Raw genomic sequence first — 115,343 nt, 5'->3', positions numbered from 1 at the left:
GCGAGTGGCCCGGCGGTGAGCTGGCCGATCGGCTCGGCGTCTCGCGGCGGACCGTGCGGCGGGACGTCGACCGGCTGCGGGAGCTGGGGTACCCGGTGCAGGCGACCAAGGGTGCCGACGGCGGGTACCGCCTCGTCGCCGGGAAGGCGATGCCCCCGCTGGTGCTGGACGACGAGGAGGCCGTGGCGATCGCCGTGGGACTGCGGGCCGGCGCCGGACACGCCGTGGCGGGTGTGGACGAGGCCTCCGTACGTGCCCTCGCCAAGCTGGAGCAGGTGCTGCCGTCCCGGCTGCGACACCGGGTCTCCACGCTGCAGTCCGCGACCACTCCGCTCACCAGCGGTGACGGAGCGAGCATCGCCCCTGAGACGCTGACCGTGATGGCGTCGACGGTGGCGGGACACGAGCGGCTGCGGTTCGCCTACCGCTCCGGCGACGGGACCGAGTCGCGGCGGCTGACCGAACCGTACCGGCTGGTGTCGACCGGTCGCCGCTGGTACCTCGTCGCCTACGATCTCGACCGCGCCGACTGGCGGACCTTCCGTGTGGACCGGGTCAGTGAGCCATTCGCGACCGGGGCCCGCTTCAGCCCGCGCGAACTGCCCACGGGCAGCGCGGCCGAGTTTCTGAAGCAGTCGCTCCGGCGGCGGCAGGAGACGTACGACTTCGAGGTGACCTACTCGGCTCCGGCCGAGTACGTGGCCGCCCGGCTCCCCCACTGGGTGGCAAGGCCCGAACCGATCGACGAGCACACCTGCCGACTGCGGGGGTCCACCGGCGATCAGGTGGAGTGGCTGGCCGTACGGCTGGCACTGGTCGACTGCGACTTCACAGTGCGGAAGCCCGTGGAACTCGTCGAGTGCGTAAGGAAGTTGGGCGCACGGATGACTCGGGCAGCCGTCTCCTGAGGTGAAGGGGCGACCGCCTCACTGACGGGACAGGCAGTGACAGGTGCGGCCGCCTCCCGGCGGTTGCACTTGTCCATACCTCTGGAACGTGTCGAGCCGAGCCCCGGCGCGAGGGGGGAGTGCGCCGGAGCTCGGCTCTGGGGAGAGTCCCGGCGCCGGGGGGGGAGTGCGTCGGGACTCAGCTTCGGGGGCCCGGGGGGGGCGTGTGTCAGACACGCCCGGTGCCCATGGATTCCAGGGCCCAGGGGGCTTGTGCCCCGGGTCCGGGATGTTATGCCGGTCGATTCTGGATTCGTCGGACGGCGATGACGCCGCCGCGCGGACAGGTCACTCCGCCTGCGCGGCCGGGCCGTCACGCCGCCGCGTCGAATCCGGTGTCTCGGGCCAGCTTCTTCAGCTCGAGCAGTGCGTGCTTCTCTATCTGGCGGATGCGCTCGCGGGTGAGGCCGTGCTCCTTGCCGACCTCGGTGAGCGTGCGCTCCCGGCCGTCCTCGATGCCGTACCGCATCTTGATGATCGACGCGGTACGCTGGTCCAGGCGGCCGATGAGACCGTCGAGTTCCTCGCTGCGCAGCAGGGTGAGGACCGACTGCTCGGGCGAGACCGCGGAGGTGTCCTCCAGCAGGTCGCCGAACTGGGTCTCGCCCTCGTCGTCCACCGACATGTTCAGTGACACCGGGTCGCGGGCCCAGTCCAGCACGTCGCTGACGCGCTCCGCCGTCGAACCCAGCTCGGCGGCGATCTCGGCGGGCTCCGGGTCCCGGCCGTGCTCCCGGTTGAACTCGCGCTGGATACGGCGGACGCGGCCCAGTTCCTCGACCAGGTGGACGGGGAGACGGATGGTGCGCGACTGGTCGGCGATCGACCGGGTGATGGCCTGGCGGATCCACCACGTCGCGTACGTCGAGAACTTGAAGCCCTTGCGGTAGTCGAACTTCTCGACCGCGCGCACCAGGCCGGCGTTGCCCTCCTGGATCAGGTCGAGCAGCGGGAGACCGCTGCGCGGGTAGCGTCGGGCCACGGCCACGACGAGGCGCAGATTGGACCGGATGAAGATGTCCTTCGCCCGCTCGGCATCGGCGACGAGCGCCTCCAGTTCCTCGCGGGTCGCTTCCGCCCTGGACTCCTCCTCACCGTCGAGGATCTGCCTGGCGAACACTCCCGCCTCGATGATCTGGGACAGCTCGACCTCTTTGGCGGCGTCGAGCAGCGGTGTACGCGCGATCTCGTCGAGGTACATGCCGACCAGGTCGCGGTCGGCGATCTCGCCGGCTGAGGCGCGAACACTGCTTGCCACGTCGGTGTCGCCGGCGGCGGACTTGCGACGGGCGACGGCACGGGTTGCCATGCGTGCTCCCTTGCGATGGTGGGGTCAGCGGGACTTTCTGGGGCTCAGCACCTTCCTCGGGTGCCCTGCTTCCGATGGAAACAACGACTGGAATCAGGACAGAATTCCCAACCCGCCCCCCGAATTTTCTGATCATGCAGTACCCTGTGCGGCCACTACGCGCGACCAGTCGCGGACCGTGTGCATGCCTCCGCAGGTCAGACCGGATTCCGAGGCGGGTCGGCAATGGTCTCGACCGCCGCGGTTCCCACGCCTGTGAGACTCCCATCACACACACCGCCGTCTTCCGGCCGGAAGGCGTCCCTCTTGGCCGCTCCTTCCACCCTGAAGACGAAACGCGCCCCCGGAAAGTTGCCGGGGGCGCGTATAGCGGGCTAACTCACAGACGATTCTCAGACTGGGCGGAACTCACCCACCACCAAGCGCCCGCTACCCGAGCGCCCGCCACGGGGTGGCGGCCATCCGGAGCCCGGGCATCCGAGCCCCGCCACGGGCCGCCGGCGGCCATCCGGACGCTCGCGCCGAACGCCCGCTACCCGAACTGCACCGAGCGCTTGGCGAGGCCCATCCAGAAGCCGTCGATCACCGAGCGCTGGCCGTCCAGTTCACCGGTCGCGTCGGCCGCACCCATCGTGACGAAGAGGGGGGCGAAGTGTTCGGTGCGCGGGTGGGCCAGCAGACCGGCCGGGGACTTGTTGGTGAAGTCCAGCAGCGCGTCCCAGTCACGGGCGGCGAGCGCGCGGTGGCCCCAGTCGTCGAACTCGACCGACCAGGACGGGATGCCGCCCTGCCGCAGCGCCGCCAGGTTGTGGGTGAAGAAGCCGGACCCGACGATCAGTATCCCCTCGTCGCGGAGCGGGGCCAGCTTGCGGCCGATCTCCATCAGCCGGACCGGGTCCAGCGTCGGCATGGAGACCTGCAGGACCGGGATGTCCGCGTCGGGGTACATCTCGACCAGCGGGACATACGCACCGTGGTCCAGGCCGCGGTCGGGGATGTCCTGCACCGGCGTGCCGGGGGCGCGCAGCAGCTTGCGTACGGACTCCGCGAGTTCCGGTGCGCCCGGCGCGTCGTAGCGCACGCGGTAGTAGTGCTCGGGAAAGCCCCAGAAGTCGTAGACGAGCGGGACCTGCTCGGTCGCTCCGAGGGCCAGCGGTGCCTCTTCCCAGTGCGCCGAGACCATGAGGATCGCCTTGGGGCGGGGCAGGCCGGCCGACCATGCGGCCAGCTCGCCGGGCCAGACAGGGTCGTCTGCCAGCGGCGGGGCGCCATGGCTGAGGTAGATGGCCGGCATGCGCTCCGACGACTTCTCGGTGCGCTCCTGCGTGGCGGCGGACATGACTGCGGCTCCCTCCGGGAACGGGTGCTCGGTGTTGCTCAGGCGCTGCGACTGGTTACACGTCCGGGGTCGAGAGTGATGATTGAAGTCTCAACCTTCCCGACACGTGCAACCATACGCCTCATTTGTTTAAGATTCAAGGAGAGGCCTCGTACAGTGGGATACATGAACAGGGCATCCGCTGACGAGCCGCGCTGGCTCAACGACGAAGAACAGCGCACCTGGCAGGCGTATCTGCATGCCACCACCCTCCTCGACGACCATCTGGATCGCCAGCTCCAGCGTGACGCGGGGATGCCGCACATCTATTACGGGCTGCTCGTGAAGCTGGCCGCCGCGCCACAGCGGCGGCTGCGGATGACCGAGCTGGCGATGGAGTCGAAGATCACCCGCTCGCGTCTGTCGCACGCGATCGCGCGGCTGGAGAAGAACGGCTGGGTACGGCGCGAGGAGTGCCCCTCGGACAAGCGGGGCCAGTTCGCGGTGCTCACCGACGCCGGGTACGAGGTACTGCGACGCACCGCCCCCGGCCATGTCACGGCCGTCCGCCAGGCCTTGTTCGACCGTCTCACCCCCGAACAGCAGAAGTCCCTCGGCGAGATCATGGAGATCATCGCCGAGGGACTGCAGCCGAAGGAGGCGGGGGCGGACCTTCCCTGGTTGCGGTAGGACGCGGCAGGACGCAGGCCACGCGTCGGTGGCTCAACCCCCACATCGGTGACGCGGTCCTACGTCGGCGACGCGGGCCCGCGCCGGTGGCAGCCCCACACGGTGACGCGGAGCCCGCGTCGGTGGCTCAGGTGTCGTCTCACCTACGGGGTTCGCCCCGGCTCCCGCTGAGGGGGGCCGGGGCGAACCCGCGAAGACCGGGCGGGTGCACCGCGCGTGCGGCGTGATGCTGGGGGCTCAGGTCAGTGGGCGACCACCGGGACCATCACCTCGTCCTCCGCCCCTTCGCCGGCCGCCGTCGTCGAGCCGGCCTCGGGCCGGCCGGTGTTGACGAAGGTGAGGGCGATCACCGCGGAGAGCACCAGGATGCCGACGGCGAACCAGATCGCGTTCGTGTAGCCGTGCACCATGCCGTCCAGCTGGAGGAGTTGCTGCGCGGGCTTGCTCGTGGCTGCGGCGGCACGGTCGGCGATGTACGACGTCGTGGCCGAGGCGGCGATCGTGTTCAGCAGGGCCGTACCGATCGCACCACCCACCTGCTGCGAGGTGTTGACCATCGCGGACGCGACACCGGAGTCACGCGGCTCGACACCGTGCGTGGACAGGGACATCGCCGGCATGAACGCCGTACCCATCCCCAGACCGAGCAGCAGCTGGGCCGGCAGCAGCAGCCCCGCATAGGACGAGCCGACCTCCATCTGCGTGAGGAGCAGCATGCCCACCGCCGCGACCAGGAAGCCCGGCCCCATCAGCAGACGCGGGGCCACCCGCATCATCAGACGGGCACCGATCTGCGTGGAACCCGCGATCATGCCGGCGATCATCGGCAGGAAGGCGAAACCGGTCTCGACCGGCGAGTACCCCTTCACGATCTGCAGGTAGTAGGTGAGGAAGAGGAAGAGACCGAACATCGCGATGATCGCGAGGCCGAGGGAGAGGTAGACCCCCGCGCGGTTGCGCTCGGTCACCACCCGCAGCGGCAGCAGCGGGAACCGGACCTTGGACTCGGTGAACACGAAGGCCGCGAGCAGCACCGCGGAACCGACGAACAGGCCGATCGTCATGGAGTCGCCCCAGCCGTCGGACTCGGCGCGGGTGAAGCCGTAGACGAGGGCCACCAGGCCCAGGGTGGACAGCACCACACCCGGGATGTCGAGCGGCGAGCGGTTGCGGCCGCCCGCCGGCTCACGGATGACGTAGTAAGCGCCGGCGGCCGCGACGATCGCGAACGGGATGTTCACGAAGAACGTCCAGCGCCAGTCCAGGTACTCGGTGAGGAAGCCGCCGAGGATGAGCCCCACGGCACCGCCGCCACCCGCGATCGCACCGTAGATGCCGAAGGCCTTGGCGCGCTCCTTGGCGTCGGTGAACATCACCGCGAGCAGCGACAGCGCGGCCGGCGCGAGCAGCGCGCCGAAGACGCCCTGCAGGGCGCGAGCGCCGAGCATCATCGCCTCGCCGGTGGCCGCACCACCGAGCGCCGAGGCACCGGCGAAGCCGATCAGGCCGGTGACGAAGGTGCGCTTGCGGCCCCAAAGGTCGGCGACCCGTCCGCCGAAGAGCAGCAGTCCGCCGAAGGCGAGGGCATAGGCGGTGATGACCCACTGCCGGTTGCCGTCGGATATCCCCAGATCCTGCTGGGCGGAAGGCAGCGCAATGTTGACGATGGTGGCGTCCAGAACCACCATCAGCTGGGCGAGCGCGATGAAGGCGAGCGCTTTCCAGCGGTTGTTGTCGGGGGCCGGTGGCGCCTTGTCGGCGGTGGTGGCCTTGGCTGTTTCAGACATGGGGGTACCCACTCCGGTACTTCGCAGGAAATGGCAAAGAAAAAATGAATACGGTGCCGGCACGGCACGTCGACGCTGACGGCGGCCGGTCGATCGGTCTGTCTGTGCGGGCGGGCCGCGGGGGCCTTGGGCTGTGGGGCGATCCTCTGCGGTCATCTCAGGCGACACTCGCGGTCGTCTGCTTGACGACCCTCGACGGTGTCGCAGGGCAGGCCGAGGTCAGCTCGCCTTCGTTCCGGCTCGTTCGAGGCAGGCCTGTCGGAGATCCTCCATGGTCGTGGTCTTGCCGGGCAGTTCGGAGCCGGCCGGGGCGCGCAGCCCGTCCAGGAACAGCTGCAGATGCCGGTGGACGAAGCGGTCGAAGTGCTCGCATCCGGTCCCGGCCGGGGGCCGGCTGAGCTGGGCCGTGGCGATCATCAGATCGCCGACGCCCACGTCGGAGCGGAGCTGCCCGGCGGACCGGGCGCGCTCCATGAGCATCTCGACCAGCTGTTCGACCCGCTCGCGCGCGGCCTCGAGGTCGGGGTGGTGCTCGTCGAAGGTGCTGGAGGCCATCGGGCACAGCGCGCTGATCCGCTCGTCGGCGGCGGCGTGCACGAACCGCGACAGAGCCGCGAACGCGTCGCCAGTCTCGGCGAGCGCCCGTTCCGCCTGCGCGGACGTGCGGTCCATGACCGAGCAGACGACCTCACGGACCAATGCGTCACGGTCCGGGAAGTTGCGGTACAGCGTGGCGTTGCCGACGCCGGCCCGACGGGCGATCTCGTCGAGCGGAACCTCGCCCCCGTGCTCGGTGAACATCTCACGGGCCGCCGTGACGATCCGCTCCCGGTTGCGCAGCGCATCGGCACGCGGCCGGGGCGCTCGGCGCGGTTCGCGGGTGGCGGTGCTCACGGCGTACTCCTCTCGTCTCGGGACTGCTGCCCGAACTCCTGGTCTCGGTCTGCGTGGCCGAAGTTCCGGGCTCGGTCCGCATGCCCGAACTTCTGATCTCGGCTCGCATGCCCGAACTTCCCGTCCCGGGTCTGCCTGCCGTACCGCGATCCGGGGATCGTTTCCCCGTTTCGCTCGGACACCAGACTAAACGGGGAAACGATCCCCGGTTATTTCCCGACCTTCCCGTGATGCGCGTCACACGCTCGGCGAGCAAGAAACCCACGATCGGTCGACTCCAGCGCGCGCCCGTGCACGCTCCGGCACAGGGTGATCGCAGGGCGCAGTCGGTGCGGGCCGACTGCCGGGAGCGAAGGGTGCAGGGATGCAGCCGCCCAGCCGACGGATACGCCAGCGCCGCGCGGCAGCCCTCGCCTCGGTCACCCTGCTCACCCTGACGATCAGCACCGCGGCCGGTTCCGGACGACTGACCGGTGACACGCCGAACACCGGCGGACCCGTCACCCTGGCACACACCACGGGCCACGGCCCCTGCAGGATCAGCGGCCCGCTGGACGTCCAGCTCTCCGAGGGCATCCCGACCGGCCCCGGCTACGCCCGCTCCACGGGCACCGTACGGGCCCTCAACCTCATGGTCGACTTCCCCGACGCACCCGGTCAGGGCAGCGCCCTGACCCGCCTCGCCGAGTTCTTCCCGCAGACCCAGGAGTGGTTCACCACCAGCTCGTACGGCCGCCTCGACTACCGCCCCGAGGCTCCCATAACGCGCTGGCTGCGGATGCCCAGGCCGTTCGCCGGATACGGGATAGCGCGCGGCGCCCCGTTCGAGCCCGCGTACCGAGCGCTCGCCCAGGACATCGTGGCGGCCGCCGACCCGGAGGTGGACTTCCGCTCCTACGACCTGGTGAACGTCCTGGTCACCCCGAACGCCGGCCCCTCCGCCCTGGACACCGTGCTGTCGGTGACCTTCGCGGGGAACGCGGACGCACCGGTCGCCGACGGGGTGGCGGTCGCCAACGCCTCGTTCGTCTACAGCCGCCAGGACGACGGCTCCGGCTCGTACGGCGACACGGGCTACCGCGTACTCCCGCACGAGAACGGACACGTCTTCGGGCTCCCCGACCTCTACACCCAGGACGGCGGGGGCGCGGTCGGGCACTGGGACATCATGAGCGAGGACTGGGGGGCCAACAACGACTTCCTCGGCTGGCACAAGTGGAAGCTGGGCTGGCTGGACGACTCCCAGGTCGGCTGCGTCGCGGCACCGGGCAGGAGCGAACACGTCCTGAGCCCGCTGTCCCGGGCCGGCGGGCTCAAGCTCGTCGTCGTCCCGCTGTCCGCCCGGTCCGGATACGCCGTCGAACTGCGCACCCGGGGCGGCAACGACGAGGAGGTGTGCCGGCCGGGCGTGCTGATATACCGGGTCGACGCGGGCGTGGACACGGGAAGCGGACCGGTGACCGTCTTCGACTCCAAGCGGAACAGCGGCGGCTGCACCCGCAGCCCCAACGTGCACGCCGAACTGTCGGACGCGCCCTTCGGCCCCGGCGAGAACTTCGAGGACCGCAGGCGCGGGATAGGGATCAGCGTGACGGGGACACAGGCGGCCGGTGACTACCGGGTGCTGGTGACCCGGCGCTGAGAACCGCCGGGGACGGCGAGCGGGCGACGCATTACGGTGGCGTTCCGAGATCCGTAGCGCCATCGGAGAGTCCATGTCAGCGAACGCCGGGCCGGTGAGTTCCGTGCCGGTGCCCGTTTCCGGCTCCCCCGGGCCGGGGAGCGAGGACCCCGCGGCACCTGCCGATGCAGCCACGCCGACCGAGGCCGCCGCGGCGACCGAGGCAGTCGCACCTGCCGATGCAGCCGCACCGGCCGAGGCCTCCGAGCCGCCCCAGGCAGCCGCACCGGCCGAGGCAGTGACCCCCCTCATGCGCGGGATCACCGTGCTGCTGCGGCTCACCGAGGCGGACGGGGCGCTGAGCCTGAGTGCGCTGGAGCGAGCGACGGGCCTGGCCCGCTCGACGGTCGACCGGATCACCGCGACCTTGACGCGCATGGACTACGTACGCCTGGACGGCCGGGACGCGGTGCTGGCACCCCGGCTGATGGAACTGGGCAACGCCTATCTGTCGGCGCTGCGCCTGCCCCGCCTGCTGGACCCCTACGCCGACGCCCTCGCGGACGAACTGGACGAGTCCGTCTCGCTGGCGGTGGGCGACGGGGACGGTATCCGCTTCATCCACCAGGCGACCCGGCGTCGGGCGATGTCGCTGAGCTTCCGCATCGGCGACCTGCTCCCGGCCGAACGCACCGCGCCGGGCCCGCTGTTCGCCATGGAGTGGGGAGCGGCGGAGTGGTCGCGCTGGCGGGCGCGGCGGGCCGCAGATCCGCAGGACCGCGGATTCCCGGCGGTACCGCCACGGGAGGACGCCCCGGCCGAGGAGGACTTCGAGGCCCGCACCCGCGAGGCACGCGCCCGGGGCTGGGCCCTGGACGACCAGCTCATCGAACCGGGACTGGTGGCCATCTCCGTACCCGTACGGGCGGCCGAGGCCGGCCGCGTCGCCTGCGTGGCCAACGTGGTGAGCCACACGAGCCGGCACACGGCCGCCTCGCTGCGCGACACGCTGCTGCCCCGGCTGAGGGAGACGGTGGACGCGATGGAACAGCGGTTGCGGGACGCACCCGAGCCGGAGGTACGCCCCGCACCGTCAGGCCTCGCCGCGTGGACGGGGGCGTCCAAGCAGGAGCTGGGCCGGGAGTTCGTCGAATCCCTCGCGCGCGGCCTGACCGTTCTGACGGCCTTCGACGAGGGACGGGCCGAACTGACGCTCACCGAGGTCGCACAGGCCACCGGGCTCGCCCGGGCCACGGCCCGCCGCGCCCTCATCACCCTGGACCACCTCGGCTACGTCACCACGCACGGCCGTAGGTTCCGCCCCACCCCGCGCGTCCTGGCGCTCGGCTTCCCACCCCTGTCCCGTACGACACTCCCCCGGATCGCCGAACCGCACCTCGCCGAACTCGCGGCGAGCGTCCACGACTCGACGTCGCTGGCGGTGCTCGTGGGCGACGACATCCAGTACACGGCCCACGTCACGACGAGCCGCATCATGAGCGTCAACGTCACGGTGGGCACCCGCCTGCCCGCCCGGGCCACCTCACTGGGCCGGGCGATCCTGGCGGACCACCCGCCCAAGGGCCCGTCGGACCTGACGGCCGTCCTGGCCGAGGTCCGCAGGACGGGATACGCCCTGGTCGACGGGGAGTTGGAGGAGGGCCTGCGCTCCATCGCGGTCCCGGTCCGCGATCGTGCGGGCAGGGCGGTGGCAGCGGTGAACGTGGCGATGCACACCACCCGCCGCACTCCTGCCGAGTGCGTGACCGATGTCCTCCCGGCCCTCCGTGCGACGGCAGCCCACATCGAGACGGACCTGCACACGGCGACCCGCTTCACCCGGATCCCCCCGACCTGATCCCCCACCGCCCATCCTGACCACCAGCAGATTCGCGGGGCGACCGAGACCGGGGTCGTCGGCGTACTCGGCCCGCGGGACCACGACTTGGTCAGCGTTGGCGAACGGGCCGCACGACGATCTCGTTGACGTCGACGTCGGCCGGCTGCGCGAGCGCGTAGGACAGGGCCCCGGCGATGGCGTCCGGGTCGATCGCGTGCGCCCGGTAGGTCTGCATGGCCTGCGCTGCACCGGGATCGGTGATGGAGTCGGCGAGTTCGGAGGCCACCACCCCCGGGGAGATGGTCGTGACCCGGATCGAGGGATCGCACTCCTGGCGCAGGCCATCGGTGATCGCCCAGGCGGCGTACTTGGTGCCGCAGTAGACGGCGGCAGTGGGCACGACCTCGTGGGCGCCGATGCTGGCCACCGTGACGAAGTGGCCGCCGCCCTGCGCGGTGAACACCGGCAGGGCCGCGGCTATCCCGTGCAGCAGCCCGCGGACGTTCACGTCGATCATCCGGTCCCACTCCTCGACGAGCAGGGCGTCGAGCCGCGACAGCGGCATGACCCCGGCGTTGCTCACCAGGACGTCGACCCGTCCGAAGCGGTCACGGGCGTCCTCGACGAAGGCGCCGACGTCGTCGCGGTCGGTCACGTCCACCCGCACCGGGTGCAGGCCGCCGCCGGAACGGGCGGCCGTCTGAGCGGTGCGTTCGGCCAGCGCCGCCAGACGATCGGTCCGCCGCGCACCGGCGACCACCTGGTGTCCCTCGCGCACCAGCCGGGCGGCGACGGCCTCACCGATGCCGCTGCTGGCCCCGGTGACCAGGATGACCTTGCGGGAGGCCGGAACGTCGGTGGTTGTTCGGTTCATTGACATGACGTCGACTCTGGCCGAGCCGGCCGGCGCCTGGAAGGGCGCCGTCCTCCCTGGGAGCAGCGCACCCACCCAAGACGCTGATCTGCGACTTCGCATGGTCGCGGGGCGCGTTCCGCGCGCCGCCGGAGCCCGTGCGAGGGGACCGGCGGCGGATGGGAGTGCTGTACCCAGTGTTACCCCGCGGCGGTGAACGAGGCCGTCTACGTGGGCAGGGCGCCGCTCTGTTCCGCCTTGCGGTGCCGCGCGGACAGGCGGGAGCCGGACTCGCGGCGGGCGGCGCGGCGCAGGAGGGGCACCGCGAGGAGGAACCCGAGGACCGCCCAGACGGTCAGGACCAGGGCGACCATGGGAAGCTCCCAGGAGCCGGCCACCTCGGCGGTCCGTGCCGCGTCGGGAAGCAGCGCCGAACGCAGGCCCTGTGCCATCCACTTGAGCGGGAACACCGCGGCCACCTGCTGGACCGGCACGGGCAGCGAGGTGATCGGGAACACCACTCCGGAGGTGAGCAGGAGCCCCATCGCCGGCAGCATGATCAACGCCAGCGCCTCGCGGGGATTGGGCAGCACGGCGCCGATGGCCGCGCCCAGCGGTACGACGGCGAGCAGCCCGAGCGTGGTGACCCACAGCAGCGTCAGCCAGTCGCCCTGCCCGTGCGGCAGTGGCCCGTCCACCAGCAGCGCCGCGGCCGCCAGGAGCAGAGCCAGACAGCCGACCGCCAGGACGACCACCAGCAGGCACTTGGCGACGAGGTAGGCCGGTATCCCGCCGGGCGTGGCGCGCAGCCGCAACAGGGCGCCCTCCTCCCGCTCGGTCACGAGTATCTGCGGGAAGTTGATCAGTCCGATCTGGAACAGCAGGTAGGCGGCGAAGCCCGCCAGCACCAGATGGGACATCGGCGTCCGGGTGCCGGGCACGTCGTCGCTGACGTAGGCGGCGACGAGCAGCGCGACGACCACGTTGATCAGATGGCCGGACATCTCCTTGCCGTTGCGCAGGAGGTGCCTCAGCTCGATGCCGCCGCGCTGGATCCCGGCACGCAAACCGTTCGTCATGGGTGTCTTCCTCATGCGACCTGTGCCTCCCCGTCCGCGCCCGTGTCCCCGTCCTCGTCTGCGTCCCCGCCCGTGCCGTCGGCCTCCCGGTGCACCATGTGCAGATAGGTGTCCTCCAGCGTCGGGCGGCGCACCTCCAGGTCCGGGATGGGGCCGTCCGCGTGCCGGTGGAGTTCCCAGACCAGCCGCGAGGGGTCCTGGGTGCGTTCGCGGCGGGACGTCCCGTCGTCGGCCGTCCAGCGGACCTCGGCCTGGGCGGCGGCCCGCCGGGCCAGTTCCGCGGGCGTTCCGCAGGCCCGTATCCGGCCGCCGACCAGCATGGCGATCCGGTCGGCGAGCCGCTCGGCCTCCACCAGGTCGTGGGTGGTGAGCAGGACGGTGACGCCCTCGTCGCGGGCCAGCCGTTCGACCAGGACGTGGAACTCGTGCCGCGCCTCCGGGTCGAATCCGGTGGTCGGCTCGTCCAGGAAGAGAAGTTCGGGGCGGCCGACGATGCCGAGCGCGACGTCCAGCCGCCGGCGCCGGCCGCCGGACAGCCGGTCCACCTGCCGGCCGGCCTGGTCGGTGAGGCCTACCAGGTCCAGCAGTTCGGCCGGGTCGCGCGGGTCGGGGTAGTACGTGGCGAAGTGCCTCAGCAGCTCGGCGACCCGCCAGCGGCGGTGGTCGCGCCAGGACTGCAGGACCAGTCCGATCCGGCCGCGCCAAGCGTCGTCGCCCCGCTCCGGGTCCGTACCGAGGACGCTCACCTCACCGGCGGAACGCCGCCTGAAGCCCTCCAGGATTTCGACGGTGGTGGTCTTCCCGGCGCCGTTGGGTCCGAGCAGGGCTAAGACCTCCCCGCGGTGGATGTCCAGGTCGACGCCGTGGAGGACATCGATGTCGCCGTACGTCATCGTCACGTCGCGCGCGTGGACGACGGGCTCGGCGGATGTGTGCTTCGGCGTCATCGTCCTGCCCCCGAGTGGTGTCGCTGTCGTAGTGGTGGTGGTGTTTCGGGTCGTAGTGGGGGTGGTGGTGTTTCGGTCGCCGCCAGAGGACCGGCGCCCTCGACGATCGCCCGGAGCGCCGCGACGTGCCCTTCGAAGGCGGTGCGGCCGCGGTCCGTCAGCCGTACCCTGGTGCGCCGTTTGCGGCCGCCGCCGTCCTTGTGGAGCTCCAGGTATCCGGCCTCCTCCAGGGTGTGCAGCTGTTTGGAGAGCGCGGAGTCGCTGAGCGAGAGACTGTCGCGGACGAACGCGAAGTCCGCCCATTCGGTGGCGGCGAGCAGCGCGACCACCGACAGCCGGGTGGCGGGGTGGATCAGTTCGTCGAAGCCGGCGGGGACGCTCATCGGTCCGCTCCCGTGCCTGCTGAACCCGTGCCTCTCGCTCCCGCACCTGCCGCCCCCGTACCTGCTGCTCCCGAGCTAGCCGCCCCCGTACCTGCTGCCCCCGTACCTGCTGCTGCCGTGCCTGCCGCCTGTGTGCCGCGGTCCCGCGCCGACCCGGCCGCCCAGCGGCCGGTAGGCCCGACGAACAGCACGAACACCGTCGCCGAAACCGTGGGCTGGATCAGACTGGCGGGCATCGGCTCCAGCGAATCGACCAGACGGTCGGACAGCAAGGTCGTCCCGCCGGTCAACACCGCCCCGGCGACGAAGGTGCCGAACATCCGCCGGGTGCACCGGGTGTGGTGCAGACGCACCCGGCTCCGGCGGTTGTGGAGCACGGCAAGCAAGCTCAGCGGCGCGATGTACGCGGCGAGGACCAGCACCACGCCCCACCGGGGCAGGTCGAAGCCCAGACCGGCCAGGAAGAGCCACATGAGCGCGGCCGTGGCCCAGGTGGTGCCCCAGCCGCCCGCAGCGGACCGCTCGACCTCGTCGTACACCCGCTTCTGCGGCACTCGGATGCGCTGCAGGTCTCTCCATGCCTGTTCGGCATCCACCGGCGTGCACACGTCCCTTGCCCTCCCGTCCCACTTTACTTTCCTACCAGGAAAGTTATCTTCGACTTTCCTGGTAGGCAAGTCGTCGGAGCGCCGGTGCCGGCACCATCGAGATCGGCACCGGGCTTGGCGAGACCCTGCTGGACCGGCTCGTCGAGCGGCGCCTGCTGCGCGGGGAGAGCAGGCGGACGCTGGGCGTGTTCCGCACGACGGCCACGCGGGCCGCGGACACGCGGTACAAGGTGGCCCTCGCAGAACGGGGGGCGACCAGGCCGGCCGCCGGGCCGGCTTTCCCTGGTGACGGTGCTGCTGCGCCGCCCACCCGGCGGCGACCATGGAGCAGATCGCAGCGGCGGCCATGCACTTCCTGGCCGCCGTGCGGACCAGCCGGGCGGCGCTACCCAGCCTGCTGCGCCGCCGCGGGGCGCTGGTCAACATCTCTTCCAACGGCGCCCCGGATTCCGCATGCCGGGCCCGTCCCCTACACCACACGTGCATGGACCTGCCGATCGACGGTGGATCCGTCAAAACCGTCTGACGCGACGTCAAAAGGCACGTGCGCTGGCAGCCTTCTTACCGGCAAATGCAACTCGGGCCGCGATTCCTGGTGCTCGGCCCACGGGCCGGTCACGTCAAGCACAGCCTTGCCCCGAAGGCGGCGCTCACAGGTCAAGCCCCGCCCCGGCCCAAGACGGTCTGTAGTGCGTAGGCACAAGGACACGTGGGTGGCTGGTCCGGGTGCACCAGAGGAAGACGGCAGCGGGGGACGATGCCCGGCGGGGCGCCGGAAGGAAGTGTTGGAGGTGCGCGAAATCTCGCGCGTTCCCCTTGCCTGACGGTGTCTGGAGTGATCAATAGGTGATGCAAGGGACCTCTACGTCCGAAGGTGTGGTTTCCCCGGTCCGCATCGGGAGGCTGTCGATCGGTGCCCTCGGCGTCTTGGCACTCGCCCTCGGCGCCCTGCAGTCAGTGGTGGAGCCCGCGCTCCCGCTGCTGCAACGTGAGCTGGGAGTCAGTTCTGGCGAAGGGGCGCTGATCGGCAACGCGTTACTCGTCACCGGCGCGGTCGTCACACCCGTCGCAGGCAAACTCGGCGACCGCTACGGCGGAAAGCGGGTGCTGGTCTGGCTGATGGCCGTGGTCTCGGCCGGTGGCCTGTTGGCCGGCCTGGCGCCGAATTTACCGGTGTTGTTGCTCGGTCAGGTATTGCAGGGCGTCATGGTGGGTGCGCTGCCCCTCTCATTCATCCTGGTGCGCAAACACCTCCCGACAGGAGCGTCACAGGCGGCGATCGGGCTGGTCGTCGCGCTGTTCACGGGCGGCAGCATGGTCGGAATGCTGTTTGCCGGGCCGATCGCGGAAGGACTGTCCTGGCATTGGATGTTCGCGCTGCCGACGATCGCGATCATCGCGACGACGTTGGTCGTGACTCGGCTGATGCCGCATGATCCGCCGATCCCATCGGACAACGGGATCGACTGGCCCGGCGTGGTTCTGCTGAGCGGCACGTTACTCGCGTTCATGCTCGGGCTCGTGACGGTGACGAGGGACGGCGGCCTGCCGCCACTCGCGGTCGGTGCCATCGCGGTGGTCGTGGCCGCCCTGGCAACCGGATGGGTCGTCGTCGAAAGTCGGGCAGGCTCGCCGATGGTCGATCTACGCATGCTGGCAAAGCCTCCGATGTGGAGTTCGTGCCTGCTCACCTTCGTCATAACCACCAGTTCCGGGATGGTGCTCTTTCTGCTCCCGCAACTGTTCGCGGTATCGGCCGACGGGTACGGCTTCGGAGCCGGGACCACCGACATAGGACTGTTCCTGCTGCCCGGCGCCATCGCCGGGGCGGTAAGCGATTCGGTCGGCGGGATCGCGGCGCGGCGTTTCGGTCCGCGTGCCGTGGTCGTCGTGGGCACCGTCGTCACGGCGGCCACGATGATCGCCCTGGCGTCGCTGCACACCGCGGCATGGCAACTCGTCCTCGCGAAGGTGCTGACCGCGTTCGCCTCGGGCGTCGGTACCACGGCGTTGCTTGCCGCCACCGCCACCGCCATCGAGACCAAGGACATCGGCATCGCCACCAGCCTGCTCGTGGTGACTCGCGTGATCGGTGTGGCCCTGGGCGCCCAGGTCGCCGGCGCGATCCTCGACGCGGGGGCCGAGCCGATGACGGGCCGGCCGACCGAATCGGCCTTCGTTACAGGTTTCGCCGTCGCGGGCCTCGTCGCCGCACTGTCACTGCTCGTTGTCCGCACCACGAAGAAAGGAGCCAGGGCATGACACCCACCGGCCTCTCGATGGACGTGAGCACTACCGCGAGGCGCAAAGTTCTGATCTCCGGGGCCGGCATCTCCGGACCCGCGCTGGCGTACTGGCTGCATCGGTCCGGATTCGCAGTCACCGTGGTGGAGAAGGCAGGCGCACTGCGCCACGGCGGTTACCCGATCGACGTCCGCGGTACCGCGACAGAGGTGGTCCGGCGGATGGGCATACTGCCACAACTGCAGGACGCGCACATCGACTCGCGTCGCTGCACTTTCCTCAACCCCGATGGCAGCAAAGTGGCCTCGCTCCACCCGCACGCCGTTGCCGGCAGTGTCGAGGGACAGGACCTCGAGGTGCGTCGTGGGGACCTGGCCGCGAATCTCCACGCGATGGTTCGCGACAACGTGGAATTCCTGTTCGACGACTCCATCGACACCCTCGACCAGTCCGAACAAGGAGTCGATGTCACTTTCCACAGTGGTCAACAGCGCACGTTCGACCTGGTAGTCGGCGCCGACGGTATGCACTCACCCACCCGGGAGTCCCTGTTCGGCCCGGAAGAACAGTTCCACCGCTACCTCGGCTACTGCTTCGCCATATTCACCATGCCGAACATCTTCGGGCTCTCCCACGAGCTCATGTTGTGGAACACCCCGGGGAAAGCAGCGGCCCTCTACGCCGTCGGGAACAACGACGAACTGTACGCCTTCCTGACCTTTCACCAACCAGAACCGCCGTTCGACGCCCTCCGGAACCCCGACGCCCAGCGGGACCTTGTCGCCACGACCTTCGCAGGCGCGGGATGGGAGGTCCCTGGCATGGTCGACGCCATGCATGACGCGGATGACCTGTTCTTCGACACGGCCGGTCAGATCCGCATGCCCCACTGGTCCAGCGGTCGCGTCGCGCTCGTCGGCGACGCCGCGTACGCACCCTCGTTCCTTACCGGACAAGGCTCAAGCCTTGCGCTGGTCGGTGCCTACATGCTCGCCGACGCCCTGGCAACGAACCAGGACCACACTGTGGCCTTCGCCGCTTACGAACGCGACCTCCGCGCGTTCGTAGCCATGAATCAGGCACTGGTCGACAACGGTGCGGCCACGCTCTTTCCCAGCACGATGCGGGCCTTGGAGCAACGCAACACCATGCTGCGTGACCTCGTCACCATGCCCTCCGCGCCGGCACGACCGGCCCACTCAGCCCTCGTACTGCCCGAATTCGCCCCGATGCCGTGACCGGATACAGCAACCGCGATCAGTTCGGTGTTCAACCTCGCCTGCTGTATGAGGCGAACATTGGGTGGTCGGGGAGGTCGGTGAGCCGTTCGATGCGGAGCACCGTCTCGTCTGCGGTCCGTTGGTCCACCGGTGGCGAAGTCGATGCCGCGGTCCAGCCAGATGCCGGTGAGCCCGGCGAGGGCGGCTGCGTTTACATCGTGGGGCGGCCGAAGGAGCGGGCGGTCGGGGCGCTGGCCTCCGCAATCAGCAGCAGTGCCCGCTTTTCCTCCACCAGGTCCGCCATGGGCGGCACGCCCCGAGGTGCGCGGCCGGGCCTTCGGCACGGCGCTGCTGCTCGGCACGCGCTCAGCGGGGTCACCGGGCCCCGGCCGGTGGACTGCTCGTCGAGGCTTATGAATGGCCGGCCGTCTTCTACGTCAACGCGCCCGTCGTCGCCGTGGTGCTGGCCGTCGTCACCCGGCAACTCCCGCTCGGACCGCGGCTGCCGTGGCCCGAGCCTTCCTGCTCGCCGGTACGGCATCCCTGGTCCCGGCGAGCACGGCCTGGGGCGCGCCCGACATGGCCTCGCGGTTTCTCCTGATCGGCGTGGGATTCGGACTCTTCAACGGGCAGAACCAGGCTCGGGTGATGTCGAACGCTCCGCAGGACCGCCTGGGCGGGCTCCGGTACGACCAGCCTCGTCCGCCGACTGGGCGCCACGGCGGGCTCCGCCCCGGGAGCCGCACTCCGGGCGACCACACCCGGCGGCGCCACGGCACTGAGCGCCTGCGCGGCCGGCCGCGTGGAGCCGCCGGAGGGCCCCCGATATCGGACTACGGCACGCGATCGGTGCCGCCGTCGGGGGCGGCGTGGGCCAGGCCCGTCCGGTAGGCGATGACCACGAGTTGCGCCCGGTCGCGGGCATCCAGCTTCGTCATGGCGCGCTGCACGTGGGCGCGTACGGTGAAGGGGCTGAGGAACATCCGCTCGGCGATCTCCTGGTTGGAGAGACCGGTCGCGACCAGAGCCACCATCTCGCGTTCGCGCGGGGTGAGCACGTCGAGTTGTTCGGGGTGGTGCGGCGGGGCGTTCTCCGGTGTGGCCAGGAAACGGGCGACCAAGGAGCGGGTCGCGGCGGGCGACAGAAGAGTGTCACCGTCGGCGATCGTGCGCACGGCGTCCAGCAGGTCCTCGGCCCCGATGCCCTTGCCGATGAAGCCGCCGGCCCCCGCGCGCAGCGCCTGAGCGACGTACTCGTCGGTCTCGTACGTGGTGAGGATCAGGATGCGGCTGGCACGCAGTTCCGGGTCCGCGCAGATCTCCGAGGTGGCGGTGAGACCGTCCACCTCGGGCATACGGATGTCCATGATCACCACGTCCGGGCGCAGCTCCCGGGTGAGTCGCACCGCCTCCCTGCCGTCGGCGGCCTCGCCGACCACGGTGATGTCGTCGGCGGTGTCGAGAAGTATGCGGAAGGCCTCGCGCAGCAGGGCCTGATCGTCGGCGAGCAGTACCCGGAGCGTCACGGCGCATCCCCGGTCTCTGCGTCGCCGGTCCGTCCGGCGCCCGTCCGTCCATCGCCTGTCGCTCCCTCGGCCATTCGCCCCTCGACGGTTGTCGCTCCCTCGGCCATTCGCCCCTCGACGGTTGTCGCTCCCTCGGCCATTCGCCCCTCGACGGTTGTCGCTCCCTCGGCCATTCGCCCCTCGACGGTTGTCGCTCCGTCAGCCATTTGCCACCCCTGTGTTGTTGCTCCGTCGGTCCTCCGCGTCGTGTCCTTGGCGGGCGGGAGGGGCAGCTGGGTGGAGACGAGGAAGCCGCCCTCCGGGCGCCTGACCGCCGAGAGGTGTCCCCCGACCGCGGTGGCACGTTCACGCATCCCGATCAGACCGTAACCGGGCGGACGGTCCATCGCCGTGGACGCACTCGCTCCCGTGGATGCGGTCGGCGCCGTACCGGCGCCCACTCCGTCGTCGGTGACGGTGATGGTCACGCGATCGCGGTTCCAGGCGAGGCGCACCCGGGCGCTACCGGTACCGGCGTGCTTGGTCACGTTGGTCAGGGCCTCCTGGATGATGCGGTAGGCGGTGAGATCCACTCCCGGCGGCAGCGGCCTGGCCGTGCCCTCGTGGTGCACCGACACCTCCAATCCTGCGCGGCGGAAGGACTCGAGGAGCGTGGGAAGCCGGGACAGCCCGGGCGCCGGCTCGGCGGGCGCGGCCGCGTCCCCGGACTGGCGCAGCAGACCGACCGTGGCCCGCAGTTCGTCGAGCGCGTGCCCCGTGGTCTCGACGAGCTCCTTCAGGCTCTTGCGGGTCTGCTCCGGGCGGGCGTCGAAGAGGTGGGCGGCGACCGTGGCCTGCGCGTTGGCCAGGGTGATCTGATGGGCCACCAGGTCGTGCAGTTCCCGGGCGATGCGCACCCGCTCCTCGGCCACTCTCCGGCGCGCCTCGCTGTCCCGGCTCTCCTCGGCCCGCCGGGCCCGCTCCTCGACGGCCGCCAGGTAGGCCCGCCGGTTCCGCACCGAGTGACCGAGTACGCCGGCCACCAGCGGGAACGCCGCCACCGCTCCCACCCTGCTCGCGTCCTGCCACGAAAGGGCCCCGAACAAGGGGGTGGAGGCCACCAGCAGCGCCGCGGAGATGAGCAACACCGCGCTCACCGAGCGCCGTTCGGTGCGCGCGGTGAGCGAGTAGGAGTAAGCGGTGATCGCGGCGGGGGCCACGATGAGCGGGCTCAGCAGGAGGCCCAAGGACGGCCCCAGCACGGCGCCGGCGGTCGTGGCCGCCATAGCGGCCCGGGGCGCCCGGTGCCGCACCGGCAGCACGGCACACGACACCACGGCGATGAAGTAGGCGGCGGCAGGCGGCGCTGACAGCCTGCTGCCGTCATCCTGCACCACACCGCCGAGCAGACAGAGCGCGAATGCCGTCGCCGTGATCGCTCCCTCCCGCCACCACGTGCCGCGTGGTCGCGGGCCACCGCCACCCGTGTTCGTCACGGCCGACTCAGCGCCGGTGCCGGCCCACGGGGAGCTGTGGGACCACATCGTCCGGCTCGGTCGCCAAGGCCGGGACGTGCCTGCTCAGTTTCTCACCCTCGATATCCACATTCGGCAGCACACGGTTCAGGGTACGGGGCAGCCACCAGGCCCGGTGGCCGAGCAGTGCCAGGACCGCGGGTGCGATCGCCATCCGGACCACGAAGGCGTCGAAGGCGACTGCGGCGGCCAGGCCGACGCCCATCGTCTGGATGGTCGGGCTGCTCATCCCGATGAATCCCGCGAACACGCTGATCATGATGATCGCCGCCGCGGCCACCACACGTCCGCTGTGCCGGAAACCGTTGACGATCGCCTCGCCGGGGGACGCGCCATGGACGTAGGCCTCCCGCATACGTGTGAGGAGGAAGACCTCGTAATCCATGGCGAGGCCGAACACTATCCCGATGATGAGGATCGGCATCAGCGACATGACCGGTCCGGTCTGCTCGATGCCGACCAGGTCTGCCGCCCAGCCCCACTGGAAGACGGCGACGAGGACACCGAAGGCGGCACCGACCGACAGCAGGAAGCCGAGCGCGGCCTTGACCGGGACCAGGACCGAGCGGAAGACCACCATCAGGAGGAGCACCGCCAGGCCGATGACCACGGTCAGATAGGGGATGAGAGCGTTGGACATGGCCTCGGAAATGTCGATGTTCATCGCGGTGGTGCCGGTCACCAGGATGCCGGCGCCCGTGTCCGCCTCGACGCCGGAGACCGCGCCTCGGATCGCCTGCACCAGGTCCTTGGTCTCGCCGCTGTTCGGCGCGGTCTGCGGGACGGCGGTGAGGACGGCGGTGTCCTTGGTCCGGCTGAGAACCGGATCACCGATCGACGCGACACCGTCCACTCCCCGTACGGTCTTGACGACCAGGTCCGTGGTGGCCCGGGTGTCCCCGGACTCCGACGTGTCCACGACCACGGTCAACGGGCCGTTGAAGCCGGGGCCGAAGCCTTCCGAGAGCAGGTCGTAGGCACGGCGCTGGGTGGTCTTCACCGACTTGGACTCGTCTCCGGGCAGCCCGAGTTCGAGGCTCAGTGCCGGTAGGGCGATGGCACCGAGACCGATTCCGGCGATCATCAGCACGGGCACCGGCCGGCGCAGCACGAACCGCGCCCAGCGGGTGCCGAGCCCAGGCCGGCCGGCCGCGGTGGGCACCGGGTGCGGGTGCTCGCTTCCCGGCCCGGTGGCCTTGCGGACGGCGCGGGACAGTATGCGCCGGGCGAAGAAGCCGAACAGCGCGGGGACCAGGGTCAGCGCGACGAGTACGGCAAGGGCCACGGCGCCCGCACCGCCCATGCCCATCTTGGTGAGTTCGGGGATTCCGACGACCCCCAGCCCGACCAGGGCGATGAAGACGGTCGCGCCGGCGAAGACGACGGCGGATCCGGCCGTGCCCACCGCCCGGCCGGCGGCCTCTTCCGGCTCGCAGCCCTGGGCGCGCTCGTCGCGGAAGCGGGAGGTGATGAAGAGTGCGTAGTCGATGCCGACCGCCAGTCCCAGCATCAGTGCCAGGATGGCGACGGTGGACGTCAGGCCCAGCGGAACGGCCAGCGCGGAGACCAGGCCGAAGGCGACGGCCACGCCCACCAATGCGGTCAGCAGCGACAATCCGGCCGCGACCAGCGACCCGAGGGCGAGGACCAGCACCACCGCCGCCACGGCCACGCCGATGATCTCCGTCGTACCGCCCAGTGCCTCTTCGGCGTCCAGGGCCGAGCCGCCGATCTCCACGGTCAGCCCCGCGTCCCGGGCCTGGCTCGCGGCGTCCTCGAGGGCGCTCTTCGTCGGCTCGGTCAGATCGACGGCGTCCGCGGTGTAGGTGATCGTGGAGTAGGCGATGGTGCCGTCCTCGCTGACAGCGCCGGTCTCAAAGGGGTCGGTGGTCGACGAGACCTGATCGCCCCCGTCCAGCGAGCCGAGCATGTCCTCGACGGCCGCCTTGTTCTCCCTGGCCGTCACCCGCTGCCCGTCCGGGGCCCGGAACACCAAGCGGGCCTCGGCGCCCTGGGAGTTGCTCTGGGGGAAGCGCTCGTCCAGCAGGTCGAACGCCTTCTGCGACTCGGTGCCGGGCATGGAGAGGTCCTCTTCCTCCCCGGCCGGCGCCATGGCGGCGGCGACGACGGCCAGCACCAGGACAGCCAGCCACAGACCACCCACGAGCCGGCGCCGCCGGAAGGCCCACCGTCCGATCCGGTAAAGAAATGTCGCCACCTGTTGATCACTCCAGACACCGTCAGGCAAGGGGAACGCGCGAGATTTCACGCGCCTCCAACACTTCCTTCCGGCGCCCCGCCGGGCATCGTCCCCCGCTGCCGTCTTCCTCTGGTGCACCCGGACCAGCCACTCACTTGTCCTGGTGCCTACGCACTACAGGCCGACTTGGGCCGGGGCGGGGTTTGCCTGACGTGGAGTTCAATGACCTGGGCTGCGGCCGGACTGTCACGCACTCGAGTGGCGCTGCGCCGCCGGTTCTGCGCCCCGGAGTTCCTGGACGACGTACGGCGGTACGGGGCCACGAACGACGCGGCGCGCTTCAAGGCGCGGCGGCGGTGAGTGCAGCGCGTGAGTGCGGCGGCGTGAGTGCGGCGGCGTGCGTCCAGCGCCCTCAACGCTCCCGAACGCAGTCACTGACTGACACGGGCGGCAGGGCGGGCAGGTCGGCGGCCACCGTGCCGAGCAGTGCGAGGGCCTGCTGGGAAGCGCTGCCGGGCTCCGCCTGGTACACGATGAGCTGCTGGTCCGTCGCGCTGTCGACGGTGAAAGAGTCATAGGTCAGGGTCAGCTCGCCGACCTGGTGGTGGTTGAAGGACTTGGCCTCATGAGCCTTGCCCCGTACATCGTGCCGAGCCCACAGCTTGCGGAACTCCGGGCTCTTCAGGGAGAGTTCGCCGACCAGTTCGGTGAGCTTCGGATCGTTCACCAGGTCGCCGCTGCCGGCCCGCAGGGCCGCGAGCCCGGACCTGGCGACCCGTTCCCAGTCGGGGTAGAACTCCCGGGCGGCCGGGTCCAGGAAGGTGAACCGGACCAGGTTGGTCTCGCCCTGTTCCAGCATTCCGGCGAAGAGGGCGCGTCCGAGGCGGTTGCCGGCCAGCACATCCAGCCGGCGGTCGAGGATCAGCCCGGGTGTGTCCAGCCAGCCGTCCATCAAGCGCAGCAGACTCGGTGCGACGAGCACACCGCCACCTCGCCGGACGCGGCCACGAGCCGTGTGTGCCAACTGGTGCAGGTGCGCCGTCTCCTCGGGATTCAGTCCGAGGGCGCGGGCCAGGGCGTGCACCACCTGTGCGGAAGGGTGCTTCTCTCGTCCTTGTTCCAGCCGTGCGTAGTAGTCGGTGCTGACTCCGGAGGACTGGGCGACCTCCTCCCGGCGCAGGCCCGGCGTCCTGCGCCGACCCGACCAGGGCACCCCGGCCTGGGCCGGGCTGGTCATCTCTCGCCGGGCACGGAGGAACTCACCAAGCGGGTTGCCACTGTGCGGGTTGGCACTTTGCATGCCGCAACGATAGGCGCGCACGCGTTCGGTTACCTGGGTGTGGCGCACCCTGGATGAGACGACCCTTGTTGGGCCTCCGCCGCCCTGGTTGGGCTTCCGCCGCCCTGGTTGGGGCTCCATCGCCCTGGTTGGGCTTCCGCCACCCTGGTTGGGCCTCCGCCGCCCTGGTTGGGCCTCCGCCGCCCTGGTTGGGCTTCCGCCACCCTGGTTGGGGCTCCGCCGCCCTGGTTGGGGCTCCGCTGCCCTGGTTGGGCCTGGCCACCGGCCCACCGCACATGCGCAGGCTCATGCTGACGAGCTCTTTCCTGCTCGGCAGCGTCACCGATGTCGCGACACCGCGACCAACCTCCCCACCGCCCTGGGCCTGGGACTGGGCATCGACTACGCCCTTCTGGTGGTCAGCCAGGGCGTCGGGGTGGGAGACCCCGAGGCTGTCGGCAGTCGCTCGTCGAGCCGCGCGGTGAGCAGACGGCCCGACTTGCGGCCCGGCCGATACGGCCTGCCTGCAGATGTTCCCTGACCAGGGCCAGGGACCCGGCGCAGGCACCGGGCTCCGGCTGCCGCACCGGCGGCCGCATCCGCGGGTGGGCCGAGGGCAGGTCGTCAGGTCCTCTGAGCGTTCTGGCGCGCTGTCCGCTCGGTACCTTGACCGGCCTGCCGCCCCCGGGAGCACCCCACGGCGTCCCCGACCGGCGCCCTCAAGATCCTTCAGGACTTGGTGCGACTGGCCTCCGGGCGGTGCCCGGCCGTGGCAAATCCCGTGGGCAGCCCTCGTCACCTGACACCACCCCCGCCCGGACCTGCCTGCTGAGCACACACCCAGGCACCCCAGCCAGCCCGACCAGGAGCCAGTGATCAAACACCGACGCCGATCTCACCCGACCCGCTACACTGTCGGCGGTGGCTCAGCCCGCACAGGGGTGCCCACCACAACCCTGTCGGCAACAGACCTGAAGCCCACCCATTCGCAGCGGGCTCAGACACGTTTTCCGACAGATCCCCGCCTTCGTGGGGCTTGTGCGAAAGTCGTCCGCCGCAGGTCAGAGCGTGGACGCTGGCGGCGGCCAAAACGCTCCTACGGTGATCTGGGAACGCCCAACACGTTTGTGCAGGCCAAGCCCTGTTGCATCGTCAGTGGCTTGACGCAGGTACGGTGGGGGCCCTCCTCTTCCTTCAACCGCATGCCCCGTCGGAAGAGAGCCTGCCCTCTCAAGCCGGCCACTGTCATTCATCGCGAAGGCGATGCATCGTGGATGTACGGCAGCCACCTCAGTTCAGCGAATCGACTCATCTCTATCGGCTTCATTCCCTTGCAACTCAGCGCAGGCATGACCGTCAACACCGAGGCACTCTCAACGCATGAGAGTCCTTCAGCCGAGGAAATCCGCCTCTACCGTGCTGGCCGTGATCGACCACCGAGAGCGCGTGCTGCTATGCCGGATTCACGGCGATTCCACTTGGCGGCCGGTCAGCGCAAGAGTGATTCGTGTCTGGCCGACCAGGCACTCGCTCATTCGAGTTCTGGACACGCTCTTCTCTCATTGGTTCCTTGCCGCCACTCCAGTGATCGGCAGGTTCAATCCCGTGGCGGAGCAAGCCGGCCGGGCCGACTCGATGCGCATCTTCGTCGTCCGTCACCGCAAGATGCGTCCGATCAGTCTTCGCGTCCGCACCCATTCCTTTCCGGATGCCGACTACGCCTGGCACAGGCTCACCGATGTCGAGGACGGAGAATTGGATGTGTGCCCACGCGAACTCGACCCCCTGCTGCGCGGGTACCTCGAGGGCTGGATCCCTGATGGCGTCATCACTCTCGTCGAGTGACCACGCCTAGCCGCCGGTAGACATCAGCCGCCACCTGAGTGGAATCCGCCGCCCTTTTCCACGTTTGACGACCCTTTTCGCCAAGGAGAAGCATCCCGTGACTAGTGGTCAGCACCGACGACGCCCTCCACATCGCGGTCCATTGGGACCGGAAATCAGGACGTTTCTGGCAGCCATCGGAATACCCGAAGCCGACAACAACGACCGCTATCGCGCACACGGTGTCGTAGTGACCGATCTCGGCGAATCGGTCAGCGTGGAATGGTTCGTTTCTCGTAGTCTGCGCCGCACCGCCGCCGATGAGCAGCTGCGGGGCTTGCCCATGGCCGCCGCGGACCGCGCGCACGAAGCTGCTCGACGCCACCTGCACGCGGCCTTGTTCGGCATTCTGTCGGAGGTCGGATACCTGGTGGAGACCGATCCAGCGGGTGCCATGAGCGCGCTGTCCGTCCGCGCCGGCCGGGTTTCCATGCCCACGACTCTGGTCGCGGATGTCAAGCGGATCCTGGCCGATCTGCATGACCCGCAAGCGGGTTCGGAAGGTTCTGGCCTGTCTCCTTGAGGTCATCCGCCCCTGAGGTCGACACGACGTACCTGCAGTCCGATAGCGCGCCACAGGTGGGCACCCCATCACCTAAGGTGGTGCGTACTTGCACCAGCATGGAGGCGTGTACCGACTCGTACGGCACGGAGGGACGGGACCCATGGGGACGTGGGATCATCTCGGCATGCCCCGGAGCAACAACGACCAACTGCCGGCGACGTATGTCGCGTCCGGCAATTGGCCGTATGCCCGGCTCGTCGAGGACGCTCCTGTCAGCGCGCACTACGGCCAGGCCTTCGCACGGAACCTGGCAGAGGCGATGGAGACGTCCGAGATCGGACTGAGGGCGCTGGGCGACAAAGCGGGGGTCTCGCACGCAACCATCAGCCGGCTGCTACGCGGGATGGTCCTGCCCGACTTGGGGACTCTCGCCCGCTTGGAGGTGGCAATGGGAACCAGCCTCTGGCCCGGCCTCACAGCATGGACCGAGCGCGAACACGTCTGAGCTTGCGCTTCTCCGCTGTTTGCCATGTCCAAGGCGGGAGCTGAGCGTCGGGCATTCGACATTTCAGTTGTCGTTGCTGCGACTGATGCGTTCGCGCAGCTTCAGCATGCCTGTGCGCTCGGTGGAGTAACCCACGGCCTTCAAGCCCTCGACACCATGTTGCGCAAGGTTGCTCCACTTCGTGCCACTTGCTTCGACGGCCTCACGTACGGCCACAGCTCGCACTGGGTGATCTGGCCGGGTTCGTAGGTGACCCGGTCGACCGGGGCGATGCCGACGTACTCCGGCCGGATCTCGGCCGGCTTCTTCACCAGCGGCGATATCGAGTACGGCCACTTGATCCGCTCGGCGATCACCGGCGCCGGCATCTTCGGCCACTCGCTCAACAGGACTCGGATCTGCGGCTCGAAGGCGTCCGCCACCCGTCCGCGCGGGGCCCGCTCGTACTTCGGCGGTCGCTCCGAGTTCAACGCGGCCCGCACCAGGTCCGGGCCGCCCCCAGCCGCCGTGAGATGTCCTTGCTGGGCACGCCCTCTGCTCGATGCAGCCGACGTGTCTCCGCCCAGTCCTCCACCTTCAGCACCCTCTTGCATTGAGCAGGCGATCCCCATCCGGAAGCCACGTGATCAGCGAGTTCGAGAGCAACCTCGCGAATTCCACCGAACTCCCGGAGGTTGCGGTGGGCGTACGGCCCGGCCATAGGCCAACTGCACCGGTTGGCCGGGCCTCCGTGCGACCGAGTGCGGTCACCGGTCCCGCCGCAGGATCGCCGACTCGACGGGGCGGCCACGGCTTCAGTTTTGAACTGCCGCAGTCGGCTCCGGGAAGGTGACGCCGGTCAGCTCTTCGGAGGTGGTCCACAGGCGTCGGGCGGTGGCCGGGTCGCCGGCCGCTGCGGAACGGCCTACCAGGCAGGGGGCGCCGCGCATCTCGAACATGCCGTCGGGGCCGACGTAACTCGCGCCGGGAAGGTCCTGGACGGCCGCGTACAGGGTAGGGAGTGCGCCGGCCTCGCCGTCCTGGGCGATCAGCTTGTTGACGAGACGGTAGAAGAGGGTTCGCAGGAGGCTGGCGTCGTGGCTCTGCAGGTTGGTGGCGGCCAGGCCGGGGTGCGCGGCGAGGGCGCGGACGGGTGAGCCTGCGGCGCCGAGTCGGCGCTGGAGTTCCAGGGTGAAGAGCAGGTTGGCGAGCTTGGACTGGCTGTAGGCGGTCAGCGGGTTGTACTGGCCGGTCAGGTCGAGGTTGTCGAAGTGGATGCGGGGACTGCCCGGGGCCTTGTGCGCTCCTGACGACAGGGACACCACGCGGTCGGTGATGTGCGGAAGCAGCAGGTTGGTCAGCGCGAAGTGGCCCAGGTGATTGGTGCCGAACTGGGTCTCGAAGCCGTCCTTGGTGCGGCCCTCGGGGACGTTCATGATGCCGGCGTTGTTGATGAGCAGGTCCAGGTCGCCGTGCCAGGCATCGGCGAACTCGCGCACGGAGGCGAGGTCGGCCAGGTCGAGCCCGCGGACCTCCACGCTGCCTTTCACCGTCGCGGCCGCGGCTTCGCCGCGCTCGGTGTCCCGTACGGCGAGGACGACGTGGGCGCCCGCGGCGGCCAGTGCCGTGGCGGTGGCGAGTCCGAGGCCGCTGTTGGCGCCGGTGACGACGGCGGTGCGGCCGGTCTGGTCGGGGATGTCGGTGGTGTTCCAGGGCTGGGTGTGCGTGTTCTTTGCCATGACCTCAATGTATACACCGATCACAATGTAGGCAACATTAACAATGTGTGCGTCACCTACACCGAGCTAGGCTGAGGGCATGACGAACCGCCCCTACCACCACGGAGACCTCCCCGCCGCGCTGCTCGCGCGAGCCGAGAAGACACTGCGCGAGAGGGGAGTGTCCGCGCTGTCCCTGCGCGAACTGGCCCGCGAGATCGGAGTGAGCCCCGCCGCGCCGAGTCGCCACTTCAAGTCCAAGCAGGCGCTGCTGGACGCCCTGGCGCTGACCGGGTTGGAGCGGCTCGCCGAGGCCATCGCCGCCTCGCAGGAAGGCGTTGGTGAGGCGTTCGCCGACCGGCTGGATGCCGCGGCCCGCGCCTACGTGGGCTTCGCCGTGGCCAACGCCGCACTGCTCGACCTGATGTTCTCGGTCAAGCACAGTCCGCAGGCGTCGGAGGCGCTGGGGGCGACAGCCCACCAGTGGTCCGATCAACTCCTGGAGCTGATCGGCGACGGGCAGCGCCGGGGTGAAGTTCGAGTGGGGCCGCTCGAACGGATTGCCTTGCCGGTCTTCGCGGCGCTGCACGGCTACGCCGCCCTGGCGGTGAGCGGCGTCCTGCCGCCGGAGGCGGCAGAGCACGGCTTGGACGACCTGATCGCGTCCGTCCTGCGCGGCTGCGCGCCACAGTAGAGCCGCGCAGGATGACCAGAGGACCGGAGGGGTCGACATCCATGAACTGGCTGAGTGTCAATTTTCAGGTTCTGGATCACTTTCCGTGCCTGGCCACGGAGGGTCACCACAACCGCGACCGGACGTCGATGGCCCACTCGCTGCGGGCATTGCCGTGGCAACGGAACCAAGAGTGGCGAGGTAACCATCAGGGTGAAACGCCGTTGCCGGAAGCAGCCCCGTCCTTCCGGGTGAAGCGCGGCAGGAGAGACCGGGGTGAGCGGCTGCGCAGCGCTCCCACCCAGAGGCCGGCGCCGTATGCCAGGTTGTCGAGCTGACGGGCGAGCAGCCAGGACGGTGGGATCGGCCGGCGGAGTTCGGAAACCTGCACGGCGACATCGACCAGGAGGCCGGCCAGCACGGCACGCCGCACCGGCTTGCTCACCAGCGCGAGCGCGGCGGCCGCCGGCCAGCTGTGGCGGACCAGCAACGCCGACTCCTGCCGCACCGACCAGCCGAGGCCGCGGACAGCGAGCCGGGTGGCCAGGCCACCACGGCCGGGGATGTCCGGAAGGACGCGCTTCAGGCGCACTTGGCTGGAGATGAGGGAGGCCGCGGCGACGGGCCAGGACCACCGACGGTGCAGGAGTACCGCCGCCGCGCCCACCGCGGCCACCGGTGGGATGACGGCCGGCGCGACGGCGGTGCCGTGGCGGGCCGCCAGGCCGGCACTGCCGGTGCCGTAGACGAACTTGCGCCCGAGCCACGACCCGATCGTCGGCCGGGCGTCGTGGTAGGCGGTCTCCTGAGGTTCGTAACGGACGACGTGCCCGCGGGCGACCAGCCGCCACACCAGGTCGACGTCTTCACCGACCCGCATGGCCGGGTCGAAACCCGCGCCGAGGTGCGCGACCCGGCCGACGAGGCAGGCGCTCGGCAGCCAGCCGACCGCGGCTCCCGGGTGTACCGAGCCTGGTGTGGTGCCGAGCGCGAGCGACGACGCCTGTTCGTCGTACCGCTCGAACCAGCGTGGACGCGACGACCGCGCCCGGCTCTGCACCAGCGGACCGGCCAGGGCGACCGCGGGATCGGCGAAGTGCCGGGCGAGGCGGCCCAGTGTGGCGGCGTCGACGCGGACATCGGAGTCGACGAACGCGACGAACTGCGTGGGCACGTGCCGCAGGCCCGCGTTGCGCGCGCCGGCGGGACCGACGTTCTCCACGAGGGTGACCAGCCGGGCGCCGTGCCGAGCGGCGACGGTCGCGACCGCAGCGGGGTCGTGAGAGGCGTCGTCGACGACGATGCAGGGCAGCGGGTGCACCGCTGCCAGCGCGTGGTCGAGCTGGTCTGGTCGGTCACGGACCGGTATGACCACCGTGATGTCCGCCGGTCCGGGTCCGGCGAGGTCGGGATCGGCGAGATTCGCGTCCAACAGCCGTTCGGCGACGGCGCGACCGGTCGCGTTCTTCACTTCGAGTCGATCGCCCTCGAAGAGTTCCCGGGCGCGGGCGCTGAGCCGGACGACTCGCAGCGGGGAACCACCGACCAGCACTCCCTTGTCCCCGTGGCGTCGGACGTCGGCCCTGATCCGGATCGTGAACCCGTCCGGCAGCCGGCGGCCTCGGGGCGTCACGACGGGTACCCGCCGTCGGCGTGGACGACGCTTCCGTTGAGCACGGCACCAGCCGGTGAGCAGCAGAACGCGATGCACGCGGCCATCTCTTCCGGTGTGATCGCGCGACGGATGCCTTGGTGTGCCACGAGGTCTGCCGTGTCGGCGTCGTCGTAGAGATCCGCGGTGCGGCGCAGCATGGCGGTGTCCGTCGCTCCCGGTGCGACGGCGACGGCGGTGACCCCGGACCCCACCAGGTCCGCCGCCAGCCCGCGCACCGTGCCGACGACCGCGTGCTTGACCGCGTTGTACGCCGCCAGGTGGAACATGCCGTGCCGGCCGGCCGCCGAGGCGATCGCGACGAACCGGCACCCCGAAGGCTCCGGACCGGAGAGCATCGCCGGAACGGCGGCAGCGGCGGTGTTCCAGACGCCCATCGCGTCGATCTCCCACAGCAGTTCGAGTTCGTCAGCCGGCGTTTCCCACAGCGGGAGCCCGCCGGCTACGACAGCGGCCGCGGCCACGGCCACGTCGAGCCGGCCCCAGCGAGCCGTGGCTGCGGCGACGGCGCCTGTCATCGCCTCGCGGTCGCGGACGTCGGCCACGTATGCCTCGACGTCCGGATACGGTGCGGCGACCGCGTCGAGCTCGGCTCGCTCGGGCATCGGGTACGGCGCTGCCGCGGGCCCGGCGCACCAGTCGACGGCGAGTACCGCGTAGCCGTCTTCGGCGAGGTGGCGGACGGTGGCCGCGCCGATTCCGCGGGCAGCACCCGTGACCAGGGCGACCCTCATGTGGACGCCCCGAGCGCCATTGCCACCTTGGCCACCATGTGTTCCAGCATGTGCTTCCCCTCGTCGGCGGAGGCGCCCGAAGGGTCACCGAGGACCCCGTTGGCCGAAACCGCGCCGACGCCACCGGCTCGTAGCTGCGGCATCAGCTCGTGCAAAGAAGCCGTGTTGCCGGCCTCGGCTCGTTCGAGCCGGACTCCTTCCGGCCGCAGGTGCAGCATCAGGGACGTCTCGGTGCGGCCCGCGTGGAGGTCCGATCCTTCGGCGACGCAGGCGACCCACGCGACATCGTGTCCCTCGGCCGTGAGCTGCCCGACCGCGGCCTCGAGTGCGTCCAGGTTGCCTCCGTGACCGTTCACGTAGACCACGCGGGCCGCCCAGGTGCGCACCGAGCGCGTGAGCTCGACCAGGACCGTCCGGAGCGCGTCGGTACCGATCGAGCTGGTGCCGGTGAACGTCTGGTGTTCACCACTCGCGCCGTAGGAGATCGGCGGCGCGACCACGACCTCGGGGCGATCGGCCAGTTCCGCGGCCCGGTGGGCGACCGCGTCGGCGATGACGGTGTCGGTGTCCAGCGGCAGGTGCGGGCCGTGCTGCTCGACGGAGCCCACCGGCACCAGCACCACCGCGGCCGGCGGCACCGTGGCCGTGGTGCCGTCCGCGAGCGCGTGGCTCATCGCGAGCCGAGTGCGCGGTCGAACCCCTCGCGCACCATGAGCAGTTCAGGGTTGAGCTCGTCGATCGAGGAGACACCCATGCCCAGCAACGTGGAGTCGATCCCGTTGCGCAGGAGGTCGAGGACGTTTTCCACGCCGGCCTGGCCGTTCGCGGCGAGACCCCACAGGTAGGCCCGGCCGATCATCACCGCGCGTGCCCCCAGGGCCAGGGCCTTGACGACGTCCGAGCCGCGCCGGATCCCGCCGTCCATGACGACCTCGATCTGGCTGCCGACCGCTTCGGCGATCGGGCGGACCATGCGGATCGCGGCGGGTGTCCCGTCGAGGTTGTTTCCACCGTGGTTGGACACCGAGATCGCGGCGACACCGGCGTCCACCGCGCGACGGGCGTCGTCGATCCGGCTGACGCCCTTGAGCATGAAGGGCTGCCCACTGAGCTGCTGCCAGGTCTCCCGCATCCAGGCGACGTCGGCCCAGCTGGGTGGCGGGGTCGTCATCCACTCGTAGTAGGCGCCGAAGAACGTCGGGGCGTCACCGTCCGGCGGAGCGAGGTTCGGCGCGGTGAGGTCCGGGAGCTGACCGGTGCGGGCGAACTGCCATAGCCAGCGCGGCTTCGTGGCGACCTTCGGGGCCAGCCGGACCATGGTCTTGAGGTCGACCTTCTCGGGGATCTCCGGGCTGCCCCAGTCGCGCCCCATGGAGAACGACCAGTCGAGGGTGGCGATCAGGCCGAGGGCGCCCGCGTCCGCCGCGCGCTGCATCCGCTGAACCATGACGTCGCGGTCGCCCGTCCAGTACATCTGGAAGAAGGTGGGGGCGCCGGTGGCGGTGACCTCTTCGACCGAGCGGCTGGCGAAGTTCGACAGCCCCATCACCGTGCCCCGCGCGGCGGCGGCCCGGGCCACGGCGACCTCACCGTCGGGGTGGACGGCCTGGACGCCGGTCGGGCTGATCAGCACCGGCAGAGAGACGTCCTGGCCCATGACCGACGTTTCCATCGACCGCTTCGCGTGCTGGCCGGCGACGACCGGGGACAGCCCGATCTCGGCGAACGCGGCCTGGTTGTCCGCCACGCTCTGCCCGCGTTCCGAGCCCGCGACCAGAGCGCCGTACACCGGGGCAGGCAGCCGCTTACGGGCCCGCCGCTGGGCGACCGCGACCGACTCGAACCAGGGGTTCTGCTTCCAGGGGTTTTCGATCTTCATCGGCTTTCCTGTTCGCGAGCCGGGTCGTACCCGGCGAGCGGGCTTTCGGCGCAGGCCGACACAGGGCGCCGAGTGAGCAGCTTCAGCATCACCGGCTGGTTCCTGGTCGGGTTCGCCTTGGAGTGGTTCTGGCTGGACGACGGAACCGTGCGATCACCCGCTAGAGCGGATTGCCCGTAGCCCTGGACGCATTCCGGATCCGGGCCGTCGAGTGGCAGTCCGGTGAAGAACTTCGCGGCCATGCAGCCGCCGCGGCAGGAGTCGAAGAACTGGCACTTCGCGCAGGCGCCGCCGGTCTGGGGTGATCGAAGGTCGGTGAAGAGCTCGGATTCCCGCCACACGCGCTGGAAACCGCCCTCGTCGAGGAGGTTGCCCGCCAGGAACTCGTCGTGGATGGCGAAGGGGCACGCGTAGACGTCGCCGACGGGGTCGATCAGGCAGACGACGCGACCGGCCCCGCACAGGTTCAGGCCGGGCAGGGCCTGCCCGAATGCCGCGAGGTGGAAGAACGAATCGCCGGTCAGCACGTCCTCGCCGTGGGCCAGCAGCCAGTCGTACAGCTCGCGTTGCTGCTCCGGCAACAGGTGCAGTTCGTCCCACACGTCCGCTCCCCGGCCCGACGGGCGCAGCCGGGTCAGGCGCAGTGTCGCGCCGAAGCGGTCGGCCAGGGCCTTGAACTCGTCGAGCTGCCCGACGTTCTGCCGCGTGCAGACGACGGAGATCTTGGCGTCGCGGAACCCCGCGTCCTTGAGGTTCTGCAGTGCCGTCAGGGCCGTGTCGTACGAACCCGGGCCACGGATGTAGTCGTTCACCTCGGCGGTTGCGCCGTCGAGGGAGATCTGGACGTCGACGTAGTCCGTCGAGGCGAGGAACCGTGCCCGGTCGGGGTTGATCCGGACCCCGTTGGTGGAGAACTTCACGCCGACCTGGTGGTCCACGGCGTACTCGAGCAGGTGCCAGAAGTCCGGCCGGATCGTCGGCTCGCCGCCGCCGATGTTCACGTAGAAGACCTGCATCCGCTGCAACTCGTCGATCACCGCTTCGCACTGCTCGGTCGTCAGTTCTCGCGGATCACGCCGACCGCTGCTGGACAGGCAGTGCGCGCACTCCAGGTTGCAGGCGTAGGTCAGTTCCCAGGTCAGGCAGATCGGTGCGTCCAGGCCGTACTCGAACTGCTGGACCAGCGAGCCGGCGGGCGCGCGTTCGATGGTGGTCATGCCGATTCCCTCCTGGGCCGGATCATGTCGCTCGCCGCCAGGCCGCGCAGGGCGGCGGCGTAAGCCGCGTGCTGGGAAGCCGGGACGCCCGCGGCGTCGAGCGCCGAACGGATGTCCGGCTGGTCGCCGAGCGCCCGCACGACCGCGACCAGCTCGGGCCGCTTGAGGAACGTCAGTTTGCGGTTGCCGAAGTGGTACGCGAGCGCACCGAAGCGCTCGGGTCGCAGGGCGACCGACGGCGAGAGCGTCCACGGCTCTCCCAGCAGCGGGTCCATCAGTACACGCCGCACATGCCGTCGATCGAGATCTCCTCGATGAGCTCGTCCACGACCGGCTCTTCCTGGTGCTGGTCCTCGGATTCCGTTTCCACGGCTCCTCCTTGTTCTCGGTTTCGAGTTCACATTGGGGGTCGGCAAGAATGGGTCCGCCCCCGTAACGCCGGGGCGCGCCGGCCTGTACTCCGCGGCGCGGCGACGTGCGGCCCACGGTCGTGAGGTCGTCAGAAGTTGACGACGCCCCGGATGATGCGGCCCTCGCGCATGTCGCGGTAGGCCTCGTTGATCTGCTCGATCGTGTAGCGCTTGGTCACGAGCTGGTCGAGTTTCAGGATGCCGTCGGCGTAGAGGTCCAGCAGCGCCGGAATGGTCTTGCGGGGCGAGGTCATGCCGTACAGGACGCCTTGGATGCGCTTTTGGAACATCGACAGCTCGAACAGGTTGATCGGGACGCCCGTCTCGGTCAGCGAGCCCTGGGCCGTGACCGCGACGATGCCGGCCTTGCGGATGGCGCCGAAGGCCTCGTTGATGCGGTCACCGTGGATGAGGCTGGTCGTCACGATGGCGGAGTCCGCACCCTGGCCCTGCGTGATGCTGCGAGCGAAGTCGGCCGCCTCCTCGATGGTGGCGAAGGCCTCGGTGGCGCCGAACTCCAGCGCGGAGGTGCGCTTGAACTCGACCGGGTCCACCGCGATGACGTGAGAAGCGCCTATGTTGGCTGCCCCCTGCACGGCGTTCATGCCCACGCCGCCCACGCCCATGACGATGACCACGTGGCCGGGCCGGACCTCGGCCGCGTTGACGGCCGAACCCCAACCGGTGGGTACGCCGCAGGCCACCAGGCAGGCCACGTCGAGAGGGATGTCCTTGCGTACCTTGACCAGCGACATCTGGTCATAGACCTGCCACTCGGAGAACGTGCCGAGCATGGCCATGGTCCCGATGTCCTTGCCATCGAGATGCATCCGGTACGTGCCGTCCATCTGGCCGCCGTTCATGATGTACATGCCGTTGTCGCACAGCTGCTGCAGGTTGCCGGCGCACCACTTGCACCTGCCGCACGACGGGACGAACGACGTGACCACGTGATCTCCGACTTCGAAGCCGTAGACGCCGGGACCGACCTCCTCGACGACCCCCGCGCCCTCGTGGCCCCCGCACACCGGGAAGGCGCCGAACGTGGAGTCCCCGGTGGCCAGGTGGTCGTCGGAGTGGCAGAGCCCGGTGGCCGTCATCTTGACCAGGATCTCGCCGGCTCCGGGGGCGTCCACGTCCACTGTGGATATCTTCCACTCACCGGGCTGCTCCCAGAGCAGTGCTGCCTTGGACTTCTTCATGATTCTCCTTGGATGGTGGTCCGGATCATCACGAGAGGATGAACCCGGTCGTGAAGTCGGCCTCGGCGATCTCCCGCAGCGTGGTGTTGAACTCCGGCAGCGGGATGCTCGCGGCGAGGAACTGCCGCTTGTGCCCCGCGACGTTCGTCCCGTAGGCGTAGCTGCTCACCTCGGAGCGGGCACCGACCCCCGTCTGGCCGTCCTGTTCGATCCGCCGGCCCCACTCCTGCGCCGCCACCGGATCGGCCTCGAGACGGGCGTAGCCGCCCTTGACGAGCCGCTGTGTGGTGTCGGCGATCCACTCGCCGGCGACCTCGAAGGCGATCGGACAGTTGCCGCTCGCAGCACGCCCGTTCGGGCCGCCCACGAGGAACAGGTTCGGGAAGCCGGGGGCCATCAGGCCGAGGTAGGTGACGACCTTGTCGTTCCACACCTCCTTGAGCTTCACGCCGCCCGCGCCGATGATGTCGATCCGCTTGAAGGCACCGGTGTGGACCTCGAAGCCGGTCGCGTAGACGATGACGTCGACGTCGAGCCGGCCGTCGCGCAACCGGATCCCCGTCGGCGTGATCGCCTCGATGGGGTTGTCCTGGACGAAGACCGCATCCACGTTGTCCTGGTTGAAGACTTCGTAGTAGTTGTCGATGTCGTAGTCGGCGGGCTTGGCCATCACGGCGTGCTTCGGCATGAGTTTCTCCGCCAGCTCCGCGTCGTGGATCCGCGGCCGGGACTTCTCGAGGATGAAGTCCGCGTACGTCTTGTTGGGTCCGTCCTCCAGCAGGATGTCGTGGGGCAGCCCGAAGACCTTGGCCCAGCCGGGCTCCTGCCACCGCTTCTCGTAGTGGGCCCGCAGTTCCTCGGGGGTGTAGTCGGTGGTCGGCTTCGGTTCGGGGGACCAGGTGAACCCCAGCATGGTGGAGGAGATGCGGTCGTGTATCTCGTTCGCGCGGGCGCGCAGGTCCGCCGACTCCGCCGCGTCGAGGGGGCGGTTACGCAGGGGCAGAACGTAGTTGGGGGTACGGACCAGGACCGACAGGTGCGCGGCGTCCTTCGCGATCTGTGGGATGACCTGGACACCGCTGGCTCCCGTCCCGATCACCGCCACCCTCTTGCCGCGGAAGTCGACGCCCTCGTGCGGCCAGCGGGAGGTGTGGTGGGCCTGCCCCTCGAACGAGTCCAGACCCGGCACATCGGGGTAGATCGGGGCCGAGAGCATCCCGACGGTCGCGACGACGGCCCGGGCGCGGACCGTGTTCCCCTGGTCGGTTCGCACCTGCCACTCGTCGGCGGACTCGTCGAAGGTCAGCGCCTCCACCCGCGTGTCGAACAGGATGTCCTTGCGGAGGTCGTACTTGTCGGCGACGAGGTTGTAGTACCGCTCCAGCTCCGGTTGCCCGGCGAACACCTCACTCCACTGCCACTCGTCGAGCAGTTCCTCGGACCAGAAGTACTGGTAAGTGTAGGACTCGGAGTGCAGTCGGCAGCCCGGGTACCGGTTCCAGTACCAGGTACCACCGACTCCGCCCCCCGCCTCGATGGCCAGGACGCGCAACCCCTTCTCGCGGAGAAGGTGCAGCTCGTACAGCCCGGACGGGCCGGCGCCGATGACGACGGCGTCGTAGCGGTCGATCCCCTGGTGCAGCGGGTTCGTCTTCGCGGTCAGTGCTGAGACCATGTTCTCTCCTGTGGCATCGGTTCGCGCGACAGTGCGCGCCGGCTCTAGCGGGTGAGGTGGGCGAAGAAGCGGCGGACGTCCGCGACGAGTGCGCCGGGCTGCTCCAGGGCAGCGAAGTGACCGCCGTGTTCGAAGTGCGTGAGCTGCCTGATGTCGAACCGCGCCTGGTACCAGGAGTCCGGGGCGAGCGCGATGGTCGCCATCTCGGCGGGGAACCGGGCGAAGGCCACCGGCACGGTCACGGGGTTGACCAGGTCGGGGTCGGCCAGGCCGAAATTCTCGTAGTAGAAGGAGGCGGCGCTGGCGGCGCTGTTGGGCGCCCAGTAGAACATCAGGTTCGTGATGAGGTCGTCGAGCGAGTAGGCGTCGAGGACCGATTTCGCCCCCAGGTCGGACCAGGCGTGGAACTTCTCCAGGATCCAGGCGGCCAGGCCGGCCGGGGAGTCGGTCTGGCCGACCGCCAGGCTCATCGGTCGGGAGGACTGGACCGAGCCGTAGGCACCCTCCCACTTCTGGAACTCCTGGGCCGCGGCACCCCACTGTGCTACGTCGGCGGGGTCGGCGTCGGCCGGCGGCATGACGAGGGCCAGGTTCAGGTGCAGTCCGACGACGTGCTCGGGGTGGCGGACTCCCAGGGCCGTGGCGATGAGCCCGCCCCAGTCCCCGCCCTGGGCGCCGTAGGCGGAGTAGCCGAGTTCCTCGGTCATGAGGTGGTCGAACGCGTCGGCCACCCGGTCGGTGTTCCACCCCTCTTCGGCGGGCTTGCCCCCGAACCCGTAGCCGGGGATGGACGGGATGACCACGTCGAAGGACGGCGCCTCGGGAGCACCGTGGGCGGCCGGGTCCGTGAGCGCGTCGACGAGCCCCAGGAACTCGACCGGGGAGCCGGGCCAACCGTGCACGAGCAGCAGCGGGGTGGGGTCCGGGCCCGTGCCGCGGATGTGGAAGAAGTGAATGTCCACCCCGTCGATCTCTGCCAGGAACTGGGGGAACCCGTTCAGGCGTCGCTCCTGGGCCCGCCAGTCGTACCCGTCACGCCAGTGGTCCAACACCGTCCGCAGGGTGCCCAGGTCGACGCCGCGCGACCACGACGCTCCGGGCAGAGGGGCCGGGAGCCGCGTTCGGGCCAGCCGGTCGCGGAGGTCGGTCAGCACGTCGTCGCTGACGGAGATCGTGTAGGGGGTACTCATGGCTGACTCCTTTGTCGGTCATGGTCTGGGGGCGCGGCACCCCGCCCGGGCCCCGGTCGGGGTGCCGAGGACGCGTTCGGCAGGTCAGCCGGCGGCCACGCTCCAGCTGATGGACTTGGTCTCCAGGTAGCCGTCCAGGCCGGCGTCGCCGTTCTCCTTGCCGAGGCCGCTGTTCTTGTAGCCGCCGTAGGGCATCCGCAGCGTGGCGGCACCGCCGCCGCCGTTGATGGACACGTTGCCGGTGCGCAGACGCCGGGCGATGCTCAACGCACGGGCCGGGTCCTTGGCCCGGACCGCGCCGCCCAGACCGAAGTCGGAGTCGTTGGCGATTCGGACGGCGTCGTCGTCGGTGTCGAAGGGGATCACGACGTTGACCGGGCCGAAGAACTCGTTCTGGGCAATGGTCATGGAGTTGTCCACGTCGACGAAGACGGTGGGCTGGACGAAGAATCCGCGGTCGCTGCCTTCGGGCCGGCCGCCACCGACGGCGATGGTGGCGCCCTCGTCCAGGCCGGACTGAATGAGCGACTCCACCCGCTCCCGCTGCTGGGCGGAGATGAGCGGCCCCATGGTGCTGCGGGGGTCGCGGGGGTCCCCCGTGACGACGTCCTCCATCCGCCCCTTGAGCAGCTTGACCAGCTCCTGCAGCCGCGAGCGGTGCACCAGCGTGCGGGTGAGGAAGACACAGCCCTGGCCGGCGTGGGTGGTGGTGTGGAACAGGATGTCCTCGACAGCCGGCGCGAGGTCGGCGTCGTCGCAGATGATGTGTGCGGACTTGCCGCCGAGCTCGAGGACGACCCGCTTCAGGGACCGCGCCGCCTGCTCGTAGACAGCCTTGCCGACTGCGACGGAGCCGGTGAAGCTGACCATGTCGACGCCGGGATGCGTGGTCAGTTCCTCGGAGATCTCCCGGTCGCCGGTGACGACGTTCACCACGCCCGCGGGCAGGCCCGCCTCCTCGGCGATCTCGGCCCAGACCAGACCCTGCAGCGGGGTGGTCGGCGCGGGCTTGAGGACGACGGTGCACCCGGCCGCCAGCGCCGGGGCGAGCTTCTGCGCAGCGATGAACAGCGGGAAGTTGTAGGCGGTGATCAGGCTGGCCACGCCGATCGGCTCACGGACAATGATCCCCTGCCCCACCCCGTGACCCGCCACGGCCGCGGCCGGCCGCTCCCAGGCGAAGGTGGGCATGATCCGCTCGACCATGTCGCCCCACAACTCCAGGGCGAGGCCGACCTGCATGCCCGAGGCGGTGGAGGGGATGGAGCCGGTCTCCTGGATGTTCAGCTCGACGAGCTCGTCGAACCGGCGCTGCATGATCTCGTGCATCCGGACGAGGTAGGCACGACGCGCCTCGACCGACAGACGGGGCCACGGCCCGTCGTCGAAGGCCCGCCGCGCGGCCTGGACGGCCTGGTCGGCGTCCTCCCGGGAGCCGTCCGGGACCAGCGCGAGCTTCTCCTCGGTCGCCGGGTTGATCGACCACATCGTGGCCGTCGACCGCGAGTTCACCCAGGACCCGTCGATGTAGAGCTTCTTGACCCCGCTGGCGGTGGTGGTGTCGGTCTGTGTCACGTAGTGCCTCCTTGCACTGTTCGAGGTCCGATGCTCCGCAAAGGGTGGTGGTGAGCTGCGTCGCCTGTGGCCGGTGCCAGTGCTGCTCGTGCAAGCTTCCGGCGACGGACGTCCATACGTCCAATGCATGTTCACGCCGTCTGATTGCATCGGGCGCATCACGACGTCCGGCGGACAGCCCTGCGCGGCGATCGGATTTACGCAGGTCAGCCAGTTAAATGCGTCGCCTACGGCTAGGCGTGAGCCAGGACCGCTGTCTTCAACGGCGTCCCCGGATCCGCGGCGAGCTCGGTGTCGAGCCGCTCTCGCTCGCCGATGACCCGCCTGGCACCCGCGAAGTCCGCAGGCACGTTGACACAGTCAGCGGCGAGGAGCCGGCCCCGAGCGAGGTAGAGCACCGAGAACCGACCGCTGTCCGGTTCCCCGCGGGTGACGACCTCGTCGTGGCCGGCGAACAGACCGGCGGTCTGCAGCTTGACGTCGTACTGGTTCGACCAGAACCACGGCACGGCAGGGACCGGCGGCGGTGCGCCGACAAGGTGGGCGGCAGTCACCTTCGCCTGGTGGTTGGCGTTCGACACCGACTCCAGGCGGACCGGGGCCGCCGAGGTGCTGAACCGATTGACCTGCAGGGCGCAGTCCCCGATGGCGTGGACGTCGGGCAGGGTGGTACGGCAGAGGTCGTCGACGAGCAGCCCGCCGTCGCCGGCGGCGCCCGCATCCTGAAGCACCTCGACGGCCGGGACCGCGCCCACGCCGACGATCACGACGTCGGCCGGCAGAAGCTCACCACTGCCCAGGTGCACCCCATGGGCGCGGCCGGCGCGGGTCGCGATGCCGGCGACGGTCTCACCGAGCACGATGCGGACGCCGTGGCGCTCGTGCAACTGCTGGTAGAAACGGGAGACGACCGGTCCGGTGACCCGGGCGAGCACCCGGTCCACCGCCTCCACCACGGTCACCTGGTGCCCCAGCCCGGTCAGGACGGCTGCCGTCTCCAGACCGATGTAGCCCCCGCCGATGATGACCGCCCGCCCGCGGGCGGTCAGATGACGGCGGAGCCGGTCGACGTCGGACAGCCTGCGGATGCTGTGCAGGTTGTCGGCGGTCGCGCCCGGCACGCGCAGAGCACGCGCGTCGGCGCCGGTGGCCCACACCAGCTTCCGGTAGCCGAAGGTGCGGCCGTCGGCGACATGAACCAGCTTCGCCGCCGGGTCCACCGTGGTCACCTGGGCACCGAGTTCGAGCTGGACGCTGTCGGTGGACCAGAACGCCTCGGTGCGGAGCAGCGGCGCTGCGCCGCCGTCGGTCAGGTACTCCTTGGACAGCGGCGGGCGCTCGTAAGGCAGGACGGGCTCGTCGCCGAGGACGGCGACGCTCCCGGCGAAGCCTGCCTTGGCCAGGGCGCTCACCACCGCGACCCCCGCATGCCCGGCGCCGACGACCACCACGTCGTACGTTGTGGTCACGATCCCTCACCCGCCACGACGACCACCATGCCGTCCATGGAGTCGACGAGCCGGACCTGGCACCCGAGCCTGCTACCGGCCTGTCGTTCGTCGACGACCTCGAGCATCTCCAGCTCGTCGGCCGAGGGCGGCGGGACCAGGGCAGCCAGGGACTCCGGCAGATAGACATGGCACGTGGCACAGCTGAGCTCGCCGCCGCACTCGCCGTCGATGCCGGCGACGTTGTTGTTGACCGCTGCGGTCATCACCGACTCCCCGGGGGAGAAGTCGGCGGGCCGCTCGGCCTGCCCGCTGTCGATGAACGTGATGCGACCCACGACGGATCCTTCCGCTCGTCCGAGTCGATGATCGGATGCCACCGACATCACGCACGGTACGAAGCAGACGCTGATCCGGCCATTGCATCTTGACTATGAAACTGATGCATACCAGGCATCAGTCGGGGTCACCGCGGGGCCTCGATGCGGTCGGACACCGGCTGCATGAAGAGGCCCGCGCGGGACCGGAGCAGCTCGACGGCCGCCGTGGCCGCCGGGGACAGGCTGCGATTGGGTAGGGTGAAGATTCCCGCCTCCCGCTTGAGCAGCGGTGACGCCAGGAAGTTTCCCCTGACCCGCAGGGGGACGAGGCCGCCGGTGTCGGGCACGCTGGAGGAGACCATGACCAGGTCCGAGCGGTGCGTGACCGCCACCATCACCGACAGCTCGTCCAGCACCACCCGGGCCCGCATCAGATCCCGCTCGCGGCGGTGGGGCAGGGCATCGACCATGGCGTTCCACTCCGTGGTGGCCAGCAACCGGTAGTCGGCCAAGGCCCTCAGCGGCACGGACTCCTCGGCAAGCAGCGGGTGCCCGGGCCGGACGAAGAGCATCGGGCTCCCCCGACCGATGACCTCCACCTCGCTGGCGTCCTGCGGGGACCAGTTGGCGGCACGGCTGAGGAAGAACTCGTCGGCCGCCGCAGCGAGCCGGCTCGCCAGGGTCTCGTAACTGCCCACAGTCACCGACACCTGCAGCTGGGGGAAAGTGGGCAGCAGGTCGGCGAGCACCTCGGGGACCAGCGTTCCCGAGGCTCCCCCACCGATCCCGAAGGACAGGGTCCCCACCACACCACGGGCGATGGCCTCGATCTCCAGTCCCAGGGACTCGGCGTTGGCAAGCAGGTCGAGCGCCTTGGGCAGGAGCAGGCGCCCGGCCGAGGTCAGCGCCACACCACTGCGGTCACGGTCCAGCAGCCGCACGGAGTAGGTCCGCTCCAAGGACTGGATGCTGCGACTCAGCGCCGGTTGTGAGATGTGCAGTCGCTCAGCCGCGCGCGCGAAGCTCGCCAGCTGGGCCACGGCGACGAAGTGCCGGATCTTGACCAGATCCACCGGGTGGTGGCCCAGCATGGCGGTCTGCACATGTCCTCCTGATAACTCAAGCGCATCCATATGCCCTGCAGAATGCATTTCCCATCATCGTCGCTCTCTCCTAACGTCCTGTCCATGCACCGGACGGCGCGCAGGAGACGGAAAGTGGTGGGTCGATCGTGAGCAGCTTCAAGCCGTCGGGGTCCGTGGTGGTCGTCACCGGGGCCGGGGGCGGCATCGGTCGGGGCATCGCCGCCGCTTTTGCCCGGCGTGGTGCGTCCGTCGTGGTCACCGATGTGGAGGGTGAGGCGGCCGAGGAGGTGGCGGGCGAGCTACGCGCGGACGGCGGGTCGGCCCGAGCGGCGCAGGTCGACGTCACCGACGCCCGGGCTGTGCAGTCGTTGGCCGACGCTGTCTACGCCGAGGAAGGACGGGTCGACGTCCTGGTCAACAACGCCGGGGTGACCATGCGACCGATGCGGGCGCTGTGGCACGGGTCCGAGGAGGACTTCCGCTGGATGATGGAGGTCAACTACTTCGGCGTCGTCAACGGTCTGCGCGCCTTCCTGCCCCGCATGCTGGAGCAGACCGGCCGGCGGCACGTCGTCAACATCGCCTCCACCGCCGCCCTGAACGACGTCAAGGGCCACTCCATGTACACCGGGTCCAAGTACGCGCTGGAGGGCATTTCCAACGTCCTGCGCGCCGAACTTGCCGACCAGGGTCACGACATCGGCGTCACGGTCGTCTTCCCGGGTGCCGTCGCCACCCGCATCGCCACCAGCGAGCGACTCCGGGCCGAGGCGGACCGTTCGTCGGCTCGGACGGTCACCCCTTGGGTCTCCGCGGTCGATGCGCACCTGGACCAGACCGTCGCCGACCCCGACGAGGTCGGCGAGCGCGTCTTCCAGGCCGTGCTGGCCGACGACCGCTACTGCCTGACCCAGCCCGTGCCCGCCCGGTGGCAGGAACAGCGGCTGGCCGACCTGACCGGCGGTTTCCGCGACACCCCAAGCACCGAACCAGCGAGCTGAGAGGACACCGATGTCCACGACATGGGACGACATCGACGAGGGTCTCGCCGACCCGAACTGGTACCGCGACGGCGAGCCCCGAGCAGCGTTCAAACGGCTCCGTGATGAGGACCCCGTCCACTGGACGCCGGCGGTGACCTACGGCCACGGCTTCTGGGCGCTGTCCCGGTACGACGAGTGCAAGCAGCTGTTCGCCGACCGGGTGAACTACAGCATCTCCCGCGACATGCGGCTCCCCAGGACCGTCCAGCGGCTGACATCTCAGCAGTACGCCGACCTCGGGCTGCACGCGAGCCTGGCGCTGATGGACCCCCCGCGGCACACCCTCTTCCGGGCCCCGGTCAACAAGTTCTTCTCCGTCCCCCAGATCGGCCGGATGCGGCAGAGCGTCGAGTCGACCGTCGACCACCTCATCGACCGCATCGCGGCCAAGGGCGAGACGGAGTTCGTGCAGGAGCTGGCCGGCGACGTCCCGATGTTCGTGGTGCTCGGCTTCCTCGGCGTGCCACCCGAGCACTGGGAACGCATCAGGCTCCTGGTCTGGCGCAGCTTCGCCCCCGCCGATCCGCACTACGCCATCGAGGGCCAGACACCCGAGGAGACCTCGCTGCAGGCCCGGCACGAACTCATCGACTTCGCCCGGGAGATGACCGCCCAGCGGCGCGCCGAGCCCGCGGACGACTTCATCTCGGTGCTGGCCGGACTCGAGGTGGAAGGGGCGCACCTCGACGACTCCGAGATATCCGCGTGGGTGAACACGATCATCGTGGGCGGCCTGGAGACCACCCGAAACGCCGCCGCTGTCGGCCTGTGGCTGTTCCACCAGAACCGTGACCAGCTCGCCCTGCTACAGGCAGACCCGAGCCTCATGGGGTCGGCGGTCGACGAGGTCCTGCGGTGGGTCACCCCGGCACGCTCGCGGATGCGGGTCGCCCGCGCGGACCACCAGCTCGGCGGGAAGACCATCAAGGCCGGGGACTGGGTCGTGCCGTTCATCTCCTCGGCCAACCGGGACGAGGCGGTGTTCCACGACCCCGATGCCTTCGACATCACCCGCAACCCCAATCCGTACCTGTCCTTCGGCGACGGCATCCACCGCTGCCTCGGCCGGCATCTGGCCCGGCTGGAGCTCATGGTCATGTTCGAGAAGTTCTTCGCGGCCTTTCCCGACTTCCACGTCGTCGACGCCGACAAGCCCGACTGGATCGTCGACCACGTGATCAACGGGGTGTCCTCCCTGCACGTGCAGCTGGGCCCCCGCGCCACCGCCGAGCACGCAGCGTGAGCGCGCCGAGGAGCACCACCCGGCTGCGCGAGCTCTTCGAGCGGCCCACCACCACCGTCCTGCCCATGGGCACGGTGCCCCTGCACGCCCAGATGGCGCAGGCCGCCGGGTACGAGGCATTCTGGCTCTCCGGCGGGTTCAGCGCCTGGTGGGACGGTTTCACCGACGTGGGGCTGCTCACCCAGACCGAGGTACTCGCCCACGCCGCCAAGTTCGTGCGTGCGACCGACCTGCCGATCTTCTGCGACGCGGACACCGGCTACGGCAGCGCGATCAACGTACAGCGCACCATCGAGGAGTTCATCCGGCTGGGCGTGGCCGGGGTGCACCTGGAGGACCAGGCCGAGCCGAAGAAGGCCGGCGGCACCAAGGGCATCCGGCTGGCCGACGACGACGAGGCCATTGGCCGGCTCCGCGCGGCGTGCGAGGTGCGCGACGCGCTGGACCCCGACTTCGTCATCGTGGCCCGCACCGACGGGTACGGCGCCGCGGGCGGCAGCCTCAAGGAGGCCGTCCGGCGCGGCAATCTCTACCTCGCCGAGACCGGCGCCGACGTCGTCTTCTACGAGGGCCTGCAGTCCTGGGACCAGGCTCGGCAGGCGCTGCGGGAGACCAACGGCCGGGCGTTCGTGCTGACCAGCCCGTCCGCGCGGCCCGCACCCACGGTCGAGCAGATGTCCGCGATGGGGCAGGCCATCACGGTCTTCCCCTTCATCCAGCCGGGCGTGCACGAGGTATGGCGCGCTCTGCTCGACGGCAAGGACCGTGGCGAGCCGGCCTGGATGGACGAGTACAACGAGCGCATCGAGGCGTTGAAGGGGACGCGGTACCACCTGGCCTTCGGCGAGCTCGCCCGTCCGTCCTACGCGACGATCCGGCACGTCGAGGAGACCTTCCTGCCTCCTCACCAGCGGCCGGACTACGAAGGCTCGCTGCACTCCGACCAGTGAGAGGCGCCAGGCGCCCCGCGCCGCCGGCCGGGGCGCCTGGCTGCCCTCGAACGTGTGAGGAACGACCCGAGACCGTCGCCGACCTCAACTGCCACGGCATTCACCGGAACGGCCACCCGACCGCGCCCAGATCCGTGACTTCCCGGCCACCCGGCACGCCAGGATCACCCCGGACCGGGTCGGCCTGCTCAGGGGCCCCCGCAGGCGGACCTTCGACTGGTCGACCGACGAGCCCACACGGCACGCCCGATTCCGCCTCGAACGGCGATTCCGGAACCCCCATCAGCGGTAACCCACCAAGGAGTTCAGGTGATCGAGGTGCGGCCCAGCCAGCACAGGCAGAACCTCGGCGTTGTCCAGCAGGCGTGCCCGTCCAGACGATCCACGCGGGCTACAGTCCCCGGTACTTCGCCCTGCGGCAGAAGGGCGCGATCTGGCTGAACGTCGTCAACGACCAGGGATGGGCCTGGGCGGCGTCGTCGTGCCCGGCACCCTGCGCGACTCATGGACGCACTGCTGGGCCGCGACGGCGGCGTTCCGCGCCCACGGGGGCGACATGCTCCGCGTGGCCGGCTCCCTGACGCTCGGCGAGGTCCGCGGCCACGATCTGATCGCATGCTCTGCGGGACGGCCGCCCGACCGGCCTGGGCGACGCATTCGCCCACCACGGCCGGATCTTCAAGACCCTGCACCTGCTGCAGTTCCCTCCGAGACCCGGACGCCGGCGAGGACGACGCGGGCGAGGACGGACGGCCACCGGCCGGGACCGCACGATGACGGTCCCGGCCGGTGGGACCGGTGTCCTGGCCCGCGGGGCGGGTCAGACCCAGGTGGGCATGGCCTGGTCGGGGTAGCGGGCGCCGAAGCCGCCGTGGGGCAGGATCTCCCGGATCTGCGCGAGGTCGGCCTCGGTGAGAGTGACGTCGGCCGCTCCGGCGTTCTCCTCGATGCGGGCAGCACTGCGGGTGCCGGGGATGGGCACGATGTGCTCGCCCTGGGCGAGCAGCCAGGCCAGGGCCAGCTGCGAGACGGCGATGCCCTTCGCCTTGGCGAGCTCACCGAGCCGGCCCACGGCCTCCATGTTCTTCTCGAAGTTGCCGGGCAGCCAGCGCGGGTCGTGGTTGCGGTAGTCGGTGGGGTCGTACTCGCTGGCGGGCTTGGCGCTGCCGGTGATGAAGCCGCGGCCGAGCGGCGAGTAGGCGGCCAAGCCGATGCCGAGGTCGTCCAGGACCGGGAAGAGCTCCTCGACCTCGCGGGAGAAGAGGCTGTACTCGGTCTGCAGGACGGAGACGGGCTGCACGGCGTGTGCGCGGCGGATGGTCTGCGGTCCCGCCTCGCTCAGGCCGAAGTACTTCACCTTGCCCGCGTCGATCAGCTCCTTGACGGCCCCGGCGACGTCCTCGATCGGTACATCCGGGTCGACGCGGTGCTGGTAGAAGACGTCGATGCGGTCGGTACCGAGGTAGCGCAGGCTGTTGTCGGCGACCTTGCGGATGTTGTCGGGGCGGCTGTTGCGGGCGCCGGTGGAGGAGGTCATGTCGATGCCGAACTTGGTAGCCAGCACCACCTCGTCGCGGAAGTCCCTGACCGCCTCGCCGAGCAGGATCTCGTTGGAGCCGGTGCCCATGCCGTAGGCCTCGGCGGTGTCGAAGAAGGTGACGCCCAGGTCGTGGGCGTGCTGGATGGCGGCGACGCCCGCCTGCTCGTCGGTGGGGCCATAGGCCATGGTCAGGCCCATGGCTCCGTAGCCGACCGCTGAGACCTCAAGGCCCTGGTTGCCGAGTGTCCTGTACTCCATGACGCACTCCTCATCGCCAAACCAAACTGTCTGGTTTGACCGTAGGTCAGGCTCGGCATCGAGTCAAACCGAACGGTTTGGTACGATTGAGGCATGATCTCCTCCACCGGCGCCGACTCCACCCGCGACCGAATCGTCGCCGCGGCCACGGCCGAGTTCGCCCGGCACGGAATCGCCGGCGCCCGCATTGAGCGCATCGCCAAGGCCGCGAAGACCAGCAAGGAGCGTGTCTACGCCTACTTCCGCGGCAAGGAGGAGCTCTACCGCTTCGCCTCCGGCCGTGAACTCACCGCGATCGCGGAGGCCACCCGCATGGACCCTGCGGACCTGCCCGGCTACGCGGGCCGCATCCACGACTACTTCACCGCCCATCCCGAGCAGCACCGGCTGGTGGCCTGGGGCCAGTTGGAACTCGGCCCGGACGACACCGCGGACGACGACCCCATCTGCCAGGCCATGGCTCACAAGACCGAGCAACTGCGCGCCGCGCAGGAAGCCGGGCAACTCGCCCCCGACTGGGATCCGGTCGACGTCCTCGTTCTCGTCAACCAGATCGCCACCTCCTGGGCCAACCAGCCCCACCTCACCGCCGGGATCCCCCCGCAGGAACGGGCGGCATACCTGTCGTCCCGGCGCGCCGCCGTCGTAGCGGCCGTCCAACGCCTCTTCCCCACAGCCCAGGCGCCACTCGACGAGGAGCGCTGACCGTCCGGCCCGAAAAGGACGCCACGCGGGGCCGGTCTCCTCGTCGCCCAGGCTTCGGGCTGTCGGGCGTGACGGCCTTCCGCCGGTTCACCGAATGGACCGAGGCCAGGGTGTGGGCCAAGCTTCACCGCCTGGTCCTGGATGAACTCGGTGCCAGAGGTGAGCTGGACTGGTCACGGTGCGCGATCGGCTCGGTGACCGTCCGGACCCTCGAAGGGGGCAGCTGATGGGACCGAATCCGACCGACCGAGGCAAGAAGGGATCGAAAACCCACCCTCATCGTCGACCGCCAGGGCCTGCCTCTGTCGATCGGCATCTCCGCCGCCAACCTCCACGACAGCCAGGCACTCATCCCGCTGGTCCGGCCAGTCGCCCCCGTCCGCGTCCGCGGCGAGGACGACCGCCTGTTCCGGGAGCACGAGCCCTCCGTCGCCCACGGCCTCGCGGGCCCGCCGCGTGTGCTCGGGGGTGACGAGGTAGGGGTACACGCCCCGGGCCCGCTTCGCCACCACCTCCAGCATCTTGGGGCCGAGTGCGGCGAGCGCCCGGCCCTCGGACGGCACCGGCTCGTCTGCCGTGTCCAGCCCGTCGAGGAACGCCGTCATCGCGGCCGGCGGCCGACGGTAGCGGCCGGGTTCCAAGGCGTCGACGCGATGGGCGTGGCTCACGCCGGCGCCCAGCAGAAACCGCTCCTCGTGTGTGGCGGACAACGAGGCGTACGACGCGGCGGCGCCGTCGGCGTGTGTGCCCACAGGTTCAGTACGCCGGTCCGGCCGGCGGCGAGCAGGACACCGAGGCCGCGGCCGTCCACGCCACAGTTGTTGGAGACGACCCGCAGCCCGCCCGCGCCTTGTGTGCAGAGGGCGCGGATGAGGACGTCGGGGACGCCGCTGAGGCCGAAGCCGCCGACGGCCAGTGAGGCACCGTCGGGGATGTCGGCGACCGCCTCGGCGGCGGTGTCACGGACTTTGTTCACGTGGAGCCTTTGCAGGTGGTGGCGGGGCGATTGCGCGCTTCGTGGGGCAGGCCGACGCCGATCAGACCTGGGTGTGCAGGGGGCCGGAGTTGTAGGTGATCGCGTCGGCGAATGCTTGGGGCAGGTCGAAGGGGTGGCCGGTGGTGTCGGCGTAGGCGCGGTGCAGGTTGAGGACGATGCGTTCTGCGTCGGGCAGGTCGGCGAATGGGCCGAGGCGGCAGGTGCGCGCCGCTTGCAGGGGTGTGAGGCCGTCGCGCAGGCCGGTCTGGGCGGTGGTGTGTACGAGCCGGTAGTACGCACGGTGCTGGTCGAGCACCATCGGCAGGGCGTGTGCGTCGATGACGGGGCCGTGGCCCGGCACCACGTGCCCGCGTGCGAAGGAGGCGATCCAGTCCAGCGAGCGCAGGGCGCCGTCCAGGGAGCCCATGAACACCAGTGGGGTGACACGGTGGAAGAGCAGGTCCCCGGCGAACAGCACGCGTTGTTCGGGGAGCCAGGCGATCAGGTCGCCGCTGGTGTGCGCGGGGTGGCCGGGGTGGTGGAGTTCGATGGGATGGCTGTCGCTGTGCAGGGTGAGCGCTGTGCGGATGGTGAGGTCCGGGGCGCGCCGGGTGACCGCGCCCCAGTCGGGCACGGGCTGCCAGATCGGCGGGCAGCCGTCGATGACGGTGTCGGTCAGGATGCCTTCACGGGTGGCTTGGTGCGCGATGACCACCGTGGTGCGGGGCAGCAGGCTGTTGCCGTGGGTGTGGTCGCCGTGCAGGTGGGTGTTGACCAGGTAGCGGATCGGTGTGCCCGGTGCCGCCCGGCCGACGGCGCCCAGCAGGCCCCGTGTGCGGTTCTCGGTGGCGCAGGTGTCAATGAGGACGGTGTGGTCGTCGGTGATCACGAACCCGGCATTGTTGATCCACCAGGAACCGTCCTGCTGGATCCAGGCGTACACGCCGGGGGCCACGGCGTGGGCGGTGCCCGCGGTGTCCGGTGGCGGGCTCAGTGCGGGGGTCATGGGCGGCCTCCGTGGTGCGGGTGCGAGGTGGCCCGCAGGTCGCCGACGGGGCGCTCGGCAGGCTCGGTCACGCGGCAGGTCTGGGTGCCCAGGTGCTCGACGCTGAGGGTGACGGTGTCGCCCGGGGCCAGGGGTGGGTGGGCGTCGAGTCCGTGGCGTCCCCACAGTTCGGCCAGGCAGCCGCCGCCGCAGGTCCCGGAACCGAGGATGTCGCCGGTGCGGACCTCGGTGCCCCGCGAGGCGTAGGCGATCATCTGGGCGTAGCTGAAGGCCATGTTGCTCCACACGTCCTCGCCCACGACGGTGCCGTTGACGGCCGCCGTCATCCGCAGGCCGTAGGCGTTGCCCGCGCGGTAGGGCTCCAGTTCGTCGGGGGTGACGAACACCGGGCCGAGCGTGGTGGCGCTGTCCTTGCCCTTCGCGGGGCCGAGGCGGACCTGCATCTCCGTGAACTGCAGGTCGCGCGCGGACCAGTCGTTCATCAGCACGTATCCGGCGATGTGGGACTCTGCCTCGTCGACGCTCAGGTCCCGGCCGCCTCGACCGATCACGGCGGCGACCTCCAGTTCGAAGTCGAAGCGCGTGCAGCCCGGCGGGATGCGCACATCCTCCTGCGGGCCCTGGATGGCATAGGGGTTGGTGAAGTAGAAGGCCGGAGCCTCGTACCACTGCTCGGGCGGGCCTGCCTCCGGTCCGCCCAGTCTGGCCACGCCCTCGACGTGACTCTCGAAGGTCATGAAATCCCGCACGGTCGGCGGCTGGGGAATCGGCGCCCGCAGCCTGAGCGAGGCGTAGGGGTGCACGGCACGGGGATCGCGCAGCGCGTCGTCCGCGGCGTCGCGCAACCGCTGCGGGTCGTCGAGCAGGTCGATGAGACGAATACCGGCTGGCAGCGCGTGGACGAGGCCGTCGGCGCCGAGTACGCCGACACGGTCGCCGCCGTCGCTGTCGATGTCGCCGTCGTTCTCGGTGTAGGTGACGAAGCGCATGATCACCTCCCGGGCGGCTGGTGTTCCGGAGCCGCCTGGAGTTCCGGCGACATGCTGGCAATGAAGCCCCATGCTTCCGGCGGGGTGCCGGGCAGGGGGCGCCCGGCGCCGGCGAGCCGGCCGAGGACTGTTTCGGCCGAGGCGTCCGCCCGTGCGAGCAGGGCCGGAAGATCAGTGCCGGTGAGTCGGCCGTCGCGCTTGACGAAGCGACCGGCGACCAGGACGTGGCGGACATCGGCGGGGGTGGTCTGGAAGACGAGGGTGCCGGCAGGGTCGAGATGCGGGTGCTGGGACATGCCGGGCCCGCCGGTCACGATGATGTCGGCCTGCTTGCCGGGGGTGAGGCTGCCGATCCGGTGATCGAGTCCGATCGCCTCGGCCGCATTGACGGTGGTCCAGGCCAGTGCCTCCTGCGCAGTGATGGTCACCGTGGTGGGGTCCGCGCCTGCGAGGTTGAGGTTCTCGGTGTCGGCCCAGCGTTGGAAGGCCAGGCCCATGCGGGTCTGGGTGAACAGGTCGCCGGTGTTGAGGGAGACGATGTCGCAGGACAGGGTCGGTTTGATGCCGTGCCGGCGGGCGGCTGCGAAGGCGGGGCGGCCCATGCCCATGTTGAGTTCGGTCTCCACCGAGATCGACAGCTTGGCGCCGTGGTCGGCCAGCAGGCGCCACTCCTCGTCGGTGAGGGTGTTGCAGTGCACGTGGACCTGGTCCGGTCCGAGCAGGCCCGCCGCGGCGAATTCGCGCACGCCGCTCGGCAGTGACCACACGCAGCCGGTGTGCGTGACGATCAGCGCGTCGTGTTCGCGGGCGGCGGCGATCTCGGCGCGGGTGGTGTCGAACGGCCGCGTGCCGTACTCGGTGAGCGCCACGCCGAGGGTCAGCAGCGCGTCCCGGCTCGGGAAATGGGCGTCGGCGACGCGACGGAAGTCCGCCAGGCGCGAGGCGTGGTCGGTGAAGTGCGGCGGCTGGAGCGGGTTCGACTCGAAGAAGCCGTAGCCGAACACCGCGCGGATTCCCGCGTCCCGCAGCCCGGTGATCGCGGCGTCGGCGTGCTCGGGCGTGTTGTTGCAGTGCGAGAAGTCCAGGATCGTGGTGACGCCGGAATTCAGTGCGTCCAGGGCGCCGAGGTGATTGCCCAGGTGGACGTCCTCGGCGAGGTAGGCCGGTGAGACGCCGAGCCGGATGCCGAACAGGTAGTCCGCCAGGGTCCAGTCGGCGCACAGGGCGCGCAGCTGCGTCTGCCAGGTGTGCCGGTGTGTGTCGATCATGCCGGGTGCCACGATGTGCCCCGTGACGTCCACCGTCTCCGCCTCCTCGACGGAGAGGTCCGGTGCCACAGCGGCGATCACACCGTCCTCGATCAGCACGTCACCTCGGGGCAGGCTCCCCAGATGCGGATCCATGGTGAGGACGGTGCCGCCGCGCAGCACAACGCGATACCGAGCCATGATGATGACTCCTTCGTCATCCGAGCCACAGAGGCAGTGCCTCCCGTGGACTCACCTCACCAGAGGAGGAAGCCGGGGATCATCAGCCGAAACGGTTGTGAACCGGCCGTGACCGAGGGATTGACGGCCCGGCCTCCTCTGGCATAGACGGAAGCACCGGCAGTGCGGGCGGTACGGAGCGGGAGGCACGGAGGCACAGGCATGGACATCCGGGCGCTCCGCTACGCGGTGACCCTGGCGGAGGAACTGCACTTCGGCAGGGCCGCGCAGCGGCACTACATCAGCCCCCAGCCCTTCGGCCGCCACATCCAGCGGCTGGAACGGGAACTGGGCACCAAGCTCTTCGAACGCACCAGCCGACGGGTGGCCCTCACCCCTGATGGAGAGCGGCTGATCGCCGAAGCCCGGACTCTGCTCGACACCGTGGACTCCCTCACCGAACACCACCGCCGCCGCACCACCGACGAAAAGCTCCTCACGCTGGGCGTCCTGGGATTCGGACTCGCCGAACGCTGGACGGACCTGACTGCGGCGGTGCACGGCCACGATCCCGGGATCGCCTTCTCCTACGCCGAACTGGACCTGGCCGACCAGTACGAAGCGGTCCGCAGCCACCGGGTCGACGTGGGCATCGTCCAGTACGTCGGCCCCGTCGACGGGCTGGTCTTCGAGCACGCCATGACCATGCCCCGGGTCGTGGTCGTCCCCGCGCGCTCCCCTCTCGCCGACGCCGACCGTCTGACCGAGGCCGACCTCGGTGACAGCCCGTGGCTGCCTACCGCCCTCGCCCATCCCGCGCTCGAAGCATGGTCCGGCCCCGCCTCCGACGGGTCCCACAGCCGCGGCGCCCTGCGCCACCCCGCCGCCATACCGTCAGCCGTGGCGACAACCGGCCGCATAGCCCTGCACGCCGCAGCCGCCGGCCGCTTCTACCCCCACCCGGACGTCCGGTTCGTCCCGCTCGACGGACCGCCCGTGGAGATCGCCGTCGCCACCCGCGCCACCGACGACCGGCACGCCATCGCCGCCGTCCGCCACGCGACCCGCCTTCTCGGCAGAGTCCGGTAGGCCGACCAGAAGATCCGCGGGGCGCAGGGATCCAACGTCCTGACCTCCGCGGTGATCACCCGCCACCAGCCTGGACGTTCGGCGCCGTCGGCGCGGCTGCCCCACTGCTGAATCTCGCGCCGGGGCCGCGCTCCATCGCGGGGCGAGAGCGTGGCTGCCGCCCGGTCGATACCCAATTACGGCCGACTCTGCGGGTCTGTCCACGGATATTGGCAAACCTGCTGCACCGTGTGCGGCCGGGGATCGCCACGAACCCAACGCGGCGCTAGTTCAGAGAAGCTGCCGACCGCCATGTCGGCCCGCTCCGCCGAACTCGGCCTGACGGAGCGCGACATCGACGAGATCACCGCACAGGCACAGGCCCATCCCTACGCCAACCCACAACCGGTCACCGAAAAAGCCCTCCGCTCGCTCCTCACCCAGGTACTGAAGGGAACCCTCGTTCAGTCCCACTGACCCCATCGACGGTGATGGCCGATCGGCTCGACGTCCTCTGCCGTTCGGCGGGGGCAGGTCTGGAAGTTCGGCAGACGCGTCAGGGTGTGCGGACCATACATGCTCCCATCGACAACACAACGTCCTTGGAGGCACCATGCGCACTCGCACAGCCGCCTGCGTCGTACTGCTCGCCCTCACGGCCTTCACCACCGGCTGCGGAAGCTCCGAGAGCACCAGCAAGCCGAGCAAGTCCAGCAGCACCCCGACCACCGCCGGCGCCACACCGGCAGCCGCCGGCGCCGAAGACCTGAAGGCCTGTACGAAGGCCATGAAGGCCGTACTCGATGCGAACCCCGATGCGGACTCCGAGGCCTTGAAGCCCGCCGAGTGCGACGGCCTCAGTAAGAGGGACTACCAGAAGGCCGCGACTGAAGTCCTCGCGGGCATGAAAAAAGACTGAGACGCACTCCAGAACGCCATCGACGAAGCCTCCACGACCGCCCCCGCCCTGGCCGGCCCCGACGAGGCCGTGCACGAGCCGGCCCGACCGTCGCGGGCTGAAGGCCCCTGCGTCGCCCACACCTTCCGTTCTGGTGGTCGTCTCAACACCCCAGCTCAGGGGATGCGAGGGACTTCGAGATCCGGAAGGTACGGAGCCCTCAGGGCCGCAAGAAGCTCTCTGCTGAGCGAGCTGCATACTTCCCGCTCACGCAGCAGGGTGTGAACAACGAGGACGCGGGCCGAATCGTCAGGGTGAACTCGAAGGCCGGCAGGCGCCGGCGCAACGGACGCAGACCGTCCGGCCGGGAACAAGGCGGCATCACCGGTTCGTCCGGTGGTGCCGTCGGCCGTTTCTTCGTCGCGATGCCTGAGCCAGGACGAGCGGATCTGCATCGCCGACCAGATACGGGAGAAAGCGCCGGTCAGGGCCATCGCCGTTGAGCTGGACCGCAGCCCGTCGACCGTCAGCCGCAAGATCCGCCGCAACCGCACCACGGGCACCACCGCCCAGTGGCACTACCGGCCCTACACCGCTCAAGCCCGTGCGGAGAGCCGCCGCCCCCGCCCCAAGCCCCGGAAGATCCACCGGAACCCCGAGCCGCGGGTCTTCGTCCGGGCCGGCCTGGACCGCCGGCGGAGCCCGGAACAGATATGCCACGCTCTAGAAGGCACAGTTTCCCGACCGCCGGAGATGCATGTGGTCCACGAGACGGTCTACCAGGCCCTCTACGTCCAGGGCCGCGGGGAACTGCGCCGTGAGCCGGCCCGCGCACTGCGCTCGGGACGGACCCGCCGCAAGCCCCAGCGGCAGACCCGCAGCCTGCAGCCCCGCCGCCGGGCCCCCTGGGCATGATCAGCGAACGTCCCGCCGAGGCCGAAGACCGGGCCGTCCCCGGCCACGGGGAGGGCGACCTGATCATCGGCAAGGACGGCGCTTCGTCGATCGGCACCCTCGTCGAACGCGCCACCCGCTGCGTGATGCTCCTGCACCTGCCCGACGGCCGCAGCGCCGAACACGTCCGGGACGCCCTGGTGGATACCGTCCGGCCGCTGCCCGAACACCTGGTCCGCGCTCTCCCCTGGGACCAGGGCGCAGAGATGGCCACCCACAGGAGCGCCAGCACGGCCACTGAGAGTGTCGACGACCTTCTTCTTGAAGCCCTGGTCGACCAGGGCCTTCTCCACCGTGTCGCACTGCCCGGCGACACCGTCCAGCAGGGCGATGCCGGCGGCGTTGTCGTGGGCGGAGGCGGGCAGGACGACGCAGTCGATGACGAGGCCCGACACGTCCACGGCCAGGCATCTCGTCCTGCCCGGGCCCTTCTTCGCGGCGTCCCGGCCCGTCATCGCGGCCGGGACGCCGGCGGAGGCGGGGAGGCTCTGCGTGTCCAGGACCACCAGGCTCGGGTCGGCTAACCGTTTCCGTTCATCCCGCATCTGCCGATGCGGCAGGCCGTGGATGTCCTGGTCGATGCCGTCGTCGCGCCAGAGGTGGAAGTAGTACTTCACCGCTCCGGGCAGGGGCATGCCGTGGGGCGGGAACTCCCACTGACAACCCGTGGGGCGGGAACTCCCACCGACAACCCGTGCGGTTCTGGTAGAGGGTCGCGTTCACGATCTCGCGCATCGCGTACTTCCCCTGATGGCCGCTGACAGACGGATGCCGGGCCTTCCCTGCCGTGATCACGGGCTCCACAAGCACCCACTGCACGTCGGTGAGACCGCTCGAGTACGTGCACATGTCCATGCCACAACCCCAGGAACTCCGAACGCCTGACCGGCAGCAATGCCCCGACGTCACACCGTCGAGCGATGACAAGACCGACGGAACGCCACATCCCGCACTCTCAGGAGGACTCCGCCAAGCTGAAGCGGCTGAAGCGGCTGAAGCGGCTGAAGCGGCTGAAGAGGGAGAACACGGAGCTGAAGCGGGCGAACGAGATCCGCAAGGCTGCGGCGTCCTTCTTCGTGTCAATGCCCACGATGAGTACGGCCCGGTGAGGTTCTGGGGGCGACCGCCACGGCAAGGTCCGGCTCAACCGAGTCGGCAACCGCACCGTCAACACCGCACTCCACATGATCGCCATTACCCAGTCCGCGGACTCGGCCCCGGCAAAGCCTACGTCGACAAGGTCCAGGAGCGCCGCAAGACCCCAATCGCCGTCTCCGCCTGCTGCGGCGACGCCTCTCGGATGCCGTCTTCACCGCCTACACCTCGACGAACAGACCGTGCTTCGGCCAGCCGGGCAACCAGCACAACAGCCAGCGCCAGGTTGGCACTTGCCCGGGCTGCTTGACATAGGAGCATCTCTGAGCTCGACCGGTCACACACATGCTCGTGGCGTTCATCGACGAGCACAGGGGCCGCATCGGCGGCGTCGAGCCGATCTGCTGCGTGCTGACCGCACACGAATGCTGGATCGTCCCGTCCACATGAACGCCACAAACGCCAGGCGACGTCGGCCGCCCGCACCGTCCGCGACAGCGACCGCGAGTCAAGACCGCAGCGCCGAAGTCGCTTCTGGTTGGTCGATCGGCTCGGCGTCCTCTGCCGTTCGGCGGGCGTGGTCCGGAAACTCGGCAGACGCGTCAGGGCGTCCGGACCGGCGACGTTGGGCGCATGACTCAGACAGAGATCTCGCACGAGACGCCACCCCCGCGGCACGGGGCACCGGCTGAGCCCGCCTACGTGGTCGAAGAGCAGCCGTCGGTGGGGCGGTTGGTCGGGGTGGACGTGGCCCGCGCGCTGGCGGTGTTCGGCATGTTCGCGGTCCACGTCGCCCCACCTGCCGAGGACGTGGGTGGCTTCGGCGGCCGGCTGCTGGGACTGACCGAGGGCCGGTCGTCGATCCTGTTCGCCACCCTGGCCGGGTTCTCGCTGATGCTGATCGCCGGCCGTCGGGAGCCGAAGACCGGCCTGGCCGGCCGGCAGGCGAGGGTCCGGATCGTGATCCGTGCCCTGGTCCTGCTGGTACTGGGCACCGCGCTGACGATGCTCAAGACCGGAATCGTGGTCATTCTCGCCTTCTACGGGGTGTACTTCCTGCTGGCACTGCCCCTGATACGACTGCGGGCCAGGACCCTCGCGATCATCGCGGCCGTGCTCGCGGTCGTTGGGCCGCAGGCGGCGTTCGGCCTGAAGTGGCTGCTGGGGGAGGCGACGGCGAAGAGCATCGACGCGTACGACCCGATCGCCCGGCTCGGCGGCGACGGACTGCTGGGCCTGCTGCTCGACGGTTATTACCCCGCGATCACCTGGATGCCGTTCGTGATCGCCGGCATGGCACTGGCCCGGCTCGACCTGGCCTCCGGCGCGGTGCAACGGCGACTGGCCGCGCTCGGCCCCGCGCTGATGGCGCTCGGATACGGCACCGCCTGGCTGACGGCAAGGCTGTACCCGCCCATTCAGGCAGGCAAGGCCGAAATGAAGGACATCTTCGCGAACCTGAATCCGCAGTCCGTCGAATCCACCTTCGACGCCATCCACAACAAGCTTGCGGACACCTCGAACAAGGCCCTGTCGCTGCTGGGATCCGAGCCGCACAGCGGTACAACCTTCGAGATCATCGGCGGCCTCGGCGTGGCGATCACCGTGCTCGTCTGCGCGACCGTGGCCATGGCCCGGCTGGCATGGCTGCGCCGGCTGGCGAGCCCGCTCATCGCCGTGGGCACCATGTCCCTGACGCTCTACGTCGCCCACGTCGCCGCCTACACCATGCTGCCCGACGGCGCCACCGGCACCTTTGTGTCGCTGCTCGGGTTCATCGCCGGGGCCATCCTGTTCGCCACCGTCTGGTCGCGCTTCTTCAGCCGCGGACCGCTGGAATACCTGCTCAACAGCACCACCAAACTGGCCAAGTTCGTCCGGTAAAAAGCGATGTGTCAGGGGGCGCCCACCCTTCGCCCGAACGAGGTCGGCCCTGGCCGAGCCCGGATACGGTGACCATGGCCCCTGTCCTCCGGTACGGTCGGCGCCGATCACGGCCTACCGGTCGTCACCGCTGCACTGCTGTGGCTGGTGACCCCGGCCGACTCGGCCCGGACGCGGCTGCGCTCACCGGTCGGGCGACCGCCCGGCTCGCCGGCCACCGCCGTCGTCGTGGAGGTGCCGTGACAGGCCACGCAAAACTCGCCCAGGTATCGTCACCGCCGAGGCGGTGACGACCTAGCAGCACCCGGCACGACAGGGCAGGTTGCTGCCGGCGTGGTGGTTGTTCCTGCCCGCCACGGCGATCGTCACCGGCGTCGTCAACGTGCCCGGGCAGCCCGCGACAGCGATCGGCCTGCTGGCCGCCGCGGTCGCCCTGCTCTGCCGATTCACCTGGCCGATCACCTCACTGCTGGCCGGGACCGGCCTCGCGGCAGTGCCGTTGATATGGCCGAGCACGACCCTGTCGGATCTTCTCTGGCCGGTGAGCGTGATGCTCGCCTATGCGGTAGGCCGCCAGGTGCAGGACACCCGCCTCGCCGTGGCCGCCTTGGCACTCGCCACCGTCGTGCAAACCGCGGCCAACCTTGTCGAACAGGTCGCCTGGTCGAAGGTTGGGCCAGGGGATGTCGGCCTCAGCGTCGTCGTCACTGTGCTGCTGGTGGTGCTGCCGGGCGCCATCGGCATGCTGCAGGGGGAACGAGCTGAATCAAACGCTCACTCAAGTCCTGGCGCATCTTCCGCAGAGCACGGCGCAGCCCGAACCGATTGTCGTCCAGCGCCGCAGCGATCCTCACGCTGGAGTGGCAATTGAAAGAGCGCGGTCAGTAAGTTCCTGCCCTGGCATGGTCGGCATGCTGGTTGGCGCGCACGGCCAGGTAGACGGCGTGCACCGCGAGAGTCCGTTCGACTTCGTCGATGGTCGGGGCGAAGAAATCCTGTCGATGGTTGGCGTCGGTCATCGAGGTGATGGCGAAGTACATGCCGCCGAAGGCGGCCAAGAGCGTGGCGTTGCCCAAGAGAGCAAGCGGAACGCCAGGGAGAACGACCGAGACTGCGGGCGTACTCCCGATCCACTGTTTCGCCGTTTCCGGTGTGACCACTATCAGGCCCAGGACGAGGAAGAACGTGAACAGCGCGAAACCGAACACCATCGCCTGAACCAATTGGCGGACGGCAAACAGCAACAACAAGTTGCGCACCTGACGCCTGTTCAGGGACACAGGTGCAAGTGAACAGCGCTGTGTCAGCTCGCCGATGTTCACAGCCTCCAGGGGTGTGCCTCGGCACGCCGACGACAACAGGGACGGTGTGAGGTCCTGCTCGACCTGCCCGATTCGTCGTGAAGACGCCCGGCTGCCGCGAGCACGGTGACTCCCACGAAAAGTGCGACGAACAGGGCGACCCTCCACCACGAGAGCCTGTTCATCACCTGCCACAACTCGCTGGTGAAGAAGAGGAAGAGGGTGACGAACAACATGGGCGGCAGCGCCCGGCCCAGTACGCGCGGGCTGTTGCGCAAGTCGTGGGCGGCGCGTCCGATCGCGCGGCGCATCAGTTCACCGAAGCCGTATGTCGTGGCTACGAGCGCGATGCCGAAGACAACGGCGAAGAGCACGGCGAAGAGCACGGCGGATGCCAGGAGGCCGATGACGTATCCGCCGACAGGTGTAACGGGATCCTCGACGGCGAGTTTCAGCTCAGGTGTCACGACAAAAATCACGGCAAAGCCGGTGAGGAGCGCGACGGCGGCCGGCGGCGGGAAGCGGCGTAGCCGCCGGACAAACACTCTGATAGTTGTCCAGGCGGCCAGTGCGGCCACGATCACCGCGCCGAGCAGGACCCATTGCAGCAAGCCCGCTTCCAGCGGTATCAGCCAGGCGAGGCTGGCCATGCTCACGAAGGACAGCGCAGGCAGCATCCGGGGCAGGACATTCCTTATGACGCCGTATCCCTCGATCATCGTGGGGGTGCCCTGACGGATGAACCAACGTTCCGTCCGGCGCAGGACGACTGATGAGGCAGTGATTCGCATACTGATGAAGCCTCGCGATCGAGTTTGAGTAGAGCTCATCTCAGCGATTCGGAATCGCCGCAATGTGGACAGGAATCTTCCTGCCACGTCGCCGTGGCCGGGGAGGCGGGCGCCGGGCATGCGCCCGGCGCCCGAGCCGGTCAGTTGCCGGGGACGCGCTGGGCGGTGTGCGGTGCCCGCACGCCGTCCAGGACCCTGGCCTCGGGTGCGGCGGACGTGCCGCCCGAGGTGGCGCGGGCGAACGCGGTGGCGCCGCCGAGGAGCGGGACGTGAACCGATGTACGGGCCAGGTCCAGGGTGAGCGTGGGGGTGGTGGACGGCGGGTCGATGAGGTTCTTGTCCGTGCCCGCGACGATCAGGGCCAGGCGGTGGCCCTTGGGGACGACGTGGTCGGTGGCCGCGAGGTCGAGCGTGATGGTGTAAGCCTTGCCCGGGGTGAGCGGGACCCCCTTGCGGTCGGAGGCGTGGTTGCCGAGGTCGGCCCACCCGCGGCTGAACACGGTGTAGTCGACGGACCTCTTCTTCGCCCGCGTTGCCTTGAAGCAGGCGCTGTCCCCGGTGGTGCTGCTGCCCCAGCAGGTGCGGTTGGTGAGCGTGGTGATGCCCTCGGCCTTGTGGGCGTAGTCCCGGATGGTGTCGGGGCCGAGGTCGACGAGGACGGCGGACAGATGGGCCGTCGAGGTGGTCGGGGTGGCGGTGACGGTGACCTTGGAGGAGCCGGACAGACGCAGGTCACGGGTGAGCGGCTTGGTCAGGAAGCCGGCCTTCTCGGGCGTCGTGCTGCCGATCCGTGCCGCCCAGTCGGTCTCGCTCCGCGCCCGGTTGTCGGTGAACGTCTCGGTGCCGGTGCCCTTGTTCGGGCCGAGGGTCCCCACGCCCGGTCGGCTGCCGGTGGCCGGGTACAGGGTGGTGGTGTGCGTGGCGCGCGGCGGCCAGACCTTCGAGGTGACCCACTGGTCGGGGTGGCGCTCGATGTCGGCCATGGGCTCACGGCCGATGCCGTTGTCGTAGCCGAGGAGTTCGTGGTCGAACCAGCGGTGCAGGGCATGGACCCAGTCGGCGCGCCGGAAGTCGAAGGGGTCGACGTGACCGGTCTGGGAAAGCCAGATCTTGCGCTCGACGCCGTTCTTCGCGAGTGCGTCCCACCACTGCCCGAAGTGCTTGGCGCGGACGTTGAGGTCCTGCGTCCCGTGCACGAGGAACACGCTCGCGCGTACCTTCGCCGCGTCCTTTATGTAGTCGCGCTGGGTCCACAGGGGCGTCCAGTCACCGCTGCGCGGGGCCCCGTTGATGAGCTTGCGTTCCATGGCCGCACAGTGCCTGTTGGCGTTGTTGCTCTGCACTGCGAAGGACAGCCAGTCTGGGCCGAACTCGGAGAACGGGGCACCCTTGGCGAAGTAGTAGTCGTACCAGGAGGAGATCGCGCTGATCGGAACGATCGTCTTCAGGCCCTTGACGCCGGTGGCGGCGACGCCGTTGGCGATGGTGCCGTCCCAGCTCTTGCCGATCATGCCAGTGCGGCCATTGCTCCAGGTCGCCTTGACGACGGTGCCGCCTCGGCGGCTGGTGTAGGCCCTGGCGCGGCCGTTCAGCCAGTCGACGACGGCCTTCGCGGACCGGATGTCGCTGCGGCCGCCGACATCGACGCAACCGTCGGAGCGGTTGGTACCGGCGAGGTCGACACCGACGAAGGCGTAGCCGCGGGGAACGAAGTAGTTGTCGTAGAACAGCGGCATCCGGACGACGCGCCCGCGTTTGTCGTACGTCTTCTTCTGGCTCTCGTTGCCGCGCCCGCAGCAGGAGTAGTACGGGCTGGCGTCCATGATGACGGGGACCTTGCGGCCCAGCCGGGCGGGTTCGCGGGGCCGGACGATGTCGGCGGCGACGCGGTCGTTCCTCCCGTCGCCATCGCCGTCGAGGCCGGTGTCGACCCAGACGGACTCACGGACGGCATGGGCGTAGGAGTAGACCGGCCGGCTCTCCTTCGGGGCGGGGGCGGCCTGGGCCGCCGCCGGGGTGAGGAAGGCGGCCAGCAGGGCGGCCACGGAGGCGGTCGCACACGTTCTGTAGATCGTGAAGCGCGTGCGTTTCCCCGTACGCGGAGGCGGCCCAACGACCGCGGGCACGGTCGCGATGATCGCGTGCCGTGGAGGTGGCGTTTCGTGGGAGAACTCTGTCTGAGTCATGCGCCCAACGTCGCCGGTCCGGACGCCTTGACGCGTCTGCCAAGCTTCCGAACCACGCCCGCCGAATGGCCAAGGACGCCGAGCCGATCGGCCATCACCGGGGGCGACTCCGGTGCCGCTGCGGGAGCCGAGATGCGCCTGCATCGTGCCCTTGCAGCCTCGGTCCCGGTCGGCAGCCCGCGCCGTGCAAGAGGCATGGGCCGTAGTCGGCGCACACCTGCAATGACGAACAATCAGAACAACGACAACCCAGAGCACGAGTACTGCACCGGACACCGGCCTCGACGGCGATGGCGGCGACGATGCCATCGGCAGAGCCTGGGAGCACCGCAGTGATCAGAGTGTGGGAACCCTGGACTGGCCCGCCCGGGCAATGCTCAGTCCCGTTATCCCGTTGGCAGGTGTGCACCCAGGGGGCGGGCGGCAGTCTTCTGCGCGGCGTCGACGGCGTGGGCTGGCGGGGCGAAGTCCGGCTCGTCGACCTCACCCGCCGGAACACGCCGCCCTCGACCTCGTCAGAGGTCACGGCGACGCCGTCGACCGCCTGGAGACCGGCGGGCTGGCCATCACTCCCCAACTGACCGAACGCGGCTGCCGCGAACGCGTCCGCGTCTACCATGGCCACCTCCACACCACCGCCGAACTCACCGACTTCACCGCCCTCGGCGAACTCACCACCCGCCTCGCCGAACTCGACCTCACCAGCGTCGACGGTCCCTGGTGGGCCCTGCGCCTAGACTCACCCGTCCACCGCGCAGCGCGCCGCACCGCCGCACGTCCTCGACGCCGTCCGCCGCGCCCGCGCATACGCCGAGGCCCTCGACGGAGCCGAGCCGCCAAACGCCATACACCTGCAACCCGCACGACAGATCGTCACCGCCCGAGTCGAAGCCCACATCGTCATGACCCCACCACGACTGTGACCGAACCCGCTCCACTCTCCGGCGCACACCAGAGGGCCGCACTGTGCAAGACGACACAGAAGCCACCGACGCCGCCGGTCAGGTGGTCGAGATGGGCAAGCACCGTACGTCCCGAACGACCCGCACGGCCTCACCGTGAACCACCCGGATGCGGTGACGACCGCGGACTTCATCGCATCGGCCCCTCCGCCCTTTGCCGGCTGTCGCGGGCGGGAGATGGCGCCGCTTGTCCGGGCCGAGGTCGAACGTTCACGGGTGCTTGAAGCTCGTGAGTCAGCTTGCCCATGGCAGCCGCGCGTTTCGGGAGTCGTGGATTGTTGCCGTAAGAGCACGAGTGCCAGATTCGTTCTTTGCCTCCTGCAACTGCCGGCCCGGATGGAGGGCTGCAAGGACATGATGCAGGCGCGTCTCGGCTCCCGCTGCGGTACTGGGGTCGCTCTTGGTGGTGGCCGATCGGCTCGGCGTCCTCTGCCATTCGGCGGGGCGTGTTCCGGAAACTCGGCAGACGCGTCAGGGCGTCCGGACCGGCGACCTTGGGCGCATGACTCAGACAGAGATCTCGCACGAAACGCCACCCCCGCGGCACGGGGCACCGGCTGAGCCCGCCTACGTGGTCGAACAGCAGCCGTCGGTGGGGCGGTTGGTCGGGGTGGACGTGGCCCGCGCGCTGGCGGTGTTCGGCATGTTCGCGGTACACGTCGGACCGTTTGCCGTGGATGTGGGTGGCTTCGGCGGCCGGCTGCTGGAGCTGACCGAGGGCCGGTCGTCGATCCTGTTCGCCACCCTCGCCGGCTTCTCACTGATGCTGATCGCGGGCCGCCGGGAGCCGAAGACCGGCCTGGCCGGCCGGCAGGCGAAGGTCCGGATCGTGATCCGTGCGCTGGTCCTGCTGGTGCTGGGCACCGCGCTGACGATGCTCAAGACCGGGATCGTGGTGATTCTGGCCTTCTACGGGGTGTACTTCCTGCTGGCACTACCCCTGATACGACTGCGGGCCAGGACCCTCGCGATCATCGCGGCCGTGCTCGCGGTCGTTGGGCCGCAGGCGGCGTTCGGCCTGAAGTGGCTGCTGGGGGAGGCGGGGGCGAAGAGCATCGACGCGTACGACCCGATCGCCCGGCTCGGCGGCGACGGACTGCTGGGCCTGCTGCTCCACGGTGACTACCCCGCGATCACCTGGATGCCGTTCGTGATCGCCGGCATGGCACTGGCCCGGCTCGACCTGGCCGCCGGCGCGGTGCAACGCCGGCTGGCCGCGCTCGGCCCCGCGTTGATGGCGCTCGGATACGGCACCGCCTGGCTGGCAGCAAAGCTGTACCCGCCCATTCAGGCGGACAAGGCCAAGTTGAAAGAGATGTTCGCGAGCGTGGATCCGGGGTCCTTCGACTCCCTGGAACCGGGGTCGGCGGCTTTCGACGCCATCCAGAACAAGCTTGCGAACAGCTCGCCCACGGTCTGGTCGCTGCTGGGATCCGATCCGCACAGCGGTACGACCTTCGAGATCATCGGCGGCCTCGGCGTGGCGATCACCGTGCTCGTCTGCGCGACGGTGGCCATGGCCCGGTTGGCATGGCTGCGGCGGCTGGCGAGCCCGCTGATCGCCGTGGGCAGCATGTCCCTGACGCTCTACGTCGCCCACGTCGCCGCCTACACCATGCTGCCCGAGGACGCCACCAACACCCTGGTGCCGCTGTTCGGGTTCATCGCCGGGGCGATCCTGTTCGCCACCGTCTGGTCGCGCTTCTTCAGCCGCGGACCGCTGGAGTACCTGCTCAACAGCACCACCAAACTGGCGAAACTCGTCCGGTGAGACGCGGCGTGTCAGGGCACGTTCGCCCTTCGCCCGAACGAGGTCGGCCCTGGCCGGCCCCGGATACGATGACCACGGCCCCCGTCCTCGGGTACGGTCGGCGCCCATCACGGGCTACCTGTCATCACCGCTCCACTGCTGCGGCTGGTGACCCCGGCCGGCGTGGCCCGGACGCGGCTGCGCTCATCGGTCGGGCGACCGCCCGGCTCGCCGGCCACCGCCGTCGTCGTGGAGGTGCCGTGACAGGCCACGCAAAACTCGCCCGGGTCGTCACCGCCGAGGCGGTGACGACCCGGCAGCACCTGGCAGGACAGGGCAGGTTGCTGCTGGCGTGGTGGTTGTTCCTGCCCGCCACGGCGATCGTCACGGCCGTCGTCAACGTGCCCGGGCAGCCCGCGACAGCGATCGGCCTGCTGGCCGCCGCGGTCGCCCTGCTCTGCCGGTTCACCTGGCCGATCACCTCGCTGCTGGCCGGGAGCGGCGTCGCGATAGTGCCGTCGATATGGCCGAGCACGACCCTGTTGGCTTTTCTCTGGCCGGTGAGCGTGATGCTCGCCTATGCGGTGGGCCGCCAGGTCCCGGACACCCGCCTCGCCGTGGCCGCCTTGGCACTCGCCACCGGCGTACAATCCGCGGCCAGCCTCGTCGAGCTCGCCGGGCTGACGGTTGACCTCCAGGATGTCGGCGTCATCGTCGTCATCAATGTGCTGCTGGTGGTCCTGCCGGGCGCCATCGGCATGCGGCAGGGGGAACGAGCCCTGGCCATGGATGCCCTGCACGAACGCAACGCCCTGCTGGAACGCGCCAACCTGCTCGGCGAGTCGCAGGCCCGCATGCAGGAAAGGGCGCGCATCGCCGGCGAGATGCACGATCTCCTCGGGCACCGGCTCAGCCTGATCGTCCTGTACGCCGGGGCCCTGGAGATGCGCACCCGCACCGCGGCCCCCGAGATCAACGAGCAGGCCGACCTGCTGCGGACCACCTCCCGGACCGCACTCGACGAGCTTCGCATCGTGCTGGGCATCCTGCGCCTCGACGGCGCCGAACCACCGGACGGCACCGAATCGGTGGCCGGCACGCGCGAGGATGTCACCAACCTGGTCGCCGAAGCCCAGCATGCGGGCCTGCCCCTCACCCTGTCCTGGCGCGGCGACGACCTCACCGACGCCGACATCGGCATCCGCCGAGCGGTCAACCGCATCGTGCGCGAAGCCCTCACCAACGTGCACAAACACGCCCCGGGTGCGCCCACGCGGCTGACCGTCACCGTCGACACCGAAAAACTCACCATCAGCGTCCGCAACGTCGCACGCCCGCCCGCCGTCCCACCGCCCAGCAGCGGCCTGGGACTGGCCGGCCTGCGCGAACGCGCCCGCCTGGCCGGCGGCGACCTCACCGCCGGCACAGACCCGCTCACCGGCAACCACACCCTCACCGCCACCCTCCCCCTGCGCCACAACAGCCCCGGCACTACGAGCCCCACCATCGATCAACCCGCCCCGGCCGACGCGCAGATGCTCCCCTCCCGTACCGGGGCCGAAGACGGGCCCCGCCACGACGCACCACGAAGGAAGACCAAGACGGCCTTCATCGCCCTCGCTGGAGCCGCCGTCGCGGTCTGCGGCGGCCTCGGCTTCAGCGTCTACTACTACTTCCAGTCCGCCGTCTCGCCGCACACCTACCGGCAGATCAAGATCGGCGACACCCAGGACAGAGTGCGCGAGCTGACCGGCGGCGACAACATGATCGCCCGCACAGCGGGCCAGGCAGAGCAACCGGCGGCACCGGCCAACACCACGTGCGAGTACACGCTGGCCGAGGGCTTCGGGCACGTGTTCCGGTTCTGCTTCACACACGGCAAGCTCACACAGAAGGACGAGCTTGGGAGGTCATAGGCGGAACCCGGCAAGCCGGCGCTTCGCGTGGGCACGACGAGGCGGATCAGGAACGGCTGCTTGGCGGAAGAACTCCGGCATCGTGCGCCAGGATCGCCGCCTGAACCCGGTTGGTGCAGCCAAGGACGGAGAGGATGCGACTGACGGGAGACTTGGCGGTGCCTTCACTCATCAGCAGCGCCTTGGCGATCTCAGCGTTCGAGCAGCCCTCACGCAGCAGGCACAGCACGTCGCGCTCACGGTCGGTCAGAGCCGCCACGCGGCGCCGCGCCTCGTCGGCCTGGCTCACGTCCCGGTTGACGTGGCGATCGATCAACTGCCTGGTGACCCGGGGCGACAGGACGGGCTCACCGGCGGCCGCCGCCCGGACAGCCCTGATCAGGTCGTCGGGCGGGGTGTCCTTGAGTAGAAACCCCGCAACGCCGCAGCGCAGCGCCCGGGTGACGTACTCTTCCTCACCGAAGGTCGTCAGCATGACCACGCTCGTCCGCGGCGCCACCTTCCCTATCTCGGCCGCCGCGGCCAGCCCGTCGACGCCGGGCATACGAATGTCCAGCAGCGCCACGTCAACGAGGTGCTTGCGAACGAGCTCGACGGCGCCGGCACCGCTGTCCGCCTCGGCCACGATCTCGATGTCATCGGCGACATCGAGCACGAACCGGATCCCGGCGCGGATCAACACCTCGTCATCGGCCAACAGCACCCGAATCACCCTGCCACCCCACTCAGTCAGCCGCGACGTCCCCGACGGCCGACGCGCGAGCCGACCCCGGTTAGAATCCGGCGGGTGCCGCAGGCGTTGGCACCCCATTATCGACGGACGGCATGGCGGCGCGCACCGAACGGCAAAGTGCAGCAGTTCAGGCTGGTCTGCACCCCGCTCACAGGCTCTCCCGTCTCGCGGGTCGCAGGCGCGTGCTCTCCACCCTTCACATGGCGCGCAAGGCCGCTGCTGAAGCAATGAGGCGTCACGTTCCAAGAGGTCGAGGAGGTCGTCGATCGTGGGCTGCCCCAACGGCTCCTCGAGACCGAGCCGGGTGGCCCGGCGGAGCAGGTCATCGTGACGCGCGCCGCCGGGCCGGTGGTCGGAGACGGAGAGCTGGGAACTCTGCTCGCTCCGGGGGGTGGGGGCAGGGATCACTTGAAGGTGTAGCCCTTGCCGCTGGGGCCCTCGAAAGTCTTGCCCAGCTTGAGACCGCCCGGTGTGTCGGTGTCCGCACGGGAGATGAAGACGGTACGCGTCGGCGGCTGCGACGCGTCGGTGTAGTCGAGAGGCGTGGTGAGCAGGCCGTCCAGGTCGAGGTCGGAGGTCTTCCGCATCGCTTCCACGACACCCTCCGGGGTGAGGTTCCCGGCCTTGCAGGCGCCCTTCATGGCGTCGGTCAGCAGCTCTGCCTGCGCGTAGGCCAGCGGCACCTCGAAGCCCTTCGCCCCCTTGGGGGCGGCGGCCTCGTAGATCTCCACGGCCTTCTTGACTCCCGGCTCGTCCGAGCTGTAGGGGGCCGTGCTGGTGAACGCGTAGTAGTTCTTCAGCAGGGCCGGGCCGGCCGGGCTGTCCAGCAGGGCCGGGTTGAACGTCGGGGCGTGTCCGATGACCGGGACGTTCACGGTCCTGCACGTCGACCATCACGTCGCGGTCGCAGACGCCGCCGTCCTTGGTGAGCTGCTCGTAGTACGCCTTCGTCTCGTGGCCACGAAGATGATCGCGGCCAGCACCTCGCGATCCCCGTACCGCCGCCGGCCGCCACCCTGCGGCCGCGATGGAACAGGCGGAACCACCCGCTCGAACATCTCCCACAACTCGTCCGGCGACTTCCCGCTCGTTGAACCTGCTCATGCCGATCTCCAGTTCACTGGTTGTCGCTGACTTCCACGGAACCGATTTCGAAGTCCGGAGCTTTCTCTACGGGCGCAGGAGCACCTTGCCGCGCGCACGGCCGGATCGCTCAGCTCGTGCGCCCTGGCGGCGTCGGCGAGCGGAAAGCTCTGGTCGACGCGCACGCGGCGCGACTATGCCCCCTGCCCCGCAGCTCCCACCAACCGCCCGCGCCAAGTGCTCTGGGGCTGCATAGCCGAGAGCACCACCCAGGTCGCATCCCAACGCGTCCCACCACTGCGCACGGTGCACTTCAGGTGCGAGCACCTGCGTCTTGCCTGATCAGCGTAGGTGCACCCGAAGCACGCACGCGCAGTGCACCTGCGAGTGAATGCACATCCAACAGACTGGAAGACAGGGTGAGTTGTTGTTGCCTATGCTGTCGCCGCAGATCATGAACGCCGTGACCCCGTCGACAGGAAGGGCGAGGTGGCAGTGGCCGATATCGATATCTCCACTCACCACTTTCTCGCTCAACTCGCCAGCCAGACAGAAGAGTTGAGACAGGGAGCCGAAGCCGCTCGGCGTGAGCGCGACGAAGCGGCAGCGCGCCTCGCGGACTTCGAGAAGCGGTTGGCGGACAGTACGGCAGCGCTGCGCGCCCTGCAGGTCTACACCGGCGACGCCCCGGGGTCCCCCATGGGCGACGGAGATGCCGACACCGCGAACGACTCGGAGGCCCCTCACGCTCTGTCGATCGAGGAGGCCATCCTCCGCGTGCTGCGCGGGGAAAGCGGCCTGCCCCCTCTGGAGATCGCGAGGAGGGTCGAGACGCTCGGCGTAAGCAGTTCCGCGTCCAGCATCCGAGCCCGGCTCAGCAAGCTGGCCAAGCAGGGGACGCTCCGACGTGACGGCAAGTCCCGGTACTCACTCGCCGTGGTGGGATCGGAGGGCACTCGGGCCCGGTAAAGACGCAGACACACAGATCGGCCGCCGCAAGTTGCGAGCCCACGGCGGCCGTTGGCGTATGCCTCCAGACAAGGGTTCACACACCGGTGGCCAGCCTAGGCCATCTGGCGAGACCGACGTGAGCCCTTTCCGTCGCCGATCTTCGCGGCGACCAAGGAAACAAGGACCCACGAAATGAGCGCTTCCTCGTCCGGACCAGCCGGACGCTCCTCCAACCGGCGCGCATCACGCGGCCCCGGGGCAAAGGCGACTTCCAGTGCCAAGCCCACCACTTACCGCATGCCGGCCGTCGGGATCCAGGCCGACCGGCAGATGGACCTCCTGGCCGCCGCGGTCAGCACATGCGCAACCGGTCGCCTGGCGGTCAAGATCCGCGACTTCGTCCGGGAGACCGGGCTGGAACGACGCGACATCACCCCCGCGCTACGTTTCCTGACCGACACCGGCCTGCTGACGTCGGGCCCGGCCGGATGGACACCCACCGTCTCCGGCGTGCGCGTCGGGCAGTCATGGGCCACCAATCGTGAGGCCGCCAGGACGGTGTTCGGCGACGTCTGGCGTGACTCGTGGGTGTACCGACTCCTGTCCGACTCCGTACAGCCGGGTGTCGCGTACAGCGCCGAGGACATCGCCAGGGCCATGAAGCCCTACCCGACATCCACCCTGTCGCCGTGGGTGCACCTGGTGGACTGGCTCGAGCTGGCGCGGTATGTCGAGCGCGACGCCGATGGAAGGCTCCACCTGTCGAAAGCGGTCGGAGCCGGGGAGGCGACTCACGGCAAGGCGGAGGAGCAATCGCAGGACCCGGCCGCCGATCCGTCCGCGCCGCAGGTGGGCCTGGTGCTCCCGTTGAGCATGGATCAGCTTCTGCACCTGACCGCCGAGGACTACGGCGCGGTGATGCGATCGCTCGCGACGATCTACGACGTGTTGTCCCGCCAGAGGACCTGACACCCCGTCGCTGAACCCGGCGTCTTCCGCCGCTCTCGTCACCCTTTCGCGCGCGAGCGTTTGCGCATCGAGGGCCCCCCTCTCAAGGCTGGTGTGAACTTGCACCGCCTTGGGAGGTAGTCACCCATGCCCGTCCCGCGCGCACCCAGACCCCACGAAGCGCTGCCCGCCGACCCCAGCACGCCCGCAACCACTTCTGCGGACGTCACGCTGGCGCATGCCGTCGAGCAGACCATCACCCTCTGGACCGACATGACTTCCCAGGGACAGATGTCCCCGCAGACCAGCCGCTCCTTCGGGCAACTGCTGGAGCGCTACCAGCGCTATGCACAGGCCCGCGGTATCCGCCTCGTCGCCGAGGTCACCCTCGACTTCGCCGAGGACTTCGTCTTCGCCCAGGGCCGCACCCGACACGGACTGATCGGTGACTCGGCCGCCGCGACCCTCCACCAGCGCCGCGCCGTCCTGCGGTCCTTCTACCGGACTCTGCGCGAGCTGGGCCTTACCGACGCCGACCCCACCCGGGACATCCGCCTGCCCGAGCGCACCAGAACCCTGGTCCGCCCCCTGGACGAGGACGAAGCCATCGCCCTGCGTCACGCCGCGGAGTATGTGAGCAGGCCCAGCCGGCACGCCGCGGCGGCAGCCCTGGCCCTCTCGGGCGGGCACACCGGCGAGATCGGTCACGCCCGCATCCGTGACCTGGACCAGGACGCCGCGGCCGTCTGGATACACGGCTCCACCCGGACAGATCCACGGTGGTGCCCTCTCGACCCATGGGCATTGCGCGTGCTCCAGGCGAGGGCCGCCTTCGTCAGCCGACAGCAGCGCTCCTCGGAGACGACCCCCGACGCTCGGCTCGCTGTCTCCTCGGCCCCCGCTCCGGACGAGCAGCTACAGGCCCGGGCCTGTGTCGCGCTCGCCGACCTCATCCGCCGCATCGGGCTGGGTGCCGACCCACGGGTCAAACCGGCCTCGCTGACCGCCTACGCCGCTGTACGGATCTTCGACGAGACCGGAAAGGTCGAGAAGGTCGCCCGCGGGCTCGGCCTGCGCTCCCTGGACCGGGCAGCCGATCTCGTCGGCTACGACTGGTCGCGCCGTACACGGGAAGGGCAGGTCGGCCGTGCCTGAGGACATCTTCGGAGATGCCGTCCCGCCGGCCCAGCGCGCACCACGCAAGCGGGCCTTCACCGACAGCGACCGCCGCACTCTCCACGAGCGCCTCGTCGACTGCGCGCACAACCCCGACCTCTACGAGCTGGCCGAGACGCTCCCGCCCCCGGCAGGACCGGCAGGCCCCGCGACTACCCCGATGTCGCGTTCCTGTTCTTCCTGACGGCCCGCAGCGTGCTGGCCTCAGCCCGCCGCGCTGCCGCGCACCTCGAAACCCGCAGGTCTGGGCCATCCTGAAGGCCGGGGTACGGGCGGAGCTCGGGGCCGTGGCCGCCGCCTGCCTGCCCGAAACGGGACCGACCCGGTCCCAGTGGCTCCGTGCCCAGCAACGGCTGCGCGAGCATGCGCACGACCTGTGGGACGCGTACCGGGTGCTGGCCCTCGACCAGGCACTTGGACAGGGGATCTTTCCCGAAAACGAGACCCGGTCCTGGAGCAGACCACAACGACACCAGCTGATAGCCGCTGACGGAACCGTCCTCAAATCCCCGACCCTGGCCCGGGCCGGCCAAAGTGTGGACATGACGACCGGCGAAATCCGATATCACCGTGTCGACCCTGCTTCCATCGCGCAGATGGAAGGCGGTGGCAGGGAAGTGTACGGCCCGAAATACGTGTTCTTCTCCGCCCGAAAAGACGAGAACTACCTGTCACGAGTCTTTCTGGACTCGCGCTACGTACCCCACCTCCACCCGGGCGGAGAGGCCGCCGTCGCCATCGAAGGCGTCATCGACATCATGTCCGCGGCTCCCGGCTGCATGGGAGTCCTCTACGACGGCGCGTTCCGCGGCGTACACCGCGATGCCATTGCCCGGTACGGCGGCTCGTCATCAACAAACAGCACAAGGGGAACGAGCCGCAATTCTACGAATCACTACGCCCCGGTCGCTGCATCCACGAGCTGTGGGCGGCCGACGGACGCATCGCGGAGAAAGTCCACTATGCCGACGGCACCGCGGAACTCCTCCCCGTTCCCATCAAGCGACTGGAGCGACGCGGAATCCAGACGTTCCGCTGGTACCACCTCCTGGCCATTCCCTGCCGCCACGGCCTCCACGAACACAGGGTCGCTGTCGGGACGACAAGCCGACAGGGCGAGCGGCCACGCGGCGAAAGTGACGAGGAACGCGGCTTCCACCGTGCCGAGCACCTGCAACAGATACCAGAGCTCACCCGCACCCATCAGCTCGTCTACCCCTACCGAAGCGACGCCGAGTCGGGCCACTCACAACTCGACGCCTCCCTGTGGAACGGACGCCTCATCTCCTACGGCGTCGAAGCCCAGCAACTCCTGACCCTCGGCTTCGTCCTCGCCCAGAACTCGACCAGCCGCGCACTGCACGAGGAGGCAGCCCCCATGTTCAGCCACACGGCCTGACCGCCTCCTGCCCGCCCCCAGTCCGAGACACCAGCGCCCGTCCGAGCCTCGATCCGGTACCCTGTGGATCGAGCGCCCCGGCGGGCGCTGTGGCGTGTCACGCGGGCTCCGCCCACCTGCTCACCGCAGTTGCTGCCTCAGGTCGCTCAGGGCTTGACCGAGAGACCTGGCCACGACTCGTACACCGAGTTCCGCGCAAGGTTTCGCCCAAGCCCCGCCTTCGTAGCTCAGGGGATAGAGCACCGCTCTCCTAAAGCGGGTGTCGCAGGTTCGAATCCTGCCGGGGGCACAGACAGAAGGGCCAGCTCAGGAGGGGTTTCCTCCAAGGCTGGCCCTTGGCCATTTCAGGCGCCGTGCCACATCCATGCCACTACGAGCCCGCCCGATCCTTTTCAGAGGGCTCGGGGCTGGCCACTCCCCCGCCGCCCGGATCATGGCCCCAAGCCGGTCGGCGATGGCCCGGTCCCGGTCGCTGGTCATGTGCTGGTAGATCAGCGCGGCTCGGGAGCTGCTGTGGCCCATGCGCGTCATCAACTCCCGGGTGCTGGCTCCCGCCGTCGAGGCGAGCGTGTTGCCGTGTGCCGAAGGTCGTGGAAGTGCAACTCGGCCGTGACACCCGCAGCCTTCCGAGCCTTCACACAGTCGTCCCTCCACCGCAGGTGCCCGCCTCTGCGGATCGACGAAGACGTGTGTCTCGGTCGGCGGCGGCGAAGTGCTCCAGATGATGCGTGACCGCGTCGAGGAGTGTCTGGACCACGTCAGGTCAGGAGGTATGCCTCCAGGATCGTCACCGCGTAGGTGTTGCCGGTGGTGTCGGTCAGGGTGGATGTGAGGGAGACCGAGCGGGCGTTTTCCGGGTGGGTCAGGGTGAGGGTCCTTTTGCCGTGGCTGGTGGTCACTGGGGCGGGGGACCAGGTCTTGCCGGCGTCGTAGGAGACCTTCACCGTCAGGGATTTCAGGTCAGTGGCCGCCGGGCCCTGGAGGGAGAGGGGGATCGTGGTGCGGCGGCCTGCGGGGGCCGTGCCGGTCGGGGTCAGCTTCGGGTGGAAGCGGACCGTGGAGAGGGGCAGGGAACCGGAGTCGGACGGGCTGGACGTGAAGGTCCAGGCCGCTGTCAGGCGGCTCGTGGTGGTGGCCACGCCTGGCGGGCGGGTCAGGTTCGTTCGGATCGTGTAGCGGGCCGGGACGGACGGGAGCTTCTCCACGGTCTGGCAGAGGTCGCCGTCGTTGTCGAGCAGGGTGCTGCCGTCCGCGGTCACCGTGGTGTGGCGTTTCGCTGTGGAGGAGGCGGGGTGTCCGCTCCCGTCGGCGAGGTCGGGGACGCACAGGTCGAGGGTGTCGCCGTCGCGCTGTGCGCCGTACGGGCCGCCGGTGATCGGGCTGAAGACGCCGACGTTGTACGTCGCTGCGTAGGTCCGGCCCGCTTGGTACGACCTCGCGCTCTCCGTGCCGTAGAAGACGTCATCGTCGTCTCCGGAGGCGTTTCGCTGGCCCAGGTTGGCCGTCCACTTGAAGCCCTTGGGCGTGGTGACGTAGATCTTCGCGGTCGTCGGCAGCGGGAAGGGGTCGCTCACCGTGCCCAGCGACAGGGTGGGGCCGCTCCACAGGACGTTGACGATGCCCCTGCGGTGTGCGACGGACGAGCCGAAGTTCCGCTTCAGCAGGGCCAGTTCGTTCATGCGCGTGGTGTGCCGATAACCGGTGGGGAAGCGGTCAGGCAGGTTGTGGAGCAGGTGGTAGGTGGTGCTGCCCTTCTGCCACAGGCCGCCGAGCTGCGTGCTGAGCCTCCCGGCCGGGGCGGTCGGTCCCAGGGTCGCGGTGCGCAGGTTCTTGAACGTTCCCCAGAACAGGGTGCTGTTGTGCGGTTCGCTCCCGGTGTCTCCGGTGCCCACGGCGAGGTTGATCTGGCCGTCGGACATCTTCGCGCCCTGCGGCGCGGTGATCCGGACCGGCTTCGCCTTGCGCGCGTCGAAGACGACCGTGGTGTCCCCGGTCAGCGAGAGCCGCGGCCGGACCAGCGCGGAGGTGCCCCCGGCGTCGTCCATCACGGTGTCCACGACATAGTCGCCGCGCGGGACCCGCACCCGGTACACGCCCTTGGAGATCTGCTCGGAGTCCTTGAGGTTCGTGGTCCAGTACGTGCCCGAGTACCCGAGGATCTCGGTCAGCGGAGCGCTCACGGGCCGGCCGTCGCGGTCGAGGAACTTCAGGGTGAGGTCGTATGACTCGGCCTCGCGTACGACGCCGAAGGCGGTCCGTACGGCAGCGGGGCCGGCGCCGTTCCGCGCGGTGGCGACCAGCGTGCCCGAGTAGGCGCCGTCCGCCGCCTCGACGCGGGTGTCCGCGGTGAGATCGACGTCGGCGGTGCCGCCCGCCGGGACGGTGAGCTGTGTGGTGCTCAGCGTGAACATGCCCTTGGGGGCCGTGCTGCCTCCGGGGCCGGTCGCGGTGGCCGTCAGGTCCAGGGTGACGGGCTGGTCGCCGTCGTTGCGGTAGGTGATGTGCTGGGTGACCGGCCGGTCGTCGGTGTGGGGCCACAGCTGCTTGCCGAAGGACACGGAGGTCTGTTCGCTCGCCACCGCCCCCTCCAGTGCCCGGGACACGTCGAGCCGGCCCGTCCCCTGCTGGTAGCCGGTCGCGCCGGTGGTCGGGGTGGTGGACGCGGTGAGCGCCTGCTTGATCCGTGCGCCGGTCCAGTCGGGGTGCCGCTGGGCGAGGATCGCGGCCGCCCCTGCGGCATGCGGCGTCGCCATCGACGTACCGGACATGGAGACATAGCCGTCGGCAGCCGGGTCGCCCATGTGGCCGTGCGCCGCCCTCGCCGAGACGATGGCCACGCCCGGCGCCGTGAGGTCCGGTTTCAGCGCGCTGTCGGCGGTCGGGCCGGTGCTGGAGAAGTCGGCGAGCCGGTCCTCCCCGTCGACGGCGCCCACGGTGAGCGCCGACTCCGCGGCCCCCGGGGAGCCGACGGTTCCCGCGTCGGGGCCCTCGTTGCCGGCCGCGGCGACGGTGAGCATGCCGGTGCTCTTCGAGAGGGCGTTCACCGCCGCCTCGACCGGGTCCTCCCCCGGGGTGTCGTCCTGGCCCAGGCTGAGGTTGGCCACCCTGGCGCCCTGCCCGGCGGCCCACTCCAGGCCGGCGATGACGCTGGAGTCGCTGCCCTCGCCGCTGTCGTTAAGCACCTTGGCGTTGAGGATCCCGGCACCGGGCGCGACGCCCTTGTACCGGCCGCCGGACCGTTCGCCGGAGCCCGCCAGCGTCGCGGCCACATGGGTGCCGTGGCCGGCCATGTCTTCGGTGCTGCCGGTGCCGGTGAAGTTCTTCGAGGCCTTCACCGCCGAGGCGAGGTCCGGGTGTGTGGTGTCGACGCCGGTGTCCAGGACGGCGACCTTGACGCCCTTGCCGTCGTATCCGGCCGCCCAGGCGGCCGGGGCGCCGATCTGCGCGACGCCGCCGCCCGCCTCCCCGGCCTTCGCGCCGTCTTCGTCCGCCGGGGCCTTGAACCGGCCGTCCAGCCAGACCCGCGCGACTCCCTGCTCCTCGGTGAGGGCCTGCCACATGTCGTCGGCCCCGGCCTTGGGCACGGTGATCGCGGCGCCCGCCACACTGGGCAGCTCCCGGCGCACGGTGGCGTCCGCGTCCGCGACCAGCGACTTCTGAGTGCTTCTGCGCTGGGCGGACTTGCCCTCGTACGACACGATCAGCGGGAGCGTGCCGCGCCGGGTGTCGTCGTAGCCGGCGCGTATCAGGCCGCTGACATCGAACAGCCGCATGTCCAGGACGCCTTGGCCGATCAGGGCGGCGGCGTCGGCGGGAACGACGTACTGATCGCCCCCGACGCCGCGCACGGACACCGGGACGTGCTCACGGCCCGGTGCCCGCCGTACGCCCGTCACCCGGCCCCGGGCGTCCAGCCGGACCCGGTCGCCGGTGAGGAGAGTGACGTACCGGTCGGCCGCGGAGGCGGAGCCGGCGGTCCGCGCGCCGAGGGCGGGGCTGCCGGGCGCCGCGACGGTGGCGGTGGCCTGCGTCCGTACGCCGAGGCCGGAGCCCGTGGCCGCCACCGAGACACCCGTCATCAGCCCCGCCACCAGCAGGGCGGCCAGCGAGGCGCTTGTGGTTCTGTCGCGCATTCAGCTCGCCTGCCCGGGGAGCTGCTTGTTGGCGTCGACGACCGCGCGCTCGGTGATCGCGCTGGTGTGCGTGACGGTACCGACCTTGAGGGGGTTGTCCGCCGTGGCCTTGACCACCACGATGCGCTGGCCGAGGAACCGCAGCGTCTTCTTGTCGAAGATCCACTCGATGCGCTCGCCGTCGTTCTCCCGCGCGATCGCGACCCCGTGCCGGCCCGTGGCGTCGACCGCGTCGTTCACCGCGACGACGCCGGGGATCTTGGCCGCGGCCTTGTAGAGGGCGGCGCCGACCTCGGCGGGCGGGTAGCTCTCGAACAGCAGATCGCCGATCGCGACGAAGGCGGCCTGGTCGCGCGGGACTTCGGGGTCCCGGACGGCATCCGACTCGCGGTAGATCCGCTGCAGCAGCGTGTCGGGGTCGGTCGGCAGCTCGGCCAGGGCGTTGTAGGCGCCGCTGAACGGGGTGTCGCCCTTCAGGGTGATGCCCTTGTCGCTCGTCTTGCCGGCCTCGATCAGCCAACCGTCCCTGCCGTCAAGGGAGTTCCAGACCTGGCGGGAGTGCAGCTCGTCGCTGACCACCTCGCTCTTGTCGCCCTCGGTCTTGATGTAGGTGTCGGCCACCTTCGAGGCGATGTAGATGTACTGGCCCTTGCGCGGGGTGGGCGCGGAGGTGTCGGCGGCGGCCAGGGAGATACGTTCGAGGAGCTGGGGGGCGCCCTTGGCGTCGGCGGCGCCGATCCGGGTGGTCAGTGCGGGGCCGGTGGCCAGGGCGGTCCTGCCGTCGTCCGCGCCGCCGCCGGTGAGGGCGAGGCCGCCCGCGACCGCGCCGGCCAGGGCGAAGGCCGCGGCGGGCAGCAAGATCGTACGGCGCAGGAACGGGTTGGAGCGCTTCCCGGGCGCGACCGGAGAGGTGGCGGACGTACGGGAGGAGGTGCGGAGGTCTTCGTGGATCCGGGCCATCATCTGCTCCTTGTGGAACTGGTGGCGGCCCGCCGGCAGATCCCGCTCGGCGGAGGGCAGCAGGCTCTGCGTCTCCGTCCACTCGGCCGGGTGGGGCCGGTGGGAGGGGCTGGCGTTCATCGGTTTCCTTCCTGTGCGGACCGGACCGCGTATCCGCGATCACCTGTTATCTGCCGGTTCGTGCGGGTGGGTTCCCGTTTTTCTCCGAGCAGTTGCGCGTCGGCGAGCTTGCGCAGCTTGGCGCGGGCGCGGGAGAGGCGGGAGCGGACGGTGCCGACCGGGATGCCCAGGGCGCGAGCCGCCTCGGCGTACTCCATCCGCTCCCACAGGCACAGCGTCAGGACCTCACGCTCGGGGCGCTTGAGCAGGCTGAGGGCGGCGAGCGTGGCGTTGATACGGCGCCGGCCGTCCAGGCGTCCGGCGGTCTCCTCTGCGTGGTCCTCGACCCGTTCCTCGGCGGCGTGCGCGGCGGCCGCGGCGCTCGCCGCGTTGCGGTAGCGGCGGTTGCTGCGGTGGTGGGAGCGGGCGACGTTGGTGGCGATGCCCAGCAGCCACGGCCGCAGCGAGCCACCTTCGGCCTCGACCGAGGCCCGGCGCCGCCACGCCTCCATGAAGGTCGTCGACATCACGTCCTCGGCCAGCGACCAGTCGGCGGTCAGCCGGAAGGCATGGTTGTACACCGCGCGGGCGCACTCGTCGAAGAGTTCCGCGAAGGCGTCCGGATCTCCGTTTCGCACCCGGGTTCGCATATCTGTGGTCACGTCTTGAACTGACGTACGGTGCGGGCGAGTTCCCGTGAGACACGTCACAGCCGTCGTACAGGTCACCGGGGCGGTGACCTGTACGAGGACTCGGTGGACATGGCAGCCGCCCAGCCGCGCACCGCTCAGGCTGCGAGGCCCGAGAGCAAGGCGCCCGATCTGATGCCGGACCCGGTCCGGGGGTGCGCAGGCCGGTCGAGAAGCTGTTGGAGGTGTCGAGGCCGAACGCGGGCGCGGAACAGGCTGATCCGGCAACGCCCACCGGCACGGGCGGGCACCGGTCTCACCGACGGTGAACGGCGCCGTTGTCGTCGTACGCAAACCAGGCCCGGGCTTCGGCAGAGCTGCTCGCCCCCGGGCAGCGACACTTGCGGACCGGAGCGGCCGAGAACCGACGGGGCCAGGGCCTCGGGCTGACGATCGCGCCGGTCCAGGCAACCATCAGCACGCTCACGGGACTCGCCGCCCTCGGCCTGGCCGTCTGGTCGGCGTTCGCCCGCTGAGGCACAGGCTCACACCGCATCGGAGAACAAGGAGACCGGATTGACCACACCCGACCTGATCTTGGCCAACCTGCTGGTGCTTGGCCTCGCGGCCGAGTTGTTCACGCTGGTGGACAGCGAGGACGGCAACACGCGGTCCGAACGTTTCCGTGCCTGGCTGCGCCTTCACAGTCGCCCTGGCCGCGCGCTCTTCGCGGTCGCCTGGACGAGCCTCGCCGTCTGCTTCCTGCTGCGCATCCTCTGATCGCGCTACTGGAGGGGAGTCCAGCGGAGATCGGCCGGATTCCAAACCCACGTAAGGCGCCCCTCCGACTCCACGTACCAGCGCCCCTCCTTCGCTCCCTCCGGAAGCCACATCACAGATCCGCGGACTTCCCGTGTTCCGGCACGTCCCATCTTGAGCAGCTGGGCTACGGCCTCCGCGGGGAGATCATCAGCGAGGAGCACGCGAGCACCGGAGTCCTCATCGCTGAGAGCGACACTGACCTGCGTGCACAACTGCGGATCGGGCGGCGGGAGTTCCGCCTGATTTCGTGTTCGCTGCAGCAGGCGACGTACCGCGTCGCGGGCGTTCGTGTCGATGGAGTCGGCGAGCTTGCCGCCCATAGCCGTGGCGACCGCTTGGACGAAGGGCGCCACGGCCAAGGTGATGGCCACGGTCACGTACGCCGAGCCGCCGGACACCCGACGCGTCACCGCGACCTCGGCAGGCGGCAATGGGAAGTCCTCGAAGTCGGCTGGCATGTCAGCGTGTTGATTCCCCACCCGTACCTCTACAGCGGTCGAACGGCAACGCCCCGGGCAGAGTGCGAGTCAGATCCCGGGGCACCGTTCCACAAGGAAAGAGAGGCCCAGTCTACGGTCTACAGCAGCGCTGCCGGGCAGCACTGCAAGGCCTTTACGGGCCCTGCGATGCAAGCACCTCGGTACCCTCACCTGCTCTGCGCCCACCACACAAGGCCGGCGACCACGGCACTACCCATGGCAGCGCTGGCCCCGCGCACGAGCCCGAACAGAGCGGTGCGTCCAAGGCGCTGGACCGTGAGATTGCTCCGAACCCTTTTGACCACGTGAACCCCCTGAGGTACCGAGCGGGCCAGCGCCACGCTGCTGGTTTCCATTTGGGGGCTGCGCACCTGCTCCGGCCACACATCTCGTGACGATCCGGATTCCGGACTCATACACTCGGTTCCGAGTCGGAAGTTCCGACTCGGAGGTCCTGAGACGGGGACGGCATATGACGTCACCACCCATGCGGGCGTTCACGGACTTGTGGGATGCCGCGCGGGCTCGCCTGGCCGCCGAGGGAAGCAGCCTGACCTTGGTTCGCGTCCATCGCGAGACCGGAGTACCAGTAGCCACGTTGAGCGACTGGCGCACCGGAAATCACGCTCCACGTGACGCCGACCGTTTCCTCGAAGTCGTACGCCTCTTGAGTCGTTGGGCAGAGCTGCCTCCCCCAAATGTGCGCCAGTGGATACAACTGGTCGAGAAGACTGGCGAAGCCCGCGCAGTCAGGGATACTTCGGCTGCCAACGCAGACATTTTGTGGCTACCGTCCATGGTCGGCCTCGGGGATCGAATCTCGACAGGCTTCTCTGCGCGTCAAGTAGAGGTAGACGCCTTGTGCGTGACCGGTCAAACGCTGGCCTTGGCCATAGCGCGTCCAGTTCAGGACATACACGCGGGCAGGATCAGACCCGAAAGCATTGGCGTCAGAGTCCTGTTGCCAAGTCGAGACATCAGCCTTGCTTTCCCGGTGTCAGTCGAAGCGCCTGAATCCGACGATCCACTGCATAGCCAATGGCTGATACAGCGCAATACAAACGCAAACTCACTCAGGACCGCCCTGCTCTCACTTCGCAGATCGCACGGCATTGACGTGCAGGTCTCCTTCCGGGCCGTCCCCTTCACCCCGATGGCAGAGCTTTACCTGATCAACGGGACTGAGGCGCTCTTTGCCTACTGCATGGTGTCGCGTCGAGAGGAAACCATCGATGACACGCTTCACGATGTCTTCGACGCATCGACGGATGTTTCCTTGCAAAGGCGCTTCAACTCAGGCGAAGCCCTGGACAACGATACCGTTTTCGTTGAGCAATCCCACCTGTGGTTCAACTCAATCTGGGAAACGGTCTCCGCAGATCTCTCCTTCTACTGAAGATCAAGTAACTTAGAGGATGTCTCACGTGGTGAGTTTGGCGAGCTTCTTGTAGCAGGTGAGGGCGGCTGCGAGGCCGAGGAAGTGAGATCCCTTTCGCTCGTACCGGACGGTGAGCCGGCGGTAGCCGAACAGCCAGGCGATCGACCGCTCGATCTTCCAGCGGTGTCGGCCGAGCCGCTCGCTCGATTCGATCCCGGGACGTGCGATGCGTGGGACGATTCCGCGTTCGCGCAGCCAGGCGAGCTGTTCGGCGGACAAGTAGGCTTTGTCTGCGCGGAGTTTGGCGGGCCGCTCCCGCCGCGGCCCTCGGCGGGAGCGGGCGGCGGGTATGCCACGGATCAGGGGCTTGAGGGCCAGGCTGTCGTGGGTGTTCGCACCGGACACCGCGACGGCCAGAGGGATGCCCTGGGCCTCGGACAGCACGTGCAGCTTGCTGCCCTTCTTGCCGCGATCGACCGGGTTCGGTCCGGTCAGCGTGCCCCCCTTTTGGCCCGAACCGAGGCAGCGTCGACGATCGCCGAGGTCCAGTCCAGCTCGCCCCGCGCGCCGAGTTCATCCAGGACCGCCAAGCCGACGCCACAGCCCCGCCGGGTCCGCGCGGTGAACCGGCGATGCGCCGTCGCGGGCGAGACGCCGAACGTCTCCGGTAGATGCCGCCAGGCACACCCGCTGGTCAGCACAAACACGACCACCGTGAACACGGACCGCTCGTCACACGGAGCGGTCCCGCCGGCCTGCGGACGGGAATTGAACGACGGCAGCAACGGAGCAGCCAGCTCCCACAGACCGTCAGGAACCAGCCGGACGGTTCACGGAACGGCGACAGGTCAGACGGTATCGATCTGCCAGGCGATCACACCGGTCGACCCCTTGGAACCATCGACGTCGATGCGCAGTGCCTTTGCCGCTGTGATCCGCTGTTGGACCACCGACTGGTCGCACGGCACCTTGGTCTCCGTGCCAGTGCTCGCCGGCGTGAACACCAACTTGGCGCTACCGCTGCCGAAGCACATCAGGCTGATCTTGTAGGTCTTGCCCTCGCTCAGGCTGGGCTCTGTGTGGATGCCGTCGGTCACACGCTCTGCTCCGGCCTCAACCATCGTCCCGCCATGGACGGCGGCCAGGGCTGCCTGGGCCTGCTGGGTGAGCTTCTTCTCGTCCGGTCCAGCTGCCGTTTGAGAGACGCTCGGTACGGACGGCGTTGAAGAGGCGGCGGCTTTGCCGTCGTCGTTGCTCGACGTGCACGAGGCAAGCAAGAGCACCGATGCCGCTACCGTGCATCCGGCGACCAAGGGCCGCAGGTTCCGTGAAGTCATGACGCAGTTTCCCAGTACCTCCAACCGGTCTCAGCCGTAGGCAGGGTCGCATTGCGACTGTTTCCCGGCCCGATGAGCTGGGCCGAGCTTCGCGTGCTCAGGCCCTGACACCTCGGAAGGAACCTCTGTGCAAGCGCCACCCCCACCAACTCCGCGAAGCTCCTCGCCGACATCGCCGAGCGCACCGTTCTGACCTACCTCGAGGCATTCCTCGGCCTCCTGCTCGCCTCGGGTACGACCAACGTCGTCAACCTGTCCGCACTGGAGTCCGCAGCCATCGCCGCGATCCCGGCCGGCCTCGTTGTGGTCAAGGGTGCCGTCGGCTCCGTCCTCGGGGGCCGGCACCGCGTCATGGCTCCCCGCCAGGAGAGCCCCGGCCTCCAGCGCCATCGGCTGACCCCAGGAGGGACGCCGCGCCCTCGATCAGATCCCGGCAGTCGCGGTCACCGAACGAGAAGTCGAGTTTCGCTCATCTTGTCTGGAAACCCCCAGGTCAGTGGCACGACGCGGTTGCTGCCGTACGGATCTGTGCCAATGGCCACAGCGAGCGGGACAGACGTGGGCTCATACTGAGTCATGACAAAGCCTGCGGCACCTAAGCGTCACCTGCCTACCAGCCCCTTCAAAGCCCCGGTCGCACCGGCCCCCAAGCACTTCGCCATGGGCGACCAGGTCACACACGACATGTACGGCCTCGGCCGGGTAATCGGCGTCGAGGAGGGAATCGCGGCGCTCGTGGATTTCGGCTCGGCGCAGATGCGGATCTTGAGCCCCTACGCCAAGATGACCAAGCTGTAGAACCGCTGTGCCCGGTCACGGCACGCCAGGTCCCTTCAGGGACCTGTAACGAAAGGCAGACCTCTCATCGACCCGACGTCGCTGTTCTCCGCCCTGGAAGGGCAACCCCGCCGTTCCACCGCAGTATCACCGCCTCCGACTACCAAACCCTTTCAAGCCCCGGACTTCGGAGAGGACGAGAGCTTCTGGTCCGAGGATGCACAGGTGCCCGCCCCGGGCACGCGACCGGCGCGGCCCAAGGCCGCCTAGCGGATTGCCCAGCGGTGCTTTCGACGGCTACTCGCGGCCTGGCCGCACGGTAACTGCCTGTACTGCCTGTACCTGAAGGCCCGGCAGGCAGACGCCGTGCGGCCGGCGGCCGTGTTCCGCAGACTCGTTCCGGCAGATTCTGACGTCGTGTTCTGCGACGAGGGCTACACCTTCGACGTCCGCCTCCGGCCGGAGGCCAGCGATGCCGAGTTGACCGGGGTGACCGGGGTGACCGGGCTGACCGAACTGATGACGGCTGGTCAGGCCGCTAGGGCAGGTGGCGTTCATGCGGGTTGGCGACCTGCTCCGCCACCCGCCCGATCTTCGCCAGGCGGACCAGCGTGGGCCGGGACAGCACCTCTCCGATGTCATTCAGGGCCACGATCAGTTCCTCCACCCCGTCCAGGGGCGCCTCCTTGCCCGCGTGCAGGAGTACGCCTCTGTACTCCTCGGACGAGATCACTTTGGCAGGCATCTCAATGCGCTCCTCAGCCGCGTCCGCGAGGAACAGGGCCGGAATCGATGTATCGAGCGCCAAGGCGATGGCCGTCAGCTCAGTCGCCGTGAACGCCCGGCCACCGCGCTCCGCCTGGTGGACAGCCTGACGACTCCAGGACTTGCCCAGGTATCGGCCCACCGCCTCACCCAGTTCGGCGAGTGACATCCGCCGAGTTTCCCGGAGCCGCGCGATTTGTCGCCCGATGGCTTCCTCAACCCGCACAGCTACTCCTAGGTGTCATTCCCTGCAATGACAAATATACGCCACCGTTGACAGTCACTCATCCTGGCGCCTACCGTAACGCCAGGCATTTCCCTGTCACTGCTCAGAATGACAGATGACAGATGACAGATGGCAGATGGCAGACGGCAGACGGCAGATGGCAGATGGCAGATGGCAGATGGCATTAGCAAAATGCTCCATGACGGCCTCGGTTACCTCGGGCCGCCGAGGAACCGTAGAGGGCATAAGGAGACCGACGTGCAGGACCTACTCCTGGAGTCCGTGAGTGCGGAGAGCAACCGCGCCGTCCTCCGCGCCACGGGCGAGCTCGACGTCTACACCGCCCCGAAGCTGCGCGACAAGGTGATCGAACTTCTCGACGAGGGCGCCTTACACCTCATCGTGGACTTGCGTGGTGTGGAGTTCCTGGATTCCACTGGCCTGGGTGCTCTCGTAGGCAGCCTCAACCGGCTCCGCACCTGCAAGGGATCGCTCCACCTTGCGATCGACTCCGACCGGATCATCCGGATCTTCCGCATCACCGGACTCGTCAGTGTCTTCACGATCCACCCGACGGTTTCGGACGCCATCGCCGCGGACCAGCGCTGGCGGCAGGTCATCGAAGAGGGCGGCCACGACATCGTGAAATGGTGCCAGGACCATGGACTGCTGTGAGTCCGCCGTCCGACTGACCGGGGGCCGGCCGGCGGCTGTCGGCTGTGGGCTGTCGGCCTCCTCTTAGCTGAGCCGAGACCGAACCCCCAGGCAGTGTGCCCCCACGTGCGACTACGCGAGCGCGTCCGCTCCTCCTTCCAGCCACACTCGTAGGTGGGAGGGGCGCTCGGCATCCATGTGCACGGTGTTCACGGCTACGGCGGTGCGGCGGGCGGCGGCCTCCGGTTCGCCGGTGTTGGTGTTGACGTCGAAGCGGGGGAAGTTGCTGGAGGAGACGTCGAGCCGGATTCGGTGGCCGGCGGCGAAGCGGTTCGCCGTGTCAGGAGCGGTTACCTCGATCCGGTACACCTCGTTCGGAGTGAGCAACTCCGGCCTCTCGAAGGAACGGTGGAAGCGGCAGCGGACGATGCCGTCGGTGAGGTTCATGGCGAAGCCGTGCGGGTAGTCGGCGTTGGGCGGATGGACGTCGATCAGTTTGATGGTGAAGTCGGTGTCCGGGGCTGTGGTCGAGATGTAGAGCCTTGCCGACACCGGGCCGGCCAGCACCACGTCCCGCTCGAGTGGCGCGGTGCTCAGGCTGATCACGTCCGGGCGGGAGTCCAGTGGCAGGTACGGCTCGCGCGCCCCGTACACCCGGGCGTCCGGGGCATTCTGGTCGTATGCCCCGCCCGTCATCACCGGCTCGCCCGAGGTGACTTGGCCTCCCATGGTGGGGACCGGGTGGCGCGGGTCGAAGTCGTAGGTCACCGACGCGACGGCCGCGGTGGGCGGGGCCACGGTGAGCGCGTCGTCGGTGGTGCCAGGAACTCGCAGGTACAGGGCGACGGGGGCCGTCGACGCCGGCGGCCACTGGGTGTCGGTGCGCCATACGCCGCCGTGCCGCATCCGCCCTGCCGCATCCCGTCGGCCGTCGCCGCCGCCCATCAGGAAGTACTGGACGGCGGGGAGGTCTTCGCTCTCCGGACTCCCCGGACTCCGACTCCCCGGACTCCGACTCCCCGGATTCCCCGCATTCACGTCACTCCCCTCGATGCCCTCACTCCCCTCACTGCCCTCCCGGCCCAGCGCCCGGTCGAACCAGCGGCGGCGGAACTCCAGATAGGACGGGGCGAGGTTGCCGTCCAGTGTCGCCCGCGGACCGAAGTCCACGTCTCCGGCGTACCTCTCGCAGCGGTGCCCGTGCGTCCAGGGACCCATGACCAGGTAGGAGGATGCCGACTTCAGCTCCCGCAGGGCGGTGAAGTTCTCGATGGTGGAGCGGACGTAGGGGTCGTACCAGCTGCCCATGTGCAGGCTCGGCGCGTCCGGGAAGCGCTCGTAGAAGCCGCGCCCGTAGATGGCAGGGTTGCGGTAGTAGTCCCCGAACGTGTCCTGGCGCCACTGCTCCAGCAGGAAGTCCTCGTACGCCGACAGGTGCCGCAGCGGCGTGCAGCCGGGCCGCCACGGCATGGCACCGAACCAGCCCGCCAGGTCCACCCGCCGCAGTGCCTCGGACAGAACCGGATCCGCCGCGGCCTCCGGGCTCTGCACCGCGTGCCGCACTGCCCAGGTCACCTGCTTCAGCTCGAAGGCGCCGCCCATCCGCATCCCCGCGTCGTACGCGGAGGAGAAACCGCCCGAGTCCTGGAACATGGCGGCCAGCCCCGTCGCCCCTTCGGCGGCCGCGGCTGCCTGGACGTGGGCGGAGTAGGACACCCCCGTCATCACGACCCTGCCGTCGCACCACGGCTGGTTCCTGAGCCAGGCGATCGTGTCCGCCCCGTCCGGTCCCTCGCCGAGGTACTTCACGAACGTCCCCTCGGAGTCGCCGCGGCCCCGGCAGTCCTGCCGTACGACGTGGTAGCGGGCTTCGGTGAAGTGCCGGGCTATGTCCTCGGGCTGCGGAACCGGCGCGTCGCTGCGGTCCTGGTCCGAACCGCGCTGCGCGCGCCGGCCGTACGGGGTGCGCTCGAGGAGTACGGGAAGCGCGGTCGCCTCCGCCTCCGGCTCGGGTGAGGCGGAGTACAGGTCGGCGGCGAGACGGATGCCGTCCCGCATGGGGATGCGCAGGGTACGGCGCCACAGGGCGCCGCCCTGGAGGGGTTCGGGTCGGCAGGCGTGGGAGGTGTCGTACGGGGTCACTCCCGTGACGCTAAGCAACGGCCCAGGTCATGGCGATCACTTGACGTCATCAGGTCAACTGTTCCGCCGGACGGTGACGGGACCGGACACGGGACCTACTGTGCAGCGCAACCCAGGAACGCCCGGACCCGGCACGCCCCACGTCCCAACGCGACGGAGCGTTAGCGGCCCCGGGCCCATTTCTCACTGCTCGCGGCCTAGCCGCGCAACGCCCTCATCTCCCCGTCACCGTCACCATCCCCATCCCCTCGCCATCCCCATCCCCATCCCCGTCCCCTCGCCATCCCCATCCCCGTCCCCTCGCCATCCCCTCGCCATCCCCATCACCGTCCCCTCGCCATCCCCGTCGCCGCCCCCATCACCGTCACCCGTCCTCACAGGAGGCCGCCATGAGCACACCCGACAGCCGCGCCAAGGAGGTGCAGGCCACCAGGCCCGACGAGGGGGGCCGTGGCTCCCGGCTCCTCGACCTGGTCGAGCGCGCGGGGAACGCACTGCCGCATCCGTTCTGGCTGTTCTGGATCCTGTGCGGGGTCGTCGCCGTCGTCAGCTGGGCGCTGAACGCCTCCGGCCTGCAGGTCGAGGACCCGTCCTCGGGTGATCCGGTCGGTGTGCGCAGCGCATTGTCGGCGGACGCCGTACGGGACCTGATCACCGGCGCCGAGGAGTCCTTCGTCACCTTCGGCCCGCTCGGCACCGTGCTGATGGTGATGCTCGGTGTCGCGGTCGCCGAGCGTTCGGGACTCTTCGAAGCACTGGCCCGCCGCATGCTGTCCGGGCTGTCGCCCCGCACGGTCGTTCTCGGCGTGGCGCTGGGCGGCGTGCTGGGCAAGTTCCTGTCCGACTCCGCGTACGTGGTCCTCATCCCGCTCGGGGCGGTGGCCTTCCGCGCCGTGGGCCGCTCCCCCATGCTCGGCATGATCGTCGCGTTCGTCTCCATCAACGCCGCGGGCGACGCCAACCCGCTGATCGCCCCCGGTGACGCGCTGTTCGCCGCCGTGGCAACCGAGGCCGCGCAACTCGTCGACAAGGACGTGGTGGTCCGCGCGACGGACAACATGTACTTCACCACCGTCTCGGCGTTCGTGCTGGCCGGCACCATCGCCCTGGTCGTGGACAAGATCCTCGCCAGACGCGAGCACCATCTGACCCCCGACGCGGACCTGGAGGCCGCCGCGGCACGGCAGGTGGTCGCCGCCGGCGTCGACGAGGCCACCGAGCTGCGGGCCCTGAAGCTGACCGGGCTTGCCGTGCTCGGCTACGCCGCGCTGATCGTGCTCGCGTTGCTGCCCGCCTCGTCACCGCTCCGGGGCGAGGGGGGCGCGATCGTGGAGTCCACCTTCATGAACGCCATCGCCGTCTTCCTCACCGTCTTCTTCCTGCTCATCGGCGCCGTGTACGGGCGGTTCACCGGGCAGATCCGCGGGAGCCGCGCGATACCGGAGTTCATGGCGGAAGGCGTGCGCTCCATCGCACCGCTGCTGGTGCTGTTCTTCGCCGTGTCCCAGTTCCTCGCCCTGTTCAAGTGGACCAACATCGCCACGGTCGTCGCCGTGGAAGGCGCCGACTTCCTCCGGGACTTGGGCGCGCCCACGCTGGTGCTGTTCACCCTGCTGATCGTCGCGGTGGCGCTGATGAACCTTCTCATCACCTCCGGCTCGGCCCTGTGGACCCTGGTGGCCCCGGCACTGGTGCCGATGTTGCTGCTGCTCGGCACCAACCCGGCCACCACCATGGCGCTTTACCGCATCGCCGATTCCTGCACGAACTCCATCACCCCGATGAGCACCTCGTTCATGCTCTGTGTCGGCTATTTGCAGACCCTCCGCCGTGAGGCCGGCATCGGCACCCTGGTCTCCTTCACCCTGCCCATTGCCATGATCATGATGGTGGTCTGGGTGTTGCTGTTCTTCGCCTGGTACCTGCTGGGCATCCCGCTCGGGCCGGGAGCGCCGGTGCGGTGAACTCCCGCCGTACGCTGACGGCGTGAGCATCGTCCTCGACCTCGGAGGGCTCGGGCCCGCGGACGTCACCGCGGGACCCTCCGCGCTGTCGGAACTGATGGCGAGCCTGCACGTGCTCGCCGAACCCGAGCACCACCCGGAGGCTGCCGGCTGGGCGGCCCGCGCCGCCGCGGCGGGACCCGAGCTGCACGACGAGTTGTCCGTGTTCGCTCCGCTGTGGGCCCGCTACCGCTGCCGCCTGTTCTTTCCCCTTGTGCTGCCGCTCGCGGCGAGCCTGGACGATGAGCTGGCGGCCATCGCGGCGCTGCCTGCGGAGAACTTCCTGGAGCTGGTGGCACCCGGAGTTCTCGGCACCAACGCGCAACCGGTGCCGCCGGCCCGCGATTTGCGTGCCGGCACCGCCGCGGCGGAGGACTACGCACGCCGCTGCCTGCGCCGCTCCTACGCCCGCGGGGAGCTGGCGCGACAGTTGGTCGCGGCACCGCTGGAGCTGCGGGACCGGCTGCTGGCGGTGCTGCGGGCCGCCGACAGCGCGTTCTTCGCCGAGGACTGGCGCCTCCTGCGGCCGGCCCTGGAGGATCACGCGCGGGAGGTACGTCGCCGGCTGGCGAGCCTCCCCCTGGGCGCACCCCCGGCCGAAGTCCTCCAGCCTCCGGCCGGGGGCGCCCCCAGGGGGACTTCGGCCGTGGGGACCCCCGTCTCGCATCGCTCGCCCGCGGATGTGCTCACCGAGTTGCTGCCGACCGCGGCCCGGGTCGGGCCGGGGGAACGGGTACGCCTGGACAAGCTGCAGATCGACGAAGTGAGGGTGGCCCCGCGCCCCCTCGTCCTCGTCCCGTCCGCCCGGGTGTGGCCGCATCTGACGGTCAAGAACGAGCACCCCTCGTGCGTGGTGGTGCAGTATGCGGCGCACGGCACCACTCCGGCCGGAGAGCTGACCCTGCGGGATCTGCACCACCGGCTGATGGCTCTGAACTCGCCCGCCCGGATGGAGCTGTGCCGCCATCTGCTGGGCGAGCCCATCACCACGTCGGAGCTCGCCGCCCGGCTCGGCTCCAGCGAACCACAGGTCTCCCGCGCGCTGCGGACCCTGCGCGACGCGGGCCTGGTGCGCTCCACCCGAGACGGCAAGCTGGTGCGGCACCGGCTCGCCACGGACGTCGTCCAGCGGCTGGGCCACGATGTCCTCGCTACGGTGGCGCGGTGAGCCGACGAGGGAAGCTCGTGGTCGCAGAAGGCCCCCGGCCCCAAGAGGTTCCACACCGTGCAGGACACCGGCCACTTCGCCCTGTACAGCGCCGAGGCCGTGCTGCTGTTTCTGTTGCTGTTGCTGTTGCTGTTGCTGTTGATGGGGTTGTTGCTCATGTTGCTGTTACTGGGTGCTGCGTCATCGTGGCCGGCCGACGGGTCACCTGCCCCGGGTGAGGCAGGCGGAGACGCCGAGGCCGACGATCGTGGCGAGAGGTTCCGTCCGCCTCCGCCACGCCCACCCGCGAGAGAACAGCACATGCGCTATGAGATCCGCGTCGAGGGACACATGTCCGAAACGCTGACCAAGGCGTTCCCAGAGCTGGACCACGTGGTGATGTCCGGCCAGACGGTCCTCTTCGGCCCCGTCGTCGACGAGGCACATCTGTACGGGCTGCTGGCGCGGTTCCAGTCGCTGGGGCTTCGCGTCATGGAGATGCGGCAGTTGCCGGACCGCTGATCCGGCCGGAGCGGCAGGCGGCTCCCAGCGCCTCGAAGTCCCGCTCGTTCTGGTCGGCGTAGGACTGGGCGAACTCGGTGATCGCCCGGTCGAAGCGGTCGCTGCCGCCCAGATAGGCGGCGATGGCGATGGGATCGCCGGAGCGGGCGTGGGCACGGGCCAGGGACGCTCCGCACAGCCGGCCGAACAGGGCGAGCAGGCCCGGTCCCATGGCCTCCGGCCGCGCTATGCCCTTCCAGTCCCACAGCTGGCGCACGTAGAAGTCCCGGCCCTGCCCGTCGAGGCCCACGACGTGCGTCCAGCCCAGGAAGATGTCACTGGTCGTCTGGATCAGACGCTGTCCGGCCACCACCCGACGCCCCTGGTTGTCGTAGCGGGCACCGCCCGTGTGGGCGGACAGCACCGACTCCTGGGCCTCCTTGGCCTGCAGCAGCAGCGGATCGTCGTCGTCCCTGCCGAGCAGGAGAAGGATCCAGCAGCGCGTACCGACACTGCCGACGCCCACCACCTTCCGGGCCATGTCCACCAGACGGTAGTGCCGCAACAGGTACCGGCGTTCGGAGGGCAGGGTCCGCGCGTAGCCGTCCAGGAGGGTCCGGAGCTCCTTTTCACGCCCCTCCTCGGACGGGTCGGGCAGCAACTGGTCGATCGGAGTGATCAGCGGTGGGTCCGGGGCGATGCGTCGGCCCTCGGCTGTGGTCCTGGTGAGCTTGGCGAAGGCCCGGAGGTGGGTGCGGGTGCGGGCCCGCTCCGCCGCCCGGGCGGTACGGCGCGCCGACTCCTCGTCCATCGACGAGGCCATGAGCTCCCGCAGCCGGTCGGCGTCGTCCTGGGCGTACCAGATGTCCAGGGTGCGCATCCCGGCGAAGGCGCGCATCCGCTCCCGGTACGCCCGCACGCAGCCCCTCACCAGCATGTTCTGCTCCTTGAGCGAGAACCCGTTCCCCCGGCCCACCGTCACGAGGCCCGCCGCCAGCCGTTTGACGTCCCATTCGAACGGCCCGGGCAGGGTCTCGTCGAAGTCGTTGATGTCGAAGACCAGACGACGCTCCGGCGAGGCGAGCAGCCGGAAGTTCAGCGGATGGGCGTCCCCGCAGAGCTGCACCCGCAGCCCGGTCTTCGGGACGGGGCCCAGGTCCGCCGCCATGATCGCTGCCGCGCCGCGGTAGAAGCGGAACGGCGACTCGAGCATGCGGCCGTAGCGGACCGGCACCAGCTCCGGCAGCCGCGTCGCCGACTGACGCTCTATCACCTCGATCGGGTCGGGACGCCCCTGATCCGGCTCGAACCAGCCGTGACTCGAACGCGACGCGCGCGTGCGCGCCTGTTTGCCGTACGCCGCCCGCTCCGCTGGTGACAGCGCGGCGGTGAAGTCGCTCACTACTGTCATGCCCCGTCTCCCGGTTCCGTCCCGCCGCGAGGCCCCGGTCCGCCGCGAGGCGGACGGATGCCTCCGGTCCCACCCCACCGCCACGGCGGTGCCGCCGGATCACCCGTCATGGGTGACCCAGCGGCCACCGGCATGCTGGACGCTGGACCGGTCGGCTCCCTGTGCCTGCTGTGCCTGCTGTGCCTGCTGTGCCTGCGGAAGCCGCTTCTGGGGCGGTCGCCGTCACAGACCATCGCCGCGCTCTCGTTGATCGTCGGCGTCGTCCGGCCCGTGTCCGGCGTCCTCGCTTCTCCACGGCCATCGTCGCCAGGGACCTGCCGCACCGCGGCTTCGTCTGCGGCGTCGCGGTGCGGCAGTGCGGCAGTCGGCAGTCGGCAGTGCCAAGACCGTTCGGGGCCCGTCCGGGCCCCGGACGCCTGGCTCCGTCCGCCGGGCCCCGCTGTGCGGCTGACCGGATCACTTCCGCCAGTCCTCAGGAACGGTACGCGGTGACACGGTCGACGAGGCACGCCCGCCCCCACGCTCACCCGAGTCGGGTGAGGCCCCCCGGTTCTCCCCAGCGCACGCTGAGGAGGGCACGGAGTTGCCGCAGGGAGCACCCGCCCGGAGCGGAGGAACACATGAACGCGCAAACCTACCTGGCGTACGACTTTCCGCTGCTGAGCGCCTTCTGGACCATGCTCTGGTTCTTCCTGTGGATCATGTGGATCGTCCTGCTCTTCCGAATCATCGTCGACATCTTCCGCGACGACGACCTGAGCGGCTGGGCGAAAGCCGGCTGGCTGGTCTTCTGCATCGTCCTGCCCTTCCTCGGCGTGTTCGTCTACGTGATGGCCCGCGGCAAGAACATGGGCCGCCGGGAGATCGCGCAGGCGCGTGCGCAGCAGGAGGAGCTCAACGCCTACATCCGGCAGACCACGGCGGCCGGCCGGACCAGCAGCGCCGACGATCTCGCCAGGCTGTCCGAGATCCGTGCCCGCGGCGACATCACGGACGAGGAGTTCCGCAGGGCGAAGGAGCTGGTCCTGAGCGGCCACGGTCCGGCGGGGCACTCGAGCTCCACGCACCCCTCCGGTCACTGAACATCCGGACAACACGAAACGAGGCGCAGGATGACCGCCACACCCACCCGTCCGGCACCCACGGAGAAGCAGGAGTGGGCCACCGGCCTGACCGCCTTCGCCGCGGTGATGCTCTTCCTCGTCGGCGTGCTCGACATATTCCGGGGCATCACGGCCATCGCCAACGACGACATCTTCGTCACGACGCGCAATTACGTGTTCGAGTACGACCTGACCGGCTGGGGCTGGGTCCACCTCGTTCTGGGCGCGGTCGCCGTGATCGTCAGTATCGGGCTGCTCCGGACCGCGCTGTGGGCACGCATCGTCGGCGTGGCCATCGCCGGACTCGTCATCATCGCCAACTTCCTCTCCCTGCCGTACTACCCGGTGTGGTCGGTCGTGATGATCGCGCTTTCGGGCTTCATCATCTGGGCCCTGTGCGTGGTCCGGCGCGACAACCTCTCCGACCTGTTCGAGGAGCGCCCGCCGAGCAAGGTGTGAGGCAGCCCTGGCGTGCAGCCGGCGGCTGTGGCCGGGCGGGAAGCCGCGCGGGGAGCCACGCGGGAAGCCACGCGGGAAGCCACGCGGGGAGCCACGCGGGGAGCCACGCGGGGAGCTCAGGCGATCCGGAAAGGGCGGGCTGGGATCCGCCATCCGTGTCAGCATGCTCGGTCATGCTGGTGTACGAGACGAGCGACGAGACCCTGGCGGTCATCGCCGGGCGGCACGGGATCGCCGCCGAGCGGGTGCGGCCTCTTCCGTCGGGGGTGGCCAATCGCGTCTTCCTTCTCGGGGACAACCTGGTGCTGCGCGTTCCACGGACCCAGCAATTCCTCCCCGACCTGGTCAAGGAGGCCGCAGTCATCCCCGTCGCCCGGCACGCAGGCGTGAGCACACCGGAAGTCGTCGCCTTCGACGGCACCTGCTCGGTGGTGGACGTGCCCTACATGGTGCTCGCTCGGGCGTCGGGAGCAGATCTCGAACGCCTCGCACTGTCCACCGCCGAGAAGGACCGTGTCCTCCACCAGGTGGGGCGGGAACTGGCAAAGCTGCACCGGCTGTCTCCGCCCACCGCGCCTGACCTGCCTGCGGTCCCCGTGGAAGACGGCACCGCGGACCCCCGGGCACTCATCAGCCGTCTCGTAGTGGGCGGTTGGATGGACGCCGAGGCCGCCCGCTGGCTCACCTGCTGGTTCGACCGGCTCTCGGCGCGCTTCCCGGCGAACCCGCCCATGGTCCTGGTCCACGGTGACATCGCTCCGCCGAACCTGCTCGCCTCCCCGCGGACGGCCCAGCTCACCGGAGTCGTGGACTGGGGTGACGCCCAATGGGCCGACCCCGCCGTCGACTTCGCCAAGATGCCACTGACCGACATCCCGGCCATGCTCGACGGCTATCGGCAGGAAACCGGCGAGGAACCGTCACCACGTGCAGAAGCGTGGACCAGTACACCGGCCTGGGAAGCCCGTGTGCTCTGGTTCCATCTCAGCTGGGCCCTCGGGCGCCTCGCGGATCCCGTCCCGCACCCGGGCGAACGCCACTGGACAGCCCCTCCGGCCGGCCGGCTCCTGGGCCTGCTCCGCTTCTTCGCCTCAGGGCCACCAGCCCCCTGGGACGAACTCGCGTGATCCAGCCGCGTGTTTGTGATGCGCGCGCGCCGTTCAGCACTTCACTCTTGTGCCGCACCGGGCCGGCCCGCGGCCCTCTGAACGGGATGGAGCCTGCCCCGATCGTGGCGGGCCTGACCGAGCCCGAAAAGGCTTTGGGCGACGGGCACTTGACCACAGCTGGCAGAGCAGCCCCGGCCGGACGAGTGGTGTGATGATACTCGGGCACTGACCGGCCCGGGCAGGACCGGGGTTCGTGAGAAGGGGCGGAAGCACATCGTGGGCAACGGCGGGTCGTCCATACCGGATGAGGAGTGGGAGCGCTTCCTGCGGGAGGCCGAGGCCGGGAGCCGGGGCGCACCCGAGGAGCCGTCGGCGCGGGCCCGGATGGTGGCGCGGCGGCTTCGGGAGGAGCCCGCCCCGCCGGCGGGGTGGCGGACTCATCAACCGGCCCGGCGGAGACGGGGCAAGGGCTGGTACGCGGTCGGTCTGCTGGTCGCGGTCGGCTTACTGGTCGTGGCACTGGCTCCGGGCCGGGTGGTCGGTTGGTTTGGAGGCGGCGATGGTGGAAGCACGCCGCTCGCCACCGAGTCGGAACGCCCGGATGAGCCGCCGGCGACGGAGGCGGCTGCCCAACCGCCCACGGTGGACCAGCCGTTCAGGGGGTCCCCGGCGGCGCGGTGGGCCGACGGGACGGCAGGGATCGGTCTGCCCGCGGCACGGGCGACCGGCTGGATGAGCAAGAAGCAGGTCGCGCAGACGCTCGATCGGGCCCGGGACTTCCTCGCCGCGTCCAGTCTGGATGCCGCTGTGCTGCGCGGGGAGCGGCCGAGCAGGGCGATCGCGTTGATCAATCCGCATCAGAAGGATGTCCAGGACTTCTTGGCGACCGCGTTCCCCGCGCCCAGCCGGGAGAACGATCCACTGCTGCTGTTCAGCCGTTTCGAGACGGCGAGGGTGCGGATCGTCGGGGACGTGGTCAAGACCCGGGGGCGGGTCACCTACCGGGAGGGCGAGCGCGGTGCGGTCGAGGTGACCACCGATGTCACGTACGTCTATCCGGTCGTACGCGCCGCGGCGGGAAGCGACGAGGTCGCGCGCACCATCGTGCGCCGCGAGGTCGTAATGAGCTGGGACGACCCGGCGAAGGTGATCACCGAGCCGGGGACGTTCTCCCTGGTCTCCTACAAGATGCACGCCACCAACGGCGGCTGCGACACCGTCACCGGCTACTTCCGCCCCGAGTTCACCGGCGAACGCGCGACCACGGGACCCGGGGGCGGCCCCGAGGTCGACCCGTACGACCGGAGCAAGTCGATGGACGAGCGCGTACGGGAGGCCGACGACGCGGAATGCGGGACCGCCACACGCACCTGAGCGGGACCGCCACACGCAGATGAGCGGGACGGCAGCGCGGACGCTCCTTCCGGAGCTGCGTCACGGCCCGGCCACGTGTTTGACCTCCTGCTCGAACAGCGCTGTGCCGTCCTCGGCGTACGCCGTGACCGTGTAACCGGCGTACGCCGTAACGACCTCCCCGAAGGCGTAGTAAATCTCCACCGGCTCGTACGGCTGCACGACGCGCGGCCCGGCGGACGCGGCAGCGGCTCGGGCGGGTGCGGCTGCGTCGGGCGAGTCGCGTGCGCTCCCGGCGGGCGGCACCGTGCCGCCGACGGCGAGAGCCGTGCCGGCTCCGCCGGCCAGGGCCGGCGCCGCGACCGCCGCCATGACGAGCCTCTTCGTCCTCATGAGTCCTCCCGGTGATCCAAGTGATCGGTGGTTGGCTACACGTCTCAGACGTCGGAGCACCCCGGCAGCTATGTCACGGGCGGCGAATTCTTCCGTGACTTCAGGCGGAGAGCCGGCACCGCGACGCGGTACCGGCTCTCCGGGGTGCTCGGGTCCGGGTCTCATGCGGCAGCACGAGACCGGGTTCGCTCAGTGGTCGTGGTTGTTGTGGTGGTGGTTCTGGTGGCGGTGGTGGTGGCGTCCGCCACGGTCGTCGCCACGGTGGTCGTCGTTCCCCCAGGACTCGGTGTCGACGACGCGTCCGCGGTCGTTGCGCAGGGTGGCGGTGTCCGAGTGGTCGTCCCAGACGTACCGGCGGCGGTCCTGGTACACGTCACTGCGGGTGTCGCGGCCGATGCCGGTGTGGACGCGGACCGTGGCGCGTCCGCCGAGCCAGAAGCCGTCGAAGGTGTAGGTGCGGCCGTCCTCGCTCGCCAGGGTCCAGCCGTCCAGGTTCACCGCGTGGCGCGTGTTGTTGGTGAGCTCCACCCACTCCCTGTTCAGGGACCGGTTGCTGCGGTCGTCGTGGCCGGGCGGGTCGTACTGGACGGCGCTGATCTCGACGGCAGGCCGGTGTGGACGGCGGTGGTCGGCGGAGGCCGACGCGGCCGACGCACCCACCAGGGTGCCGGCCGCGAGGACGACGGCGGTGAGACGGCGGGCGGTGACAGACAGGGAAGCAGACATGAACGTCCTTCATTTCCGTGCTGGCAGACCCGGATCCGGTCCCCGAGGGGAGAGGCAGGTCTGCTGGTGCGGGTCCCGGCCCGGTGGCCGAGGGCCCCTACACTGGCGCCCGCGATGCCTGAAATGAGCGATACACGAAGCCTGTTACCAATTGCCGATATATCCGTGACGGTCGACTGCATGATCCATTCACATGCCGAAAACATCCCTCCTTGTCCCCTGTCGCGCCGACTGTCCCCTGAACACCGGGCCGACGCACCCTCCGGCCCGGCATCCGCGGCCCCGCCCCTGACCAGCCCGTCACTCGAAAGTGCGTAACACCACGACGGAACCGGGCCGCTCTCGTACCAAGCCGCTCTCGTATTAAGCCGCGCTCGTACAAGCGGCTCGTACTAATTCGGATGCGCTGAGGGGACAGGCGGGGTAGCGTCCCGGTCCGACGCCTTCCGATGCGCCGCGTCCCGGTTACTTCCTGTCGAAAAAACCACCGGGGCCCACTGTGATCTCGGAGGGCTCCTGCTGTCGCGTGTGCGCGCACCGAGCCGTGCGCGCACAGCTCGCGGGTTCCGACGAACGCCGCTTGGACGACCCGATTCCCACCACGTGTCGCTACGACCCGCTTTCCGACCGCCACCCGCCAGGGGGATCTCTGCATGACCCAGTTCAACCGTCAGCGGGCCAAGGCCGAAGCCAGGAGTGAGATCCAGGCCGAGGTACCGGGCTTGACCGCGGGCGGAGCGACATCCTCGCTCTCCACCCACGGACGGTGGCTCGTCCCGCCTTCGACGGCGGCCTCCCGGCGGACGGTTTTTCCCGCGCCGCGGGTCATCAACCACCAAGGGGGCGCCGGGTACGTCCGGGAACCCAGGGCGGAGCTCTTCCTGTTGGCCGTCGCCAACATGGTCGGGCACGGCAGTTTCTACGAGAGCGCCCAGTCCCGCGACGAGCGTTACGCCCGGCTGGTCCGCGAGTTCGCGGTCAGCGATCCTGAGTGGACCCTGGGGCTGTTGCGTTGGCTGCGCTCGGCAGCCCAGATGCGGACGGCGTCGCTGGTGGGCGCGGCGGAGTTCGTCCGGGCCCGGCAGGAGGCGCGGGCGGTCGGTTTCTCCCGGCAGGCGGTCGACGCCGTGCTGCAACGTGCGGACGAGCCAGGCGAGTTGCTGGCGTACTGGACCTCCCGGTACGGGCGGAGCCTGCCGCAGCCGCTCAAGCGCGGGGTCGCGGACGCCGTGCGCCGGCTCTACACCGGTCGTGCGCTGCTGAAGTACGACACCCGCTCGCGGGGTTTCCGCTTCGGTGACGTCCTGGAGCTGACCCATCCCTCCCCGGCTCCCGACCGGCCTTGGCAGGGGGAGCTGTTCCGGTACGCCCTGGACCGGCGCCGGCGGCCCGAGCGTGCCGTACCGCCGTCCGGCGAGCCGCTGCTGACCGCGCACCACGCGCTGATGTCCGTCCCCGTCGGTGAACGGTATGCCCTGGTCACCGGGCCGGGCGGGGCCGAGCGGCTGGCGGCGGCGGGGATGACCTGGGAGGCGCTGGCGGGCTGGTTGCAGGGCCCGTTGGACGCGGCGGTCTGGGAGGCCGTGATCCCGTCGATGGGAGCGATGGCACTCGTCCGCAACCTGCGCAACTTCGATCTCGCGGGTGTCGGTGACGGGGTGGCCGCCGAGGTGGCCCGCCGGATCTGCGATCCGGCCGAGGTGGCGCGTTCCCGGCAGTTCCCCTTCCGGTATCTGGCCGCTCACCGCAACGCGCCGTCGCATCGTTGGGAGCGGTCCCTGGAGGCGGCCCTCGGGCACTCCCTCGCCAACGTGCCCGCGCTGCCCGGCCGGACCCTGGTCCTGGTGGACCGGTCGGGATCGATGTTCGACCTGCCCAGCGCGGGGACCCAGCTCAACCGGGCCGACTCCGCCGCCATCTTCGGCACCGCGCTCGCTCTGCGGGCGGAGCGGGCCGACCTCATCGAGTTCGGCAGCGGCAGCCGACCGGTCGAGCCGGCGCCTGGCGAGTCCGTCCTGCGGGCGCTGGACCGGTTCCACGACCTCGGCGGCACCGACACCGCCGGAGCGGTCACCCGGCACTACGACGAGCACGACCGGGTGGTCGTCGTCACCGACGAACAGGCCCACCTCTCACCCTTCGGGGACCCCCTCGGCGCCGTTCCCGAGCAGATTCCCGTCTATACGTGGAACCTGGCGGGCTATGCCGTGGGGCATGGCGCCGACGGGCCGCACCGGCATACGTTCGGTGGTCTCAGCGACGCCGCGTTCCGGGTGATCCCGCTCGTGGAGTCCGGCGTCCAGGACGCCAAGTGGCCCTGGGAGGCCCCGGAGTCGACGGCCCGCACGGACTGACCCCGACCGGCGCCGCACCCCCGAAAGGGGGCGACCCCCGCTGCCTACGACTGCCTTTTCGCCTGGAACGCAAGATAGCGGGGGAACTCCCACCGTTCCGGATACATTTTCTCCGTCTCGGCGTCCGGGAACAGTTCGCGGATTTTTTCGATGCCCATTCCGTTGGACTCCAGCGCCCGTGAATAGGAGGTCATCGAACGCAGATAGTGGACGACCTCCGAGCCCTCGCGGTCGTCGGTGGATACCCGGTAGCGCCAGGCGACGCGGATCTGCGATTCGAGTTCCGCCCTCGGGTCGTACCAGGGCTTGTCGAGGTACCCCGCGTAGGCGGCCCAGTGGGCGGGGTGCGGAATGGTGGCCACGAGGCGGCCGCCGGGGGCCAGGAGTTCGGCCACGGACCGCAGGGTCGCCGTGAGGTCCGACACGCACATCAGTACCATGTTCGCCACCGCGATCTGGTACCGGCCGCGCCGGGCGGGAGCGCCGAAGGACTCGATTTCCTGCTGGTAGTAGCGGATATTCGACGCCGAATGCTTCGCCCGTGCGATGGCGATGCTCTGGAAACTGGGGTCGGTGGCGTCGACGTGTTCCGCCGACTTCGCGAGAATGCCGGTCAGATAGCCGGTGCCGCAGCCCACGTCCACCACGTTCGCTGCGGAGAGGCCCGGGAGGTCGGTCAGCAGGTTCTCGATCGCCGGGACCAGGACCCTGCGGTAGGAGATGTCAGCACCGGATTCGATCTGCTCGAACCGCAGATCGGCCACGGCGTCCCAGTCCTTCCCCGGCGCCAGCCAGGGTTCGGCCAGACGTCCGTCACTGTGCACACTGCGGCCAGTATCGACCATTCTGCCACTTCCACTTTCCCGGATTCCGATTCAAGCTCGGTTTCTCGGATCATTGATGCTCGGAAATCTTTGGCTCGTCAGTCTCGCCAGATCCTCGGCCAGTACGTGCGGCACACTACCATGTCGAAAACACTCGATTACGAAAACGGTAGTTGAAATGTAGTGGCCGAAGTAGACCTCCGAGTCGTCCTGGTTGTAGCGGATCATGGTGAAGCGGCTCTTCGGGGTCCATGAGGCGTCTGCGTACACATGAACATCGGCGCCGCGCTGCGAAGCGAGGTCCGCCTCCCGGACGAGACGCGGCACACACAGCGTCAACTCCCCGAGTTCAGCCTTTCGCAGCAGTGCGTCCATCGTCGACTGGTTGTCCCGGGCAAAACTGAGATCAACGGTGAAGATGACCGCCTTGCCGTTCTTCCGCAGAAGCTTCTCCATCGCCTTGTGGCTGTCTTCCTCAAGGCCCATGTAGAACGGTTTTCCGTCCTTGAAGTTCTGAATCTCGAGAACGATGGCGATCGTCACCAGAGCGGTGGCCACCAGAATCAGCACGGGTTTCGAATCACCCAGGAACCCGATGTCGGAAATCCCTGTGACCGTCCCCACGTATCCGCCGAGCAGTGTGAAGATGATCGTCCCGTGACGGAATTGCTGCAGCACCGGTGCGCCCCCTGAGAACCGAGACCGAGACCTAGCCTTACCCGTTGCGCCGCCGGCCTCCCCCGTGCCGGAACGTCAAGGAGCCGCTCCCCTGGAAGATACGGAACCCCAGTCGGACAGAAGTACAGCGTGCAGAGGCCCTGAAAGCACGGCACCGACGCCCCGGAGCCTCGGGGGCATCAGGGTCCCATTCTCGCCGATCACCGTAGTTCCTTACCAGACCCCGTAGTTGACATGACGGCATCTCGAACCAGGGCCCCCGGGAAGCGCGAGCGAGCGACGGAGGAGGGCAATTGACGGGAATGCAGATGCCCGAGCAACCAGACACCAGTAGGGCGCCTTCCTGCGACATCAGCCAAACGAACCGAAGAGCAGTTCGACTCACGACTCGGTCACGGACCCGACGGGAAGTGGGAGAGAGAAGGCCGAGGCACGGTCGTCCAGTTGATATCTACCGTCCCCCCAATTCCCCACGCCACAAGGTAATTCGCGCCGATCGCCCGGTCGCGGAGCTCGTACACAGCGAGAGGCGTCATGGTGACGCAGCGTCACCTCTCGGCGTTCCCGCCACGACTGCCGCGACGTGACCAGGATCACTTTTCGGGATGCGGAGGCAACTGATCGACCGGAGAACGGTCCTTGTCAATGACGAAGCGCGGAGCGTGACGGGCCGGTGATCGTTACCTGCCGGGCCGTCAGCCAACAGGTGAACAGTAAGTTGACACACTGACACATTTCATGAATGTATTACGCAATATTCACCTGAGTGAGCTATCCGGCGTAACCCGGGTGAAAGGGGCATCGTTGTGCGTCGTGACGCATGGGTGCCGGAGGTCGGCCGCCAGGGGAGGGCGGCGTGAGCCACACGGGGGCTGAGTGAAAATCACATTCCTGCTGCACAATGCCTACGGCATCGGCGGCACCATCCGCTCGACCATGAACCTGACCAGTGCACTGGCCGAGCGTCACGAAGTGGAGATCGTCTCCCTGGTTCGCACCCGGGACACACCGTCACTCTCCGTCAGCTCCAAGGTGCGGATGAGTTCACTGATCGACCTCCGCAAGGACTCACCCGCGTACGAGGGCGACCACCCGCTCGCGGCGTACGAGTCCGCCGTGGCGCCACCGACGGAGATCAAATCCGGCGGCTACAGCCGGCTCACCGACGCCCGGCTCGCCGACTTCCTGCACGCCACCGACAGCGACGCCGTGATCGCGACCCGGCCCACGCTGGTCGTCGGCCTCGCCGAATACGGCCAGGACCGCTACGTCCGCATCGGACAGGAGCACCTCACCTACGACAGCCACGCCGTCGACGTCCGGGCGGCGCAGGACGCGGCCATCGGCAGGCTCGACGCGTTCGTCACCGTCTCCGACGCCGACGCCGCCATCCACCGCACCCGGCTGCCCGGGCTGACCACGAAGATCCTGGGCATCCCCAACGCCTGCCCCACCCCGCGCACCGCGCCCGCCCGCGGCGAGGCGAAGCTCGTCGTCGCCGCCGGCCGGCTGATCCCGATCAAGCGGTGGGACCTGCTGGTGCAGGCCTTCGCGAAGGTGGTCGCCGAGCGCCCCGACTGGCGCTTGCGCATCTACGGCCGCGGCCGCGAGGCCGACACGCTGCGCGCGGCGATCGACGAACTCGCACTCAACAACCATGTGTTCCTCATGGGAGCGCACTCACCGATCGAGACCGAATGGGCCAAGGGCGCCATCGCGGCCGTCACCTCCGACAGCGAGTCCTTCGGCATGACCATCGTCGAGGCCATGCACGCCGGATTACCGGTCGTCGCCACCGACTGCCCGCACGGCCCCGGAGAGATCATCACCAACGGTGAGGACGGGCTGCTCGTCCCCGTCGGGGACATCGACGGCATCGCCGAAGGACTGCTCGCCCTCATCAACGACGAGCCCCGCCGCCGCGCGATGGGCGAACGCGCCCGCGTCGCCGCCGGCCGTTACGCCCCCACGCTGATCGCCGAACGCTATGTGGACCTGATCGGCGAACTCCGTGCCGCACACGTCTCACTGGCGGGCGGCACCACGAGCGCCACCACCACCTCCACCAGGCCCGCCACCGTGAAGCCCGGCACGGTGAAGCCCGGCACCGCCGCGTCCGGAACAAGCCTTTCCCAGACCACCGTCTCGGGAACCAGCGCCAGGATCTCCGGCGCCCGGCACCCGGCACCCCTGCGCCGGCTCGCCGGGCGGGTGCTGCGCCCGCTGCGCCGGGCCGGCTCGGTCACCGCCGCCCGTACGGTCGCCGCCAAGGCGTCCACGGCGGTGGCCCGCTCCGCCAGGGTCAAGCCCGACAGCAAGCCCGGAGCGCTCAAGTCGCTGCGCCCCAAGGGTGGGTGCCGCATCGACACCGACGGCGACATCGTCGTACGCATCGCTCCCGCCGGCGTCTCGGGGACCCGGCTGACGCTGACGGTCGGCCGCCGCCGGGGCAAGGAGCGCATCCGTATCCCGCTGCAGGCGCCGACCGAGCCCGGGGAGCCCTGGACCGCCGTCATCGAGCGGGGCGCGCACACCATGCCGGAAGGCCGCTGGGACCTGCACGTCGAGCGCGCCGCGGACGGTGCCCGGCACCGTGTCGTGGCCGACCTCGTCGAGCAACAGGGCCTGTTGACGGTGGCGCCCGCGCCACGGGAGCCGCTCGCCTGGCGGATCCCCTACACCACCGCGGACGGGTTCCTGGCGGTCCGGGCCTGGCACCGCCCCCTGCACGCCGAGACCACCGCGGTGCACGTCAACGACGAGCACCTGACCGTCGAGGGCACCCTGTACGGGGCCGACTGGCCGGACGAGCTCACCCTCGTCGCCGTCTCCGGCCGCGGCCGCATCCCGGTACCGGTCCACCGCACGGGCACCGCCGGCTTCCACGCGACGGTGTCGTTCACGGCGCTGGCCGAGGCACACTCCTCCGACTGCGTCTGGGACCTGGTCCTGCCGTCGGGGAAGACGGAGGTCCGCGTCGGCCGTCTCCTCGGCGACATCGTGGAACGCCAGAAGACGGACACCTACCCGACGACCGAGTACGCCCCGGACGCACCGGAACTGCCCGGCCCGCTGCGTATCCGTCCGTACTTCACCGGGACGAACGACCTCGTGATCGGCGTCAGAAGCGCGAAGTGAGCCGGCAGTACCGCCGTCGGACCGGGCACCGGCCCCGTCCGACGGCGGAGATAGGCTCCGCCACATGACTGACAACACTGACGCTTCTGTGTACGACGTTGAGATCGAGGCCCTGCAGGGCGGTTCCGCCGACCTCGGGCAGTTCCGGGGCAAGGCCGTGCTGCTGGTGAACGTGGCCTCCCGGTGCGGGCTGACCCCGCAGTACGCCGGCCTGGAGCGGCTGCACGAGCAGTACGCCGCCCGGGGGTTCAGCGTGCTCGGGGCGCCCTGCAACCAGTTCCTCGGACAGGAACCGGGCACGTCCGAGGAGATCGCCGAGTTCTGCTCGGCGACGTACGGTGTGACCTTCCCCATGACCGAGAAGATCGAGGTCAACGGGGCCGGTCGGCATCCGCTGTACGAGCGGGTCGTCGGTTTCGCCGACGCGGAGGGGCACAGCGGGGACATCCGCTGGAACTTCGAGAAGTTCCTGATCGGCCCCGACGGCACCGTCGTCGCACGGTTCTCGCCGCAGACCGAGCCCGAGTCGGCCGAGGTGGTCGCCGCGGTGGAGAAGCTGCTCGCCGGCTGAGTGCCCATGAGGCGGGGCCGGCTCCCACGGGCGGATGCCGAATGAGTACCCACGGGCAGAGGCTGGCTGAGTACCTACGGGCAGAGGCCTGCTCAGTACCCACGGGCGGATGTCGGCTTCCTACCGGGCCATGAGGGGCGTTTCCGTGGCCGGGCGGACCCCGCCCGGTGCGGCGGGCGGGGTCGGTGGGCTCAGCGCAGTTCCTCCGGGCAGCCCGTCCCCCTCGGGAGCTGGTAAGGCGCTGCCAGACGGTACGTTCCCGGTCGGGGCGCGAGGAGTTCCGTCCACGTGTCGCCGTGGGCGTCCTCCGCGGCCTCCATCAGACAGCCGTTGAGGTTCTCGTACGTCTTGGGGGCGTCATCCGCGCGCTCCTTGGACTCCTCCGTCTCCCTGGGCGGCTTCACGCTCTGGCCCTCGGCGTCGACCAGGCCCAGCCACGGCGAGTACGGGATGCGGATCAGCACCCGGCCCGCCTGCTTCACCTTGATGGTCAGCTCGCCCTGCTCCGCACGTTCGACGGCGGCCGGCGGGTCGGCCAGCGGGGTCGGGGCCTTCACCGCGAACAGCTGCCAGTTGGCGTCGCCCCAGATCTGCTTCAGATACGGCATGCCGCGCTGCACCAGCGCGCGCTCCCGTTCGCCGCCGTCGCCGTCCGGCTCGCCCTTCGGCAGCACCACGTAGTGGACGGCCCAGCGCTTGAGCCACTCGTGGTAGTTGGCGGAGTTGAGCGTGTCGTCGTAGAAGAGGGGGTTGCGTTCCATGTCCGCCTGGCGGTTCCAGCCGCGGGCCAGGTTGACGTACGGGGCGAGCGCGGACGCCTCACGGTGGGAACGGGCCGGGACCACCTCGACCCGGCCCTTCTCGGCGCCCACCACCTGGAGCTGGTTGACCAGCGGGGCCAGTTCCCGGGCCCAGGACGCCGCGGGCTGCGTGTGGATGATGTCGTCGACCGTCTTGATGCCGATCCACGTGGTGAAGCCGGCGAAGGCCACGACGATCGCGTACCACCTGCGTGACTTCGGCGCCGCGAACGGCAGCGCCGCCAGCAGCGCCACCCCGGCGAACAGCATCGCCAGACGGGTGATGTTGGAGCCGATCTGCGAACTGATGATCCAGACGAGCAGCACGGACAGCCCGTAGACCGCGGCCGTGATCCGGACCGTCACCCACTGCCGGGGGACGAGGAAGTAGACGAAGGCGGAGAACAGGAACGGCAGCGTGGTCGAGGCAAATGTCATCGGCTGGGTGCCGGAGAAGGGGAACAGCCAGGCGGACAGACCGACCACCGCGGCCGGGGCGAGACCCAGGGCGTACGCGCCCGGCCTGCGCTTCTGCAGGAACAGCGCGACCGCGACCAGGCCCACGAAGAGGCCCGCCACCGGGGAGGCAGCGGTCGCCAGGCCCGCCAGCGGGGCCGCGCAGAGAGCCTTCGCCCAGCGCTTGTAGCGCCAGCGGTACGGCCAGCAGAAGACGACGGCGGTGGCGCCGAGGGCGAAGGCCATGCCGAGACCGAAGGTGACCCGGCCGGAGATCGCGTTGCACAGCAGCGCGAACACGCCCGCGACCGCGGGATACAGCGGTCTGCGCACGGCACGGCTGCGCATCAGGATCAGCGTCAGCAGACCCGCCGAGACGGTCCCCGCGATCATCATCGTCGTCCGCACCCCGAGAACGGACATCAGATAGGGGGAGACGACGCTGTACGAGACCGGGTGCATACCGCCGTACCAGGCGAGGTTGTACGCCGAGTCCGGGTGCCGCCCGACGAACTCGGCCCAGGCGTCCTGCGCCGCGAGATCGCCACCGCTGTTCGCGAAGGTGAAGAACCAGACGACGTGCAGGACGCCGGCGAGCCCGGTGATGAGGGCGGCCGGGTGCTCGGTGAAGCGATGGTGCCCACCTTGTCCACGGGGATCGTGACCGGGGCGGAGACGCGGGGCGGACTCCTCCGCGGGCGGTGTGGCGTTCACGGGGCCTTCCGGTGCTGCCGGGCTTTCCGGTGGCGTGGGACCTTCCAGTGTTGCCGGTCCTTCCGGTGGCGTAGGACCTTCCGGTGCTGCCGGTCCTTCCGGTTCTTCCGGTGTTGCCGGTGTTGCCGGTGTTGCCGGTGTTGCCGGTTCTTCCGCTGCCGGGGGACCTTCCAGCGCCGCAGTGCCTACCGGTGCCGCGGGGCCTTCCGGTGCTGCCGGTTCACCTGGTGCCGCGGGGCCTTCCGGTGGTTCGGGGCCTTTCGGTGTCGCGGGCGCGTCGGCCGTTGCAGTTCGGGCCGTGGGTTTCGCGGGCTCCTTGGGCACCGTGGAGCCTTCGAGGTCCGCGGCGGGGGCGGGTTCTCCCTCGCCGTCCGGAGTGGGCGCGGGGTCGTTGTCGTGGCCCGGGGCGACGGCGGGCTTGGCGTTGTGGTGCTGGGGGTGGGGCGCGCCGGCGTGGTCGGACGTGCGGTGGGAAGCCCTGGTGGTGGGCTTCGGGTCCGGGCGGGCCGGACCGGGTCTCGTGGTGGACTGCCCGGGTGTCTCCGTGGTGCGTTCGGGCAGCCGTATTCGCGGGCCCCGCCCCGAGGATCGTCCCGGTCCCCGTCCCGCATCGGCGTCGTCGGCGTGCGTCGGCTCCGCAGTGGCCACTGTGCTGGCACTCCCCGTGTCGTACTCGGCCGGGGCTCGCGGCTCCCGACCTGCCCCGATCTCGCGACGCTAGCACGCACCCCGCCGAGGAGCGCCCGGTTGGGGCTCCGCCGACGGGGTGCGGCTGCTGGCTGCGTGGTCCGGCGCTGTTCCTCTTACTGCCTCTTACCGGCCCGGTGCCGGTCCATGCACCGGGCCCGCTGAACCGGGCCGCGCTGGTCAGGCGCCGGCCCGGGGACGCTCCTTCTGTCAGCTCACCCGGGTCAGCTTGGCGCCGAAGCCGGGTTCGGTCATTTCGGACTTCAGGGCGACGGGCACCTCGACCGCGTCCCCCGTACCATCTCCGACGTCCAAAACACCCACCTTGGTTCCCGCCGCGGCCGATTGCGGAATCGTCTCGCCGCCGTCGGCGAGCGTCAGCTTGACGGTCTGTCCGGCCCAGCCCACAGCCGAGACGTCCTTGGTGACCACCACGGGCGTGCGCCCGCCGAGCCCGTTGTCCACGTAACCGACGACATCGCCCTTCGAGAGGATCTTCTCCGAGGTCAGCACGTCCCGCGCGGCGATCATCGCGTCCTTGCTCACCCGGATGACGGTGTCGATGATCGGCGCCTCGTGCTGGCCGAGGATGGCGCCGACGACGGTCACCGTCTCGCCGCCGACGTCCTTGGTGGCGGCGAAGAGCAGGTTGCCGCCCGCCTTGGTGGTGGTGCCGGTCTTGATGCCGATGGCGCCGTTGTACGGAACGAGCTGGTTCCAGTTGCGCCACTTCGTGCCCGACGGGTCGACCCAGCTCGGCAGCTTGGTGATGTCCGTCAGGGCGGGCATGTTCACCAGCTCGTTGCCCAGCTTCACCTGGTCCTCGGCGGTGGAGACGGTCGTCTCCATCAGCCCGGAGGGGTCGGTGTACTTGGTGTTCTTCATGCCGAGTTCCTTGGCGGCGGCGTTCATCTTCTTGACGAACGCGGCCTCGGAACCGGCGTCCCAACGGGCCAGCAGGCGGGCGATGTTGTTGGCGGAGGGGATCATGATGGCGGCGATGGCGTCCTTCTCCGTCAGCACGTCGCCCTCCTTCACCGTGTTGAGCGTGGACTCCTTCTCCTTCTCGTCGAGCTTGCCCTCGGCCTCGGCCTTGGCGTCCACCTCGATCTTCGCGCCACCCTCGCCCGGCTTCATCGGGTGGTCCTTCAGGATCAGATACGCCGTCATGGCCTTGGCCACCGAGCCGATGGCGACCGGCTTCTGCTCGCCGAAGTTGTCCATCGTGCCGATGCCGTTGACGTCCAGCCAGCCCTGGCCCTCACCGGGCCACGGGAGCTGGACCTTGTCGCCCTTGAAGGCGTGCGTTCCGGCGGCCGTCAGCGTCAGGGACGGAGTGGGCAGCGGGCGCAGGGCCTGTACGGTCGCAAAGATCACCGCGAGCAGGATGACCAGCGGGGTCCAGATCTTGACCCGACGCACGAGCGTGCGTACGGGTGTCTCCGGGGTGTTGGTCAGCTCCGCGAGCAGGTCCAGCGGGGGCTTGGGGGGCAGCGGCTGCTGGGCGGTGCGCTCGGGGCCCACCTGCGGAATGGCGGTGGTCTGGGTGGAGGAGGCGCGCGGAGCGGCGGGGGGCGGGGTGTTCTGGACCTGGGCGGGGGGCTTCGGCCGGGTCTGCGGCTCGTCGAGCGACTTCAGCGCGACGAACTTGCTGGTCCGCTCCGAATCGGACTCGACCTTGGGCTTTTCGTCACCCTTGCCCTTTGCCTCGCCCTTGTCCTTGTCCTCGCTCTTGGGCGTTTCCTCGCCCTCGCCCCCACCCCCGTCTTCGGCCGGGGCCTCGCCCGAAGCCTTGCCGGCCGGCTTGTCGTCCGGCTCGGACTTGGCGTCGCCCAGCTTGAGCATGGTGGTGGGCTGATCGACGACACGCCGCGGGGTCTTGAAGACCGCGGTGGGTTGATCGACCGGCTTGTCCTCGGGGCCGGACTCGCCGTCCGTCTCCCCTTCCGTCTCCCCTTCCGCCTCCGCGTCCGCCTCCGGCTCGACGTCCGGCTCTCCGCCCGACTCGGCGTCCGGTCCTCCGTCCGAGTCCGACTCGGCGTCCGGTCCTCCGTCCGAGTCCGACTCGGCGTCCGGTCCTCCGTCCGAGTCCGACTCGGCGTCCGGTCCTCCGTCCGAGTCCGACTCGGCGTCCGATCGCCCGCCCGACTCGGCGTCGGTGTCGTCTTCTTCCTTGGAGAGGTCGGAGCTCTCGGTCGTACGAGGATCGGTTACGGCATCCTCCGACGCGCCGGAGTCGACCACCTCGCCGGATTCGCCCATTTCGGCCGGTTCATCCGTCTTTTCGGACTCATCCGATTCGGCGAGACCGTCGGCTTCACCGGACTCATCCGACTCGCCGGAGCCAACGGATTCGTCGGACTCGCCGGACTCGCCGGAGCCGTCGGAGTCGCCGGGTTCACCGGATTCGTCGGACTCGCCGACGGGGCGCGCCTCCGCGTTCGCCGACTCCTCGGCGTCTTCCTCGGCGTCGTCCACGGCGCCCGCGACATCCACGTCACCCGCGTCGTCCAGATCCTCCGAATGGTCCGGTTCATCCGGCTCTTCGGCTTCATCCGCTTCCGCCGCGTCTTCCGGCTCCACAGCGCCTTCCGGCTCCCCGGCGTCCTCCGGCTCCCCGGCGTTCTCCGGCTCCCCCAGGCCCTCGGAACCCTCCGGCTCCGTCACGGCCTCCGCCTCGTCGGCGCTCTCCGCCTCATCGGCGGTCTGCGGGCCGTCCGAGCCGCCGACGCCCTCCGTGGCCTCCGCGCCCTCCGCGTCGTCCGCGGAGGCCACCCAGGCCGCCACAGCCGCGCGCAGGCGTGCGTCGCCCTCCGTCGGGAGCTTGGCCGCGAAGCGGGCGGAGGCCGGGGCGGCCCCGGGGTCGGTGTCGGACACGGAGTCGGACGCAGCCTCGGGGTCGGATTCGTCGTCGGCGGACACCAGTGCCCGCGTGGAGAAGACCGCCGTCGCCTGATCCACCCGTGCCGCCGCGGCCACGCTCTCGCGGGCCACGGCGAGGCGCGGATCGGAATGAGCGGGAACCGCGGAGGCGTTTCCCCGCGTCGGCTCAGCCGACGGCTCATGCTGCTTCGACCTGTCGGGGGACTCGCCCGCCACCGATGCCTCCTCCGTGCGCCGCAACGCCACAACCGAAAAAACCCGCCGGACTCACTGTCCGAACCATGTACCAGTGTCCTGTGTGTGGGATTGACCCCTGCGGTAGACGAGAACGACATACCTACCGGTTCCACTACGAAGCGGTCACGCACCCTCGACAGACCAATGTGAGAGGGGTCACCCTGTCATTCATCCACGCGGGGAGGCATGGATGGGCAGGAGCCGCAGAACAATTCCGGAGGAGCTTCTGCTGCTGGCATTGGACCCGGCCACGGGTACCACTGCACAGCCGCAGTCGCTCGACCTCGGTCTGGCCGGAGCACAGCTAGTGGAGCTGGCGCTGGCCGGACGGATAGCCCCAGACGGGGATCGTATCGCCGTGGTCGTGCCACGGCCGACTGGAGATCCGACATTGGACTGCGCGTTGGAGTTGCTGCGAAGGCGTGGCGCTCCGGTGCGGGCGGTCCATTGGATCGGCGGGCCCCGGCTGGGGCTGCGCCAGACGTATCTCTCGCACCTGGAGCGGTGCGGCATGGTGCATGCCGTGGCGGGCCAGATGTGCGGGGTACTGCCGACGACGCGCTATCAGGCGACGGACACGGAGATCAGCCGGGAGATCAGAACCCGGCTGGACAGCGCCATCCGCACCGGTGTTCCGCCGGACCCGCGGACGGCCGCGCTCGCCGCGCTGGCCCACGCGGTCGGTCTCGGCAAGCATCTGTATCCCGGGAACGAGGGGCGGTCCTCCCGCTCCCGCCTCAGGGATCTGATCCGGCACGACCCCATGGGCGGCCTCGTGGCGCACGCCGTGATGGACGTCCAGAACGGCGTGGCGGCTCAGCCGCGCCGCAGCCCGGCCCCGGCCGGCCGTCAGGCCGCCCCCGGGGGCAGGCCCGCACCGGAACCCGCACGGGGCGTTCCGATGCAACCGCGTCGCGGGTCCATGGCCCGCGCCGTGGCCCACTGAGCCGCGGGTCCACGGCACGGCACCACCCCGGACAGCACCGAGCACGACGGAGCAGCACCGGGTCCGTAACGCACAGCAGGACGCCGCACCACAGTCCCCAGACCGGTTCGGGAGCCGCCGGCCGCGCGGGGCGATGAGCTGTACGTCCGTCCGTACCGAACGGGCGGCGACACGGCCCACCGCCCCGCGCCGCCGCATGTACGGCGCCGTGCGCGTCAGCAGCGCGCCAGCACGTGCGGGCACGTGCGCGTCGGCATTTTCGGGGGCGCACGGCTTCAACTGACGCGTATCCGCCGCATATCCGGTGTTTCCCAGCGGTAAGAAGCACCATGGTGGCAATCTGCTCGGCAGCAGATACGCAAAGTCGAGGCTCGCAGCCGGAGGTGCACGTCCTGTGGCGTCCAACGTCAATCCCACCGTCAGGCGACGCCGCCTGGGTCAGGAGCTCCGTCGGCTCCGTGAGCTCAAGGGCATGACGGCCGAGGAGGTCGCCGAGCGCCTGCTGGTGTCGCAGTCGAAGATCAGCCGTCTGGAGAACGGGCGGCGCAGCATCAGCCAGCGCGACGTCCGCGATCTGTGCGGGGTCTACGAGGTCGAGGACCACCGGATCGTCGACTCGCTGATGCAGATGGCCAAGGACTCGCGTCAGCAGGGCTGGTGGCACTCCTTCGGCGACATCCCGTACAGCGTCTACATCGGCCTCGAGACCGACGCGGCCAGTCTGCGCGCCTACGACCCGCAGGTCGTCCCCGGCCTGCTGCAGACCCGGCCCTACGCCGAGGCGCTGATCGCCGGCGCACTGCCGGAGACCGCCGCGGCTGACATCGACAAACGCGTCCAGGTCCGCATGCGCAGGCAGGAACGAATCTCCGCGCCGGACAACCCGCTGCGGCTGTGGTCCGTGCTCGACGAGGCGGCGCTGCGCCGGGCCGTCGGCAGCCGCCATCTGATGCGTGAGCAGCTGGAGTTCCTGGTCGAGCAGTCCCAACTGCCGCATGTCACCGTGCAGGTGATCCCGTTCGACATGGGCGCGCATCCGGGGCTCAACGGCCAGTACGCGATCCTGGAGTTCCCGGACGCGGCCGATTCCAGCGTGGTCTACATCGAGGGCGTCACCAGCGACCTCTATCTGGAGAAGGCCAACGACGTGCAGAAGTACAGCGTCATGTACGAGCACTTGCGGGCGCAGGCGTTGAACGTGGAGCAGTCGCGGCAGTTCATCGGGGAAATCGCGAAGGAATACGCCCGCTGAGGCAGTTGGGGACCGCCTGAGGCCCATCCGCAACG

The 115,343-nt window shown here is 69.7% G+C and carries 100 protein-coding genes, 1 tRNA gene and 7 pseudogenes (1 of these 108 running past the window's edge); 50 read left to right on the top strand and 58 right to left on the bottom strand.

Going from position 1 to position 115,343, the window contains the following annotated elements:
- Positions 1–908 carry the 3' portion of a helix-turn-helix transcriptional regulator gene (locus EF387_RS04875; protein ID WP_128375212.1) on the top strand. It extends 58 nt beyond the left edge of the window, so only the last 908 of its 966 coding nucleotides appear in the window; the start codon falls outside the window, past its left edge; the stop codon is at positions 906–908.
- Positions 909–1,260: 352 nt separating this feature from the next.
- Here EF387_RS04875 and EF387_RS04870 read toward each other — a convergent pair whose 3' ends face one another.
- Together EF387_RS04870 and EF387_RS04865 are read right to left on the bottom strand one after the other, a co-directional pair.
- Positions 1,261–2,256 carry a sigma-70 family RNA polymerase sigma factor gene (locus tag EF387_RS04870; RefSeq protein WP_128375211.1) on the bottom strand — a complete coding sequence of 332 codons (996 nt, stop codon included), beginning with the start codon at positions 2,254–2,256 and terminating at the stop codon, positions 1,261–1,263.
- A gap of 532 nt (positions 2,257–2,788) precedes the next feature.
- Positions 2,789–3,595 carry a dioxygenase family protein gene (locus EF387_RS04865; protein ID WP_128375210.1) on the bottom strand — a complete coding sequence of 269 codons (807 nt, stop codon included), beginning with the start codon at positions 3,593–3,595 and terminating at the stop codon, positions 2,789–2,791.
- Positions 3,596–3,760: 165 nt separating this feature from the next.
- Here EF387_RS04865 and EF387_RS04860 point away from each other — a divergent pair, with 165 nt between their 5' ends.
- Positions 3,761–4,264, top strand: coding sequence for a MarR family winged helix-turn-helix transcriptional regulator (locus EF387_RS04860; RefSeq protein WP_128375209.1), 504 nt, complete (start codon positions 3,761–3,763; stop codon positions 4,262–4,264).
- Between the two features lie 242 nt (positions 4,265–4,506).
- On the opposite strand, the gene EF387_RS04855 is transcribed toward EF387_RS04860, so the two are convergent.
- Both EF387_RS04855 and EF387_RS04850 read right to left on the bottom strand, forming a co-directional pair.
- On the bottom strand, positions 4,507–6,051 hold the full coding sequence (locus EF387_RS04855; RefSeq protein ID WP_128375208.1) for an MFS transporter: 1,545 nt from the start codon (positions 6,049–6,051) through the stop codon (positions 4,507–4,509).
- A gap of 219 nt (positions 6,052–6,270) precedes the next feature.
- On the bottom strand, positions 6,271–6,945 hold the full coding sequence (locus tag EF387_RS04850) for a TetR/AcrR family transcriptional regulator (RefSeq protein ID WP_128375207.1): 675 nt from the start codon (positions 6,943–6,945) through the stop codon (positions 6,271–6,273).
- A gap of 364 nt (positions 6,946–7,309) precedes the next feature.
- Here EF387_RS04850 and EF387_RS04845 point away from each other — a divergent pair, with 364 nt between their 5' ends.
- Entirely contained in the window at positions 7,310–8,587 is a 1,278-nt protein-coding gene (locus EF387_RS04845) for a M6 family metalloprotease domain-containing protein (RefSeq protein ID WP_128375206.1), read from the top strand.
- Between the two features lie 289 nt (positions 8,588–8,876).
- A complete protein-coding gene (locus tag EF387_RS04840; RefSeq protein WP_128375259.1) occupies positions 8,877–10,424 on the top strand; it encodes an IclR family transcriptional regulator domain-containing protein in 1,548 nt (515 codons plus the stop codon).
- A gap of 91 nt (positions 10,425–10,515) precedes the next feature.
- On the opposite strand, the gene EF387_RS04835 is transcribed toward EF387_RS04840, so the two are convergent.
- From EF387_RS04835 to EF387_RS04815, 5 genes are all read right to left on the bottom strand, one after another.
- On the bottom strand, positions 10,516–11,286 hold the full coding sequence (locus EF387_RS04835) for an SDR family oxidoreductase (protein ID WP_128375205.1): 771 nt from the start codon (positions 11,284–11,286) through the stop codon (positions 10,516–10,518).
- Between the two features lie 200 nt (positions 11,287–11,486).
- A complete protein-coding gene (locus EF387_RS04830; protein WP_128375204.1) occupies positions 11,487–12,338 on the bottom strand; it encodes an ABC transporter permease in 852 nt (283 codons plus the stop codon).
- An 11-nt stretch (positions 12,339–12,349) separates the two neighbouring features.
- Positions 12,350–13,285: an ABC transporter ATP-binding protein gene (locus EF387_RS04825; RefSeq protein ID WP_128375203.1), complete on the bottom strand. Its 936-nt coding sequence runs from the start codon at positions 13,283–13,285 to the stop codon at positions 12,350–12,352.
- The gene (locus tag EF387_RS04820) at positions 13,282–13,668 is read right to left on the bottom strand and encodes a transcriptional regulator (protein WP_128375202.1); all 387 of its coding nucleotides are present in this window, start codon (positions 13,666–13,668) and stop codon (positions 13,282–13,284) included. The genes EF387_RS04825 and EF387_RS04820 overlap by 4 nt, the downstream gene beginning before the upstream one ends.
- The gene (locus EF387_RS04815; protein ID WP_338058082.1) at positions 13,665–14,276 is read right to left on the bottom strand and encodes a hypothetical protein; all 612 of its coding nucleotides are present in this window, start codon (positions 14,274–14,276) and stop codon (positions 13,665–13,667) included. Before EF387_RS04815 ends, EF387_RS04820 begins: the two co-directional genes overlap by 4 nt.
- 322 nt (positions 14,277–14,598) lie before the next feature.
- Between EF387_RS04815 and EF387_RS04805 the strand changes: the two genes are divergently transcribed.
- From EF387_RS04805 to EF387_RS04795, 3 genes are all read left to right on the top strand, one after another.
- Positions 14,599–14,802: a hypothetical protein gene (locus EF387_RS04805; protein ID WP_202918141.1), complete on the top strand. Its 204-nt coding sequence runs from the start codon at positions 14,599–14,601 to the stop codon at positions 14,800–14,802.
- 323 nt (positions 14,803–15,125) lie between these two features.
- Positions 15,126–16,538: an MFS transporter gene (locus EF387_RS04800; RefSeq protein ID WP_128375258.1), complete on the top strand. Its 1,413-nt coding sequence runs from the start codon at positions 15,126–15,128 to the stop codon at positions 16,536–16,538.
- Positions 16,535–17,758 (top strand): FAD-dependent monooxygenase, encoded by a 1,224-nt coding sequence (locus tag EF387_RS04795; RefSeq protein ID WP_128375201.1) that lies wholly within the window; start codon positions 16,535–16,537, stop codon positions 17,756–17,758. The genes EF387_RS04800 and EF387_RS04795 overlap by 4 nt, the downstream gene beginning before the upstream one ends.
- 815 nt (positions 17,759–18,573) lie before the next feature.
- Here EF387_RS04795 and EF387_RS04790 read toward each other — a convergent pair.
- Genes EF387_RS04790 through EF387_RS04780 form a run of 3 tightly spaced genes read right to left on the bottom strand, consistent with a single transcriptional unit; the run spans position 18,574 to position 22,998 of the window.
- Entirely contained in the window at positions 18,574–19,266 is a 693-nt protein-coding gene (locus tag EF387_RS04790; RefSeq protein WP_128375200.1) for a response regulator transcription factor, read from the bottom strand.
- Entirely contained in the window at positions 19,263–20,741 is a 1,479-nt protein-coding gene (locus EF387_RS04785) for a sensor histidine kinase (RefSeq protein ID WP_128375199.1), read from the bottom strand. Before EF387_RS04785 ends, EF387_RS04790 begins: the two co-directional genes overlap by 4 nt.
- Before the next feature lie 7 nt (positions 20,742–20,748).
- Positions 20,749–22,998, bottom strand: a complete 2,250-nt coding sequence (locus EF387_RS04780) for an MMPL family transporter (RefSeq protein ID WP_128375198.1) — start codon at positions 22,996–22,998, stop codon at positions 20,749–20,751.
- A 204-nt stretch (positions 22,999–23,202) separates the two neighbouring features.
- Between EF387_RS04780 and EF387_RS46565 the strand changes: the two genes are divergently transcribed.
- The gene (locus tag EF387_RS46565) at positions 23,203–23,340 is read left to right on the top strand and encodes a hypothetical protein (RefSeq protein ID WP_155589734.1); all 138 of its coding nucleotides are present in this window, start codon (positions 23,203–23,205) and stop codon (positions 23,338–23,340) included.
- Positions 23,341–23,392: 52 nt separating this feature from the next.
- Here the strand turns inward: EF387_RS46565 and EF387_RS04775 are convergent, their stop codons facing one another.
- Complete coding sequence (locus EF387_RS04775) at positions 23,393–24,280, bottom strand: helix-turn-helix transcriptional regulator (protein WP_128375197.1); 888 nt, start codon at positions 24,278–24,280, stop codon at positions 23,393–23,395.
- Between the two features lie 1,404 nt (positions 24,281–25,684).
- Between EF387_RS04775 and EF387_RS04770 the strand changes: the two genes are divergently transcribed.
- The 3 genes from EF387_RS04770 to EF387_RS04760 all read left to right on the top strand — a co-directional run bounded on the left by EF387_RS04770 (position 25,685) and on the right by EF387_RS04760 (position 27,153).
- Complete coding sequence (locus tag EF387_RS04770; RefSeq protein WP_128375196.1) at positions 25,685–26,104, top strand: hypothetical protein; 420 nt, start codon at positions 25,685–25,687, stop codon at positions 26,102–26,104.
- A gap of 229 nt (positions 26,105–26,333) precedes the next feature.
- Positions 26,334–26,666: a hypothetical protein gene (locus EF387_RS04765; RefSeq protein ID WP_128375195.1), complete on the top strand. Its 333-nt coding sequence runs from the start codon at positions 26,334–26,336 to the stop codon at positions 26,664–26,666.
- Positions 26,667–26,832: 166 nt separating this feature from the next.
- Positions 26,833–27,153: a helix-turn-helix domain-containing protein gene (locus EF387_RS04760; RefSeq protein WP_128375194.1), complete on the top strand. Its 321-nt coding sequence runs from the start codon at positions 26,833–26,835 to the stop codon at positions 27,151–27,153.
- A 212-nt stretch (positions 27,154–27,365) separates the two neighbouring features.
- On the opposite strand, the pseudogene EF387_RS04755 reads toward EF387_RS04760, so the two are convergent.
- Positions 27,366–27,736: pseudogene (locus EF387_RS04755) on the bottom strand (IS21 family transposase); the annotation flags it as partial.
- Between the two features lie 211 nt (positions 27,737–27,947).
- A complete protein-coding gene (locus EF387_RS04750; protein WP_128375193.1) occupies positions 27,948–28,871 on the bottom strand; it encodes an oxidoreductase in 924 nt (307 codons plus the stop codon).
- A 79-nt stretch (positions 28,872–28,950) separates the two neighbouring features.
- On the opposite strand from EF387_RS04750, the gene EF387_RS04745 reads away from it, so the two are divergent.
- The gene (locus EF387_RS04745) at positions 28,951–29,544 is read left to right on the top strand and encodes a TetR/AcrR family transcriptional regulator (protein ID WP_128375192.1); all 594 of its coding nucleotides are present in this window, start codon (positions 28,951–28,953) and stop codon (positions 29,542–29,544) included.
- Positions 29,545–29,731: 187 nt separating this feature from the next.
- Here the strand turns inward: EF387_RS04745 and mftF are convergent, their stop codons facing one another.
- The 14 genes from mftF to EF387_RS04675 all read right to left on the bottom strand — a co-directional run bounded on the left by mftF (position 29,732) and on the right by EF387_RS04675 (position 43,948).
- A complete protein-coding gene (gene mftF / locus EF387_RS04740) occupies positions 29,732–31,156 on the bottom strand; it encodes a mycofactocin biosynthesis glycosyltransferase MftF (protein ID WP_128375191.1) in 1,425 nt (474 codons plus the stop codon).
- Complete coding sequence (locus EF387_RS04735; protein WP_128375190.1) at positions 31,153–31,929, bottom strand: mycofactocin-coupled SDR family oxidoreductase; 777 nt, start codon at positions 31,927–31,929, stop codon at positions 31,153–31,155. The genes mftF and EF387_RS04735 overlap by 4 nt, the downstream gene beginning before the upstream one ends.
- A complete protein-coding gene (gene mftE / locus EF387_RS04730) occupies positions 31,926–32,603 on the bottom strand; it encodes a mycofactocin biosynthesis peptidyl-dipeptidase MftE (protein ID WP_128375189.1) in 678 nt (225 codons plus the stop codon). Before mftE ends, EF387_RS04735 begins: the two co-directional genes overlap by 4 nt.
- Positions 32,600–33,808, bottom strand: a complete 1,209-nt coding sequence (mftD, locus tag EF387_RS04725) for a pre-mycofactocin synthase MftD (RefSeq protein WP_128375188.1) — start codon at positions 33,806–33,808, stop codon at positions 32,600–32,602. Before mftD ends, mftE begins: the two co-directional genes overlap by 4 nt.
- Positions 33,805–35,025 (bottom strand): mycofactocin radical SAM maturase, encoded by a 1,221-nt coding sequence (mftC, locus tag EF387_RS04720; RefSeq protein ID WP_128375187.1) that lies wholly within the window; start codon positions 35,023–35,025, stop codon positions 33,805–33,807. The genes mftD and mftC overlap by 4 nt, the downstream gene beginning before the upstream one ends.
- Entirely contained in the window at positions 35,022–35,315 is a 294-nt protein-coding gene (gene mftB / locus EF387_RS04715) for a mycofactocin biosynthesis chaperone MftB (RefSeq protein WP_128375186.1), read from the bottom strand. Before mftB ends, mftC begins: the two co-directional genes overlap by 4 nt.
- A complete protein-coding gene (gene mftA / locus EF387_RS04710; protein WP_128375185.1) occupies positions 35,300–35,395 on the bottom strand; it encodes a mycofactocin precursor MftA in 96 nt (31 codons plus the stop codon). Before mftA ends, mftB begins: the two co-directional genes overlap by 16 nt.
- A gap of 129 nt (positions 35,396–35,524) precedes the next feature.
- A complete protein-coding gene (locus tag EF387_RS04705) occupies positions 35,525–36,637 on the bottom strand; it encodes an NDMA-dependent alcohol dehydrogenase (RefSeq protein ID WP_128375184.1) in 1,113 nt (370 codons plus the stop codon).
- Positions 36,638–36,665: 28 nt separating this feature from the next.
- Complete coding sequence (locus EF387_RS04700) at positions 36,666–38,312, bottom strand: flavin-containing monooxygenase (RefSeq protein ID WP_128375183.1); 1,647 nt, start codon at positions 38,310–38,312, stop codon at positions 36,666–36,668.
- A gap of 44 nt (positions 38,313–38,356) precedes the next feature.
- Positions 38,357–39,502 (bottom strand): epoxide hydrolase family protein, encoded by a 1,146-nt coding sequence (locus EF387_RS04695; protein WP_128375182.1) that lies wholly within the window; start codon positions 39,500–39,502, stop codon positions 38,357–38,359.
- 84 nt (positions 39,503–39,586) lie between these two features.
- Positions 39,587–41,077 (bottom strand): aldehyde dehydrogenase family protein, encoded by a 1,491-nt coding sequence (locus EF387_RS04690; RefSeq protein WP_238431331.1) that lies wholly within the window; start codon positions 41,075–41,077, stop codon positions 39,587–39,589.
- A gap of 233 nt (positions 41,078–41,310) precedes the next feature.
- Entirely contained in the window at positions 41,311–42,546 is a 1,236-nt protein-coding gene (locus tag EF387_RS04685; protein ID WP_128375181.1) for an NAD(P)/FAD-dependent oxidoreductase, read from the bottom strand.
- Positions 42,543–42,863, bottom strand: coding sequence for a 2Fe-2S iron-sulfur cluster-binding protein (locus EF387_RS04680; protein WP_238431330.1), 321 nt, complete (start codon positions 42,861–42,863; stop codon positions 42,543–42,545). The genes EF387_RS04685 and EF387_RS04680 overlap by 4 nt, the downstream gene beginning before the upstream one ends.
- Before the next feature lie 128 nt (positions 42,864–42,991).
- A complete protein-coding gene (locus EF387_RS04675) occupies positions 42,992–43,948 on the bottom strand; it encodes a LysR family transcriptional regulator (RefSeq protein WP_162467077.1) in 957 nt (318 codons plus the stop codon).
- A gap of 128 nt (positions 43,949–44,076) precedes the next feature.
- On the opposite strand from EF387_RS04675, the gene EF387_RS04670 reads away from it, so the two are divergent.
- From EF387_RS04670 to EF387_RS04660, 3 genes are read left to right on the top strand one after another with little or no spacing between them, the layout of a single operon-like run.
- Positions 44,077–44,931: an SDR family NAD(P)-dependent oxidoreductase gene (locus tag EF387_RS04670; protein WP_128375178.1), complete on the top strand. Its 855-nt coding sequence runs from the start codon at positions 44,077–44,079 to the stop codon at positions 44,929–44,931.
- 10 nt (positions 44,932–44,941) lie between these two features.
- The gene (locus EF387_RS04665) at positions 44,942–46,216 is read left to right on the top strand and encodes a cytochrome P450 (protein WP_128375177.1); all 1,275 of its coding nucleotides are present in this window, start codon (positions 44,942–44,944) and stop codon (positions 46,214–46,216) included.
- Complete coding sequence (locus EF387_RS04660) at positions 46,213–47,166, top strand: isocitrate lyase/PEP mutase family protein (protein ID WP_128375176.1); 954 nt, start codon at positions 46,213–46,215, stop codon at positions 47,164–47,166. Before EF387_RS04665 ends, EF387_RS04660 begins: the two co-directional genes overlap by 4 nt.
- Positions 47,167–47,986: 820 nt before the next feature.
- On the opposite strand, the gene EF387_RS04655 is transcribed toward EF387_RS04660, so the two are convergent.
- Positions 47,987–48,964 (bottom strand): aldo/keto reductase, encoded by a 978-nt coding sequence (locus EF387_RS04655; RefSeq protein WP_128375175.1) that lies wholly within the window; start codon positions 48,962–48,964, stop codon positions 47,987–47,989.
- 93 nt (positions 48,965–49,057) lie between these two features.
- Between EF387_RS04655 and EF387_RS04650 the strand changes: the two genes are divergently transcribed.
- Both EF387_RS04650 and EF387_RS04645 read left to right on the top strand, forming a co-directional pair.
- Positions 49,058–49,669, top strand: coding sequence for a TetR/AcrR family transcriptional regulator (locus tag EF387_RS04650; RefSeq protein WP_128375174.1), 612 nt, complete (start codon positions 49,058–49,060; stop codon positions 49,667–49,669).
- Positions 49,621–50,118, top strand: a pseudogene (locus EF387_RS04645) (transposase); the annotation flags it as partial. The gene EF387_RS04650 and the pseudogene EF387_RS04645, both read left to right, overlap by 49 nt.
- A gap of 215 nt (positions 50,119–50,333) precedes the next feature.
- On the opposite strand, the gene EF387_RS04635 reads toward EF387_RS04645, so the two are convergent.
- The 4 genes from EF387_RS04635 to EF387_RS04620 all read right to left on the bottom strand — a co-directional run bounded on the left by EF387_RS04635 (position 50,334) and on the right by EF387_RS04620 (position 54,088).
- Positions 50,334–50,645 carry a CoA-transferase gene (locus tag EF387_RS04635; RefSeq protein WP_476691246.1) on the bottom strand — a complete coding sequence of 104 codons (312 nt, stop codon included), beginning with the start codon at positions 50,643–50,645 and terminating at the stop codon, positions 50,334–50,336.
- A 61-nt stretch (positions 50,646–50,706) separates the two neighbouring features.
- Positions 50,707–51,651: an MBL fold metallo-hydrolase gene (locus EF387_RS04630; RefSeq protein ID WP_128375173.1), complete on the bottom strand. Its 945-nt coding sequence runs from the start codon at positions 51,649–51,651 to the stop codon at positions 50,707–50,709.
- Positions 51,648–52,640, bottom strand: a complete 993-nt coding sequence (locus tag EF387_RS04625; RefSeq protein WP_128375172.1) for a fumarylacetoacetate hydrolase family protein — start codon at positions 52,638–52,640, stop codon at positions 51,648–51,650. The genes EF387_RS04630 and EF387_RS04625 overlap by 4 nt, the downstream gene beginning before the upstream one ends.
- A 2-nt stretch (positions 52,641–52,642) precedes the next feature.
- Positions 52,643–54,088 (bottom strand): amidohydrolase family protein, encoded by a 1,446-nt coding sequence (locus EF387_RS04620; RefSeq protein ID WP_128375171.1) that lies wholly within the window; start codon positions 54,086–54,088, stop codon positions 52,643–52,645.
- A 201-nt stretch (positions 54,089–54,289) separates the two neighbouring features.
- Here EF387_RS04620 and EF387_RS04615 point away from each other — a divergent pair, with 201 nt between their 5' ends.
- From EF387_RS04615 to EF387_RS49940, 4 genes and pseudogenes are all read left to right on the top strand, one after another.
- On the top strand, positions 54,290–55,156 hold the full coding sequence (locus tag EF387_RS04615) for a LysR family transcriptional regulator (protein WP_128375170.1): 867 nt from the start codon (positions 54,290–54,292) through the stop codon (positions 55,154–55,156).
- A 291-nt stretch (positions 55,157–55,447) separates the two neighbouring features.
- A complete protein-coding gene (locus EF387_RS46560) occupies positions 55,448–55,612 on the top strand; it encodes a hypothetical protein (protein ID WP_155589733.1) in 165 nt (54 codons plus the stop codon).
- A gap of 136 nt (positions 55,613–55,748) precedes the next feature.
- Positions 55,749–56,054 (top strand): hypothetical protein, encoded by a 306-nt coding sequence (locus tag EF387_RS04610; protein WP_128375169.1) that lies wholly within the window; start codon positions 55,749–55,751, stop codon positions 56,052–56,054.
- Positions 56,055–56,233: 179 nt separating this feature from the next.
- Positions 56,234–57,229, top strand: a pseudogene (locus tag EF387_RS49940) (IS30 family transposase); the annotation flags it as partial.
- Positions 57,230–57,283: 54 nt separating this feature from the next.
- On the opposite strand, the pseudogene EF387_RS49680 reads toward EF387_RS49940, so the two are convergent.
- Positions 57,284–57,532, bottom strand: a pseudogene (locus EF387_RS49680) (transposase); the annotation flags it as partial.
- Positions 57,522–57,836 (bottom strand): transposase, encoded by a 315-nt coding sequence (locus EF387_RS04595; protein WP_238431338.1) that lies wholly within the window; start codon positions 57,834–57,836, stop codon positions 57,522–57,524. The gene EF387_RS04595 and the pseudogene EF387_RS49680, both read right to left, overlap by 11 nt.
- Before the next feature lie 71 nt (positions 57,837–57,907).
- On the opposite strand from EF387_RS04595, the gene EF387_RS04590 reads away from it, so the two are divergent.
- The 3 genes from EF387_RS04590 to EF387_RS04580 all read left to right on the top strand — a co-directional run bounded on the left by EF387_RS04590 (position 57,908) and on the right by EF387_RS04580 (position 60,837).
- Positions 57,908–58,096 (top strand): hypothetical protein, encoded by a 189-nt coding sequence (locus tag EF387_RS04590; protein WP_128375165.1) that lies wholly within the window; start codon positions 57,908–57,910, stop codon positions 58,094–58,096.
- Positions 58,097–58,715: 619 nt separating this feature from the next.
- Positions 58,716–59,966: a DUF418 domain-containing protein gene (locus EF387_RS04585; RefSeq protein WP_128375164.1), complete on the top strand. Its 1,251-nt coding sequence runs from the start codon at positions 58,716–58,718 to the stop codon at positions 59,964–59,966.
- A gap of 322 nt (positions 59,967–60,288) precedes the next feature.
- On the top strand, positions 60,289–60,837 hold the full coding sequence (locus EF387_RS04580; RefSeq protein WP_238431329.1) for a hypothetical protein: 549 nt from the start codon (positions 60,289–60,291) through the stop codon (positions 60,835–60,837).
- A 10-nt stretch (positions 60,838–60,847) separates the two neighbouring features.
- On the opposite strand, the gene EF387_RS04575 is transcribed toward EF387_RS04580, so the two are convergent.
- The 3 genes from EF387_RS04575 to EF387_RS04565 form a co-directional block, all read right to left on the bottom strand.
- Positions 60,848–61,288 carry a hypothetical protein gene (locus EF387_RS04575; RefSeq protein ID WP_128375162.1) on the bottom strand — a complete coding sequence of 147 codons (441 nt, stop codon included), beginning with the start codon at positions 61,286–61,288 and terminating at the stop codon, positions 60,848–60,850.
- Positions 61,285–61,917: a hypothetical protein gene (locus tag EF387_RS04570; RefSeq protein WP_155589732.1), complete on the bottom strand. Its 633-nt coding sequence runs from the start codon at positions 61,915–61,917 to the stop codon at positions 61,285–61,287. The genes EF387_RS04575 and EF387_RS04570 overlap by 4 nt, the downstream gene beginning before the upstream one ends.
- Positions 61,918–62,198: 281 nt before the next feature.
- A complete protein-coding gene (locus EF387_RS04565; protein WP_128375160.1) occupies positions 62,199–64,244 on the bottom strand; it encodes a Xaa-Pro dipeptidyl-peptidase in 2,046 nt (681 codons plus the stop codon).
- A 431-nt stretch (positions 64,245–64,675) separates the two neighbouring features.
- Here EF387_RS04565 and EF387_RS48010 point away from each other — a divergent pair.
- The 4 genes and pseudogenes from EF387_RS48010 (at position 64,676) to EF387_RS04545 (ending at position 68,872) form a co-directional block, all read left to right on the top strand.
- Positions 64,676–65,167 (top strand): annotated as a pseudogene (locus EF387_RS48010) (SIMPL domain-containing protein).
- 43 nt (positions 65,168–65,210) lie between these two features.
- Complete coding sequence (locus EF387_RS49935) at positions 65,211–65,306, top strand: putative ATP-grasp-modified RiPP (protein WP_420802524.1); 96 nt, start codon at positions 65,211–65,213, stop codon at positions 65,304–65,306.
- Positions 65,307–65,708: 402 nt separating this feature from the next.
- Positions 65,709–66,977, top strand: a complete 1,269-nt coding sequence (locus EF387_RS04550) for a DUF418 domain-containing protein (RefSeq protein ID WP_128375159.1) — start codon at positions 65,709–65,711, stop codon at positions 66,975–66,977.
- Between the two features lie 239 nt (positions 66,978–67,216).
- On the top strand, positions 67,217–68,872 hold the full coding sequence (locus EF387_RS04545) for a sensor histidine kinase (protein WP_238431328.1): 1,656 nt from the start codon (positions 67,217–67,219) through the stop codon (positions 68,870–68,872).
- Positions 68,873–68,918: 46 nt separating this feature from the next.
- Here EF387_RS04545 and EF387_RS04540 read toward each other — a convergent pair whose 3' ends face one another.
- From EF387_RS04540 to EF387_RS04530, 3 genes and pseudogenes are all read right to left on the bottom strand, one after another.
- Positions 68,919–69,584, bottom strand: a complete 666-nt coding sequence (locus tag EF387_RS04540) for a response regulator transcription factor (protein ID WP_162467074.1) — start codon at positions 69,582–69,584, stop codon at positions 68,919–68,921.
- A 425-nt stretch (positions 69,585–70,009) separates the two neighbouring features.
- Positions 70,010–70,480 carry an ABC transporter substrate-binding protein gene (locus EF387_RS04535; RefSeq protein ID WP_128375156.1) on the bottom strand — a complete coding sequence of 157 codons (471 nt, stop codon included), beginning with the start codon at positions 70,478–70,480 and terminating at the stop codon, positions 70,010–70,012.
- Positions 70,481–70,558: 78 nt separating this feature from the next.
- Positions 70,559–70,663: pseudogene (locus EF387_RS04530) on the bottom strand (IS5/IS1182 family transposase); the annotation flags it as partial.
- 514 nt (positions 70,664–71,177) lie between these two features.
- Between EF387_RS04530 and EF387_RS04525 the strand changes: the two are divergent.
- From EF387_RS04525 to EF387_RS04510, 4 genes are all read left to right on the top strand, one after another.
- Positions 71,178–71,657, top strand: coding sequence for a hypothetical protein (locus EF387_RS04525; RefSeq protein ID WP_128375155.1), 480 nt, complete (start codon positions 71,178–71,180; stop codon positions 71,655–71,657).
- A 279-nt stretch (positions 71,658–71,936) separates the two neighbouring features.
- A complete protein-coding gene (locus EF387_RS04520) occupies positions 71,937–72,608 on the top strand; it encodes a hypothetical protein (protein WP_128375154.1) in 672 nt (223 codons plus the stop codon).
- Between the two features lie 126 nt (positions 72,609–72,734).
- On the top strand, positions 72,735–73,742 hold the full coding sequence (locus EF387_RS04515; protein ID WP_128375153.1) for a tyrosine-type recombinase/integrase: 1,008 nt from the start codon (positions 72,735–72,737) through the stop codon (positions 73,740–73,742).
- On the top strand, positions 73,735–73,947 hold the full coding sequence (locus EF387_RS04510) for a hypothetical protein (RefSeq protein WP_128375152.1): 213 nt from the start codon (positions 73,735–73,737) through the stop codon (positions 73,945–73,947). Before EF387_RS04515 ends, EF387_RS04510 begins: the two co-directional genes overlap by 8 nt.
- Positions 73,948–74,658: 711 nt before the next feature.
- On the opposite strand, the gene EF387_RS04505 is transcribed toward EF387_RS04510, so the two are convergent.
- Positions 74,659–75,009, bottom strand: a complete 351-nt coding sequence (locus EF387_RS04505; protein WP_128375151.1) for a hypothetical protein — start codon at positions 75,007–75,009, stop codon at positions 74,659–74,661.
- Positions 75,010–75,378: 369 nt separating this feature from the next.
- Between EF387_RS04505 and EF387_RS04500 the strand changes: the two genes are divergently transcribed.
- Positions 75,379–75,451, top strand: a tRNA-Arg gene (locus EF387_RS04500).
- Positions 75,452–75,920: 469 nt separating this feature from the next.
- Here EF387_RS04500 and EF387_RS04490 read toward each other — a convergent pair.
- The 3 genes from EF387_RS04490 to EF387_RS04480 are packed head-to-tail and all read right to left on the bottom strand — an operon-like array spanning position 75,921 to position 81,016.
- Positions 75,921–79,295 carry a S8 family peptidase gene (locus tag EF387_RS04490; RefSeq protein ID WP_128375150.1) on the bottom strand — a complete coding sequence of 1,125 codons (3,375 nt, stop codon included), beginning with the start codon at positions 79,293–79,295 and terminating at the stop codon, positions 75,921–75,923.
- Complete coding sequence (locus EF387_RS04485) at positions 79,296–80,375, bottom strand: CU044_5270 family protein (RefSeq protein WP_128375149.1); 1,080 nt, start codon at positions 80,373–80,375, stop codon at positions 79,296–79,298. It lies immediately after the preceding gene.
- Positions 80,372–81,016: an RNA polymerase sigma factor gene (locus tag EF387_RS04480; RefSeq protein ID WP_128375148.1), complete on the bottom strand. Its 645-nt coding sequence runs from the start codon at positions 81,014–81,016 to the stop codon at positions 80,372–80,374. The genes EF387_RS04485 and EF387_RS04480 overlap by 4 nt, the downstream gene beginning before the upstream one ends.
- A 305-nt stretch (positions 81,017–81,321) precedes the next feature.
- Here EF387_RS04480 and EF387_RS04475 point away from each other — a divergent pair, with 305 nt between their 5' ends.
- Complete coding sequence (locus EF387_RS04475; protein ID WP_128375147.1) at positions 81,322–81,519, top strand: hypothetical protein; 198 nt, start codon at positions 81,322–81,324, stop codon at positions 81,517–81,519.
- A gap of 40 nt (positions 81,520–81,559) precedes the next feature.
- Positions 81,560–81,763, top strand: coding sequence for a hypothetical protein (locus EF387_RS04470; RefSeq protein WP_128375146.1), 204 nt, complete (start codon positions 81,560–81,562; stop codon positions 81,761–81,763).
- 5 nt (positions 81,764–81,768) lie between these two features.
- Here EF387_RS04470 and EF387_RS04465 read toward each other — a convergent pair whose 3' ends face one another.
- On the bottom strand, positions 81,769–82,263 hold the full coding sequence (locus EF387_RS04465) for a hypothetical protein (protein WP_128375145.1): 495 nt from the start codon (positions 82,261–82,263) through the stop codon (positions 81,769–81,771).
- A gap of 508 nt (positions 82,264–82,771) precedes the next feature.
- On the opposite strand from EF387_RS04465, the gene EF387_RS04460 reads away from it, so the two are divergent.
- Positions 82,772–83,680, top strand: a complete 909-nt coding sequence (locus tag EF387_RS04460; RefSeq protein ID WP_128375144.1) for a GntR family transcriptional regulator — start codon at positions 82,772–82,774, stop codon at positions 83,678–83,680.
- Between the two features lie 24 nt (positions 83,681–83,704).
- Here the strand turns inward: EF387_RS04460 and EF387_RS04455 are convergent.
- Both EF387_RS04455 and EF387_RS48005 read right to left on the bottom strand, forming a co-directional pair.
- Positions 83,705–84,483, bottom strand: a protein-coding gene (locus tag EF387_RS04455; protein WP_128375143.1) for an IS5 family transposase whose coding sequence is annotated in 2 segments (ribosomal slippage) — positions 83,705–84,171 and positions 84,171–84,483 — 780 coding nt in all. Because the reading frame shifts where the segments join, the coding sequence is not laid out codon by codon here.
- A gap of 27 nt (positions 84,484–84,510) precedes the next feature.
- Positions 84,511–84,999 (bottom strand): hypothetical protein, encoded by a 489-nt coding sequence (locus EF387_RS48005; protein WP_238431327.1) that lies wholly within the window; start codon positions 84,997–84,999, stop codon positions 84,511–84,513.
- A 576-nt stretch (positions 85,000–85,575) separates the two neighbouring features.
- Between EF387_RS48005 and EF387_RS04440 the strand changes: the two genes are divergently transcribed.
- Positions 85,576–85,797 (top strand): hypothetical protein, encoded by a 222-nt coding sequence (locus EF387_RS04440; protein ID WP_128375142.1) that lies wholly within the window; start codon positions 85,576–85,578, stop codon positions 85,795–85,797.
- 517 nt (positions 85,798–86,314) lie between these two features.
- Here the strand turns inward: EF387_RS04440 and EF387_RS04430 are convergent.
- Positions 86,315–86,767, bottom strand: coding sequence for a helix-turn-helix domain-containing protein (locus EF387_RS04430; RefSeq protein WP_274388921.1), 453 nt, complete (start codon positions 86,765–86,767; stop codon positions 86,315–86,317).
- A 273-nt stretch (positions 86,768–87,040) separates the two neighbouring features.
- Here EF387_RS04430 and EF387_RS04425 point away from each other — a divergent pair.
- Positions 87,041–87,364: pseudogene (locus EF387_RS04425) on the top strand (STAS domain-containing protein); the annotation flags it as partial.
- 189 nt (positions 87,365–87,553) lie between these two features.
- Here the strand turns inward: EF387_RS04425 and EF387_RS04420 are convergent.
- Positions 87,554–89,563, bottom strand: coding sequence for a CocE/NonD family hydrolase (locus EF387_RS04420; protein ID WP_238431326.1), 2,010 nt, complete (start codon positions 89,561–89,563; stop codon positions 87,554–87,556).
- A gap of 389 nt (positions 89,564–89,952) precedes the next feature.
- On the opposite strand from EF387_RS04420, the gene EF387_RS04410 reads away from it, so the two are divergent.
- The 3 genes from EF387_RS04410 to EF387_RS04400 all read left to right on the top strand — a co-directional run bounded on the left by EF387_RS04410 (position 89,953) and on the right by EF387_RS04400 (position 93,235).
- Positions 89,953–91,527 carry an AbgT family transporter gene (locus tag EF387_RS04410; RefSeq protein ID WP_128375139.1) on the top strand — a complete coding sequence of 525 codons (1,575 nt, stop codon included), beginning with the start codon at positions 89,953–89,955 and terminating at the stop codon, positions 91,525–91,527.
- 22 nt (positions 91,528–91,549) lie between these two features.
- The gene (locus EF387_RS04405) at positions 91,550–92,734 is read left to right on the top strand and encodes an ArsR/SmtB family transcription factor (RefSeq protein ID WP_128375138.1); all 1,185 of its coding nucleotides are present in this window, start codon (positions 91,550–91,552) and stop codon (positions 92,732–92,734) included.
- A 300-nt stretch (positions 92,735–93,034) separates the two neighbouring features.
- Positions 93,035–93,235, top strand: coding sequence for a hypothetical protein (locus EF387_RS04400; RefSeq protein ID WP_128375252.1), 201 nt, complete (start codon positions 93,035–93,037; stop codon positions 93,233–93,235).
- Here the strand turns inward: EF387_RS04400 and EF387_RS04395 are convergent.
- Positions 93,204–94,625, bottom strand: coding sequence for a DUF2252 domain-containing protein (locus tag EF387_RS04395; RefSeq protein WP_128375137.1), 1,422 nt, complete (start codon positions 94,623–94,625; stop codon positions 93,204–93,206). The genes EF387_RS04400 and EF387_RS04395 overlap by 32 nt on opposite strands.
- Before the next feature lie 620 nt (positions 94,626–95,245).
- Between EF387_RS04395 and EF387_RS04390 the strand changes: the two genes are divergently transcribed.
- The 4 genes from EF387_RS04390 (at position 95,246) to EF387_RS04370 (ending at position 98,670) form a co-directional block, all read left to right on the top strand.
- A complete protein-coding gene (locus tag EF387_RS04390; protein ID WP_128375136.1) occupies positions 95,246–95,707 on the top strand; it encodes an SHOCT domain-containing protein in 462 nt (153 codons plus the stop codon).
- A gap of 30 nt (positions 95,708–95,737) precedes the next feature.
- Complete coding sequence (locus EF387_RS04385; protein WP_128375135.1) at positions 95,738–96,187, top strand: DUF7144 family membrane protein; 450 nt, start codon at positions 95,738–95,740, stop codon at positions 96,185–96,187.
- 173 nt (positions 96,188–96,360) lie between these two features.
- On the top strand, positions 96,361–97,314 hold the full coding sequence (locus tag EF387_RS04375; RefSeq protein ID WP_128375133.1) for a phosphotransferase family protein: 954 nt from the start codon (positions 96,361–96,363) through the stop codon (positions 97,312–97,314).
- Between the two features lie 258 nt (positions 97,315–97,572).
- Positions 97,573–98,670 carry a hypothetical protein gene (locus EF387_RS04370; RefSeq protein ID WP_128375132.1) on the top strand — a complete coding sequence of 366 codons (1,098 nt, stop codon included), beginning with the start codon at positions 97,573–97,575 and terminating at the stop codon, positions 98,668–98,670.
- A 60-nt stretch (positions 98,671–98,730) separates the two neighbouring features.
- Here EF387_RS04370 and EF387_RS04365 read toward each other — a convergent pair whose 3' ends face one another.
- Both EF387_RS04365 and EF387_RS04360 read right to left on the bottom strand, forming a co-directional pair.
- A complete protein-coding gene (locus tag EF387_RS04365; protein ID WP_128375131.1) occupies positions 98,731–99,042 on the bottom strand; it encodes a hypothetical protein in 312 nt (103 codons plus the stop codon).
- 189 nt (positions 99,043–99,231) lie between these two features.
- A complete protein-coding gene (locus tag EF387_RS04360; RefSeq protein WP_128375130.1) occupies positions 99,232–99,768 on the bottom strand; it encodes a lamin tail domain-containing protein in 537 nt (178 codons plus the stop codon).
- Positions 99,769–100,421: 653 nt separating this feature from the next.
- Between EF387_RS04360 and EF387_RS04355 the strand changes: the two genes are divergently transcribed.
- Positions 100,422–102,122, top strand: a complete 1,701-nt coding sequence (locus tag EF387_RS04355; protein ID WP_128375129.1) for a TROVE domain-containing protein — start codon at positions 100,422–100,424, stop codon at positions 102,120–102,122.
- Between the two features lie 44 nt (positions 102,123–102,166).
- Here the strand turns inward: EF387_RS04355 and EF387_RS04350 are convergent, their stop codons facing one another.
- Positions 102,167–102,967: a class I SAM-dependent methyltransferase gene (locus EF387_RS04350; protein WP_128375128.1), complete on the bottom strand. Its 801-nt coding sequence runs from the start codon at positions 102,965–102,967 to the stop codon at positions 102,167–102,169.
- Positions 102,968–102,997: 30 nt separating this feature from the next.
- Positions 102,998–103,624 carry a hypothetical protein gene (locus EF387_RS04345; protein WP_128375127.1) on the bottom strand — a complete coding sequence of 209 codons (627 nt, stop codon included), beginning with the start codon at positions 103,622–103,624 and terminating at the stop codon, positions 102,998–103,000.
- An 876-nt stretch (positions 103,625–104,500) separates the two neighbouring features.
- On the opposite strand from EF387_RS04345, the gene EF387_RS04340 reads away from it, so the two are divergent.
- Together EF387_RS04340 and EF387_RS04335 are read left to right on the top strand one after the other, a co-directional pair.
- The gene (locus EF387_RS04340; RefSeq protein WP_128375126.1) at positions 104,501–106,762 is read left to right on the top strand and encodes a glycosyltransferase family 4 protein; all 2,262 of its coding nucleotides are present in this window, start codon (positions 104,501–104,503) and stop codon (positions 106,760–106,762) included.
- Positions 106,763–106,826: 64 nt separating this feature from the next.
- Positions 106,827–107,333: a glutathione peroxidase gene (locus EF387_RS04335; RefSeq protein WP_128375125.1), complete on the top strand. Its 507-nt coding sequence runs from the start codon at positions 106,827–106,829 to the stop codon at positions 107,331–107,333.
- A gap of 191 nt (positions 107,334–107,524) precedes the next feature.
- Here EF387_RS04335 and EF387_RS04330 read toward each other — a convergent pair whose 3' ends face one another.
- Positions 107,525–109,195, bottom strand: a complete 1,671-nt coding sequence (locus EF387_RS04330; protein ID WP_128375251.1) for a glycosyltransferase family protein — start codon at positions 109,193–109,195, stop codon at positions 107,525–107,527.
- A gap of 1,005 nt (positions 109,196–110,200) precedes the next feature.
- Entirely contained in the window at positions 110,201–113,089 is a 2,889-nt protein-coding gene (locus EF387_RS04325; RefSeq protein WP_128375124.1) for a D-alanyl-D-alanine carboxypeptidase, read from the bottom strand.
- A 211-nt stretch (positions 113,090–113,300) separates the two neighbouring features.
- On the opposite strand from EF387_RS04325, the gene EF387_RS04320 reads away from it, so the two are divergent.
- Positions 113,301–114,056: a GOLPH3/VPS74 family protein gene (locus EF387_RS04320; protein WP_128375123.1), complete on the top strand. Its 756-nt coding sequence runs from the start codon at positions 113,301–113,303 to the stop codon at positions 114,054–114,056.
- 394 nt (positions 114,057–114,450) lie between these two features.
- The gene (locus EF387_RS04315) at positions 114,451–115,308 is read left to right on the top strand and encodes a helix-turn-helix domain-containing protein (RefSeq protein WP_128375122.1); all 858 of its coding nucleotides are present in this window, start codon (positions 114,451–114,453) and stop codon (positions 115,306–115,308) included.
- Positions 115,309–115,343: the final 35 nt, after the last annotated feature.

Origin of the sequence: Streptomyces cavernae, assembly GCF_004023625.1 — a bacterium.
GTDB classification, from domain to species: domain Bacteria; phylum Actinomycetota; class Actinomycetes; order Streptomycetales; family Streptomycetaceae; genus Streptomyces; species Streptomyces cavernae.
This window is presented reverse-complemented; position numbering and strand designations above follow the sequence as displayed.

Excerpts from the sequence above, each read along its gene's own strand:
- EF387_RS04870 (WP_128375211.1), bottom strand. The coding sequence starts at position 2,256 with ATGGCAACCCGTGCCGTCGCCCGTCGCAAGTCCGCCGCCGGCGACACC.
- EF387_RS04865 (WP_128375210.1), bottom strand. The coding sequence starts at position 3,595 with ATGTCCGCCGCCACGCAGGAGCGCACCGAGAAGTCGTCGGAGCGCATG.
- EF387_RS04860 (WP_128375209.1), top strand. The coding sequence starts at position 3,761 with ATGAACAGGGCATCCGCTGACGAGCCGCGCTGGCTCAACGACGAAGAA.
- EF387_RS04855 (WP_128375208.1), bottom strand. The coding sequence starts at position 6,051 with ATGTCTGAAACAGCCAAGGCCACCACCGCCGACAAGGCGCCACCGGCC.
- EF387_RS04845 (WP_128375206.1), top strand. The coding sequence starts at position 7,310 with ATGCAGCCGCCCAGCCGACGGATACGCCAGCGCCGCGCGGCAGCCCTC.
- EF387_RS04840 (WP_128375259.1), top strand. The coding sequence starts at position 8,877 with ATGCGCGGGATCACCGTGCTGCTGCGGCTCACCGAGGCGGACGGGGCG.
- EF387_RS04835 (WP_128375205.1), bottom strand. The coding sequence starts at position 11,286 with ATGTCAATGAACCGAACAACCACCGACGTTCCGGCCTCCCGCAAGGTC.
- EF387_RS04830 (WP_128375204.1), bottom strand. The coding sequence starts at position 12,338 with ATGACGAACGGTTTGCGTGCCGGGATCCAGCGCGGCGGCATCGAGCTG.
- EF387_RS04825 (WP_128375203.1), bottom strand. The coding sequence starts at position 13,285 with ATGACGCCGAAGCACACATCCGCCGAGCCCGTCGTCCACGCGCGCGAC.
- EF387_RS04820 (WP_128375202.1), bottom strand. The coding sequence starts at position 13,668 with ATGAGCGTCCCCGCCGGCTTCGACGAACTGATCCACCCCGCCACCCGG.
- EF387_RS04805 (WP_202918141.1), top strand. The coding sequence starts at position 14,599 with ATGGAGCAGATCGCAGCGGCGGCCATGCACTTCCTGGCCGCCGTGCGG.
- EF387_RS04800 (WP_128375258.1), top strand. The coding sequence starts at position 15,126 with ATGCAAGGGACCTCTACGTCCGAAGGTGTGGTTTCCCCGGTCCGCATC.
- EF387_RS04795 (WP_128375201.1), top strand. The coding sequence starts at position 16,535 with ATGACACCCACCGGCCTCTCGATGGACGTGAGCACTACCGCGAGGCGC.
- EF387_RS46565 (WP_155589734.1), top strand. The coding sequence starts at position 23,203 with ATGACCTGGGCTGCGGCCGGACTGTCACGCACTCGAGTGGCGCTGCGC.
- EF387_RS04775 (WP_128375197.1), bottom strand. The coding sequence starts at position 24,280 with ATGCAAAGTGCCAACCCGCACAGTGGCAACCCGCTTGGTGAGTTCCTC.
- EF387_RS04760 (WP_128375194.1), top strand. The coding sequence starts at position 26,833 with ATGCCCCGGAGCAACAACGACCAACTGCCGGCGACGTATGTCGCGTCC.
- EF387_RS04750 (WP_128375193.1), bottom strand. The coding sequence starts at position 28,871 with ATGGCAAAGAACACGCACACCCAGCCCTGGAACACCACCGACATCCCC.
- EF387_RS04745 (WP_128375192.1), top strand. The coding sequence starts at position 28,951 with ATGACGAACCGCCCCTACCACCACGGAGACCTCCCCGCCGCGCTGCTC.
- EF387_RS04735 (WP_128375190.1), bottom strand. The coding sequence starts at position 31,929 with ATGAGGGTCGCCCTGGTCACGGGTGCTGCCCGCGGAATCGGCGCGGCC.
- mftE (WP_128375189.1), bottom strand. The coding sequence starts at position 32,603 with ATGAGCCACGCGCTCGCGGACGGCACCACGGCCACGGTGCCGCCGGCC.
- mftD (WP_128375188.1), bottom strand. The coding sequence starts at position 33,808 with ATGAAGATCGAAAACCCCTGGAAGCAGAACCCCTGGTTCGAGTCGGTC.
- mftC (WP_128375187.1), bottom strand. The coding sequence starts at position 35,025 with ATGACCACCATCGAACGCGCGCCCGCCGGCTCGCTGGTCCAGCAGTTC.
- EF387_RS04705 (WP_128375184.1), bottom strand. The coding sequence starts at position 36,637 with ATGAAGAAGTCCAAGGCAGCACTGCTCTGGGAGCAGCCCGGTGAGTGG.
- EF387_RS04700 (WP_128375183.1), bottom strand. The coding sequence starts at position 38,312 with ATGGTCTCAGCACTGACCGCGAAGACGAACCCGCTGCACCAGGGGATC.
- EF387_RS04695 (WP_128375182.1), bottom strand. The coding sequence starts at position 39,502 with ATGAGTACCCCCTACACGATCTCCGTCAGCGACGACGTGCTGACCGAC.
- EF387_RS04665 (WP_128375177.1), top strand. The coding sequence starts at position 44,942 with ATGTCCACGACATGGGACGACATCGACGAGGGTCTCGCCGACCCGAAC.
- EF387_RS04655 (WP_128375175.1), bottom strand. The coding sequence starts at position 48,964 with ATGGAGTACAGGACACTCGGCAACCAGGGCCTTGAGGTCTCAGCGGTC.
- EF387_RS04650 (WP_128375174.1), top strand. The coding sequence starts at position 49,058 with ATGATCTCCTCCACCGGCGCCGACTCCACCCGCGACCGAATCGTCGCC.
- EF387_RS04630 (WP_128375173.1), bottom strand. The coding sequence starts at position 51,651 with ATGACCCCCGCACTGAGCCCGCCACCGGACACCGCGGGCACCGCCCAC.
- EF387_RS04625 (WP_128375172.1), bottom strand. The coding sequence starts at position 52,640 with ATGCGCTTCGTCACCTACACCGAGAACGACGGCGACATCGACAGCGAC.
- EF387_RS04620 (WP_128375171.1), bottom strand. The coding sequence starts at position 54,088 with ATGGCTCGGTATCGCGTTGTGCTGCGCGGCGGCACCGTCCTCACCATG.
- EF387_RS04615 (WP_128375170.1), top strand. The coding sequence starts at position 54,290 with ATGGACATCCGGGCGCTCCGCTACGCGGTGACCCTGGCGGAGGAACTG.
- EF387_RS46560 (WP_155589733.1), top strand. The coding sequence starts at position 55,448 with ATGTCGGCCCGCTCCGCCGAACTCGGCCTGACGGAGCGCGACATCGAC.
- EF387_RS04610 (WP_128375169.1), top strand. The coding sequence starts at position 55,749 with ATGCGCACTCGCACAGCCGCCTGCGTCGTACTGCTCGCCCTCACGGCC.
- EF387_RS04595 (WP_238431338.1), bottom strand. The coding sequence starts at position 57,836 with ATGTGCACGTACTCGAGCGGTCTCACCGACGTGCAGTGGGTGCTTGTG.
- EF387_RS04590 (WP_128375165.1), top strand. The coding sequence starts at position 57,908 with ATGACAAGACCGACGGAACGCCACATCCCGCACTCTCAGGAGGACTCC.
- EF387_RS04585 (WP_128375164.1), top strand. The coding sequence starts at position 58,716 with ATGACTCAGACAGAGATCTCGCACGAGACGCCACCCCCGCGGCACGGG.
- EF387_RS04570 (WP_155589732.1), bottom strand. The coding sequence starts at position 61,917 with ATGGCCAGCCTCGCCTGGCTGATACCGCTGGAAGCGGGCTTGCTGCAA.
- EF387_RS04565 (WP_128375160.1), bottom strand. The coding sequence starts at position 64,244 with ATGACTCAGACAGAGTTCTCCCACGAAACGCCACCTCCACGGCACGCG.
- EF387_RS04550 (WP_128375159.1), top strand. The coding sequence starts at position 65,709 with ATGACTCAGACAGAGATCTCGCACGAAACGCCACCCCCGCGGCACGGG.
- EF387_RS04520 (WP_128375154.1), top strand. The coding sequence starts at position 71,937 with ATGCCGGCCGTCGGGATCCAGGCCGACCGGCAGATGGACCTCCTGGCC.
- EF387_RS04515 (WP_128375153.1), top strand. The coding sequence starts at position 72,735 with ATGCCCGTCCCGCGCGCACCCAGACCCCACGAAGCGCTGCCCGCCGAC.
- EF387_RS04490 (WP_128375150.1), bottom strand. The coding sequence starts at position 79,295 with ATGCGCGACAGAACCACAAGCGCCTCGCTGGCCGCCCTGCTGGTGGCG.
- EF387_RS04485 (WP_128375149.1), bottom strand. The coding sequence starts at position 80,375 with ATGAACGCCAGCCCCTCCCACCGGCCCCACCCGGCCGAGTGGACGGAG.
- EF387_RS04465 (WP_128375145.1), bottom strand. The coding sequence starts at position 82,263 with ATGCCAGCCGACTTCGAGGACTTCCCATTGCCGCCTGCCGAGGTCGCG.
- EF387_RS04460 (WP_128375144.1), top strand. The coding sequence starts at position 82,772 with ATGCGGGCGTTCACGGACTTGTGGGATGCCGCGCGGGCTCGCCTGGCC.
- EF387_RS48005 (WP_238431327.1), bottom strand. The coding sequence starts at position 84,999 with ATGACTTCACGGAACCTGCGGCCCTTGGTCGCCGGATGCACGGTAGCG.
- EF387_RS04440 (WP_128375142.1), top strand. The coding sequence starts at position 85,576 with ATGACAAAGCCTGCGGCACCTAAGCGTCACCTGCCTACCAGCCCCTTC.
- EF387_RS04410 (WP_128375139.1), top strand. The coding sequence starts at position 89,953 with ATGAGCACACCCGACAGCCGCGCCAAGGAGGTGCAGGCCACCAGGCCC.
- EF387_RS04400 (WP_128375252.1), top strand. The coding sequence starts at position 93,035 with ATGCGCTATGAGATCCGCGTCGAGGGACACATGTCCGAAACGCTGACC.
- EF387_RS04395 (WP_128375137.1), bottom strand. The coding sequence starts at position 94,625 with ATGACAGTAGTGAGCGACTTCACCGCCGCGCTGTCACCAGCGGAGCGG.
- EF387_RS04390 (WP_128375136.1), top strand. The coding sequence starts at position 95,246 with ATGAACGCGCAAACCTACCTGGCGTACGACTTTCCGCTGCTGAGCGCC.
- EF387_RS04385 (WP_128375135.1), top strand. The coding sequence starts at position 95,738 with ATGACCGCCACACCCACCCGTCCGGCACCCACGGAGAAGCAGGAGTGG.
- EF387_RS04375 (WP_128375133.1), top strand. The coding sequence starts at position 96,361 with ATGCTGGTGTACGAGACGAGCGACGAGACCCTGGCGGTCATCGCCGGG.
- EF387_RS04365 (WP_128375131.1), bottom strand. The coding sequence starts at position 99,042 with ATGAGGACGAAGAGGCTCGTCATGGCGGCGGTCGCGGCGCCGGCCCTG.
- EF387_RS04360 (WP_128375130.1), bottom strand. The coding sequence starts at position 99,768 with ATGTCTGCTTCCCTGTCTGTCACCGCCCGCCGTCTCACCGCCGTCGTC.
- EF387_RS04355 (WP_128375129.1), top strand. The coding sequence starts at position 100,422 with ATGACCCAGTTCAACCGTCAGCGGGCCAAGGCCGAAGCCAGGAGTGAG.
- EF387_RS04350 (WP_128375128.1), bottom strand. The coding sequence starts at position 102,967 with ATGGTCGATACTGGCCGCAGTGTGCACAGTGACGGACGTCTGGCCGAA.
- EF387_RS04335 (WP_128375125.1), top strand. The coding sequence starts at position 106,827 with ATGACTGACAACACTGACGCTTCTGTGTACGACGTTGAGATCGAGGCC.
- EF387_RS04320 (WP_128375123.1), top strand. The coding sequence starts at position 113,301 with ATGGGCAGGAGCCGCAGAACAATTCCGGAGGAGCTTCTGCTGCTGGCA.